The sequence below is a fragment of the Pseudorhizobium halotolerans genome, from assembly GCF_902153235.2.
GTDB lineage: Bacteria > Pseudomonadota > Alphaproteobacteria > Rhizobiales > Rhizobiaceae > Neorhizobium > Neorhizobium flavum.
The window spans coordinates 117109-232451 of record NZ_CABFWE030000005.1 but is presented as its reverse complement, the minus strand read 5'-3'; the positions used below and the strand labels follow the sequence as shown (position 1 = coordinate 232451).

Sequence of the window (115343 nt, the reverse complement as noted above, 5' to 3'; positions counted from 1 at the left end):
CTCCGCTTGCCGGCTCGCCGGCCTTCGGAAGGAGCCGGCTGCCCCGCCAGGCATGGCGGCTCCTTCCGATGCGGTCACCAACGCAAAACGCGGCCCGGAGGCCGCGTTCGAGGTAATCGGGATCTTCTGGATCAGGCCGAAAGCTTGGCTGCCAGCTTCGCCACGTAGTCGCCCTGATAGCGGGCGCCATCCAGTTCGACCTGGGACGGCTGGCGCGAGCCGTCGCCGTCGGTGATCGTGCTTGCACCGTATGGCGAGCCACCCTTGACGGCTTCGACGCCCGACTGGCCCTGGAAGGAATAGGGAAGGCCAGCAACGACCATCCCCTGATGGAGGAAGGTCGGAAGGAAGCCGAGGATGGTCGATTCCTGGCCGCCGTGCTGCGTCGCGGTCGAGGTGAAGGCCGAACCGATCTTGCCGACAAGCTTGCCCTGGGCCCACAGTCCACCGGTCTGGTCCCAGAAATTGCGCATCTGCGAGGCAACCGTTCCGAAACGCGTGCCGGCGCCGACGATGATCGCATCATAGTCGGCGAGCTCTTCCACCGTCGCAATCGGTGCTTCCTGGTCGAGCTTGTAGTGCGACGCCTTGGCAACCTCTTCGGGCACCAATTCCGGTACGCGCTTGATGGTCACATCGGCGCCGGCGCCGCGTGCGCCTTCGGCAACAGCCTTGGCCATGGTCTCGATGTGCCCGTAAGCCGAATAATACAGAACCAGTACCTTTGCCATCTCTGATCTCCTTGGTGACGCCCATGCGGGTCAACTCTCCTCCACCTAAGCTGTTCCGGCGGCCAGATCAGCCCCGCCGGCAGTCGACGCAGTGTTCGCAAAACAGAGACGACGCTTGTCCATATGAGGACTAAAGCTGAACAGCAGCCGAAACCGCTTTCTGGCGAGCGGGGTCTGTCGTAGAAACGCTGCATATTCTCGGAGGCCCGCAATCACATGTCTTCTCCATCTGTCGTAACCGCTGCCATGCTCGCCATCGGCGACGAGCTCCTGTCGGGGCGCACCAAGGACAAGAACATCGGCCATCTGGCGGATGTCCTGACCGTCGCAGGGATCGACCTGAAGGAAGTGCGAATTGTCGCCGACGAGGAGGACGCGATCGTTGAAGCGCTCAATGCGCTCCGGCAGCGCTACGACTACGTGTTCACCTCCGGGGGCATCGGCCCCACCCACGATGACATCACCGCTGATGCGGTCTCCAGCGCTTTCGGACTGCCATGCGTGCACGATGCTGAAGCGATGCGACTTCTCGGGGAGATGTATGCACGACGGGAAATGGAGTTCACCGAGGCGCGCCAGCGAATGGCGCGCATGCCGCAGGGCGCGCGGCATATCCCTAACCCGGTTTCCACGGCCCCCGGGTTCATTGTCGAGAACGTCTATGTCATGGCGGGCGTGCCGCAGGTGTTTCAGGCCATGGTGGACAACATACTGCCCGAACTCAGAACCGGATCGCGGATGCTTTCGCGGGCACTGCCCTGCCCCTTCGGCGAGGGGGATATCGGCACGCCGCTCACCCGGATCCAGAAGGAACACCCGGCGACCAGCATCGGCTCCTATCCGAAATACGACGGGATACGTTTCTCTACGGAGATCGTCGTGCGCGCCCGCAACGAAAGCGAGCTTGAGGCTGCAGCACAGGCGATCGAGGAGATGATCCGGTCGCTGCAGGCAAGCCGGCTGCCACCCGGCATTGGCACGGATGCCTGACCGCAATCGCGATGACGATTGACCGATATCAAGGAAAGCCACAGGTTAGGAACCGAGACTGGGTCGACATCCATCGCGCACACAAGGGGGAAACCATGACCTACAAGACGATCCTCGCCGTACTCGACACGCCCGACCACGCGCAGCAGATCACCGACTACGCACTGGCACTCGCCAGCCGCTTCGATGCCCATGTGCTTGGGGTGCATGCCGAAACGCTCGCGGCAGTGCCGCTGATCGCGCCGATGGAAATTCCGGATCCGGCAGCGATCGAAGCCCTGCAGGAGGCAGCACGGCGGGAGACGAAAGAGGTGGAAGCCATCTTCCGCGAACGCGTGGCACGAGATGGCCGCTCGGCGGACTGGCGCAGCTTCGTTTCATCCTCCGGCTACGCTGCCGCCGCCGTGATGGAGACGGTTCGCGCCGCTGACCTTATCGTCGCGAGCCAGGGTGATCCGAATCATGAGAACCGCTCGGAGTTGGAGAATCTTCTGTTCGACAGCGGACGTCCGGTCCTGCTTGTGCCCTATGTCATGAAGGCGCCGCGCGATATCCGACGCGTCATGATCGCCTGGAACGGCTCGCGCGAAGCCGCACGGGCGGCCTTCGATGCCCTTCCTTTCCTGAAGACGGCCGAGAGCGTCGAAATCTTCTGCCTCGATGCGCCCGAGCGCCCGAACCAGTCGAAGGAATTCGCCGGCGTCGAGCTTGCAGCTGCCCTGGCTCGCCATGGCGTCAACGTCACGCTCACGACGCAGGAAAGCGGCGGCATTTCCGCCGCCGCGGCGATTGAGAACCGGCTCGCCGACAAAAGCGTCGACCTCTTGGTGATGGGCGCCTATGGCACGTCCCGCTGGTGGGAGATGCTGTTCGGTGGCGTGACCCGCAGCCTGCTGGAATCGATGACAGCTCTCTCCTTGATGTCTCGATAGGGGAACGCCCTGGAGCGCTTCCTGAGCCGCCGCAATCGACGGCTCAGTTCCGCAGGATCCCGGCCTCCTCTGCGGCCTTGATGAAGGCGGCCTCTGCCTCGGCGGGGTCACCTTCGCCCTCCAGTGCCTGCATGCAGCGCTTGCGCGCCACCGCAAACCATTTGCCGTTTTTGGTCGGCCAGCAGGTCGAGAGACATTCGAACGCTTCCCGGCTGTTGCTCACGCACCGGAAGTGATCCTGGCTGTCGATCATCAATTCCACGCTGCGGTCCCAAAGGTCGACAGGCATTCTCGGCTTTCCTTGTTCTACAACCATCAAAATCGCCCGGGAGCGGTGCCCCCGGGTTAATTTCGATCTTCTCCTATCGTTCCAGTTCGGAGCGAATTTCGTCGATCTTGCCGTCGGCACTTCCGACACCGAGAACGGCCTTGGCTTCCTCCAGCATTTCATCGGTCACTGGATCGTCCGTGAACGCGCTCAGGGCATCTCGCAATGCCTCGTCACCGAGGATCGCATCCGTTTCCGAAGGGGAGACGCCATTGTCGATCTCAAACTGGGCATAATCCATGGCGTAGGCCGATACGGCCTCCATGCGCGGATCATTGCTGTTGAGATAGGCGTGATAATTCCGGTTCAGGGAGTTCAGCCCCTTGAGTTCGGAGCGGCTGACGGACACCTCCTCACCACCTTTGTCTGCACGCCGGGCAGTACTCTTTTCGCTCTGGCCAGGCGCGAGGTCGCGCGCGCTCGCCTTGCCGGCGTCGCTACGGTCGGAACTCCGGTCCGAACCTTGGCCATGACCGCCGCCATTGCCGTTGCCATTGCCACCGCCGTTACCGCCACCATTGCCACCGCCGTTCCCGCCGCCGCCGCCATTGCCGCCGCCATCACCGCCTTTCGCCCAGACGGTATCCGTAAAGCCCGGCAAGTGGCTGCCGACCGCAACCGAGGACAGGAGGACGACAGCCAGTGCTGCAGATTTCGTGAGAGATCGGATGATCATGTTTATTCTCCTTTCGACCTTTCACCCCCGCGCTGAGCTTGTGTAGCAAGGGCCGAAAATCGAGAGCCGTCGGACCGATGCCCGAGCGCATCGGCCAAAGGTCCAACGACGCTTGCCCGCTGGCACTCCCTAAAGGCCAGGTGCCTTCCAGCGCTCCATCGCTCAGCGAGAGACAGGCAGGCTGCTTCACCTGCCTGTTTGCGTCGCACCGTCTTGCCAGTGTGCCGGACTCGCGGCTATTAGCGACAGCCAACGCAGCTCTTGCTAATGGCAGCCACCATGTCTCTTCCTGAAAAAGCCTTCCCCGTCTCCTGGGACCAGTTCCATCGCGATGCCCGGGCGCTTGCCTGGCGCCTCGCCGGCCTCGGTCAGGAGTTTCACGCCATCGTCTGCATCACCCGCGGGGGCCTGGTGCCGGCGGCGATCATCTCGCGCGAACTGAACATCCGCCTGATCGAGACGGTCTGCATCGCCTCCTACCACGACTATACGAGCCAGGGAGAGATGAACCTGCTCAAGGGGATCACTGCCGAGCTCGCCACGAATGGCGGCGAAGGCGTGCTGGTCGTGGACGACCTGACCGACACGGGCAAGACCGCATCGGAAGTGCGCGAGATGCTGCCCAAGGCACATTTCGCCTGCGTCTACGCCAAGCCGAAGGGCGTCCCGACCGTCGACACCTTCATCACCGAGGTGAGCCAGGATACCTGGATCTACTTCCCCTGGGACTTGGGGTTCACCTATCAGGAACCGATCGCCAAGGGCCACAAGGGCTGAAGGAGAAGGCGCCTCTGCGCCGGCCTCCTCGCTCCGCAGCACCGAATTGACGTTGCTGTCAAGACGCGGCCCGTCGCTATTTTTCGCGGCGGGCTTTTCCACAAGCCGCGTCGCAACGCCCAATATATCTCAACTGCCTGATCTACCGGGTGTTGCGCCCGATAGTCCGCCAACGCGGCATCCCCTGCTCTTCCGGTGCGCCCGCCACTGGCTCCACAACCGTCTGAAATTCCAGCAGAAAATTTCTTCCCCGTTTTCCACAGCACCAGACACAATATCTTGTGGTTAAGAAACCGTGTCGAACTATGCCTTGACGAATCTCCCGGCTCGCGGGAAATTGGCCAGGTGTTGCGGCGGCAACCGGCCACGGACTTCCGAGCGCCGGTTCCTTCATCGAGTTTTTAGGCGGAACGACAACGGCAGACCCTGCTATGAGGGGCGGTCTGGCGGAGGGTTTTTTTCGCGCGCCTCGAGGCTTGCCGAAACATCCGATGGGGACTGGTGAAAACCACCTGTTAGTACTATATTTAGTATTGCAGCCCACCCTCATCACAATATACAGGTCGGTATCCCAGTGATTCACCTGGATGATGAAGTTTCCCCGGCTGCCCATGATGGCGAGCAGCTGGACCGAATATCCGTGCCCTGACGGGCCAGCAGACGAGGGACAAAGGCAATGCGCATCGAACGTCGTTTCACCACGCCCGAGACAGGCGCCTATGGCGGGATCGAATTCCGCAAGGCGGTCAGCGAGATCCGCAATCCGGACGGCTCGATCGTCTTCCGGCTCGCGGATATCGACGTGCCGGCGCAGTTCTCCCAGGTTGCGACCGACGTGCTTGCCCAGAAGTACTTCCGCAAGGCGGGCGTGCCGAAGATCCTCAAGAAGGTGGAAGAGAACGACGTCCCTTCGTTCCTCTGGCGGTCCGTCCCCGATCTCGACGCGCTGAAGGCCTTGCCGAAGGAAGAGCAATACGGTTCCGAAACCGATGCGCGCCAGGTCTTCTCCCGCCTTGCCGGTACCTGGACCTACTGGGGCTGGAAGGGCAAGTATTTCACGTCGGAAGAAGATGCGCTCGCCTTCCGCGACGAGCTTGCCTACATGCTCGCCACCCAGCGCGTCGCGCCGAATTCGCCGCAGTGGTTCAACACCGGCCTGCACTGGGCCTACGGCATCGACGGCCCCGGCCAGGGCCACTTCTATGTCGATCCCTTCACCGGCAAGCTGACGAAGTCGAAGTCGGCCTACGAGCATCCGCAACCGCATGCCTGCTTCATCCAGTCGGTCGAGGATGACCTCGTCAACGAGGGCGGCATCATGGATCTGTGGGTCCGCGAAGCCCGTCTCTTCAAGTATGGCTCCGGCACCGGCTCCAACTTCTCCTATCTGCGCGGCGAAGGCGAGAAGCTGTCGGGCGGCGGCAAATCGTCGGGCCTGATGAGCTTCCTCAAGATCGGTGACCGGGCTGCCGGCGCCATCAAGTCGGGCGGCACGACTCGTCGCGCGGCCAAGATGGTGGTGGTCGACATCGATCACCCGGATATCGAGGAATACATCAACTGGAAGGTCAAGGAAGAGCAGAAGGTCGCCGCCCTCGTCACCGGTTCCAAGATCGTCGCCAAGCACCTGAAGGCGATCATGAAGGCCTGCGTCAACTGCGAAGGCCCGGACGACGACTGCTTCGACCCCAACAAGAACCCGGCGCTGAAGCGCGAGATCCGCGCCGCCAAGCGCGACCAGGTTCCGGAGAACTACGTCAAGCGCGTCATCCAGTTTGCGCGCCAGGGCTACAAGGACCTCGAGTTCAAGACCTATGACACCGACTGGGATTCCGACGCCTACCTGACCGTTTCCGGCCAGAACTCCAACAATTCCGTCTCGCTGAAGGACGACTTCCTGCGCGCCGTGGAGAATGACGGCGAGTGGAACCTCACCGCCCGCAAGGACGGCCGCGTCATGAAGACGCTGAAGGCGCGCGACCTCTGGGAGCAGATCTCCTATGCCGCCTGGGCTTCCGCCGATCCGGGCCTGCACTTCAACACGACGATGAACGACTGGCACACCTGCCCGGCCGCCGGCCCGATCCGCGCGTCGAACCCGTGCTCGGAATACATGTTCCTCGACGACACGGCCTGCAACCTCGCCTCGCTGAACCTGTTGCAGTTCAAGGACGCGACGACGAAGCGCATCGACATCGCCGATTACGAGCATGCGGTGCGCCTGTGGACCGTTGTGCTGGAAGTCTCGGTCATGATGGCGCAGTTCCCGTCGCGCCAGATCGCCGAACTCTCCTACGAGTACCGCACGCTCGGCCTCGGCTATGCCAATATCGGTGGCCTGCTGATGTCCTCTGGCATCCCCTATGACTCCACCGAGGGCCGCGCCATTGCCGGCTCGCTGACCGCCATCATGACCGGCGTCGCCTATGCGACCTCGGCAGAGATCGCCTCGGAACTCGGCCCCTTCCCGGGCTTTGCGCCGAACCGCGAGAACATGCTGCGCGTCATCCGTAACCACCGCCGCGCCGCCCATGGCGAAACCACCGGCTATGAAGGCCTGTCGGTCAACCCGGTCGCGCTCATCCACTCCGACAATCCCGACCAGGACCTTGTCGCCCATGCCCGCGCCGCCTGGGACAAGGCGCTCGAACTCGGCGAGAAGCACGGCTACCGCAACGCCCAGACGACCGTGATCGCGCCGACCGGCACGATCGGCCTCGTCATGGATTGCGACACGACCGGCATCGAGCCCGACTTCGCGCTGGTGAAGTTCAAGAAGCTCGCCGGCGGCGGCTACTTCAAGATCATCAACGGCGCCGTTCCGGAAGCGCTGCGCACGCTCGGCTACTCGGAATCGCAGATCGCCGAGATCGAGGCCTATGCGGTTGGCCACGGCAACCTCAACCAGGCGCCCGGCATCAATCCCGGCTCGCTGAAGGCCAAGGGCTTCACCGACGAGAAGATCGAGGCCGTCAATGGCGCGCTGAAGTCGGCCTTCGACATCAAGTTCGTCTTCAACCAGTGGACGCTCGGCGCCGACTTCCTGAAGGAGACGCTGAAGGTCTCCGACGAGCAGCTCGCCGACATGAGCTTCAACCTCCTGGAGCACATCGGCTTCTCGAAGAAGGAGATCGAGGCCGCCAACATCCATGTCTGCGGTGCGATGACGCTGGAAGGCGCGCCCTTCCTGAAGGCCGAGCACCTGCCGGTCTTTGATTGCGCCAATCCCTGCGGCAAGATCGGCAAGCGCTATCTGTCGGTTGAAAGCCACATCCGCATGATGGCGGCCGCCCAGCCCTTCATCTCGGGCGCCATCTCCAAGACGATCAACATGCCGAACGAGGCGACCGTCGAGGATTGCGGAGCGGCCTACATGCTCTCCTGGAAGCTGGCGCTGAAGGCCAACGCGCTCTACCGGGATGGCTCCAAGCTCTCCCAGCCGCTCAACGCCTCGCTGATCGACGAGGATGACGCCGAGGAAGCGATCGAGGACCTGATCCAGCAGCCGGTCGCCGCCCAGGCGGTCACCATCACCGAGAAGATCGTCGAGCGCGTGATTGAGCGCGTCACCCGCGAGCGGGAAAAGCTGCCGAACCGCCGCCAGGGCTATACCCAGAAGGCCAATGTCGGCGGCCACAAGGTCTATCTGCGCACCGGCGAATTCGGCGACGGCCGCCTCGGCGAGATCTTCATCGACATGCACAAGGAAGGTGCGGCCTTCCGTGCAATGATGAACAACTTCGCCATCGCCATCTCGCTCGGCCTGCAATACGGCGTGCCGCTGGAGGAATATGTGGAGGCCTTCACCTTCACCAAGTTCGAGCCGGCCGGCATCGTCACCGGAAACGACGCGATCAAGAACGCCACGTCGATCCTCGACTACGTGTTCCGCGAACTCGCCGTCTCCTACCTCAACCGCCACGACCTGGCGCATGTGGATACGTCGGACTTCTCCAACACCGCGCTCGGCAAGGGCATCCAGGAAGGCAAGACCAACCTGATCTCCACCGGCTGGACGCGCGGCCACAAGCCGACGCTCATCCAGGGCGGCCAGTCGGGCTCGTCAGAAGCAAAGGGCTCGGCCACCGCCGCCCCTGCCAAGGCGTCCGGCGGCGGCAATGTGACGGCATTCGCCGGCTCCGCCGCCCGCAAGCTGGAACCGGCCATCGCCGCCTCCACCTCCGAAATCGTTGCCTTCAAGCGCGACTACGAGGAACGCGCCAAGGAACTGGCCGAGGAGATCGCCGAGGAGGTTCTGGAAGAGCTTGCGACCGAGGAACAGCAGGCCTCCACCGCCCTCTTCTCCGACAAGGCCGCCGCCGACGCCGCTGCTGCCAAGACGGAAGCCAAGAAGGTGGAGAACGAACGCCGCATGCGCTCGATCGCCCAGGGCTACACCGGAAACATGTGCTCCGAGTGCCAGAACTTTACCATGGTGCGAAACGGCACGTGTGAGAAGTGCGATACGTGTGGTGCCACGAGCGGGTGCTCGTAACTGCACCCCTAATTCGTAGTAGTTGCGGCCCGGGCACCCCCCGGGCCGCAACTGCAGGAGGGAACAAAGTAGAAACGGAGCGATCAACACTGGAGCGTTTGAAATGGATTTTCGTGCATACCTTCGTGCTGAACGACTGTTCACTGAGACGCCCTATGAGCAGATTGGGCTCCTCCCAAAAGAACGTGTGACGGCGGTCCCTAGTGAAGTTGTCTTTGACAACTTCTACCGAAGCCAAAAGGAGCGGATATACTGCCATATTTGCGGTGGCCATCGCCATCTCAACGGCATTACAGGGCTTGTCGACGGTGACAAACGGATGCTTTTTGGTAGCTCCTGCGCCAAAGAGTTTTTCGGCGCCGAAACAGCCAAGCTATGCGCAGGCGAGTCCAAGCAGCGCACCCGACGCGCACATAACCGCTATGTCATCCAAGTGATTGCCAATTCGATAGAGCCTATTGAAGGATGGCTTAAAAGCTACCGACCGTTACTTACTCATATAGAGTCGGCTTGGGTTGAAATGCTTCTAAAACACGAGAAACCTGTAGCGCACCTTCTGACCCACCTTGCCCGAAACAACGGCCGTGTCGTAGAGACCTCTCACGTTGCTGTGGGCGGAAATGCAAAGCAGTTGGAACGCGTTGAGCAACATTCGATTGTTACGCACGTCTCCCCAAGCAGCGCTATTCCCTATCTGAAACAGATAATTCAGCGAGTTACTCTCGTAGAAGCGTTTGTTTATGCCGTACAGTCGGTGAGGACAGAGCCAACCGATCAAATGTTCGCGAATCTCGCTGCTAAGCACCAGAAGACTTTGGAGGCTGCGGAGGTTGTGGATGCTTGCATCGCGTTTACTCGCGATTTCTTTCAGCCAAGCAAACTAATCCTATTGGCTTCCTGGATGGAGAAAGAGCGCAAGAAACGTCTCAGCCATTTGGCCGAGGTGAAGCCCCAGAACCTATGAGCTTGCCCCCAAGTTTTATCCAGTTTTGAGTTCGCTCCGGCGGTTTTGGGTTGCTGTGTTTGCGGCGGTAGCGGCGGGATGGGGTGCGGAGCCATTCCGGCTGCGTAGCACCGCGTCACGTCGCGGGTTGATGGTTTGAGCGAACTCGGCAGGTGTCAGCCAGCCGAGTCCAGAGTGTGGGCGGTGGTGGTTGTAATCGCTGCGCCAGTTTGAGAGCGCTGACCGGGCATGGATCAGTGATGAGAAGAGGATTTCATTCAAGAGCTCATCCCGCAGTCGTCCATTGAAGCTTTCGATGAATGCGTTCTGGATCGGCTTTCCCGGCGCGATGTAATGCCATTCTACCCTGGTCCGATCCGTCCATTGCAGGATCGCATTGCTGGTGAACTCGCTGCCATTGTCGCTGACCATCATCTTCGGCTTGCCTCGTCCCTCGATGATCCGGTCCAGCTCACGGGCAACCCGAAGGCCCGAGAGTGATGTATCGGCGACGAGACCCAGGCATTCTCTGGTGCAATCATCGACGACTGTCAAAATCCGGAATCTACGACCATCCGTGAGCTGATCCGACACGAAGTCCAGCGACCAGCGATCATTGGCCGCCATCGGGACCAGCATCGGTGCTCGCGTGCCAATTGCTCGCTTACGACCGCCGCGTTTGCGCACAGTCAGCTTCTCCTCCCGGTAGAGCCGGAAGAGCTTCTTGTGGTTCACACGGTGCCCTTCACGTTTGAGCAGCACGTGGATGCGTCGATAGCCAAAACGACGGCGTTCATGCGCCAACGCTTTCACCCGCTCGCGAAGACGATCATCGTCGCTGCGCCTGGTTTCGTAACGGATCGTCATTCGGCAAAAGCCGCTGGCTTTACACGCCCGCCGTTCGCTCATCTGGTGATGATCCATCAGATGCGCGACAGCTTTCCGCCTTGCTGCGGGCGTCACCACTTCTTTCCCAAGAGGTCCTTCAAAGCAGCATTGTCGAGCATCGCATCCGCCAGAAGCCGCTTCAGCTTCGCGTTCTCGTCCTCCAGCGTCTTCAGCCGCTTGGCCTCCGATACGTCCATGCCGCCGTATTTGGCCTTCCATTTATAGATGCTCGCATCGCTGACGCCATGCTTGCGGCAAAGCTCCGAGACCGGCATGCCCGCCTCATGCTCCTTCAGGATGCCAATGATCTGCTCGTCTGTGAAACGGCTGCGCTTCATTCTCTGGTCCTCTTAATGGGCCAGAGCTTACTTCAAATTGGATTAGATCAGCGGGGCAAGGTCAAGGCTGCCGCGCCAAGGGACGAGCCGGTGTGAGGCCGCAAAGCCAAACGTCGTGGAACGAGAGATCGCTTGCCACGCGACCAGGCCGATAAAGGTCAGCTACTGCTCGTATTTCTCCCCGAGCGCCTTTTGAAGCTGCTGAGCGAGTTCCAGAAGACGATCGGGAACAGGCTCCTTCTCGATCTCGTGCAGGAGAACCGATACTTCGCGGCTGACGCGCCGCCCCAATCGAATTTCCGCCTCTGTACTGGGATCGATCTTTTTCGCCATTCCGACCTCGGACGATGCTGTGACGGTCATCGCCCACCTTCTGCACTAGAGCTTATCTCAGTCCTCCTTACAGCAATATTCCAATCTTCGGAAATCCCGAAAATGTCACAGGTGACAAAATGCAAAAAGGCGATCCACGGGAGTGAATCGCCTCGAGAAGCAGATCGCAGTGCCTCACCTGCGTGGGGGAGGAGGTGTTCCCGCTGGAATGGACGTAACCGTCGTGGCTACGGGGTCGCTCGCGGGGAAGGTATCTTCCAGTCCTTCCTCAAGTTGTTCTTCCAGATTTGCCGCGTCGTCCTTTTCGCGCGCCGAGGGGGTCGTGCGCTGTCCTTTGTCCGGCATCTTCTGCATATCTTGTTCTGTAGTCATAGCATGTCCTCCGTGCCTACTTGCTCCAGGGGAAACGTTGGCGTGCGATCTTGGTTCCGGAGGGAACCTCCGGTACCCACACGACGTTTGCGCAGCGCGTAGGAGACTGTCATGGCGCCCCGTTCGTTCTGGAAAGGCTATCTCAAGCTGTCACTGGTGACGTGCCGGGTAAGCATGACGCCGGCGGTTTCCGAATCCGGCAAGGTCCGTTTCCACAATCTCAATCGTAAGACGCACAACCGGGTGATGAGCCAGTATGTGGACGCAGTCACCGGAGAAGCGGTGGAGGACGAGGATCAGGTCAAGGGATACGCCAAGGGAGAAGATGACTATGTCCTGATCGAGGACGAGGAGTTCGACGATGTCGGCCTCGAAAGCACTCGCACGATCGACATTTCCACCTTCGTGCCGGTCGAGTCGATCGGCTGGATCTGGTACGACCGCCCGCACTACCTCGCGCCTGATGACGAGGTGAGTGCGGAAGCTTTCGCGGTGATCCGTGAAGCCATGGCGAAGACCGGTACGGCCGGTATCGCGCGCCTCGTCATGTATCGGCGCGAGCGCGCTGTTCTTCTCATCCCGAAGGACAAGGGGATCGTCGTGTGGACGCTTCGCTACGGTGACGAGGTGCGCGATGCAGACTCCTATTTCCATGACGTCGGGAAGGAGAAGCCGTCTTCGCAGCATCTCACCATGATGAAGAAGTTGATCGGAGAGCGTACTGCGCGCTGGGACCCGAGCATGGCGGACGACCCTGTTCAGGATCGCCTGCTCGATATCATCGCTGCCCGCAAGAAGGGCAAGAAGGTGAAGAAGCCAGCGGAACCGAAGCAGGAAGCGCCCAGCAACGTCATCGACATCATGAGCGCGCTGAAGAAGAGCCTCGCTGCGGAACGCAAGGCCCCTAGGTAAGAGACTATCGCTTCTGGCGTTTTGTCCGAGACGTCTTGATCTCCGCCTCTGCTTCCCTGAAGTCGGCCCATGGATCCCTGTCCAACTGCTCCAGGCGGCTCGTTGCGTTGTTAACGGTGAAGTAGGCCGGGCCGATTGCCTGCTCCAACTCCTCCCAGGCGATCGGCATGGATACGGGAGCGCCGGGGCGGGCCCGCGTCGAATAGGGGGCCACAGCCGTGGCGCCTCGCCCATTGCGCAGGTAGTCGATAAGGATCTTTCCCTTCCGCTTTGACTTGGTGATCGTGGAGACATAGCGGTCGGGGCTATCGCCGGCCATGCTGTCGGCAAGAGCCTTCATCGCGGCCTTCACGTCCGGCCATTCCGCGTTGGGCTTTACAGGGGCGACGACGTGCAGCCCCTTGCCACCAGAAGTCTTGACGAAGCCGGAAAGGCCCATCGCCTCGAAGCGTTCGCGAACCTCATAGGCGGCTGCGATGACGTCCTCCCAGGTCGTTCCGTCGCCGGGGTCGAGGTCGATATTGACCATGTCCGGCTTTTCCCACTGGTCGATGGTCGAGCCCCAGGGATGGATCTCGAGCGTGCCGCCCTGGACGAGACCGAGCAAGCCGTCGAGGTCCCGGATGATGATATCCTCTTCGGAAGGATCGGCGGGATCCTTCGCCGTGCCGATATGCTTGTTCATGCCCTTCCAGGCATGCTTCTGGAAGAAAAGAGGTTTGCCGATGCCATCGGGACCTCGCACCAATGCAAGGGGGCGGTTGACCACGAACGGAGCCATGTGCCGCCAAACCTCGACGTAGTAATCGGCAAGGCCAGCCTTGGTCACGCCGGCATCCGGCCAGTAGATGCGGTCCGGGTGGGTGAGCGTTACCGTCCGGCTCCCCGGTTCCTTTTGGTCATCGCTGCTTGCCATGGCTGGACCGGCCTCTCGCACCACATCCCTTGCCTGCTTGTCCTCCCTCATACCACGAAAGGCGGCGTGTCTGATGTGAGCATCAGCAGTCCAGCCACGGAACTCGACTTCCGCCACCAGTTCGGGTCTGAGGAAGACGACATCCTTACGCTCGACCGCCGTCAGTTTCTCCTCGAACGGGCTCTTCGTGACCTTCAGCTCCTGCATCTGGCGGAACAGCGTCTGGGCGACCTTGTTGCTGTAACCGGTGCCCACCCGGCCAGCATGCATCAACTTGCCGTCCTGGTAATAGCCCATCACCAGCGAGCCAATGGCGCTGCTGGAGACAGAGGAGGGGACATAGCCGGCGACAACGAACTCCTGCCGCGCCGAGCATTTCGACTTCACCCAGTCTTTTCCCCGCCCGCCGCGGTAGGGCGCATCTCCGATCTTGGAGATGATCCCCTCGAGGCTGAGGCGGCAGGCGTGCTTCAGCACAAGCCCTCCTTCGTCATCGAAATGCTCGCTGTAACGCACGACGTCGCTGCTGCCTGACAGGATGCCTTCCAGCGCCTGCTTGCGATCCACAAGCTTGGAGGGAGTCAGGTCGAACCCATCGAGATGGAGGAGATCGAAGGCGAAGAAGACCAGCCGATCCGTTCGCCCCTCGCTCAGATCCTGCTGGAGAAGAGAAAACTCGCTTGCGCCCGATCCGCCGTTGACCACCACTTCGCCGTCCAGCACGGCCTGCTGCACTGGCAGGCGCTTGAGTGCATCCACGATCGCATCGCCGAATTTGTTGGTCCAGTCGAGGCCGGTCCGGGTCAGGAGCTTGATGTCGCCGCCGTCGATGCGCGCCTGGACGCGGTATCCGTCCAACTTGATCTCGTGGATCCATCGCTTCCCGGACGGCGCACTCTTCACGAGCGTCGCAAGCTGAGGTGTCACGAAGTCAGGCAGCTCTGCCTTCTTCACTCCCTTCAGCTTCGGTGAGCTGTTTTTCTTGACGGGTCCATTCAGCGCCTCGTCCGAAGGAGAAGGGTCGGATGTCTTCGGCGGCGTTTTTCGCTTGGCCTTCGCCTTCGTGCCGCCCTGCAGTTCCTCGAGAAGCCGTCCGGTCTTCACGGACATGGGAAGCTCCTCCAGGATGTCGGCATCGCCTTCGGCTCGCGCGAATCCGTCTTCCCCCTTGATGAGGAGCCAGTTCTCGCGCTTTTCACCACGGCGGTTCGCCATGCGGACGAGATGCCATCGACCCTCGAGCTTCTCCCCCTTGAGTTCGAACTCCATGTGTCCCTTGCGGTAACCGCGTTCCTGATTCCCGATCGGATGCCAGGTGCCGCGATCCCATAGGAGGACCGAGCCTGCACCGTAGTTTCCCTGCGGGATCGTTCCTTCGAAATCGCCGTAGTCGAGCGGATGATCTTCGACATGGACGGCAAGCCTCTTCTCGCCCGGCACAAGGCTCGGGCCACGCGTGACCGCCCAGCTCTTCAGCACACCGTCCATCTCCAGCCGGAAATCGTAGTGAAGCCGGCGGGCTGCATGCTTCTGGATGACGAAGCTGTTTCCCCCGGACTTGACCTTTCTGCCCTTCGGCTCGGGCGACGCCTCGAAATCGCGCTTCTCGTTATAGGTCTCGAGTGCCATGGTCAGCTGGCTTTCCTCTGCGGGGCGCGGGTCTTCGGCTTGCGGGCAGACTTGCTCTCCGCTGCCGTTTTCTTCTTTGTGCCTGAGCCGGAGCCGGCGCTCTGACGCAGCGCGTCAAGCAGGCTGGAGACCTTCTTGGGTTCGGGCTTCGGCTTCTTCGGCAGCTTGCGGCCTTCTATCTTCGCCTGGATGAGCTCGGTGAGCGCCGTCTCGTAGCGGTCGTCGAACTCAGTCGGATCAAATTCGCCTTTCTTGGTGGAGATGATGTGGCGGGCGAGGTCGAGCATCTCGCCTTCGATCTTGAACTCCGGGATGTCGGAGAAGATCTCCTCGGCGGCGCGAACTTCATAGTCGTAGTTGAGCGTGCTGGCGAGGAGGCCCTCATCGCTCGGACGGATCAACAGCGTCCGCAGCCGGCGGAACAGCACGGTGCGGGCGAGGGCGGCGACGTTCTTCTCCTCCAGCCCCTTCCTGATCAGCGCATAGACATCCGCTGCGGCCTTGTCGGCAGGGGCGAGGTAGTAGGGGCGATCCAGGAAGATCGTGTCCACCTCTCCGCAGGGGATGAACGTTTCCAGTTCCAGCGTCTTGTCGCTGTTCGGCACGGCATCCTTTATCTCGTCGGGTTCGAGTATGACGTATTCTCCGCTCGCCACCTCATAGCCCTTGACGATGTCCTCATTGGCGACTTCCTTGCCGGTATCGGCATCAACCAACTGACGGTGGACGCGGTGGCCGGTCTCGCGGTTTATGATGTTGAAGCTGACGCGGTCTGCAGTCGACGCCGCCGTATAAAGCGCAACCTGGCAGCTCAACTCCCCGACCTTCAAGTAACCCTTCCAATTCGCACGCGGCGCCACGACTCAAACTCCCCGAAAACCCTATCAACAGGGGCGGTGGAACTTTGTTCCGTTGGTCCGGTTTGCCGCGAGAAAGCGACGACCAAGCCCGATCCCATTGCGGAACCAAAGCCATAACGGTGCGTTTGCCACCATCATCCCGCCCAGTGATACGACGGAGAGGTAGGCCACGGTGTCTGAATCACAGTTGAAACGTGATCCTGCACGCGCAGATATTGTAAAACTCATCCCCGCTCTCCGCGCGTTCGCCCGCACCTTCTGCCGCAATCCAACGGATGCGGATGATCTCGTTCAGGAGACGTTGATGAAGGCGCTGGCGAACCTGGACAAGTTCGAGCCCGGCACGAAGCTTAAATCGTGGCTGTTCACCATCATGCGCAACACCTTCTATACGCGGTCGAAGGTGTTGGGACGTGAGGCGCCTGGGCTGGACGAGCCCGTCTCCGGTGATACACCGATGCCCGCCACACAAGAGGTGAGTGCTCGTGCAAAGGAAGTGCAGCGCGCGCTGCAGAAGCTGCCGCCGCACTACCGGGAGGTACTGACCCTCGTCGCGATTCTCGGCGAGAGCTATGAGGCCACCGCAGAGATCTGTGACTGCGCAGTGGGAACAGTAAAGAGCCGGCTCAACCGCGCAAGGCATCAGATACTGCTTGAACTCGGCGAAGAGCCGGCCTGAGAAACAAACGGAGGAACCCATGATAGCGCGACTTTGCACAGCAGCCTTCGTATTCGCGGCACTTTCGGCGAATGCCGGAGCGCAGGAAGCCACGGCAAATGCGTCGTTCGTCGGTGCCGACGGCGCCGAAGCGGGTGCGGCGACTTTGACCTCGATGCCCGGCGGCGTCCTCATCGACGTGGAGGTGTCCGGCCTGCCGGCCGGGCAATGGGTAGGCTTCCACTTCCATGAGACTGGGCAATGCGACCACACCGGCGGTCATGAAAGCGCCGACGGCCACTTCAGCCCGGGCGGGAAGGAGCATGGATTCAACGCTGCCAACGGGCCACATGCCGGGGATATGCCGAACCAATACGTTGGCTCCGATGGAACCCTGCGGGCGCAGGTGCTCAACACCTTTGTCTCCCTCGCCGAGGGAGAGAACTCCGTAAAGGGCAGGGCCCTGATGGTACATGGTGGCGCCGACGACTACGAGAGCCAGCCCTCGGGCAAGGCCGGCGAGCGACTGGCCTGCGCTGTCGTGGAGTAAGAGGCCGGCCTTAGCCCTCGGCCTCGAGGTCGAGTTCGGGATAGTGGCGGAAGATGCCGGATTCGTTGAACGGCAGCCGCCGCTTTGAGGACAGGTAGTCGCGAAGGCTGGGGCGCTTCCTTACTCTCGCCTGAAGTGCGGTGATCCCGGGCCAGCGATTGCCGCTGTCCCGCATGGCGCGGGGAAAGGCATAATGCAGCCCAACATCACCTGAAAAAGCGAAAGATCGATATAGCCGACCCGCTCGCCGACCAGATTTCCCTCGCTGCCGCGATTGGCCGTCAACACGGTCTCGAAATAGTCGAGGAACTTGGGGAGCCTTGAGGAAAGAAAGCGGGCCGAGCGGCCCTGCGCCTCCTCCTTCTGATCCTCGTAGTAGTCATCCACGCCCAGCGGATGATGAGTGTCGTGGATCTCGGTCACAAGATCCGTCAACGTCAGTTGCAGCCCGTGGACAAAGGTCCGGGATGCCTCATCGGCCGGTACGAGCCCGAGCTTCGGGCCGAGGTATCGAAGAATGTTGGCGACATGGGAGATGACGAGATCGTCATCCTTCAGGAATGGCGGCGCAAACGGGACATGCGGGCCGCGCTCGCCGTTCAGGAACGCCATCATCTTTTGCATGCCGCCAGGCTCACGGGCCACGTCACGATAGTCGGCCCCGGCATCTTCCAGCGCCAGTCGGACGAATTCGCCGCGGCCCGGAATGCCGTCCCAGTAGTAGAGTTCATAGGTCATCAGAATCTCCAAGGGTCAAAGATAATCCTCGATCTGGCGCAGTTCGTTGACAAAACGCTGGCGATCCTGTGCTGCGTCGGGTCGGCCCCGCGTCCTCAACAATGCCGAAGGGTGGATGGTGACGAGAACCGGTGGCAGGTCCTGCGCCGAGAGGATGCGCCCCCTGTCTCGGGTAACTTTCGCATCCTTTCCGAGAAGCGCATGAAGGGCGGTGGCCCCGAGTGCTACCACGAGTGACGGCTGGATGATGCGAAGCTCGGCCGACAGCCACCACGCGCATGCTCTGATCTCAGCCAGGTTTGGTTTGGAGTGGATGCGCCGCTTGCCCCGCACCGTGAACTTGAAATGCTTGACTGCATTGGTGACATAGCAGCGCGAGCGGTCAATGTTTGCCTCCTCAAGGCAATCGTCAAGGAAGCGGCCGGCGGGTCCAATGAAGGGTCTACCGGCGAAATCCTCCTTGTCGCCCGGCTGCTCTCCGACAAGAACGACACTGGCGTCAGCGGCGCCTTCCCCAAAAACAAGATGTGTTGCTGTCCTGTATAGGTCGCAACGGGTACAGTTTTCCGCGGCACTCCTGACCGAGCCCAGGTCCTTCCCCGGCTCCCCACCTGACTCGAATTCCGGACCTGCCCCAGCTGTTGCCGCCATCGCTGCCTCCAGCCCCGCAACTGTATCTGGCTGGATTGGTTCCCGCATCTGTTCCCGAAGGGAACTTTCGCAAGTGCGATGTGTTGAGGCCCGGGGGGTTGCGGTGCCGGGCCGCAGCCCGATGATGTAATCGGGACAGGACCAACAGCATGGCTATTTTGATCACGACAATCTTGTTCGGCCTGGTCGGGCTTGCGCTCGCCGTAGGTGGAGGGCAGTTGCTCGCGCTCGGTGGCAGTATCTACTATCTGATCACCGGCATCGCATTCATCGTGACGGCTGTGCTGCTTTACCTACGCCGCTCACTGGCGTTGACGCTTTATGCAATTATCGTGCTCGGGTCGCTCGGCTGGGCGATCTGGGAAGTCGGCTTTGATTGGTGGCAGCTTGGTCCGAGAGGCGGGGTCATCATCCTGCTCGGAATCTGGTTGCTGACGCCTTGGATACGCAAGCCGCTTGGTTTCCAGAGCCCAACGGGCGCGCGTTATCCAGTCGGCGCGGCACCGCTTGCCGCGTCTGTTGCGCTGGCGATCCTGATCGCCGTCATCTCCATGTTCACGGACCCATATGACGTCGATGGGGAACTGCCACAGGAGGCTTTGGCGGCGGCCCCGGCCATGGGCAATCCTGTTCCTCCGGGCGAATGGCACCAGTATGGGCGCACGAACTACGGCCAGCGCTATTCGCCGCTCGACCAGATCAATGTCGACAATGTAGACGAACTGGAGGAGGTCTGGCGGTATCAGACCGGCGACGTAAAGCTCCCGGAAGATGTTACCGAGACGACCTATCAGGTCACGCCGTTGAAGGTGGGCAACAGCCTTTTCATCTGCACGCCTCACAACTGGGCCATCGCGATCGACGCGACGACGGGTGAGGAAAAGTGGAAGTACGACCCCAATGCAGGACTCAATCCCGATCGACAGCACCAGACTTGCCGCGGCGTCACCTATTACGCGGATCCGCAAGCGCAGGCGGACGCGCCATGCGCTGAGCGGGTCTATCTTCCGACGTCGGATGCACGGCTGATCGCGCTCGATGCTGCGAGTGGTGAAGTCTGCACGTCATTTGCAGATCAGGGGGTTCTACGTCTGGAAACCGGGATGCCCTATAATCCGGCGGGTTACTACTATTCCACCTCTCCGCCTGTAATTGCGGCCGGCAAGATCATCATCGGCGGCGCCGTCAATGACAACTACTCCACGCAATCCCAGTCCGGTGTCATCCGCGCCTTCGACGTCAACAGTGGCGAACTAGTCTGGAACTGGGATTCCGGAAATCCCGAACAGACCGAACCGCTGCCGCCGGGGCAGACCTATACCGCCAACTCCCCCAACAGCTGGTCCATATTCAGCGTCGATGAGGAGTTAGGGCTCGTCTACATCCCGCTTGGAAACCAGGTTCCAGACCAGCTCGGAATGGGGCGCAGCGAGTCAGTGGAGAAGTATTCCTCCTCGATCGTGGCGCTCGATATCAATACCGGTGCGGATCGATGGGTCTTCCAGACCGTCCATCACGACCTGTGGGACATGGATGTGCCGGCACAGCCGGTTCTCCTCGATCTTACCCAGGATGACGGCACGGTAGTGCCGGCGCTGGTTGGGCCCACCAAGCAGGGCGATATCTATGTGCTCAATCGCCAGACGGGCGAGCCCATTATCGATGTGACGGAGGAGCCGGCACCTGGGGGTGCCATACCGGAAGACTTCACCGCCCCGACCCAGCCCACCTCGGCTCTGACCTTCAAGCCCGAGCCACTGGAGGAAAAGGACATGTGGGGCATTTCGATGTTCGACCAGATGGTCTGCCGCATCCGGCTCCACGAGTTGAACTACGAGGGTCGCTACACACCGCCGTCGATCAACGGTACGCTGGTCTATCCCGGCAATTTCGGCACGTTCAACTGGGGTAGCGTGGCCATCGATCCCGAGCGGCAGGTGATGTTCGGCATGCCGACCTACCTGGCCTTCACGGTACGTCTCGTGCCGCGCGAAGAGATCCCCCCGAAGGGTGCCGACGAGAAGGCGAGCGAGCAGGGGCTGAACCGCAATGAAGGCGCGCCTTATGGCGTCTACATGGGGCCCTTCCTCGGGCCGCTGCAGATCCCGTGCCAGGCGCCGCCGTGGGGTTATGTGGCCGGCGCCGACCTCAGGACCGGCGAGATCGCCTACAAGCACCGTAATGGCACGGTCTACGACATGACGCTGTTGCCGCTGCCGTTCAAGGTCGGGGTGCCGGGCATAGGTGGTCCGATGATCACGAAGGGCGGCGTGGCTTTCCTCGGTGCTGCCGTCGACAATTATCTCCGCGCCTATAACCTCACGACCGGTGAGGAAATCTGGCGTGCGCGCCTGCCGGCCGGAGGTCAGGCAACGCCGATGACCTATGCTGTTGAGGATGGGCGGCAGTTCGTGGTCATGGTCGCGGGTGGTCACGGTTCGGTCGGAACGAAGCCTGGCGACTATGTTATCGCATACGCTCTGCCGAGGGATTAACTCGGAAGGCAGAGGCGGTGGTTGGCAACCTCCGCCTCGACTCTGCTCGATCAGGCAATCCTGCCGGACTTGATGTCATTGCGCACATTGCTGACGCCAGCGACGCTTCGGGCGACCTCCTCTGCGCGAGCGACTTCGGGTTCCGACATAACTGATCCTGTCAACATGATCGTGGAACCTTCAGCGATGACGTGAACGCCGGTCGCGTCGATGCCGCCGGCCGCCGCCAAGGCATCGGAGACCGCCCCTTCCAAAGCGGCCGCCGGTGGAAATTCGTTTTCAACCGTTGGGGGATGTTCGTGGAAGCTTTGATGCTTGAAGACCATGATCGTTTTTCTCCGGATTGAAACCCCGGATCAACGCATCGCCATACCGTTTTGTTCAGCGCCCCGGCAGCGTCAAGGCGAGTATCTCGGCCAACTGGCTCTGGGAAAACGGCTTTGAGAGCTTCGGGAGCTTTCCGCCTTCTCCCGAGGGGAGTTCAGCATAGCCGGTCGCGAGAACGACCGGAAGGCTCGGCCAGCGTTCCTGGATGCGGGTCGCCAACTCTGCACCCGTCATCTTGGGCATGGAGTGATCGGTAAGCACAAGATCGAACCTCTCGCCCTTTTCCAGAACCTCCAGGGCTTTAGCGCCGTTGAACGCCTCAACGACCTGATGCCCGAGATCCTCCAGCATCAGCGTCGTGTTCATGAGGACCAGAGCATCGTCATCGACAGCAAGTATTTTCAGCGAGGCCGGCAACTCAGGCAATGCCTGCCTGGGTGTTGCTTCCGGAGAAGGCTGGGAGGATGCCGTCGGGTGCGCCAGCGGGAGCAGGAGCGAGATAGTTGTTCCTTTACCCTTGCGGCTCTCGATAAGCAGCTTGCCCCCCGACTGCTCGACAAGCCCCTGAACCATGGAGAGGCCAAGGCCGGTCCCCTTGCCGACGCCCTTGGTCGTGAAGAAGGGCGTAGCCGCCCGCTCCAGCGTCTCTTCGTCCATGCCCTCGCCGGTATCGCTGACGGAGAGGCGAAGAAGTCCGGGGGCCCGGGGCTCGGAGGGATCCGCTGGAGCCTGCATTCGAGAGGCACCTATCGTGATCGTGCCACCATTGGGCATGGCGTCGCGGGCGTTGACGATAAGGTTCAGGAGAGCGGTTTCCAGCTGGACCGCGTCGGTCAGAACGGCGGGAAGCCCTTCCTCGAAAACCGTCTGGATCTGGATTGCCGCGCCGACGGATCGCTGCACGAACTCCATCATGCCCGCCACGACCGAAGGGATGTCGACGGCCGCCAGATGCAGATCCTGCCGTCGCGAATAGGCGAGCATACGCTGGATCAGCGCGACGCCCCGGTCGGCGCCCTGGATTGCATTGTCGAGGAGAGGCATCATCGACGGATCGTCCGGAAGCCGTTTCTTGAGGATCTCGAGACTGCCGAGGATTGCCATGAGCAGGTTGTTGAAGTCATGGGCGATGCCGCCGGTCAGTTGTCCGATCGCCTCCATCTTCTGGGCCTGGAAAAGCTCCTCCCGCGCTCTGTTCAGCGCATTCTGGGCCTCGACCTTCTCGGTAATGTCGTGAGTGACCTTCGCAAAGCCGAGGAGTTCCCCCGTTTCGTCGCGGATGGCGTCAATGGTCACTTGGGCGAGAAACCGCGAGCCGTCCTTGCGAACCCGGGTGCCTTCCTTCTCGAACCGGCCCTCCCGCCGCGCCGTTTCCAGGCCGAATTCAGGCAAGCCGGAAGCCCGGTCTTCCTCGGTATAGAAGCGCGAGAAGTGGGAGCCGATGATTTCCTCGGCGCTGTAGCCCTTGATGCGTTGCGCGCCGGAGTTCCAGTTGGTGATGTGGCCCGTCGGATCGAGCATGTAGATCGCATAGTCGCTGACGGCCTGCACCAGCAGCTGAAACTTCTGCTCGCTTGACTTCAGCTCCAGCTCCGCCTGTCGCCGCTCCGTCAGGTCCCGCGTGATCTTCGCAAAGCCCAGGAGGCTGCCGGAAGAGCTCCAGATGGGGTCGATGATGACGTGTGCCCAGAAACGGCTTCCGTCCTTCCTTACGCGCCATCCTTCGTTCTCGAACCGGCCTTCCGTCCGGGCACGGTGCAGTGCTGTCGCCGGAAGACCCCGCGCCCTGTCTTCCGGCGTGTAGAACCGCGAGAAGTGATGCCCGAGGACCTCCGGTTCACGGTAGCCCTTGAAGCGTTCCGCCCCGGGGTTCCAGCTGCTTATCCGTCCCTCGGGGTCCAGCATGTAGATCGCGTAGTCAGTGATCGCGTCGACGAGGAGGCGATAACGCTCGTCCTGAATCGCGGTCACGGGTAACTCATGTGGCATTGAAATCTGTTTCCCCCTCAGATTCGGCCTTAAATCGATCAGGAGTGACAAACGTCAAGTGGTGGCCGCGGTTCCAGTTCGAAAACGTAGGGGTTCTGGCAGCGCATGTTCAGGTCCCCCGGCGCCTGGTACGGATACGGATACCGGGAGTCATTTCCGCATGATGATCCTGCTGAAAGGTCGGGCTGTCCGCGCCTGATGGGGGACGCAGGAAAGCGTCTTGGCTTGCCCGCACCGCAGCGTAGATGAAGTCCGACACGGACCGCACTCTCGGCACGTTGCTGAGGTCGCGGTGGCAGGCGAGCCAGTAGTTGCGAGTGAGCGTGATCTCCTGCGGCAGGACGATCTGGAGATCCGGCTGCCGGCGGGCGATAAAATGGGGCAGCACGCAAAGGCCGAGCCCGTTCTTCGTTGCAGTGAGCTGTGCGAAGATGCTGGAGCTCTGAAACTGTGGCTTGATCCCCGGATGGACATCGCCGAGGTAATCCAGGCCCGGCGCAAAGATCATGTCCTGGATATAGCCGATGAACGGATGCGCCAGGAGATCGTCACGTTCGCCAATCGGTGCCGCCCGGGCGAGATAGTCGCGTGAGGCATAGACGTTCAGCGTGTAGTCGGTGATCTTCTCGGTGCGGTAGGGGCCGGCCTTTGGCGGGTCGAGCGTAACGGCAATGTCGGCCTCCTTGCGGGAAAGCGACATGATCTGCTGAATTGTCACCAGTTCGAGCGAGATATTAGGATGGCGTTCGAAGAAGGCTCCCATCTGCTGCGAAAAGAAGAAGTTGGCAAAGCCTTCCGGCGCGCTCAACCGGATGACGCCGCGCTGGATCATCGCGCCTGCGGCGACATCCGCCTGCAGCCGATCGGTCTCGGCCTCGATCTTCTCTGCGGTTTCGACGAACCGCTGGCCGACGGTCGTCAGCACATAGCCGCGCGGATTGCGCTCGAAGAGCTTCACCTTCAGCACGAATTCCAGCCTGTCGATCCGGCGCGAAACAGTCGCGTGGCTCGTTCGCAGGTGACGGGCGGCGGTGGATAACTGCCCGGTCCTGGCAACCGCCAGGAAGTACTGCAAGTCGTCCCAGGTAAAGCTCGGATTAGTAGACATTGTCTTCTGTTCAAAAATGCACAGACCTTGTTTGCAATTAGATGCTCATATCGCCTTGCGTCAATCACGGAATTCCGGAACGATGCGCCGCGGTAAGGGTCGCCTTGAGGAGGGCGATCTTCCAAAATTGAACAGACTCACAATCTGGCTTTCTCTGGGAGGAGAACATCATGCGGAAGAACATCGTCACGTCGCTGGCAATCCTGCTGGCTGGTAGCACCGCCGCACTGGCGCAAAGCGCCTCGGACGGTAAGGTCAAGATCGGCATCCTGAACGACCAGTCCGGCGTTTATGCTGACTTCGGCGGCAAGTCGTCTGTCGAAGCCGCGAAGATGGCAATCGAGGATTTCGGTGGGAAGGTGCTGGACGTTCCGGTCGAGCTGGTGGATGCCGACCACCAGAACAAGCCCGACATCGCGTCCAACATTGCTCGCCAGTGGTATGACACCGAGCAGGTCGATGCGATCATGGAACTGACGACATCGTCGGTTGCGCTCGCAGTGCAGGCGCTCAGCAAAGAAAAGAAGAAGATCAACATGGTCACGGGTGCCGCGACGACGGACCTGACCGGAAAGCAGTGCAGCCCCTACGGCTTCCATTGGGCCTATGACACCCACGCACTCGCCGTCGGCACCGGTGGCGCGCTCGTGAAGCAGGGCGGCGACAGCTGGTTCTTCCTGACGGCGGACTATGCCTTCGGCTACTCGCTTGAAGAGCAGACGGGTACTTTCGTGAAATCGGCTGGCGGTAACGTGGTCGGTGCCGTTCGTCATCCGCTCGCCACGAATGACTTCTCGTCATTCCTGCTGCAGGCGCAGTCCTCCGGCGCCAAGGTCATCGGCCTCGCCAATGCCGGTCTCGATACCGCGAACGCGATCAAGCAGGCTGCCGAGTTCGGCATCACTGCGGGTGGCCAGAACCTCGCGGCCCTGTTGTTCACGTTGGCGGAAGTCCATGGTCTCGGTGTAGAGGCAGCGCAGGGGCTGACGCTGACGGAAGGCTATTACTGGAACCTCGATGACCAGAGCCGTGAGTTCGGCAAGCGCTTCTTCGAACGGACAGGCAAGATGCCGAACATGGTCCATGCAGGCACCTATTCCTCCGTGATGCAGTACCTGAAGGCCATCGAGAAGGCTGGAACGGATGAGACTGAAGCGGTTGCCAAGGCTCTTCACGAGATGCCGGTCGATGACTTCTTTGCTCGTAACGGCAAGGTCGGAGCCAATGGCCGTATGATCCACGACATGTATCTGCTCCAGGTCAAGAAGCCGGGCGAAAGCGACGAGCCCTGGGACTACTTCAACGTTCTGTCGACGATCCCGGGTGACGAAGCCTATATCGACCCCGCCAAGAGCGGCTGCGAACTGGTGAAGTAAGCCGTCATGGCGATTACTGCGGTTCAGACGCATGAGGAGCCGCGGGTGGTGCTTTCCGCCCGCGGCCTCACCAAGGTGTTCGGGGCGTTCGCGGCGGTGAAGGATGTCGACCTCGACGTCCATCACGCGCGCGTGCACGCCTTGATCGGTCCGAACGGTGCCGGCAAGACCACGGTCTTCAACCTTCTCACCAAATTCCTCCAGCCTTCGGCCGGCACGATCAGCCTGCTGGGAACTGATATTACCAACACCGCGCCTGACAAGGTAGCGCGCATGGGGCTGGTGCGCTCGTTCCAGATTTCGGCGGTCTTTCCGCACCTGACGGTGCTGGATAACGTGCGGGTGGCGCTGCAGCGGCCCAACAATCTGGCAACGCAATTCTGGCTGCCGATGTCGTCGCTCGATCGCCTGAACCGGCGCGCCGAGGAGCTCCTTGCGGCGGTTGGGCTGGCTGACGCCCGTAACACGGTCGCGGCAGATCTATCCTATGGCCGCAAGCGCGTGCTCGAAATCGCCACCACCTTGGCGCTCGATCCCAAGGTCCTGCTGCTTGACGAGCCCATGGCCGGCATGGGGCAGGAGGACATCGGCACCGTTTCCAGCATCATCCGCAACGTCGCCAAGGAGCGCGCCGTGCTGATGGTCGAACACAATCTCTCGGTCGTTGCCGATATCTGCCATCACGTTACCGTCCTGCAGCGAGGCGAGATCCTTGCCGAAGGCGATTATGCGACCGTCAGCCAGGACCCGCGGGTTCGCACCGCCTACATGGGCACCGAGGAGGCCTGAGATGAAACCGCTGCTTCAGGTTTCCGGCCTCAATGCCTGGTACGGAGAGAGCCACGTTCTGCACGGCGTCGACATGACGGTCGGCGAAGGCGAGATGGTCACCATTCTCGGCCGCAACGGCGTCGGCAAGACGACGACACTGAGGACGATCATGGGCATCGTTCGCGAGCGCAAGGGCCAGATCCTCTTCGACGGCCGCGACATGATGGACGTGCCGCTCCATCGCACGGCCCATGCGGGGATTGGCTTCGTGCCGGAGGAGCGGGGAATATTTGCGACGCTGACGGTCGAGGAGAACCTCATGCTGCCGCCGGTCGTCGCCGGTACCGGCATGGGACTCGACGAGATCTACGAACTCTTCCCCAACCTCCTCGAGCGGCGGACGAGCCCTGGCACGAAGCTTTCCGGCGGTGAACAGCAGATGCTGGCGATCGCCCGCATTCTTCGCACCGGTGTCCGGCTGCTGGTCCTCGATGAACCGACGGAGGGCCTCGCGCCCGTGATCGTCCAGAGGATCGGCGAGGTTCTGACAAAACTCAAGGAACGGGGCATGACCGTGCTTCTGGTGGAGCAGAACTTCCGCTTTGCCAGCCGCGTCGCTGATCGTTTCTATCTCATGGAGCATGGCCAGATGATGGCCGACTTCCCCGTCGGCGAACTGCCCGAGCGGATGGACATGCTTCACAAGGTTCTGGGGGTTTGACCATGACGATGATCTTCGGGATCCCGATCCAGGCATTTCTTGGCCAGTTGCTCATCGGACTGATCAACGGCTCCTTCTATGCCCTTCTCAGCCTCGGGCTGGCGGTGATCTTCGGCCTTTTGCGCGTGATCAATTTCGCTCACGGGGCGCAGTACATGCTGGGTGCCTTCGTGGCGCTGCTCCTCCTGCAGTATTTCGGCATCAACTACTGGGTCGCTCTATTCGTTGCACCGATCATCGTTGGAGTTGTGGGTGCCGCCATCGAGCGGACAATGCTGAGCCGGCTCTACAAGCTAGACCATCTCTACGGTCTACTCTTCACCTTCGGACTGGCGCTCACGATCGAGGGAACCTTCCGCTACCTTTACGGCGCGGCCGGACAACCCTATTCGGTTCCCGCAGCCTTGGCCGGCGGCACCAATCTCGGCTTCATGTTCCTGCCGATCTATCGCGGCTGGGTGGTCGTCATCTCGCTTGTCGCCTGCATCGCCACATGGCTGCTGATCGAGAAGACCAAGCTCGGTTCCTATCTCCGGGCTGCAACCGAAAATCCGGTGCTCGTGCAGGCCTTCGGCGTCAACGTGCCCTTGCTCCTGACTTTCACCTATGGGCTTGGAGCGGCACTGGCGGCCTTTGCCGGCGTGCTTGCGGCTCCGATCTACCAGGTCTCGCCGCTGATGGGCACGAACATCATCATCGTCGTCTTCGCCGTCGTCGTTGTCGGTGGCATGGGCTCGATCATGGGCGCCATCATCACCGGCTATATGCTCGGTATCGCCGAGGGACTGACCAAGGTCTTTTATCCGGAAGCCTCCAACATCGTCATCTTCGTCATCATGGCGATCGTGCTGCTCATCAGGCCGGCAGGCCTCTTCGGACGGGATGCGTGACATGAGCCATACCACCCACACGACAACCGGCATACGGAACGAAAGGGCGCCGGTGGCGTCGTTCACCTATGCGGCGTTCCTTCTGGCGGGGCTTGCCTTCCTGCTTGTCGCGCCGATCTTCTTCTACCCGATCTTCCTGATGAAGCTCCTCTGCTTCGCGCTCTTTGCCTGCGCCTTCAATCTGCTGCTCGGCTATACGGGTCTTCTGTCCTTCGGCCATGCCACCTTCTTCGGTGGTGCGGCCTATTTCACCGCGCATGCGGTGAAGGAATGGGGTTGGACGCCGGAGCTTGGCGTGCTGCTCGGCGTGGCGGGAGCGGCCGTGCTCGGCCTCGTCATGGGCTTCGTCGCCATCCGCCGCCAGGGCATCTACTTCGCGATGATCACGCTCGCCTTGTCGCAGATGTTCTTCTTCTTCTGCCTTCAGGCGGAATTCACGCGCGGCGAGGATGGCATACAGCAGGTGCCGCGCGGACATCTCTTCGGCTTCATCGATCTCAATGTAGCGACGAACATGTACTACTTCGTGCTGGCCGTCTTCATCATCGGCCTCGCCGTCATATGGCGCTTCGTCAACTCGCCCTTCGGCATGATCCTGAAGTCGATCCGCGAGAACGAGGCACGGGCGACGTCGCTCGGTTACTCGGTGGCCCACTACAAGCTCGGTGCCTTCGTCATGTCGGCAGCGCTCGCCGGGCTCGCCGGCGGCGTGAAGTCGCTCGTCTTCCAGTTCGCGACGCTGACGGACGTGACCTGGCAGATGTCGGGCGAGGTGATCCTGATGACTCTGCTTGGCGGCATCGGCACCCTGATCGGACCGATCTTTGGTGCTGGTCTGGTGGTGACGCTACAGAACTATCTGGCTACCTCCGATTTCCCGGTCACGATCATCACCGGCGTCGTCTTCATGGTCTGCGTGCTCGTCTTCCGCCGCGGCATCATCGGCGAGTTCTACGCCTCGCGGCTCGGTCGCAGGCTCGGGTTCGAACACAGGCAGTAGGGCGGACCGGACGCGCCTCAGCGCGCGTCCATCGCATGAAATCGAGGCAACTGGACTGCAGGCTTCGTCTGTGGTGACGGCGAGCCTTTGGAGACGCGGAATGGAACAGTACGACTACATCGTCGTGGGGGCGGGAAGCGCGGGATGCGTGCTCGCCAATCGGCTGTCGGCCGACAGCCGCAACCGTGTGCTGCTCTTGGAAGCCGGCGGCACCGACAACTATCACTGGGTTCATATTCCGGTCGGCTATCTCTACTGCATTAACAACCCGCGCACCGACTGGTGCTTCACCACCGAGAAGGAAGAGGGGCTGAACGGCCGCTCGCTCTCCTATCCGCGCGGCAAACTGCTGGGCGGCTGCTCATCCATCAACGGCATGATCTACATGCGCGGCCAGGCGCGAGATTATGACCTCTGGCGTCAGCTGGGCTGCGAAGGCTGGGGGTGGGACGATGTGCTGCCCTTTTTCAAGAAATCGGAGGACCATTACCGTGGCGCCGACGACCTCCACGGCGCCGGCGGGGAATGGCTGGTGGAGAAGTCGCGGGTGCGCTGGGCGGTGCTCGATGCCTTCCAGAAGGCGGCCGAAGAGGCCGGCATCCCGATCACCGAAGACTTCAACCGCGGCTCCAACGAGGGTTCTGGATATTTCGACGTCAATCAGCGGTCGGGGATACGCTGGAACACCTCCAAGGCCTTCCTTCGGCCGGCCAAGGGAAGGCGTAACCTGACTGTCCTGACCAAGGCCCATGCACGGCGGCTGATTGTCGAGGGTGGCGAGGTGAAGGGGATCGAGTTCCAGCATGGCGGGGTTGCAAAGCAAGCCTTCGCCTCCCGCGAAACCATCCTGAGTGCAGGTTCCATCGGCTCGCCACAGATCCTCGAGCTTTCCGGGATCGGCCGCGGCGACGTGCTGCAGCAGGCCGGGATCGAGGTTGTCAAGGAGGTGAAGGGCGTCGGGGAGAACCTACAGGATCACCTGCAGCTACGCATGGTCTACAAGGTCACAGGCGTTCCGACACTCAACGAGAAGGCATCACGCCTCATCGGCAAGGCGGCGATCGGTCTCGAATACGCCTTCCGCCGTTCAGGGCCGATGTCCATGGCGCCGAGCCAGCTCGGGATATTCACGCGATCGGGCCCGGACAAGGAGATGCCCGACCTGCAATACCACATCCAGCCTGTCTCTCTCGACAAGTTCGGCGATCCTGTCCATGGTTTCCCGGCCATGACCGCCAGCGTGTGCAACCTCCGGCCGGAAAGCCGCGGCTCGGTTCATGTGAAGAGCAGCGACTTTGCCGCAGCGCCGGCGATCAAGCCGAACTACCTGTCGTCACCGGCCGACCGCGAAGTCGCGGTCAAGGCGATCCGGCTCACGCGGGAGATCGTCCGCAAGCCGTCCTTCGCGCGCTACCATCCGGAGGAGTACAAGCCGGGGCCGAGCTACGAGAGCGACGCCGATTTGGAAAAGGCGGCGGGCGATATCGGAACGACAATCTTCCATCCGGTCGGCACCGTGCGCATGGGAGCCGATCCCGACAGCGTTGTCGATCCGCGCCTGCGGTTGCGAGCACTAGGACGTCTGCGTGTAGCGGATGCGTCGATCATGCCGAATATCGTTTCCGGCAACACCAACTCCCCGACTATCATGATTGCCGAGAAGGCGGCGGAGATGATTCTGGCCGACAATCGATGAAGAGGGAGGTAGGGCGATGAGCGACGAAGTCATTCTCGACAGGGTGGGATCGGCTGCGGTGATCCGGCTCAATCGGCCGAAGGCGCTGAACAGCCTCAATCTGCCAATGGTTCGGGCGATCCGGGAGGCGATGGAGCAGTATCTGGACGATGCGTCCATCCGGGCCGTCATCTTGAAGGGAGAAGGCGAGAGGGGCCTCTGTGCCGGCGGCGACATCCGCGTGCTCTATGACATGGGAAAGCGTAGCGATCCCGAAGCGACCCGCTTCTGGCGTGAGGAATTTCCGCTCAACTATGCCATTTCACGCTATCCCAAACCGTATGTGGCTCTGATGGACGGCATCACGATGGGGGGCGGTGTCGGGCTTTCTGCCCATGGCCGTCATCGCATCGTGACGGAGCGGACGCGGCTTGCCATGCCCGAGACCGGTATCGGCTATTTTCCGGATGTGGGTGCCACCTGGCTCCTGCCGCAGGCCCCCGGTGAAGTAGGAACCTGGATGGGGCTGACCGGCATCGAGGTCGACGCAGCCGGTGCGATCTACGCGGGACTTGCCGACGTGCTTGTACCGTCGGATCGACTGGATGCGCTGGTGGAAGCGATTGGGGCGCTCTCTGGAGAAGCAGACGACGGAAGCGTCGAAGCGACGATTGCTCGTTTTTCAGTTCCGACTACAGAGAGCGCACTCGAGAAGAACCGGTCCGTGATCGATCGCTGCTTTGGCTTCGACCGTGTCGAAGACATCCTTGAAGCACTCGCCGATGAGGGTGGGGAGTTCGCCGCCACCACCCGCGACACAATGCTCAAGCGTTCGCCGACCAGCCTAAGGCTGACATTGCGCCTGCTGCGCGCCGGACGCCAGAGCTCGGGACTCGTGGAATGCCTCGAACGGGAGTTCGGTGCGGGCGTGGAGATTCTGCGCAATCACGACTTCTACGAAGGGGTGCGTGCGGCAATCATCGACAAGGACCGCAACCCGCAATGGTCGCCCGCAAGCCTCGATGAGGTACGCGCGGAGAGCATCGGGGCCTATCTCGGCGGCAAGCATGGCAGCCTGTTTCCCGACCATCGCCTCTGAGTATCGTATTCTCCAAGATGGGCTTCTCTCCTAGTGGTGGGAGATATCTGTCGTGCGTCTACCGATAAAAGGAACAGAATTCCCATGCGGGCTGCGGCGTGGGGCGCCGGTTCCTCGCAGTCGCAGGGATCAATCGGTACCTTCCGGGACATCAACGAATTCCGGAGACCTTCATGAACCGCCTCCTCGTCCTTGGCACTGCTCTCGCCGCCCTGTTTGCCGCGCCGGCCTTTGCTCAGTCGCCGACTACCCTCCTCAACGCGTCCTACGACATCGCCCGCGAAATCTTTGCGGCGGAGAACGAAGCCTTTGTGAAGCAGAACCCCGGCGTCACCATCGACCAGTCGCATGCCGGTACGTCGAAGCAGGCACGCGCGATCGTCGAGGGACTGGAAGCGGATGTCGTCACCTTCAACCAGGTTACTGACATCGACTTCCTGGTGAAGCAGGGCTTCGTCTCGGATGACTGGCAGCAGGATTTCCCTAACAGCGCCTCTCCCTTCTACTCCTTCCCGTCCTTCCTGGTGCGCGAGGGCAACCCGAAGAACATCAAGGACTGGAACGATCTGGCGCGCGACGACGTGCAGGTGATCTTCCCGAACCCGAAGACCTCTGGCAATGCCCGCTACACCTATCTCGCGGCAACCGCTTACGCGAAGGAAGCCTTCGGTGGAGACGAGGAGAAGGTCGAAGCGTTCATCAGCAAGATCTTCGACAACGTCCCGGTCTTCGACACCGGCGGCCGCGCCGCAACGACCACATTCGTCGAGCGCGAGATCGGCGACGTGATCATTACTTTCGAGGCCGAGACCCGCGCCATTGCCAAGCAGTATGGCGAAGACAAGTTCGACGCGGTCGTGCCGTCCGTCAGCCTGCTTGCGGAGTTCCCGGTGGCGATTGTCGACAAGGTGGTGGACAAGCGTGGCTCCCGCGATCTCGCAAAGAGCTATCTCGACTTCCTCTATACGGAAGAAGGGCAGCGGATTGCCGCCGAATTTGGTCACCGTGTCCATAACGAGACGGTTTCCGCCGAATTCAAGGACCAGTTCCCGGATATCCGTCTCGTCAACGTCGATGATGTCTTCGGTGGCTGGAGCAAGATTCAGGAGGAGCACTTCGCCTCCGGCGCCATTCTCGACACGCTGTACGGCAGCCGCTGATCCGTCTCCCAGGACGACCCTCCCGGCGGTTGAAAGACCGTCGGGTTTCGCATTCCAAGAACAGGGGAATACGCTTGAGACGCAATGTCCTGCCGGGACTGTCACTTTCGCTCGGCGTCACGCTCTTCTATGTCGGCCTGATCGTGGTGCTGCCCCTCACGGCACTGATCTTCAAGGCGGCCAGCCTTGGTCCTGCCGATTACTGGTCGATCATCTCGTCCCCGCGGGCGGTGGCAAGCTACCGCGTGACGGTGCTCACTGCACTGGGCGCGACGGCGTTCAACCTGGTCTTCGGTCTGGCGCTGGCCTGGGTCCTGACCCGCTACCGCTTCCCTGGTTGGCGGCTCGTCGATGCCATGGTCGACCTCCCTTTCGCCTTGCCCACTGCCGTTGCGGGGATTTCGCTGACCGCGCTGTTCGCCAGTAACGGCTGGTTCGGCTCGGTCCTTTCCGACCTGGGTATCAAAGTCGCCTACACGCCGCTCGGCATCATGATCGCCATGTGCTTCACGTCGCTGCCGTTCATCGTGCGGACGGTGCAGCCGGTGCTGGAGGATCTCGATCCGGCGCTGGAAGAGGCTGGTCAATCACTGGGCGGCTCGGACTGGACGATCTTCCGGAAGGTGATCTTTCCCCTGCTGAAGCCGGCGCTCTTGGCCGGGCTGTCGCTCTCTTTCGCGCGCTCGCTGGGCGAGTTCGGAGCCATCATCTTCATCGCCGGCAACCAGCCCATGTCGACAGAGATCACGGCTCTTCTCGTCTTCATCCGCCTGGAGGAATACGACTACCAAGCCGCCGCCGCCATCGCCTCCGTCCTGCTCTTCACGGCCTTCGCAATGCTGGCGATTACCAACCTGCTGCAGGCGCGGGCCTTGCGCTACACCGTGAGGAACTGACGATGTCTGGCGCCCATCCCGGCCGCAAGCCGCCGCGCGTCGGCGACCAGCCACTATTTCGCCGGTCCCTGATCGCACTCGTACTGATCATCGGCGCGCTCCTGATCCTGGCCCCGCTCATCGTCATCGGGTTCGAAGCCTTCTCGGAAGGCTGGCGCGTCTATGCCTCGACGCTCGTCCATCCCGACACGCGCCACGCCATTTTCCTGACGGTGGTGACTGCGCTGATCGCTGTCCCGATCAATACGATATTCGGGGTGGCCGCAGCCTGGGCGATCACCAAGTTCGAGTTCACCGGTCGCCGTTTCCTGCTGGTTGTGATCGAGATCCCCTTCTCGATCTCACCGATCGTCGCCGGTGTCGCCTACCTCTTCGTTTACGGTTTGCAGGGTTATCTCGGGCCACTGTTCGACGCCTACGATGTGAAGGTGCTGTTCGCGCTGCCCGGCATCGTGCTTGCCTCCATGTTCGTCACCGCACCCTTCGTAGCGCGTGAACTTATCCCGCTGATGCAGGCGCAGGGGCGGGATCTTGAGGAAGCTGCGACCTCGCTCGGCGCATCGGGCTGGCGAACCTTCTTTTCCGTCACGCTTCCGAACATCAAGTGGGCCCTGCTCTACGGGGTGGTGCTCTGCAATGCCCGCGTGATGGGCGAGTTCGGTGCCGTGTCCGTCGTGTCCGGCAATATCCGCGGCCAGACCAACACGCTGCCGCTGCATATCGAGCTGCTCTACCATGACTACCAGGCGGCCGGCGCCTTTGCCTCGGCCTCCATACTGGCGGTCATCGCCGTATTCACCATCATCGCCAAGGTCGCGCTGGAGCGGCAGGGTGCGGGACGTGTTCGTCGTCCCGCCTTGTCGGCGCCGGTTATGCCTGCCGTGGAGCCAAAGCCATGAAAATCCGCCTCGAGCACGTCTTCAAAACCTTCGATACCTTCCGAGCCGTCCGGGACGTCTCGCTGGACATCGAGAGCGGTGAACTGGTTGCCCTGCTCGGGCCCTCGGGTTCCGGCAAGACGACGATCCTGCGCATGGTCGCCGGCCTCGAATACGCCGACGGCGGGCACATCTATTTCGGGGAGCAGGACGCGACGGACATTCCGGTACGCGAGCGGGGCGTCGGCTTCGTCTTCCAGCACTACGCGCTCTTCCCGCACATGACCGTGGCGGAGAACATCGCCTTCGGGATGAAGGTCTCGAAGGTCACACGCGAGAAGGCGGTGATCGCCCAGCGCGTCGAGGATCTGTTGCGGCTCGTGCGGCTGGAGGGTCTGGGCGAACGCTTCCCGGCACAGATTTCCGGCGGGCAGCGTCAGCGTGTCGCCCTGGCTCGGGCCCTTGCCGTTGATCCGAAAGTGCTGCTGCTCGATGAACCCTTCGGCGCACTCGATGCCGCCGTTCGCCGCGATCTGCGGCGCTGGCTGCGAGAGATCCACGACGAACTCGGGATTACCACGCTCTTCGTGACCCACGATCAGGAAGAGGCGCTCGACCTTGCGGACCGGGTGGTGATCCTGAACGAGGGGACGATCGTGCAGGAGGGAACACCGGAGACCGTTTGCCGCGATCCGAAGACTGCCTTCGTGACACGCTTCCTCGGTGACGCGAACCGGTTTTCGGCGGAGGTGCGCGGCGGCATCGCCTATTCGGGAGGCGCCTCGGTGCCTGCTCGTGGCGTGGATGATGGCGCGGCAGAGGTCTATGCGCGTCCCGGTGATCTTGATTGGTCACCTACGGGGCCGGGTATCGCTGCGACCATCACGCGTGTCCTCGATCGGCCCGGCGGGCGCCGCGTCATGGCGATCACAGTCGATAGCGAACATCTGGAATTCGACGTGGAGCCGGAGCTGGCGATCCGAGCGGGTGAGCAGGGTTTCGTGACCCTGCGGCGGGCGCAGGTGTTTGCTGCCGAATAGGCGAGATACGTAAGAAGGCCGGCGGATCGATCCGCCGGCCTTTTTGCATAGCGCGAGGACGTCTCAGTTCATCTGGGTGACGAAACGGGTCTCCAGATAGGCCTCGACTGCTTCCGAGCCGCCTTCCGTGCCGTATCCTGAATCCTTGATGCCGCCGAAGGGCACTTCCGGGATCGACAGTCCGTTGTGGTTGATGGTCAGCATACCCGCCTCCATGTGGCGGCTCAGTGCATGGGCCGTCTTCACCGAACCGGTGAAGGCATAGGACGCGAGCCCGAAGGGCAGGCGGTTCGCTTCCTCGAGTGCGTCCTCAATCGACGAGAAGCGGTTGATGATGGCGAGCGGACCGAACGGCTCGTCGTTCATCATCTTGGCTGAAGTCGGCACGTTCGCGAGCACCGTCGGCTCGAAGAAATGGCCCTTGTTGCCGATCCGCTTGCCGCCGGTCTTCAGCTCCGCACCGTTGGAAACTGCGTCGTGAATCATTTCCTCCATGGCAGGGATGCGGCGCTCGTTCGCAAGCGGACCCATGGTCACGCCTTCTTCCAGCCCGTTGCCCACTTTGATCGCCTGGGACGCCTTGACGAACCCTTCAACGAACCGGTCCGCGATACCGTCCTGAACCAGGAAGCGGGTGGGTGCGACGCAGACCTGGCCTGCATTGCGGTACTTCGCGGCCGCGGTCACCTCGATTGCCTTTTCCAGATCGGCATCGTCGAAGATGATCGCCGGGGCATGGCCGCCGAGCTCCATCGTGGCGCGCTTCATGTGCTGGCCCGCCAGGGCAGCCAGGTGCTTACCCACCGGAGTGGAGCCGGTGAAGGAAATCTTGCGGATGACCGGATGCGGGATCAGGTACTCCGAGATCTCCGACGGGATGCCGTAGACGAGGTTCACGACACCCGCGGGCACACCGGCGTCAACGAAGACGCGGATCAGTTCCGCCGGAGAGGCGGGCGTTTCCTCGGGTGCCTTGACGATGATCGAGCAGCCGGTGCAAAGCGCTGCGGAGAGCTTGCGAACGATCTGGTTGATCGGGAAGTTCCACGGCGTGAAGGCGGCAACGGGGCCGACGGGGAGCTTCACCGTCATCTGCGATACGCCGCTGAAGCGCGACGGGATGACCTGCCCGTAGGTGCGACGGCCCTCCTCGGCGAACCAGTCGATCGTATCGGCCGCGCCGAGGATCTCGGCCTTGGACTGCGCCAGCGGCTTGCCCTGTTCGCGGGTCATCAGCCAGGAGACGTAGCCGACGCGTTCGCGCAGCAGCTGGGCGGCCTTGCGCATGATCTTCGAACGCTCGAGGGGAGAGGTTTCCCGCCAGACCTTGAAGCCGCGTTCAGCCGCTTCAAGCGCCAGGTCGAGATCCGCGTGACGGGCGTGTGCAATCTTGCCGATCACCTCTTCCGTAGCCGGATCCGAAACAGGAATGGTCTCGCCGCCGGCGGCGTCGCGCCAGGTGCCATCGATGAAGAGCTGAACGTCGGGATAGGAGTGCATCGCGTAAACCTTCGTGATCTGGAAGACCGGAGCCGGTGGTGCCGGAACGGACATGTCGGCGGCAGATCCTGCGGGCTGGACGCCGGAGGAGCCCCGGGAAATGGCGTGAATAGCGGCAAGATCGCTCTTTCCGCTTCCTTCACATAGGCCTTCCTGCAGATCGATCCAAGGCCCCCGACGACACCGGCGGCCTATGCCGGCGGCAAGCGGCCGCCGGCATAGGTTTAGTGTATCAGAAGAATGCCTGGATGCCGGTCTGGGCGCGGCCAAGGATCAGAGCATGGACGTCATGGGTGCCCTCATAGGTGTTGACCGTCTCGAGGTTCTGCGCGTGGCGCATGACGTGATACTCGATCTGGATGCCATTGCCGCCATGCATGTCGCGGGCCTGGCGGGCGATGTCGAGCGCCTTGCCGCAATTGTTGCGCTTGACGATCGAGATCATTTCCGGCGCCATCTTCTTCTCGTCCATCAGGCGGCCGACGCGGAGCGATGCCTGCAGGCCGAGGGCGATTTCGGTCTGCATGTCGGCAAGCTTCTTCTGGTAGAGCTGGGTGCCGGCGAGCGGCTTGCCGAACTGCTTGCGGTCGAGGCCATACTGGCGGGCGCGGAACCAGCAGTCTTCCGCCGCACCCATGACGCCCCAGGAGATGCCGTAGCGGGCGCGGTTGAGGCAGCCGAACGGCCCTTTAAGTCCGGAGACGTTGGGAAGCAGTGCATCTTCACCGACTTCGACGCCCTCCATGACGATCTCGCCGGTGATTGAGGCACGCAGCGACAGCTTGCCGCCGATCTTCGGCGCCGACAGGCCCTTCATGCCCTTTTCGAGCACGAAGCCGCGGATCTCGTTGTTATGGGCCTCCGATTTTGCCCAGACGACGAAGACATCCGCGATCGGCGCGTTTGAGATCCACATCTTGGAGCCGCGCAGGCGATAGCCGCCGTCGATCTTCTCGGCGCGAGTCTTCATGCCGCCGGGATCGGAGCCGGCATCCGGCTCCGTCAGTCCGAAGCAGCCGATCAGTTCGCCGGAGATCAGCCCGGGCAGGTACTTGTCCTTCTGCTCCTCGGAGCCATAGGCGTAGATCGGATAGATCACCAGCGAGGACTGGACGCTCATCATCGAACGGTAGCCGCTGTCGATACGCTCGACTTCGCGCGCAACCAGCCCGTAGGCCACGTAGCTTGCATCGGCCGCGCCATATTTCTCCGGGAGCGTCACGCCGAGAAGTCCGGCCTGGCCCATCAGGCGGAAGAGTTCCGGCTCGGTCGTTTCGTTGAGATAGGCTTCCTGAATGCGAGGCAGGAGTTCCGACTTGCCGAAAGCGGCTGCCGCGTCGCGGATCATGCGCTCTTCATCGGTCAACTGGTCGTCGAGAAGGAAGGGGTCTTCCCAGGAAAATGCTGCGCGTCCGCTCACGGTGAACCTCCAATTGTTGTTGCCGGATTATCGGTCAGCGCCTTCGACACGGCAAGGCGCGTTTACTCATTCTCCCATGACTGATAGTAATATGAGGCATGACCAGCCTCAGTCGACGATTGCTTCCCTCCACCGCGGCTCTTGCGGCGTTCGAATCCGTTGCGCGCCTGCGCAGCTTTTCGGCGGCTGCGGAAGAGCTGGCGCTGACGCAAGGGGCAATCAGTCGGCAGGTTTCCGGGCTCGAAGACCTGCTGGGCATCCTTCTCTTCGAGCGAACAAGTCGCGGCGTCGTGCTGACGTCGGCGGGGGCGGAATACGCGAAATCGGTCGGCGCCGCCTTGTCGCAGATCCGGTCTGCGTCGCTGCAGGCCATGACGAAACGGCATAGCGACACCCTGAACCTCGCGATCCTTCCGACCTTTGGCACCCGCTGGCTGATGCCCCGCATTCCAGGCTTCGTTGCCCGGCATCCGGAGATCACGCTGAACTTCGCCACCCGCATCGGCGTCTTCGACTTCGATCGCGACGGCATCGACATGGCGATCCATATCGGCCAGCCCGACTGGCCGGGCGCCGACTGTACCTTCCTGATGGAGGAAATGGTTGCGCCGATCTGCAGCCCCGCCTTCCTTGCGGAGCATCCGATCACGCGTCCGGAAGATATCCTGAGCCTGCCGCTATTGCACATGGCTTCTCGGCCCGGTGCCTGGGCTCATTGGTTCCAGAGCATGGGCATTGCCGGTGGACCTGCGCAGGGCATGCGGTTCGAACAGTTTGGCAGTGTCGCGCAGGCCTGTGCAGCCGGACTGGGCGTCGCGCTGATGCCGCTCTTCCTGATCGATTCCGAACTCGCAACAGGGCAACTGGTACAGGCCTATCCGCATCAGGTGCGCAGCCCGAGCGCCTATTATGCGGTTGCACCCCTCACCAAGACGGACTTCCGTCCCGTGGTCGCCTTCCGCTCCTGGCTTCTGGAGGAGGTGGAACGCTATCGCGGTGGCGAGGTGATCGCCTGGTAGCATTGCTCAACGGTTCAGGATCGCGAAATTGGGCTTGCGGCCATAGGCGTGCTGGATAGGATTGGCGAGACATCCGCACCCGACTCCCCTTTCAAGCTTCTCAGGACATTCCATGGAACTCGTGTTCGACGGCCACAACGACGTGCTCTTGCGGCTCTGGCGAACGATGAAGGCGGGCGGTGATCCGATTGCCGAGTATATCGGCGGGGTGACGAACGGACATATCGATTCCCCGCGCGCCAGAGCGGGTGGGCTCGCAGGTGGCTTCTGCGCCATCTACATCCCGTCCGGCGACCTGATCCTCAAGGAGCCGGACGCATCCGGCCACTACGACACGCCGCTGGCCGCGCCGCTTGTGCTCGAACCCTCGCTCGAGATCGCTCTCGAAAAGACCGCAATTGCGCTACGGCTGGAAAGGGCAGGGGCGTGGCGCATCTGTCGCTCCACGGCGGACATCCGCCAGGCGATGGCAGACGGGGTGTTTGCATCCGTTCTTCACATGGAGGGATGCGAGCCTATCGATGCCGATCTCGACAACCTGGAGGTCTTCTATTCGGCGGGGCTGCGGTCGCTTGGCCCGGTCTGGAGCCGCAACAATATCTTCGGCCACGGTGTTCCGTTCTCCTACCCGAGGTCGCCGGACGCGGGGCCGGGGCTCACCGAGGCGGGCTTCGAGCTGGTGCGAGCCTGCAACCGGATGGGCATTCTCGTTGACCTTGCGCACATAACTGAACAGGGGTTCTGGGACGTCGCGAAGACCACCGACCAGCCGCTCGTCGCCAGCCATTCGAATGCGCATGCCCTGACACCCGTCGCCCGCAACCTGACCGACCGGCAACTGGATGCCATCCGGGAGACGAAGGGTATCGTGGGGCTGAACTACGCCGTGACCATGTTGCGGCCCGATGCACGCGACAGTGCCGATACCCCGATTTCTGACATGGTCCGTCATGTGGACTACCTGGTGGAGCGCATGGGAATCGAGCATGTCGCCCTCGGATCAGACTTCGACGGGGCCACGATTCCAGCGGCCATAGGGGATGCCGGAGGCACTCAAAATCTGGTTGCGGCCCTCCGGGGCGCGGGATACGGTGACGACGATTTGAAGAAGATCTGCCGGGAGAACTGGCTCAGAATCCTGGCATCGGCCTGGCGCGAATAGCGGGCCGACTGCCGGAAAAGCAACTGATCAACAGGGGAACAAGAACAATGATCGACTTGCTGAACAAACGCGTGCGCCTGATGGCATCGAGTGCCGCAATGGCGCTGCTTCTGGCCGGGACGCCGCAGGCATTTGCCGCAACTCCGGCCGACACGCTGGTGCAGGGCTGGGCCTTCGACGACATCATCACGCTTGATCCCGCGGAAGCCTTCGAGATCTCGACCGCCGAAGTGACGGCCAACACCTACAACAAGCTCGTCGGGCTTGACCTCAACGACACGTCGAAGGTCGTGGGAGAGCTTGCGGACAGCTGGACGGTCTCCGATGACGGCCTGACCTACACGTTCAAGCTGAAGCCTGGCCTCACCTTCGCTTCGGGCAACCCGATCACCGCGGACGATGTTGCCTTCTCGTTCGAGCGTGCCGTCAAGCTCGACAAGTCCCCCGCCTTCCTGCTGACCCAGTTCGGGCTCACCGGGGACAACGTCACAGAGAAGGCGAAGGCTGCCGACGAAAGCACGTTCGTACTCACCGTCGACAAGCCCTACGCACCGAGCTTCGTCCTTAACGTGCTGACCTCGACTGTGGCGTCGGTCGTCGACAAGAAGCTGGTCATGGAGAACGCCCAGCCGGTCACTCCGAGCGAGGACTACAAGTACGACAGCGATTTCGGCAATGCCTTCCTGAAGACCGGCTATGCGGGTTCGGGCGCGTTCAAGCTGCGCGAATGGCGTGCGAACGAGGTCGTCGTGCTGGAGCGGAACGACAGCTATTTCGGCGAAAAGGCCCCCCTGGCGCGGGTCATCTACCGCCACATGAAGGAAAGTGCCGGCCAGCGCCTTGCGCTCGAGAACGGTGATATTGATGTGGCCCGGAACCTCGAGCCCGGCGACATCCAGGCGATCTCCGACAAGGAAGGTCTCGACACCACATCTGCGCCGAAGGGCACGATCTACTAATTCAGCCTGAACCAGAAGAACGAGAACCTGGCGAAGCCCGAGGTGGTGGAGGCTTTCAAGTATCTCGTCGACTATGACGCAATCGGCGAGACGCTGATCAAGGGCATCGGCACGATCCATCAGACATTCCTTCCCGCCGGCCAGCTCGGAGCATCGAACGACACGCCGTACAGCCTGAACGTCGAGAAGGCCAAGGAACTGCTTGCCAAGGCAGGACTTGCCGACGGCTTTTCGGTGACGATGGACGTGCGCAACACGCAGCCGGTGACGGGCATTGCCGAAAACGTGCAGCAGACGCTGGCCCAGGCTGGCATCAAGCTGGAGATCATCCCCGGCGACGGCAAGCAGACGCTGACCAAATACCGCGCGCGCCAGCACGACATCTATATCGGTCAGTGGGGTTCGGACTATTTCGACCCGAACTCCAATGCCGAGACCTTCACCTACAATGCGGACAATTCGGATGAGGGCACCAATAAGACGCTGGCCTGGCGCAATGCCTGGGATCCGCAGGATCTGACTGAGAAGACCCAGGCCGCCCTTCTCGAGAAGGACAGCGACAAGCGCGCGGCCATCTACGAGGAGCTTCAGGAGGAGGTCCTGGAGCGGGGTCCCTTCGTGATTATCTTCCAGCAGACGGAAGTGGCCGGCTATTCGGACAAGCTGAAGAACTACAAGCTCGGTCCGAGCTTCGATACCAACTTCCTCCATAGCGTCACCAAGGAATAGTCGGGTCGAACCTTGGCTATTTCTGACACCAATGCGACGCTCCGGCGCGGCGAGAGCCGCGCCAGGCGTCGCGGGCTGGCGATCCTCGGCTTCCTGCTGACGGTCGCCACGACATTCCTCGGCCTGCTTGCCGTCACCTTCTTCATCGGCCGCGTCGTGCCGATCGATCCGGCGCTCGCGATCGTCGGTGATCGTGCGCCGGCGCATGTGGTCGAACGGGTAAGGCTGGAGCTCGGTCTTCACCTTCCGCTCTACCAGCAGTTCTGGATCTACCTGAAGCAAGCGCTGTCGGGCGATTTCGGGACCTCGGTCCTGACCACCAACCCCGTGCTGACCGACATAAAGCGGGTCTTCCCCGCGACGATCGAGCTCGCGACGGTCGGCACGATCATCGGCGCGGTCTTCGGCGTGCCGCTCGGCGTGCTCGCGGCCGTCAAGCGCGGCTCGATCATCGACCAGGTCGTGCGGGTGATCGGCCTCGTCGGGTATTCGGTACCGATTTTCTGGCTGGGCCTGCTCGCGCTGCTCCTCTTCTACGCGAAACTCAACTGGGTCGCCTATCCGGGCCGCGTCGATATCGTCTACGAATACAGCTTCACCCCCGTCACCGGCTTCTTCCTCCTCGACGCGGCCATGCAGCGACAGTGGGATGTGCTCTGGGACCTCTTCCGGCACATCATCCTTCCCGGCTCGCTGCTCGGCTATTTCTCGCTCGCCTATATCAGCCGCATGACCCGGTCGTTCATGCTGAACGAACTCTCGCAGGAGTATATCGTGGCGGCGCGGGCGAAAGGTCTGTCGGAGGCCAGGATCATCTGGTTCCACGCCCTCCGCAATGCTGCGGTTCCGCTCGTCACCGTGATTGCGCTCTCCTACGCAGGCCTTCTGGAAGGCTCGGTACTGACGGAAACGATCTTCGCCTGGCCAGGGCTTGGGCTCTACATCACCAATTCACTGCAGAATGCGGACATGAATGCCGTGCTTGGCGGGACCGTGGTCATCGGCTCCGTCTTCGTCGGCATCAACCTCCTGTCCGACCTTCTCTACCGGACGCTCGATCCGAGGACGCGCAGCCGATGAGCATTGCCGAGACACCTCCCAGACCCTACAGCCGCGAGTGGCTGCTGTCGGACAGGCCGTCGTCGCGCCGGCAGGCGCGGCTCGGTCGCGCCTATGTCATCTGGCGGCGCTTTTCGGAGAACCGCCTGGCCCTTCTCGGTCTGCTGATCCTGCTCGCGCTGCTGTTCGTGGCGGCGTTCGCGGATGTCCTTGCTCCGCACAATCCGTTGCAGGGCGATCTGCGAAACGCACGGCTGCTGCCGCCGGGCGCCGATGGCTATATCCTCGGCACGGACGACCAGGGCCGTGACATCCTCTCGCGCCTGATCCACGGTTCGCGCCTGACGCTGCTGGTCGTGGTGCTGGTCGCGGTCATCGCGGCACCTGTCGGACTGATCGTCGGCACGGTCTCCGGCTATGCCGGCGGATGGGTGGACGCCGTACTGATGCGGATCACCGACATCTTCCTCGCATTTCCGAAGTTGGTGCTGGCGCTTGCCTTGGTTGCGGCGCTCGGACCCGGCATCGAGAATGCGATCCTGGCGATTGCCGTCACTTCCTGGCCACCCTATGCACGCATCGCCCGGGCGGAGACGATGACCTTCCGCAACTCCGAGTTCATCTCCGCCGTGCGGCTGATGGGTGCCTCTCCGTCGCGGATCGTGCTGCGTCATGTCATGCCCCTCTGCCTCTCATCGCTGATCGTCCGGGTGACGCTCGACATGGCCGGGATCATCCTGACGGCCGCCGGTCTCGGTTTTCTGGGTCTCGGTGCCCAGCCGCCGCTGCCGGAATGGGGGGCTATGATCGCCTCCGGCCGCCGGTTCATTCTCGACCAGTGGTGGGTGGCCGCCATGCCCGGATTTGCCATCCTTATCGTCAGCCTTGGTTTCAACCTGCTCGGCGACGGACTGCGTGATGCGCTTGATCCGAAGGAGGCGGGGCAATGACGCCGCTACTGAACGTGAAGAACCTGAACGTCAGCTTTCCAACGCGCACCGGACTGGTCAAGGCCGTTCGCGGGGTCTCCTTCGAACTCGGCCGTGAGCGCCTGGGGATCGTCGGGGAATCGGGCTCCGGAAAGTCGCAGACCGGCCGGGCCATCATGGGGCTGACGGCGCCGCAGGCGGTGATCAGCGCGGACCGATTGACCTTCGCGGACGAGGACCTGCTGCGATTGTCGCTCAAGGAGCGACGCCGACTGCGCGGCAGGCGCATGGCCATGGTCCTGCAGGATCCGAAATACTCGCTGAACCCGGTGATGACGATCGGTAGGCAAATCGTCGAGACCTTGCAGACGCACGAGGATGTCGGCCGATCAGAAGCGAAGGCGAGGGTGCTCGCCATGCTGGAAGCGGTGCAGATTAGTGACCCGCAACGGGTCTTCACCCTCTATCCGCACGAGGTCTCGGGCGGGATGGGCCAGCGGGCGATGATCGCCATGATGCTGATCTGCGGGCCGGAACTGCTGATTGCCGATGAACCCACGTCTGCGCTCGACGTCACCGTGCAGATCGAGGTGCTGGGGATACTGGACAAGCTCGTGGCTGAACGGGGGATGGGGCTGATCTTCATCAGCCACGACCTGCGGCTGGTCTCGACCTTCTGCGACCGGGTTCTCGTGATGTATGCAGGGCGGGTCGTGGAGGAGCTTTCGTCGGCCAACCTGCATGCCGCGAAGCATCCCTATACGCAGGGCCTGCTGAACTGCCTGCCACAGATCGGCGAACATCGCCATCCGCTTCCCGTACTGGAGCGAAAGCCGGAGTGGGCACTATGACGGCGGCCCTTTCCGTACGCGACATGACCGTCGTCTATGACGGGTTCGCGGCCCTCGACCGGGTGAGCGTCGATGTGAATGATGGCGACTCGTTCGGCATCGTCGGTGAGTCCGGGTCCGGGAAATCCACCCTGCTGCGGGCGGTCACCGGGCTGACCCGCTTCCAGGAGGGAAGCCTGACGGTGGATGGCCGCAGCTATGACGGCCGGAAGCGCGATACGAGTTTCTACCGCACCGTCCAGATGGTGTTCCAGGATCCCTATGGCTCACTGCATCCGCGTCAGACGGTGGACAGGCTGTTGCTGGAGCCGCTGGTAATCCACGGTTTCGACGAGGTCGACCGGCGTATCGCACGGGCCCTGGATGAGGTGGGGCTCGGATCCGGTTTCCGCTTCCGCTATTCGCACCAGCTTTCCGGGGGGCAGCGGCAGCGCGTCGCCGTCGCGCGGGCGTTGATCGTCGAGCCGAAGATACTGCTTCTGGACGAGCCCACCTCGGCGCTCGACGCGTCCATCCAAGCGGAGATCCTGAACCTGCTCGAACAGGCGCGCCGCGACCGGCACCTCACTTTCATCATGGTCAGTCACGATCTCGGCGTCATCAGCCACATGTGCGAACGGGTGGCGGTGATGAAGGCGGGAGAGGTCGTGGAAACAGTGCCCGTGGAGGCGCTGGAAAGGCGCGAATTCTCGCAGGACTATACACGCCGGCTGTTGACGGCGAGCGAGGGCTTTCGTCGTGACTAACGGGAGGCCAAGGGAATGAACCTTCGCGCTCTCATGTATTTCGATGAAGTCGTCCGTACCAACTCGATGCGGGCAGCCGCGGAGAACCTCAATGTTGCCGCGACCGCGGTGAGCCGCCAGATCGAGAACCTGGAGGAGCATTTCGGCGCCCAACTCGTCGAAAGGACCAATCGCGGTATCCGGCTGACGGCGGCCGGCCGGCTGCTGGCGGATCGGGCGGGAAGGACATTGCGTGAACTCGAGCATGTCCATCAGCTCATCAACGACCTGCAGGGCCTGGAGGGTGGTAAGGTCGTGATCTACGCCAACGGCGCCACGGTCGCCAACGTCATCGCGCCGGCGCTGGCGCAATTCAGCCTTCGTCATCCGAAGCTGAGGTTCGAAGTGGCAATCACCAGCGCCCGGCAGGCGATCGAGGCGCTCGGCTCCGGCGATGCCGATCTTGCAGTCTCCTTGTTTGCCCCATCGACCGCCGGGGTGAAGCTCCGGCTGCGTTCCGAGATCGTCTATGACGTCATTGTCAGTGCCAATCACCCTTCAGCGAAGGCGAGCGACATCCCTCTGGAGCAACTGGCGCGCATGCCGCTCGCCCTTCCCGAGCGCAGCTTTGCCGCTCGCCAGGCGATCGAAGATATCTTCGCCCGCGAGAGGATCGATCTCGATCCGGTCTTTGTCAGCAGTTCCGTCGAGATGCTGAAGGAACTGGTCCTGCGTGGCGCTGCGGTGACCTTGCTCCCGGCGCTCTCTGTCCAAAGAGAGATAGAAGGTGGCCTGCTGGCTGCGGTGCCGGTCGCGAATGGGAAGGCCGTCCACACATCCATCGACCTTTGTGTCTCCTCCGACCGGCAGCTGTCTCACGCGGCCAACGCGCTGCTTGAGTTCATTGAGGAACACATGGCTAAAGCCCGCCAAGCCCAAATGTAGCATCTCGCATACGTCCCCGTGTAGCCGTTTTGGCAACGCATGTGCTTCTTTCTTACTATTGTGTGTTCGCTAGTGACATGCCATATGCCTCCTGGTTCTTTCCAGTTGGAGGCTTGACCCATGCTTACTCGTTCCAAGATCGCCGCAGCGACGATCAGCGCCTGCATCGCAACGACGGCATTGGGCGCGGGTGCGCCCCGTGATGCGCTTGCCGCTCCGAAGACATCGGTCACCATCGGCATGTCGGTCGAGCCGACGGGTCTTGATCCGACCATTGCCGCACCTGTCGCGATCGGACAGGTCACCTGGCAGAACATTTTCGAGGGGCTGACGACCATCGACCGGGACGGGCAGGTCCAGCCCCAACTGGCCGAAAGCTGGGAGACCTCCGAGGACGGGCTGACATATACATTCAAGCTGCGGACGGGCGTTACCTTCCATGACGGCGAAGCCTTCGATTCATCCGTCGCCAAGTTCACGATCGAGCGGGCGCGCGGGCAGGATTCCGTCAATCCGCAGAAACGCTATTTTGCGACGGTCGAATCCGTCGAAACGCCTGATGCGCAGACGCTGGTGCTGAAGCTTTCGAAGCCCACCGGCAGTCTTCTCTACTGGCTGGCATGGCCGTCCTCCAGCATGGTCGGCACCCGCTCCGCCGAGACTAACAAGACGATGCCGATCGGCACGGGTCCGTTCAAGTTCGTCAGCTGGGCTAAGGGGGACAAGGTAGAGCTGGCGCGCAATCCGAACTATTGGAACCCCGAAGCCGCAGCCCGGCTGGAAACGGCTGCCTTCCGCTTCATGTCGGACCCCCAGGCGCAGGCAGCAGCGCTGAAGGCAGGGGATGTGGATGCATTCCCGGAATTCGCGGCACCTGAACTGATGCAGAGTTTCGATGGCGACGAGCGGCTGACTACGGTCATCGGCAATACGGAACTGAAGGTCGTCGCCGGCATGAACAATGCCCGCAAACCCTTCGAAGACAAGCGCGTGCGCCAGGCCCTGATGATGGCGATCGATCGCAATATGGTGGTGGACGGTGCCTGGTCCGGCTTCGGCACGCCGATCGGAAGCCACTATACGCCCAATGATCCGGGCTATGTCGACCTGACCGGCACTCATCCCTATGATCCCGAGAAGGCAAAAGCCTTGCTGGCGGAGGCGGGGTTCGCAAACGGCCTGAGCTTTACGATCAAGGCGCCGCAGATGGCTTATGCGCAGCGGACTTCGCAGATCATGCAGGCCATGTTTGCCGAGATCGGCGTGACGATGAACATCGAGACCACCGAGTTTCCCGCCAAGTGGGTCTCAGACGTGCTGAAGGCGGCGGACTACGAGATGACGATCGTCGCCCATGCCGAGCCGATGGACATCGACATCTATGCCCGCGACCCATACTACTTCAACTACAAGAACCCTGCCTTCAACGAGGTGCTGGACAAGGTGCAGCAGACCAGTGACGCTAGCGAACAGGCAGCCCTCTACGGAGAGGCGCAGAAAATCCTGGCGGAGGACGTTCCGGCGCTCTACCTCTTCGTGATGCCGAAGCTGGGCGTCTGGGACCGTAAGCTGAAGGGCCTGTGGGAGAACGAGCCGATTCCTTCTAACGTGTTGGCGGAGGTCTATTGGGAGGAGTGAGTGCCGAGGTTCCGGAATGACTGACAGCCGCTCCGTGGTGTTTCAGGTTGGGCAGGTGGCTGGACTTCAATCCCTCGACCGCGTCTGGGTGATGCTCGGCGGTAGCACCTTCAGCGTCCGGAGCAATCGCGGTACCAGACGGCTGGCCGTCCAGCGATCATGACCGGCCTTGTGGCTCGCCGCTTTGCCGGCCTGATCCTGACGCTTGTTGTCGTGTCGGTGTTCATCTTCATGGTGATGGACCTGCTCCCGGGGGACCCGGCCTCGATCATGCTCGGCACCTCGGCGAGCCCCGACACGCTGGCGGCACTACAGAGGGAGTTGGGACTGGATAGACCGCTTCCGCTTCGCTATGTCGAGTGGCTTGGTGGTGTGCTTCAAGGCGATCTCGGCATCTCGTACACCTATGGCGTGCCGGTCGCCGGCCTGATTGGCGAACGCCTTGCCGTGACGCTGCCGTTGGCATCCATGGCCATCCTCATGTCACTGGTCATCGCCATCCCGCTCGGGGTGCAGGCAGCACGGAACCACCACCGATCCGTGGACCTCGCGGTTTCCCTCTTCTCCTATGCCGGCATTGCGGTTCCTTCATTCTGGTTCGGGCTGCTGCTGATCATGCTCTTTGCGACTGGCCTGGGATGGTTTCCGGCGGGCGGATTTCCGGGTTGGAGTGACGGCTACGCGACCGCCTTCCGGGCGCTCCTGCTGCCGGCACTTGCGCTCGCCCTGCCGCAGGCCGCAGTGCTGACACGCGTAACCCGTTCGGCGATCCTCGATGTGCTTGCCGAGGATTACATCAGGACGGCCCGCGCCAAGGGGTTGAGCGAGCGGGCGGCCGTCTGGCGGCACGCACTTCCGGCTTCGCTCGTGCCGATCGTCACCGTCCTCGGCCTGCAGTTCACCTTTCTGGTGGCGGGTGCTGTCCTGGTGGAGAATGTCTTCAATCTCCCGGGCCTCGGCCGTCTCGCCTTCCAGTCACTGTCCCAGCGCGACGTCATCGTCATGCAGGATGTGGTGCTGTTCTTCGCGGCACTCGTCATCATCGTTAACTTCCTCGTGGACATCCTTTATCTCGTCATCGACCCCAGAATGCGGGTGGCAAGCCGATGAGCCGTGCCATGCTTCGTCGACCGCTGCTCCTTGCTGGGCTGGTGTTGACCACGGCTTTGTCGCTGGTTGCCATCCTTTCTCTGTTCTGGACGCCGTTTTCTCCGGCCAAGATGCAAATCGCGTCCAGGCTGAAATCTCCCTTGGAGTACGGCTTGCTTGGCACCGACCAGTTCGGGCGCGATGTTGCCTCCATGCTAATGGCAGGAGCGTGGAATTCCCTTTCGACGGCGGCTGTGGCGGTCGCAATCGGCGCCAGCATTGGAACCTTGGTTGGACTTACCGTCGCGGCACGCGGCGGGTGGCGGAGCGCCGTCGTGATGCGGGGATGCGACATCATCTTCGCGATTCCACCAATCCTGTCGGCGATGATGTTGGCGGCGTTCATTGGGGCAGGGCAATTTACCGCCATCATCGCCATTGCTGTCTTCATGGTCCCAGTCTTTGCCCGCCTGACGCTTGGTGCGGCGACGCAGATCTGGACATTGTCCTATGTCAGCGCAGCCATCGGCATGGGTCGGGCGGGGTGGAAGATTACGCTCGTGCATGTGCTTCCCAATATCGCGGGGCAGATCATCGTACAGGTGACGATCCAGTTGGGGCTCGCGATCCTTACGGAAGCCGGCCTCAGCTTCCTGGGGCTCGGCATGGCGCCACCCGCTCCCAGCTGGGGAAGGATGCTGGCAGATGCCCAGACCTACGTCGGCCAAGCGCCGTGGCTGGCGCTTCTCCCGGGATTGACGATCTTCCTCTCCGTCCTCGGTTTCAGTCTAGTTGGGGACGGCCTGCGGGATCATCTCGATCGCCGCTCTTGATGGTCGGGAACTTTTTCTGGAACAAAATCGCCCTGAGCCCATTCACCGCTTGCAGCGCGGAGGGGGCGAGCCGCGCGTGCCACGGTTGCGTTCGCCTCAGGAGGTTCCTATGAAAGGATATTCTTCTGTGGCTGGTTGGGTTTCCCCATCCCCGCGATAATCTTGCTCTAGTTCTTCGGCCTTCGTCGAGACAGCCGAAGAACTGCGCCGAATGATTTTCTTGCCGAGACGATAACAGGAGTAAGTGATGGCACCCGTCAATACACCGAACGAGCCGATGGGCTCTTCCGCATCGCGGAGCGATATCGAGGCCCAGCTCCAGCAGCTTCGCGATGATATCGCAAATCTCGCACGTACCGTTGCTGCGGTAGGCTCCGACAAGGCGGGCGATTACCGCAATCGCGTGCGGAAGGCGACCAATGATGCCACCGATGTCTCCATGCAGATGGTTGAAGCCGCGCGCGACCAAGCTCTTTCCCTTGAGAAGGACCTCGAAGGCAAGATCCGCACGAACCCGCTGCAGGCGGTGGCGATGGCCGCGGGCGTAGGCTTCCTGATCGCTCTGCTGGTCCGCCGCTGATGCTCTCGGGACTGGCACCGCTTCTGGCATCGGTGGCAGCGATCGATGCGGCGGCCTTCGTGAACCGTCTGCGCCGCAATGTCGTCTTGTACGCGCTGATGCTGCTCTTCGTGCTGACGGCCTATGGTGCCCTGGTAGCAGCAGCGGCCCTTGCGATCGCGCAGCACCTCGGGGCGGTGGGAGCGTTGCTCACCATCGCCGGAGGCGGTCTCTTCCTCGCACTGGTCATCTTCCTCATCGCAGGATCCATGGCCCGCGCAGAAGAGAGACGAAAGCGGGAGGCTGCGGCAAACACTGGTGGTCGCGCCCTGATGATCACGGCGGGGCTTTCTGCCGTGCCGATTCTCATTCGCTCGCGTCCATTGGCCGCGCTTGCAATTGCCGGCGGGCTGGGTTTTCTCGCAATGCGCAGCATGGATATGATTGCGCCGATGATGGGCAAGCGCGAGGGAAACCCTCCGCGCCAAGACATGCCGCCTAGATGAAAGGCCGGGCTCCCTCCTTAGGGGGGCGCCATTCCGCTGCTCGATAAAGGCCTGCGGCATCGATGATCTCGCAGCCGCGGTCGAGCCAGCGCACAAGCCCCTGATCCATCAGCTTTCTCAAGGTCTTGTTGGTGTGGACGAGTGACAGGCCAAGCGTGTCCGCCACATGCTGCTGGGTCAGCGGCAGTTGCCGAAGCTCGGTGTGGGAGGCGACAGCCGCCTGCGCGCGTGCATCCAGGAAGGCAAGAAGATAGGCGGCGCGCTCGTATGCGCTGCGTCGGCCGACGCTCAGCAGGTGCTCGTCCAGCATGGATTCTTCCCGCGCCGCAATCCAGGTGATGTCGAAAGCCAGTGTCGGCTGGCTGCGAAAAAGTTGCGGGAACCGTTCCCTTTCGAAGGTGCAAAGCGTCATTCGGGTCAGTGCTTCCACCGAATGCTGCATCTCCTTCATGACGTTGCCCTGCAAGCCGATCATGTCGCCCGGCAGAACATAGTTGAGGATCTGGCGCCTGCCATCTTCGAGGATCTTGTAGCGAAAGCCCCAGCCACTCAGCACGGTGTAGAGCGAGGGATTGCGTTCCCCTTCCACCATGATCGCCATGCCCGGCTCGGCTGGCGTCTCTGCGACCTTGAAGCTCGCGACGAAATCAAGCTCGTCTTCGGTAAAGTCCCGGAAAGAAGGGCGTGGCCGCAGCGGACACTGCTGGCACGGGATGCGCGGCGGTACGGCAGGCTTCGATATGGCCATGATGAATCACGTGTGGCGAGGTAACCGCTCCTAGCTTATCGCGGACCGACGCACTGTGTCTTTTTTAAATGACCGCGATTTTTCCTGCTCCCATAGAGGTTCTTTCGGAAGGAGAGGGCGATTCCGTCGATCCCGACTATCCTGATTGCAGAACGGGAATATCTTGTCGCGATGGAGGCGGAGCGCCTCCTTGTCGAGGCGATGCCGTGCGAGATCCGGATCGCAACGCCGCCCGAACTCGGCAGTCTGCTCGACCAGGACCTGTTCGAACTGCTGGTGCTCGATGTCGACCTGCTGGGAGAGGTTGCGCCATTGGTCAGACGGCGGCAGGAATCCGGCGCCCGAGTCATCCTGACCACGCTCATGGCAGAGGATCTTGCCCGGGTGGACGAGTTTCCGGGTTCCGCGGCGGTCGCGAAACCCTTCTTCGGGGACGAGCTTGCGGCAGCGGCACGCGCCGTCTTCCCGCTGGTGCCGGAGCTGGATCACTAACTCCCGAAGGCACGCGCCGTGATTGCGGCGTGCCCAGCGTCAGGGCCGAAGTCACCCTCGCCCGAAACGCCTAGCAGTTCCTGCAGACGGGTACGCGCCCGGCTGACGCGGCTCTTGATGGTCCCGACGGCGCAGCCGCAGATGGTTGCTGCTTCTTCGTAGGCAAATCCCGCGGCGCCTACTAGGATGATTGCCTCGCGCTGGTCGTCTGGAAGAGTGTCGAGAGCCTTACGGAAATCCTGCAGATCCAGCCGCCCGTACTGTTCAGGGTGGACGGAAAAGCGTTCGCTGAACAGCCCGTCCGTATCCTGCACCTCGCGGCCGCGCTTGCGCATCTGGCTGTAGAACTCGTTGCGGAGGATTGTGAAGAGCCATGCCCGCATATTCGTACCGGCAGTGAAGCTTGTCTGGTTGGCCCAGGCCTTCATGATCGTGTCCTGAACCAAGTCGTCCGCCTTGTCGTGGCGCCCCGTCAGGGAAACGGCAAAGGCACGGAGATTCGGCAGGGATGCGAGAAGGTCGCGCTTGAATCCGCGATCATCGTTCTCGGTCATCGTCATTTCACCTTAACCGACTGCGCATTGCGTTCAGCAGTCTCGAGCTTCTCGAGAAGATCGAGAAACCGATCAGGAATGCCCTCTTCCTGCACTGCGTCGTAGAACTCACGCAGCTTCCGGGAGATCGAAGCGTTCGGCGGCATCGATCCGGGTTTCATGTCATGCGGGGAAAGGGTCATGTCTTGCTTTTTTCTGTTGTCGTCACTCATCACGCAGGCAGCCTGTTGCGATATCGTGAGGAAACAATGCGGCAACGGAAAAAAAGTTCCACCCCTTGCGGAACTTTTTTTCCGGCACCACGTTCTTCCCACGTAATTGCCCGCCGGGCGACAGGGGAGAATTCTGTATGTCACTTACTACACGCGTTGCGTCACACCTTCCGTACTTGCGCCGTTATGCACGTGCCGTCACCGGATCCCAGACTTCCGGAGACGCCTATGTGGCCGCCGTACTGGAAGCGTTGATCGCGGATGTCTCGATCTTTCCCGAAACGTCCAAGGACCGTGTTTCGCTTTACAAACTGTTTGTCGCGATCTTTGGTTCCACATCGATCGAAATCCGGCCCATCGAATCCCCCTTCGCCTGGGAACAGCGTGCGGCTGCGAACCTTTCTTCGCTGCCGTCGATGGCTCGCCACGCCTTCCTTCTCGTTTCCGTAGAAGGCTTCACAATTGAGGAAACCGCGGAAGTTCTGGATGTCAGCGTACAGAAGGCGACCGAACTACTTGATGAAGCGTCGAGGGAGATCTCCCGCCAGGTTGCGACCGACATCATGATCATCGAGGACGAGCCCCTTATTGCGCTCGACATCGAGCAGATGGTCCAGGAACTCGGCCATCGCGTCACGGGTATCGCCCGGACCCACAAGGAAGCGGTCGACCTCTTCCAGAGCTCGAAGCCCAAGATGGTACTTGCCGATATCCAGCTTGCCGACGGAAGCTCCGGGATCGACGCGGTCAACGAGATCCTGAAGACCTCGACGGTGCCTGTCATCTTCATCACCGCTTTCCCGGAGAGGCTGCTGACTGGCGAGCGTCCGGAGCCGGCCTTCCTGGTGACCAAGCCGTTCAACCCGGACATGGTGAAGGCGCTGATCAGCCAGGCTCTGTTCTTCAACGAAACTGTCAAGGCGGCTGCTTGAGCAGGTACCGAAATCTGTCGTTCCCTGACGGGTGACGCGCCTGCCGGTGGTATTCCTCCGGCAGCAGATTTCCAGCCTTATTTTTTTGAGCGTAAATCATCTGGGTGGGGAACCCATCGAGCGTCTCCCCATTCACCCCTGGCTCCTCGGAGACAGATTGGCGGGTTGTTGCCCCGGTTGCCAGTCTCTATAAGGACAAAGGCAGGTCGGGAAAGTGCACGGGTGTTGCCGGTTCTTTCCTTTAAGTTGGACGAGGTGAGAAATTGGTGCATCCGCTGACATGGCAGCGAGCTGGTCAGAGTGATGACAAGTTGCGAGAGTTTCTGCTGCCTGCACTGGTCGATCTCGGCGCCAGCGTCATCATCCAGGATGCTCGTCACGATTATCTTCTCGTCGCTAACCTTCCAGAGGTGTGGCTTCCGGATGGCTGGGAGAGCGGCACGCTCGCCTCACCCACCGACAACAGCCTTTTCGGAGCAGAAGTTGCCGCCCGCCTGACGTCGCTGAAGGCGGAAATGCTCGAGGCCGGCCAGAAAGGCCAGCTTGAGGTGATGGTCGGGGCGGAGCAATTTTTCGAGTTCCGGGTTCAGGCCGTGGAATTCGCTCATGGCGGGCTTCACCTGGTGACGACCATCGTGGACCGCTCGGAAGAGCGGCATCGCGAGCGTCTCCTGCGGGCGCTGTTGCGCGAGGTGAGCCACCGGTCGAAAAACCTGCTCGCGATCATCCAGAGCATAGCGCTGCAGACTGCGCGCTATTCGGGATCTTTAGACCTCTTCCTTCACAAGTTCCGCGGACGGCTCTATTCGCTGTCGCAGTCACAGGACCTGATCACGGATTCGAGTTGGCGCGGGGCGTATTTCTTCGACCTCGTGCAGCAGCAGACCGAAAAATATCTTCCTGAGAATCGGGATCTGGTGAGCGTCAGGGGCGTCAATCTCCTGCTGAGCCCCAATGCGTCGCTTCATCTGGGGCTGGCGCTGCACGAATTGATCGTCAACGCAGTCAGCCACGGCTCGCTGTTGCGCAGCAGCCTGCCAATCGAAGTGTCCTGCACGCGAAAGCGCATCGATGGCCATGACATGGTGCAAATGGTCTGGAATGAGCCGCTTTCGCTCGCCGCAGACGAGAAACATGACCCGCAGGACATGAAGGCGCATTTCGGCAGCACCGTCCTGGAGCGCGTGGTTCCCGCATCGGTCAACGGGAAAGCCGAATATATCATCGCTAAAGACCGCATTTCCTACCACCTGACCTTCCCGCTGGAACTAGGCGTGACCGACGAAGGCTGAAGGCGCTCATACAGGAGAGAGTGACGCGTCGTGGGCCAGATGCAGAATTGGCCCGGTTCCAGGGGAACCGAGCCAACTCATCTCTTCGAGGGGGACTGAAGAGTATGTCTGGAAGCTTTGTAGGGCGGGGGACGGGGGGTGCTTCCAGACATCCACATAACGACCATCTCTCCGGAACGTTCCTCTCGTCTGAAGATATTTTCGTTTTTTTTCGCCGGGCCCGGAATCTCGTCAGCGCTTGAGCGTTCGAGGGTCAAGCGCGTCACGAATTGCGTCACCCATGAAGTTGACGCTCAGGACCGTCAGCGAGATAGCCAGCCCCGGCCAGAGTACGCGTGAGGGTGTGAGCTGCATGAAGTTGGCACCGTCATAGAGCAACCGCCCCCAGGTCGGAAAATCGGACGGAAAGCCGAGACCGAGGAAACTCAGCGCCGATTCGGTGATGATCGCCGATGCGATGCCGAGGGTGGCAGAGACCATGATGGAGCTCAGGACGTTCGGCAGGATGTGACGTAGGATGATGCGATGTTCGCGCATCCCGCTGCTCTTGGCGGCAGTGACGAATTCCTGGCTCTTCACCGCCAGCACGTCGCCGCGGACGATGCGGGCGGTGTGCATCCAGCTGGTGATGCCGATGACGAAGACGATCAGGATGAATATGCCGGTCTCCGGTCCGAACGAAGCCCGTAGCTTATCGCGAAAAAGCATGATGATGACGAGAAGCAGCGGCAGCAGCGGCAGGGCAAGGAAGAGATCGGTCACCCGCATCAATGGTCCGTCCAGCCGCCGGAAGTAGCCGGAGAGCAAGCCGACCAGCGTTCCGAGAAAGAGGGCCAGCAGCATTGCGGTGATGCCGACGGCGAGGGATATGCGCCCGCCGGCGAGCACCTGTGCCAGCATGTCCTTGCCGAGATTGTCGGTTCCAAAGGGATGCGCCAGAGAGGGCCACTGGTTCTTGTCGCGGATGTTGATCGCGTTCGGTGCGACGGTGTGGATATAGGGTCCGACATAGACCGCCAGGACGATGAAGACGAAGACGCCAAGGCCGATGACACCGCCCCTGTGGGCGCGGAACTGTCTCCATATGTCGCGGGCGGCGGAGCGGGCCGGGCTTTCGGCCTTTGCCGGAACTGCAGGGAGTACCGTGTCAGTCATACCGGATCCTCGGATCGAGAATGCCGTAAAGTACATCGGCAATCAGGTTGAAGAGGACGATCAGCACCGCGAAGATGAAGGTCAGTGTCTGGACCAGCGGAATGTCTGCGCCCTGAATGGCGATGATCAGCAGCTGGCCGAGGCCGTTCACGCGGAAGATCTGTTCGGTGATGATGGCGCCGGAGAAGATGGTCGGCACGCCGAGCGCAATGACCGTCACTACGGGTATCAGGCTGTTGCGGAGCACGTGTACAAGCAGCACCGCCTTTTCCTTCACGCCCTTGGCGCGGGCGGTTCGCACGTAGTCCTGATGCAGGTTGTCCAGCATCGAGGCGCGGACGAAGCGGGCGATCTGGGAGGCGTTGTAGAGCGCCAGTACGGCGACCGGCAGCGCCATCTGCCGCATCTGCGCGACGAAGCTCGAGAAGTCCGTGACCCGGAGATTGGTGTCGTAGACGGAGGGAAACCACTGCAGGTAGGAGGAGAAGATGACGATCAGCAGGACGCCGGTGAAGAAGGTCGGCACGGAATAGCCGACCATGGAGACGAAGGTGCCGATCTGGTCGAAGATGGAATACTGCTTGTAGGCGGAGATCACGCCGATCGGAATGGCGATCAATATGCCGAAGAGATAGGCGAGGCCGACCACCCACAGCGTCTGCGGCAGGCGCTGGACGATGAGATCGACGACCGGGCTTCGCGTCGCCCATGAAAGGACCCGCATGCGCTCGCCATCGCCGAATTGCCAGCCGGTCATGCTTTCCAGGATGTTCAGCGGTTCGTTGATGAAGAACTGCTGCAGCCAGCGGAGGTAGCGAACAAGGAAGGGCTGGTCGAGGCCGAGCGAGGCGCGGATCTGCTCGCGAACTTCCGGCGGGATGGTGAGTGGCAGGTCGCCTGTAGGGTCGTTCGGTGCAAGGTCGAGCAGCGCGAAAATGACAAAGCTGATGACCAGCAGGGTCGGGATCGCAAACAACAATCGCCGCAGCGTGTATGTGAACATCGATGCTCCCCGGACTGCAACCCGGTGCCCGCTTCGGGGTCTTCAAGGCTGCAGGTTTTCTGAAACTGCGACCATCGCCGGGGCGCTCCGGCGATGTGCCAGCGCAGAAGGGATGCCGGGGCTCGTGTCGCGAACCCCGGCTGCTCCTTACTTCTTGCGATGCCAGTCGGCGATGTTCCAGATCTGGGAGTCCCAGGAGTTCATGAGGATGCCGTCAAGGGTAACCGCGAATGACGACTGGTCGCCGCGATGGACGAGCGGGATATGGGCGCCTTCCTCGGTCAGCATGTCATTGAGCTGCTTGGCAAGTTCCGCCCGCTTGTCGAGATCGGACGTCCGGGACAGTTCGCCAACGAGCTTGTCATATTCTGCATTGCAGTAGCGGGGAATGTTCTGACCCTGCCAGCCATTCTCGGGCGACGGCATCTTGTCGCACAGCCACTCTGCCAGATACTTCTCCGGGTCGGTTCCGTCGAAGTTGTTGGTGTACATTTCGACGTCGGCATAGAACTTCTGGAAGGTATCGGGGCTTGCCGGGTCGCCGCCGAAGAAGACCGAGGCGCTGGCATTGCGGAGTTCCGCATCGACGCCGATCTCCGCCCACATCGCCTTGACCAGTTCCTGCGTCGCCTGACGGACCGAGTTCGTGGAGGTCTGGTAGAGGAAGGAGAGGCGTACGCCATCCTTGGCGCGGATGCCATCGGGACCGCGGGCCCAGCCGGCATCGTCGAGCAGCTTGTTGGCCGCTTCGATATCCTGCTTCAGGCACCAGCTGTCATTCTTGGTGGAGGCGACTGCTTCGGGCGCCGGCACGATGTTGCAGGTGGGCTTGCCCGACTGACCGTAGCCCGCTTCGACGATGATGTCGCGGTCTATCGCCAGCGACAGCGCGCGGCGGACGGCGGGGTCGCTCAACGACGGATGCGGACCGGCTTCCTTCGTCGAGCGCTTGTCGCCAAGGGCTGGATCGGGATTGGTGAAGTTGATGTTGATGCGTTCGACCTGGGTCCCGAAGGAGATCTCCAGTCGGCCCTTGCCGGCGGCCATCATCGCCTCCAGCACTTCCGGCTCGACCTGGGCGTTCCACGCATAGTCAAACTCGCCGGTTTCGAGCACGGCGCGCGCGGCCGAAGCTGCGTCGCCTCCGCCCTTCAAGGTAACGGAGGCAAAGGCCGGCTTGTCCGGATCGCGATAGTTCGGATTGGCTTCGAACGTGATCACGTCGTTTGGCTTGAAGTCCGTGACGACGAAGGGGCCGGTGCCGACTGGCTTGAAGTTGGCATCCGTGCAGCCGGGGGCTTTGGCTCCAAGGCAATCCTTGAACTGCGCGGCCTGGATGATGGGTGACTGGGCGCCGACAAAGGCGCTGTAGGGATAAGGCTTCGGTTCTTCAAAGGTCACCTTCACGGTCTGAGGGTCGACCGCTTCGACGTTCTTCACCCCTTCATACTGGGCGCGCTGGGCGCAACCGCCGTCCGGTGCCGTGCAGTATTTCCAGGTAAAGACGACATCATCGGCCGTGAAGGCAGACCCGTCCGACCATTTCAGGTCGGGCATCAGCTTCCATGTCATGCTGAGCAGGTCTTCCGAAATGCCGCCGTTCTCCAGCGTCGGGATCTCCGTCACCAGCCAAGGAACGAGCTCGCCCTTTTCGTCGTAGCGGGCCAGCGGCTCGATCACCATGGACGAGGCATAGACTTCCTTGGTGCCTGCCGACAGGAAGGGGTTCATGGTAGACACTGCCTGCCAGAACAGGATCTTGAGCTCACCGTCGGCGCCTCGCTCGGCATGGGCAAGCGATGTCGAAAGTGCCAAGCATGCTACAGTCCCCGCAAGCAGGGTATTGAAGGTCTTCATGCTGCTGTCCCCTTATGTTTATCGTTAGGGTTGTGATCGGTCCGGCCGCCAGTTCCCGGCTGGTATCACTGCCGCTGCAAATTCGATCTTATAAGTCGTTGGTTTCGCAGACGGCGGTCTCGTATCCTCCTTGAGGTAGAGCTGATGGTCGCGTGGCTGGTCATGCACTCCCAGTTGTGCCTGACCAAATTTTGGGCCATCTAAGCATAGGCCTATTTTGCGTTCAAGCGCGAAAATTGACGCTTGCCAAGACCCGGTCTGGCTGCACAGTATCCACCACGAACAGTCGGAAATGATCAAACAAGAACGGGGTTTGCATGCCTGTCCTCAATCGCGCCGCTGAAATGCAGGAAGTCGTTGCGGGTTGGCGGCGTCATCTGCACGAGCACCCGGAGATACTCTACGACGTGCACCAGACGGCAGCGTTCGTCGCTGACAAGCTCCGGTCGTTCGGGTGTGATGTCGTCGAGACCGGCATCGGCCGCACGGGCGTCGTCGGCATCATCAAGGGACGTCATGGTGAGGGGAACGTGATCGGTTTCCGAGCCGACATGGACGCGCTACCGATCCTGGAGACGAGCGGGAAGCCATGGACATCGAAGACGCCGGGAAAGGCACATTCCTGCGGCCATGATGGCCATACCGCCATGCTCCTTGGGGCGGCGCAATATCTGGCAGAAACCCGCAACTTCAGGGGCTCCGTGGCAGTGATCTTCCAGCCTGCGGAAGAGGGCGGCGCGGGAGCGCTCGCCATGGTCCAGGACGGCTTCTTCGAGAAGCACAACATCAGCCAGGTCTACGGGATGCACAACTCGCCCGGCCTGCCTCTCGGGCAGTTTGCGATCCGCAAGGGCTCGGTCATGGCTGCGGCCGATACATTCGAAATCACCGTCACCGGGCGCGGCAGCCATGCGGCGCAACCCCATCTTTCCGTCGATCCGGTGCTGACGGCTGGTCATATCGTGGTGGCATTGCAGTCGATCGTGTCCCGGCAGACCGATCCGCTGAAGTCGCTCGTAGTCACCGTCGCCTCCATCCATGGCGGGGATGCCAACAATGTCATCCCCGATACCGTCAGCCTGGGCGGGACAGTACGCACGCTTCTGCCCGAGACGCGAGATTTCGCAGAAAAGCGGCTGAAGGAACTGGTCCAGGCGACGGCGCTTGCGCATGGTGCAACGGCCGATATCGCCTACCGCCGCGGCTATCCGGTGACCTTCAACCACGAGGCGGAAACGGAGTTCGCAACCGGGATCGCCGCAAAAGTCGGCGGGCCGGGCTCGGTGGACACGGATATGGCGCCGCACATGGGTGCCGAAGACTTTTCCTACATGCTTGAGCGGAGGCCAGGCGCGTTTATCTTCATCGGCAACGGCGATACTGCCAGCCTCCACAATCCGGCCTACGACTTCAACGACGAGGCGCTCCCCTACGGCATCAGCTACTGGGTCAACCTTGCCGAGACGGCGCTGGCCGCCTGACGTCGCAGCCCCCTGACAGGGAGAGTGGAATGTCTCTCGCGGAAACCTCCACGGAAGGACCCGGCGAAGCAGCGGGGACGGTGCTTTCGGTGCGTGACCTCAGCACCTCGTTCAAGGTCGAGAACCGGTGGCAGACCGTTGTCCGCAACGTCTCCTTCGACGTTGGTCCGCGGGAGACGGTCGCCATTGTCGGCGAATCCGGATCTGGCAAGAGCGTCACCTCGCTGTCGATCATGCGCCTTCTGCCGAAGGCTTCCAGCCGGATCGAGGGCAGCGTCCGACTTGCGGGCCGTGAGCTGTTGACGCTGCCTGACGAGCAGATGCGGCAGGTTCGCGGCAATGAGATCTCGATGATCTTCCAGGAGCCGATGACCTCGCTCAACCCGATCTTCCCGATTGGCAAGCAGATCGCTGAGGCACTGACGGTTCACAGAGACATCAGCAGGGCAGATGCGAAGTCCGAGGTCGTCCGGCTACTCGAAAAGGTGCGAATCCCGAATGCAAAGAGTCGTTACGACGAGTTTCCGCACCAGTTCTCGGGAGGCATGCGCCAGCGCGTGATGATCGCGATGGCGCTGGCGTCGAAGCCGAAGCTGCTCATCGCCGACGAGCCGACGACGGCGCTGGACGTGACCATCCAGGGACAGATCCTCGATCTCATCAAGACACTGCAGGACGAGGAGGGGATGTCCGTCCTCTTCATTACCCATGACATGGGTGTCGTTGCCGAAGTCGCGGACCGGACCATGGTCATGTTCTGTGGCGAAGTGGTGGAGTCCGGCGCGACCGGCGACATATTCCACCGAGGCCAGCACCCGTATACGCGAGCGCTGCTTTCGGCTGTACCGCGTCTCGGTTCCATGGTGCAGCGGACGCTCCCGCAGCGGTTTCCGCTCATCGACGTGAAGACGGGAGAGCAGCAGATCCAGGTGGATGTGACCGACACCGTCTCGCGTCGCAAGACTCCGATCCTCCAGGTGCGCGACCTCACCACCCGTTTCGATATCCATTCCGGGCTTTTCGGCCGCAAGACAGGTGCTGTCCATGCCGTCGAGAAGGTGTCCTTCGACCTCCTCGAGGGCGAGACGCTGTCGCTGGTGGGCGAGTCGGGTTGCGGCAAGTCCACCACCGGAAGATCGATTACGCGGCTGATTACACCCACGAGCGGCCAGGTCATGATTGACGGGTTCGATGTGATGGGTCTCGACAAGCACGCGCTACGGACCATGCGGCGGTCGATCCAGATGGTTTTCCAGGATCCCTTCGCGAGCCTCAATCCGCGCATGAGCATCGGCTCCGCGGTCATGGAGCCTTATCTCGAGCATAGCCTCGGTCCCAAGCAGCAGGCACGCGACAAGGCGGCGGATCTTCTGGAGAAGGTGGGGCTGTCGGCCGACATGATGCGGCGCTTCCCGCACGAATTCTCCGGCGGGCAGAGGCAGCGTATCGCGATTGCGCGGGCGCTGATGCTCGATCCGAAGGTGATCGTCGCGGACGAGGCGGTTTCGGCGCTCGATGTCTCCATCAAGGCGCAGGTCTGCAACCTGTTGCTCGACCTGCAGCAGAGCCTGAAGCTCGCCTATCTGTTCATCAGCCACGACATGGCCGTCGTCGAGCGGGTCAGTCACAGGGTCGCCGTGATGTATCTCGGCGAGATCGTCGAGATAGGCCCCCGGGCCGCCGTCTTTGAGAACCCGCAACATCCCTATACGCGCAAGCTGATGGCGGCAGTGCCGATCCCCGATCCTTCTCGGCGGGGTCTCAAGCGAAACATATCCACCGATGAGATCAAGAGCCCCATACGCCCGGTAGACTACGTGCCGCCTGCCCGACATTACAGGGAAGTTTCGCACGGACACCTGGTGCAGGTTTCCTGATTGCTGGTCTCTCCTTGCCGTTTGGCGGGGGATCGGCAAACATGGGAGCATTGATTGCGCCGGGGAGGGGTTCGAAAGTGGCGAGACGATCCGATGTGCATGGGCGGCTGGATGATGCGGCAAGGGCCGGCTGGCTCTATTACGTCGCGGGCCGCACCCAGGACGAGATTGCCGCGGCCATGGGAATTTCCCGGCAGTCGGCGCAGCGACTGGTTTCTCTCGCCGTAGCCGAACGGCTCATCAAGGTTCGTCTAGACCATCCGATTGCGGCCTGTCTGGAACGAGGTGAGGCGCTCAAGCGCAGGTTCGGCCTTCGTCAGGTCGAGATCGTTCCCAGCGACCCGATCGGCAGTTCCACCACGGTTGGCATCGCCGAGGCCGGTGCCGCCGAGATCGAGCGCTGGCTGAAGCGCCAGGAACCCATCATCCTGGCGATCGGCACGGGCCGCACGTTGAAGGCTGCCGTCGACCAGTTGCCGCCGATGGACTGCCCCCAGCATCGGATCGTTTCGTTGACGGGAAATATCGGACCCGACGGTTCGGCGGCATACTACAATGTCATCTTCTCCATGGCCGACGCGATCAAGTCACGGCATTTCCCCATGCCCTTGCCGGTTCTTTGCTCATCACCGGAAGAACGCGAAACGCTTCATGAGCAGGCGCTGGTGCGGTCCACTCTTGCGCTGGGTGCGCAGGCCGATGTCACCTTCGTCGGCATTGGCGAACTTGGCCCGGAGGGGCCGCTCTGCGTCGACGGGTTCCTCGGGCGGGAGGAAATGGAGAACCTCGTAGCGGAAGGAGCCGCCGGGGAAATATGCGGCTGGATGTACGATCACGAAGGCCGCCTCCTGTCTGATTCGATCAATGATCGCGTGGCCAGCGTCCCTATCCCCTCCATCGAAACCTGCTGCGTCATCGGATTGGCACAGGGAGTTCGAAAGCTCACCGCGCTCAAGGCAGCCTTGAGGGGCCGGTTGATCAACGGCCTGATCACGGACGAAAAGACTGCTGAGCAATTGCTCGTCTGACAAGCAGAAATCCTTTCAGATTTTCATCTACTTGCATGTCCTCGTTGCGGTGCAGCACGGAATCCGAATTGACTTCGCCGCCCGATGGATGAGTAATTGCCCATGGGCAAAGCGAATGCTCAACTCAATCTCCGGGAGGAAGATATGACTTTGAAGACGATCTTGCTGAGCGCGTGCTCGGCGCTGGCTCTCGCCGGCATGGCTTCGGCCGAGACGCTCACCATCGCAACCGTCAACAACGGCGACATGATCCGCATGCAAGGGCTGACGGAGGACTTCACGTCGAAGAACCCCGACATCCAGCTCGAATGGGTGACGCTGGAGGAAAACGTCCTTCGGGAGCGCGTGACGACCGATATTGCGACTTCGGGCGGCCAGTACGACATCATGACGATCGGCAACTACGAAGTTCCGATCTGGGCAAAGCAGGGCTGGCTGACCGAGCTCAGCGGCCTTGGCGACAACTACGATGTCGACGACCTGCTTCCCGCCATCCGTGGCGGCCTCACCGTCGATGGTAAGCTCTATGCGGCACCCTTCTACGGCGAGTCGGCAATGATCATGTATCGCACCGACCTGTTCGAGAAGGCTGGCCTGGAAATGCCGGAAAGCCCGACCTGGGAGTTCATCGCAGACGCCGCGCGCAAGATCACCGATCGTGACGCCGACATCAACGGCATCTGCCTGCGCGGCAAGGCCGGCTGGGGCGAGAACATGGCCTTCATCACGGCGCTGACGAATTCCTTTGGCGGACGCTGGTTCGACGAGAACTGGCAGCCGCAGTTCGACCAGCCGGAATGGAAGGAAGCACTGCAGTTCTATGTCGACCTGATGAAGGATACTGGCCCGGCCGGTGCGTCATCGAACGGCTTCAACGAGAACCTGACACTCTTCCAGCAGGGCAAGTGCGGCATGTGGATTGATGCCACGGTGGCGGCCTCTTTTGTCTCTAACCCGAAGGATTCCACTGTCGCCGACAAGGTGGGTTATGCGATCTTCCCGTCCAAGGAAGGCGTCGACAATCATGGCCATTGGCTGTGGTCCTGGAACCTTGCCATCCCGGCGAGCTCGCAGAAGGCGGAAGCGGCGCAGAAATTCATCGCCTGGGCAACCAGCAAAGAATACACCGAGCTCGTGGCTTCTAAGGAAGGCTGGGCTAACGTTCCCCCGGGCACCCGCACCTCGCTTTATGAGAACGAGGAATACAAGAAGGCTGCCGCCTTCGCAGAACCCACTCTTGCCGCCATGAACGCTGCCGACATCACCAAGCCTTCTGTGAAGCCGGTGCCCTACACAGGTGGCCAGTTCGTTGCGATCCCCGAGTTCCAGGCGATCGGCACGAATGTCGGCCAGCTGTTCTCGGCAGTGGTTGCGGGCCAGTCTTCCGTCGATGATGCGCTGGCCCAGGCCCAATCCGCAACCGTCCGCGAGATGACCCGCGCCGGCTACATCAAGTAAGCTCCTCCCGAGCAGTTGCCGCCCGGCTTGACGTCGGGCGGCCTTTTTCCAGTCTGCCTCGTTAAACGAAGAACATGCCGCCTCGGGTCCTCGACGATCGGAACCCGCGGCATTTGGAGGAGGGCGCCAGGATGGCAACACAGAACACGCGAGGGCTGGCCCGCCTGATGATGGCGCCGTCTGTCATCCTTCTTCTGGTATGGATGATCGTGCCGCTATCGATGACGCTGTGGTTCTCGTTCCAGAACTACAACCTTCTCAGTCCGGCAAATGTCAGCTTCGCCGGCCTTTTCAACTACCGCTTCTTCTACACGGATCCTGCCTTTTTCCAGTCGATCTGGAATACCCTGATGATTGTCGGTGGCGTGCTGCTGATCACGGTTGTCGGGGGGACGTTGATCGCACTTCTGATCGACCAGCCGATCTTCGGGCAGGGGATCGTGCGCATCCTGGTGATCTCACCCTTCTTCGTCATGCCGCCGGTTGCGGCGCTGGTGTGGAAGAACATGATCATGCATCCGGGCTATGGAGTGCTGGCGGATATCAGCCGTCTGCTCGGCCTGCAGCCTGTCGACTGGTTCGCCCAGTACCCACTGCTGGCAATCATCATCATCGTTGCCTGGCAGTGGCTGCCCTTTGCGACGCTCATTTTGCTGACCGCCCTTCAGTCGCTCGACAGCGAGCAGAAGGAGGCGGCCGAGATGGACGGCGCAAATGTGCTCAACCGCTTCCTCTATCTCACTCTGCCGCATCTCGCCCGGGCGATCACCGTCGTCATCCTGATCCAGACGATCTTCCTGCTGGGCGTCTACGCGGAAATCCTCGTCACGACCAATGGCGGACCCGGCTACGCCTCCACCAACCTGGTCTTCCTGATCTACCGCACCGCGCTGCTTGGCTACGACGTCGGCGGTGCATCTGCAGGCGGCATCATCGCCATCATCCTCGCCAACATCGTTGCGATCTTCCTGATGCGCGCGGTGGGCCGAAATCTGGACCGATAGGGGAAGACCATGGCACGCGCAGTCACCACCCGGCACAAGATTATCGCCACCGCCGCCGCCTGGGCCGTTGCCCTGGTGATCTTCTTTCCTATCCTCTACACCCTGATCACCAGCATCAAGACCGAGCCCGAGGCGATCGCCGGCTTCAACCTGATCCCCTCCTTCACGTTCGAAAACTACGTGACGGTGCAGACCCAGCGGGACTACATCAAGCCGTTCATGAACTCGGTCATCCTCTCCGTTGGCTCCACCATCCTGGCGCTGGTCATCGGCATCCCGTCTGCCTGGGCCATGGCGTTCTCGCCCACAAAACGCACGAAGGACGTGCTGATGTGGATGCTGTCGACGAAGATGATGCCGGCCGTTGCCGTGCTGGTGCCGATCTACCTGATGTTTCGCGACTTCGGCCTTCTTGATACACGCATCGGCCTGACAATCATGCTGACGCTGATCAACCTGCCGATCGTCATCTGGATGCTCTACACCTACTTCCGCGAGATACCGGGCGAGATCCTCGAAGCCGCGCGGATGGACGGAGCGGGGCTGTGGCAGGAGATCGTCTACGTGCTGACGCCCATGGCCGTGCCGGGAATTGCCTCGACGCTTCTCCTCAACATCATCCTGGCCTGGAACGAGAGCTTCTGGACGATCCGCCTCACCACAACCAGCGCGGCACCGTTGACGGCCTTCATCGCCTCCTTCTCCAGCCCACAGGGTCTGTTCTGGGCGAAGCTGTCGGCCGCCTCCACCATGGCCATCGCGCCAATCCTGATCATGGGCTGGTTCAGCCAGAAGCAACTCGTTCGCGGCCTGACCTTCGGCGCGGTTAAGTAAGGAAGACGGACATGGGCAGCATCACGCTCAGCAAGGTGTCAAAGTCATTCGGCGAAGCAAAGGTCATCCCGTCCATTGACCTCGAGATCCAGGACGGCGAATTCGTCGTCTTCGTCGGACCCTCCGGTTGCGGCAAGTCGACTCTGTTGCGCCTGATCGCGGGTCTGGAAGACGTCAGCGGCGGCCAGATCCTGATCGATGGGAAGGACGTGACGCAGAAGGCGCCGGCGCAGCGGGGACTTGCCATGGTGTTCCAGTCCTACGCCCTCTATCCGCACATGAGCGTGCGCAATAATATCGCCTTTCCGCTCAAGATGGCGAAGGTGGACAAGGCCGTGCTCGACCAGAAGGTTCAAGATGCCGCGAGCATCCTGAACCTCACCGACTACCTCGAACGCCGCCCGTCGCAGCTTTCGGGCGGGCAGCGGCAACGCGTCGCGATCGGTCGCGCGATCGTTCGCGAACCTTCGGCTTTTCTTTTCGACGAGCCGCTCTCCAACCTCGACGCCGCTCTTCGCGGCACGATGCGGCTCGAAATCAGCGAGCTGCACAACCAGCTGAAGACGACGATGATCTACGTCACGCACGACCAGATCGAAGCCATGACCATGGCGGACAAGATCGTCGTTCTGAACCGCGGCAACATCGAGCAGGTGGGTTCGCCTCTGGAACTCTATTCCAGGCCACGCAACCTCTTCGTCGCAGGCTTCATCGGTTCCCCGCGCATGAATCTGATCGAAGGTGATTTTGCACGGTCCAAGGGCGCCAAGACGGTCGGCATCCGCCCGGAGCACTTTACGCTGTCACACGAAAGCGGCCTATGGAGCGGCACCGTGACTGTTGCCGAGCACCTGGGGTCGGACACCTTCCTTCACGTCAACGTCGACGGGATTGGGCAGATCAACGCCCGTTGCGACGGTGAGTTTGGGGCGCGCCATGGCGACCGCATCTATCTGACGCCGAACGAAACGAAGCTTCATCGGTTCGACGAGCAAGGCCTGGCGATCTAGCGTCGGAATGGAGCAAGCTATGACAGTGAAACTATCGTCAGCGGCACTGGGTGAGATTGCCCATACGGCCGCCGTTCCGGCCTATGATCCCATCATGCTGACGCCCGGCATCCTCCATTTCGGGGTCGGCAACTTCCACCGTGCCCATCAGGCTGTCTATCTCGATGACCTGTTCAACAAGGGTCATGGGTTGGACTGGGCGATCGTTGGCGCCGGCGTGATGCCATCCGACGCTCTGATGCGAGAGAGGCTTGCTGCGCAGGATTTCCTGACCACGGTCGTCGAGCAGGACAAAAACAAGACTGCAGCTCGTGTCACGGCGCCGATGATCGACATCATCGCCCCCGACGATGTCGACAAGATCATCGCAGCACTTGCCGACCCGCGGATCCGGATCGTCTCGATGACGATTACGGAAGGCGGCTACTTCATTGATGCGTCTGGTGCATTCAACCCCGGCCACCCAGCGATTTTCCAGGATGGCCAGAATCCGGATCGCCCTAAGACCGTCTTCGGGCTCATCGTGGCCGGACTGAAACGTCGAAGGGCTGCGGGCCTTCCCCCCTTTACCATCATGTCCTGCGACAACATTCCTGGAAACGGGGAGGTGACCGAGAATGCCGTCGTCGGGTTGGCGGCGCTGTCGGATCCGGCCTTTGCGCAATGGATCGCCGATAACGTTGCCTTCCCGAACTCGATGGTCGATCGCATCACGCCCGCGACGGGCCAGCGGGAGATTGACTTCCTGCGCGATACCTTCGGCATCGAGGACAATTGGCCGGTCTTCTGCGAAGAATTCAAGCAGTGGGTGATGGAGGACGATTTCCCTGCCGGCCGCCCGCCGCTCGAGGAGGTCGGCGTCCAGTTCGTGCCGGATGTGGCGCCGTACGAACACATGAAGATCCGCATTCTCAACGGCGGACATGCAGCCATCGCCTATCCGGCAGCACTGCTCGACATCCATTTCGTCCATGAGGCGATGGAGCATCCGCTGATCCGTGCCTTCCTGGAAAAGCTCGAGAAGGAAGAGATCATCCCGATCGTGCCGCCGGTGCCGGATACGGATCTCAACCAATACTACGACCTGATCGAGCGCCGCTTCTCCAACCCGAAGATCGGCGACACCATCCCGCGCCTGGCGCAGGACGGTTCGAACCGGCAGCCGAAGTTCATCCTGCCGTCCACGGCGGACCGGTTGCGCGAGGGCAAGGACATTGTCGGACTTTCACTCGTCTCGGCGCTCTGGTGCCGCTATTTCGAAGGCACCAGCGACAGCGGCAGGCAGATCGTCTTCAACGATACGAGCGCTGACACGCTGCACGCAGCGGCGAAGGAAGCACGGGACAACCCGAACGCCTTCCTTGTGTTCGAGGAGATCTTCGGCGAGGTTGCCGGATCGGAGCTCTTCCGCCAGCGGTTCTCGCATGCGCTGAAGACGCTCTGGGCCGAGGGGACGGCGAGGACGCTGGAGCTCTATCTTCAGGATGCTCTGGTCAAATGACGGGGTGAGGGTGGTGCAAGGGACGCGGCCGCTGGTGATTTTCGATTGCGACGGCGTGCTCGTCGACAGCGAGCCCCTGTCCGTCCAGGTCCTGGTGGATGCGCTCAATCGACGGGGCGTCGAGATCGATGAAGACGAGGCCTATGCCCGTTTTCTCGGTCGGAGCCTATCCACCCTGGCCCAGATCCTGCACGACGACTTCGACCACAGCATCGACGCCGCCTTTCTCGAAGATCTCCGCCATGAACTCTATGATCGGTTTCGCGACGAACTGAAGCCGGTGCCGGGAATCGCAGGGGTACTGGAGACGCTCGATTCCACCATATGCGTCGCATCTTCTAGTCAGCCCGAGCGCATCCGCCTGTCTCTCTCGCTGACCGGTCTGCTGGAGCGCTTCGAACCTCACATTTTCAGCGCCAGCATGGTCGAGAACGGTAAGCCTGCTCCCGATCTTTTCCTGCACGCAGCCCGCGCCATGAAGACGGATCCGGCGGACTGTATCGTGATCGAGGACAGCCCGGCGGGGATTGAGGCCGCGCAGCGCGCAGGGATGGCGGTGTTTGCCTTCACCGGCGGGTCGCATGCCGGCGCGCCTGGGTATCGCGAGCGCATTACCGCTCTTGCCCCCGACGTCGTATTTGACGCCATGCCGGATTTGATCCACCTTGTCCGCCAACACATGGAAGGCCCGGACAGGCATCGGTCTCCTCGCGCCAGCTAGCGGCGGGGAAGCGATGGAAGGGCCCGCGGGGCAGGGAACACGTCCAGATGCGAGATCACGTCGTTGCTGTCGATATCGGCACGACCAGCGCCCGCGCCGGTGTGTTCGATCGTAGCGGGCGGCTGCTCGCGCGTGCCAAGCACCCGATCGCCATGCAACGACCGCTCGAAAATCATGCGGAACATGACTCCGAGGACATATGGCGCGCCGCCTGCCGGGCCGTTCGCGCGGCGATGATGGAGGCAGGGATCGCCGCGGACCGTGTCGCGGGACTGGGTTTCGACGCCACCTGCTCGCTGGTGGCGCGGGATCGCGATGGTCGCCAGATCACTGTTTCCACCACCGGAGAGGATCGCTTCGATACGATCGTCTGGCTCGATCACCGGGCCATTGCGGAGGCCGATGAGCTTTCGGCGACCGGTCATCCGGTGCTGGACTATTCCGGGGGCTCGCTTTCCCCCGAAATGGAAATGCCGAAGCTCATGTGGTTGAAGCGCCACCTGCCGGTGACCTGGGAGCGGACAGGACATCTCTTCGATCTCGCGGATTTCATGACCTGGAGGGCAACAGGCTCGGCTGCGCGATCCCGCTGCACGCTGACAGCCAAATGGAACTACCTGGCCCATCGTGACGAGGGCTGGCAGGAGGATTTTCTCGCGTTGGCGGGCCTGGAGGACCTCCTGGAGCGGGGCGGCCTGTCCGCCGAGACCGTTCCGGCCGGTCAGGCGATAGGCGAGTTGGCGACGGAGGCTGCACGGGAGCTGGGGCTCGATACCGGTTGCAGGGTGACAGCGGGACTGATCGACGCCTATGCGGGTGCCTTCGGCGTCCTCGGTGGCGTCGACGAGGGCGCGGCGCTCGAGCGATCCGTCGCTCTGATCGGCGGCACGTCTAGCTGTATCGTCTCCTTCGCAACGGACGCCAAGCCCGGTCGCAGCATCTGGGGTCCCTACTACGAGGCTGTCCTGCCGGGCCGCTGGCTGGTGGAAGGCGGCCAATCGGCGACCGGTGCTCTGCTCGATCACGTGGTGCGAATGCACGCGGCCGGCGGAGAGCCCGAGGCGGATCTCCACGCCAGGATCGTGGCTCGCGTGCAGCAGTTACGTTCGGAGCAAGACGCTGATCTCGCCGGCGATCTCAACATCCTGCCCGACTTCCACGGTAACCGGTCGCCGCTGGCGGACCCCCATGCCAGGGGCGTCATCAGCGGACTTACCCTCGACACATCCTTCGACGGCCTCTGCCGCCTCTATTGGCGAACCTGCGTGGCTATCGTGCTCGGCATACGACACATCCTGGAAGCCATGGAGCAGTATGGCTACCGGTTCGAGACGCTGCACCTCACCGGAGGACATGCCCACAACCCGCTTCTCCTCGAACTATATGCCGATGTCACGGGCCGAAAGGTGGTTGTCCCGCAGACTGAGGACGCCGTCCTCCTCGGGACCGCAATGACGGCGGCAGCAGGAGGTGGCCTCTTTCCGGATCTAAACTCGGCCGGACGGAGCATGGCCGCCGCCGATCGGGAGTACCATCCTGATGCCGGGCGGATCGGAACCTATGACCGTGACTATCGGCGTTTTCTGGCGATGCTCCGCCACCGGAACGAGTTGAACGAGATCCACTAGCTCCGCCCGACGACATCGCGGGCTCACACTGGAGGTCTGACCATGTATTTCGCAATCCTCGCCTATCATGCAGAAGGCATCGTCCAGTCCTGGAGCGAGGAGGAAGATGCCGCCCTCATGACTGAGTTGCTCAGGATCAACGACCGGCTGGTGGAAGAGAAATGCCTTGGCCCTGCCGCTCGCCTCGGCCCCACGTCAGAGGCCGTGACGCTCCGCGGCAAGGGCGACGGAATGGTGATTGACGGTCCATTCGCGGAGACGAAGGAGCAGTTGCTCGGCTTCTACGTCGTCGAATTTCGAGACATCGACGGCGCAATCGCGGCGGCGCGAGAACTTCAACGCGCTAACCCGACCGCGGTCTACGAGATCCGGCCCATCCTGCTCTACCTGCCGGGCGCGCCGCTGGGCAACGGCGGGCAAAGCTGACGCGGTCGGGCGGCGCTTGTTCCAGTGGCCTGAGGAACCTACATCCTTCCGGCAACCGGAGACCCTTCATGATCCTCGACGCCGCCCGCTTGTCGCTCATAAACCTGTTTGCGCCGGAGACGCGCTCCGTCTTCTGGAAGGTCCTCGGGCTCACCATCCTCGTCCTCGTCGGGCTTTGGCTGGCCCTGCGGCAGACCTTCATTTCCGTGGTCTGGCCGTGGTTTGCCGTCTACATGCCGGATGTGCCGGACTGGGCGGGCTGGCTTACCCTTGTCGCCGCCATCTTCGCCGGCGTGGGGCTGGCGCTTGCGCTTGCGCTTCTGATCGCGCCGATCACGGCGCTGATTGCGGGGCTCTTCCTCGACGACGTCGCCGAGGTGGTGGAGAAACGCGACTATCCAGGCGATCAGGCCGGGCAGGCCATGCCTCTTGGCCAGGCCATCGTCAGTTCGCTGCAGTTCCTCGGCGTGGTGATCGCAGGTAATATCCTTGCCCTACTGCTGCTCTTCGTGCCGGGGATCAACCTGATCGCCTTCTTCCTGGTGAACGGCTACCTGCTCGGCCGCGAGTTCTTCGAGTTCGCTGCGATGCGCTTCCGCACGCCGCCGGAAGCGCGCGCGTTCCGGTCGAAGCATCGCGGCACCGTCTTCCTGGCGGGCCTGCTGATCGCATGCTTCCTGGCGGTCCCGATCGTCAACCTGCTGACGCCGCTCTTTGCCGCCGGGCTGATGGTGCATCTCCACAAGAAGATTTCGCGTCGCGACCCGACTTTCCGCCTGGAGCCCCACGGCGCCGGCCGATGATCTGTTGACGGGCCGTGCCGCCCTTGCGAAGGCGGTCTAGGGTATGGGAGAAGAAGGCCTCTCCCGCGAAAGCCATGTCATGCCGCAACCCACCACCATCAGTTCTGCCCTGTTCGACACGCCCCAGACACGTGATCCATTGGCGGTGCTGCGGCACGTCTACGGATATGACAGCTTCCGGGGCAAGCAGGCGCCGGTGATAGATCGGGTGGTGTCGGGCGGCGACGCCGTGGTGTTGTTCCCGACCGGTGCCGGCAAGTCGCTCTGCTTCCAGGTTCCGGCCCTGTGCCGGGACGGTGTCGGGATCGTCGTTTCGCCATTGATCGCGCTGATGCGCGACCAGGTGGAGGCGCTGAGGCAGCTCGGCGTGCGCGCTGCCGCCCTCAATTCGTCGCTGTCGCCGGATGAGTTTTCCGAAATTCGCCGTCTGCTCAATCAGGACGCTCTCGATCTTCTTTATGTGACGCCGGAGCGGATCGTGACGCCGGGATTCCGCGACATGGTAGCTTCGGCAAAGATTGCCTTGTTCGCAATAGACGAGGCCCATTGCGTCAGCCAGTGGGGGCACGACTTCCGCCCGGAATACCGGGAACTGTGGCAAGTGGCGGACCTCTTTCCCGGCGTGCCACGCATGGCGCTGACGGCGACTGCCGACCCGCATACCCGCGACGACATCATCGAGCGGCTGGGGCTGCATTCGGCGGAGGTCTTCACCACCTCCTTCGACCGACCCAACATCGCCTACGAGATTGTCGAGCGTGACCAGCCGCGCCAGCAACTCCTGCGCTTCCTGTCTCGCCACAAGGGCTCGAGCGGGATCGTCTATTGCCTTTCCCGGGCCAAGGTCGAGGAGACGGCAGACTGGCTGAACGAGCAGGGCGTGAGGGCGCTCGGCTATCACGCAGGAATGGATCGCGCCGTCCGCGATGCCAATCAGGATGCCTTCCTGAAGGAGGAGGACCTCTGCCTCGTCGCGACCGTTGCCTTCGGCATGGGCATCGACAAGCCGAATGTCCGTTACGTCGCCCATCTCGACCTGCCCGGCTCCGTGGAGGCCTACTATCAGGAGACTGGACGAGCCGGACGGGACGGTCTGCCGTCGGAAGTCTGGATGGCTTATGGGATGACGGACGTCATCCAGCGCGGCCGGATGATCGATGGCGGCCAGTCGAGCGACGAGGTGAAGCGGGTCGAACGGGCGAAGCTGAACGCCCTCCTCGGCATCTGCGAAACCGCCGGCTGCCGACGGCAGGCGATCCTGGCGCATTTCGGCGAGGCCCATCCTGGCGGCTGCGGCAATTGCGACACCTGCTTGAAGCCGGTTGAGACCTGGTACGGGACAGAGGCGGCAATCAAGGCATTGGCCGCGGTCTACCGCACCGGCGAGCGCTTCGGCACGGGGCACCTGATCGACGTATTGACCGGCAACGAGAACGACAAGACCATCCGCTTCGGCCATGTTGATATGCCGGTCTTCGGCGCCGGAAAGGACTTACCCGCAAAGACCTGGCAGTCGGTCTACCGTCAGCTTCTCGCAGCCGGCCTCGTCAGCATCGACCAGGACGCCTTTGGCGCCCTCAAGCTTGGGCCAGATGCGCGATCCGTTTTTCGACGTGAACGGGAGGTCCGCTTCCGCAAGGACCGGCCCAAGGCCGGCCGATCCTCGAGAAGCTCCAGCACCGGCGCAAGCCGCTCGGCACTGGAGGGTGCGGATGCGGAACTGTTCGAGGCGCTTCGCCAGACGCGGCTGGAGATCGCGAAGTCCCTCGAAGTTCCACCCTACGTGGTCTTTCCGGACACCACTCTCGTGGCTTTTGCAACCAACCGGCCCACCACGCGAGAGGCCCTGCTCGGCATCTCCGGCGTCGGCCAGTCCAAGCTCGAGCGCTACGGGGATGATTTCCTGGAAGTCATCCGGACACACACGCAGTAGTCGCTACTTCTCCATCTCTCCGATGCGCTGCGGCGGCAGTTCCACCAGTGCTGCCGGGATATCGCAGGTTTTCTCTGGAGACTTGCAGAGATCGGCGATCACACAGTGCTCGCACTCGGGCTTGCGTGCCTTGCAGGTGTAGCGGCCATGCAGGATCAGCCAGTGATGGGCGTGGAAGAGATACTGCTTCGGGATCACCTTGAGGAAGCGCTCCTCCACCTCGTCCGGCGTCTTTCCCGGCGCCATCAGCAGCCGGTTGCCGATACGAAAGACATGGGTGTCGACGGCGAGCGTGGGTATACCGAAGGCCATGGACATGACGACATTCGCGGTCTTTCGTCCGACGCCCGGCAGCGTCACCAGCTCCTCCCGCGTCCTCGGGACTTCACCACCGAACTCTGCAATCAGCTTCTGCGACAGGGCAATGACGTTCTTCGCCTTGTTGCGGTAAAGGCCGATCGTCTTGATGTGCTGGATCACGCCATCCTCGCCGAGCGCCAGCATCTTTTCCGGTGTGTCAGCAACCTTGAAGAGGGCACGTGTCGCCTTGTTCACGCCGGCATCCGTTGCCTGTGCCGACAGCGCCACGGCTACCAGCAGGGTGAAAGGGTTCGTATGCTCCAGTTCCCCCTTCGGCTCCGGCCGCTGAACGGAGAACCTGCGGAAGATCTCCTCCATCTCCGCCTTCGAATACCGGCTGCGGATATGCCTGCGAGGGGATCCTGCTGCCAGACTTGATTTTTGTGAAGAAGCCGTGCTGGACTTGGTTTTCGGAATGGCCATATCCTCTCTATATCCAGCGCACGCGAGGAAAGGCAACGTGCAGATGATCGATGAGCAGCCCGTTTTCGCCGCGGAACTCACGCCTTACCGTTCGCTCGGCAGGAAGGGCTTTCATATCCTTCTGATCCTGACCGGCGGCATCTGCTTCATCTACGGCGTGTTCTTCCTTGTCACGGGTGCCTGGCCGATCGGACTGTTCCTCGGCCTCGACTTTCTTGCCCTCTATATCGCATTCAAGCTGAGCTATCGCTCCGGTCGGGCCCGGGAGGAGGTGACGGTTACACGAACAAATCTGTCCATTCGCAAATTCTCTCCGGCGGGCCGCATGGTGGAGCACCGCTTCAATCCCTTCTGGGCCCGATTCCGCGTCAACCGCCATGACGAATTCGGCATCACCTCCATGTATGTGACCGGAGAGGGACGTCGCACGGATGTGGGTTCGTTCCTCAATCCTGACGACCGGGAGAGCTTTGCGAAGGCGTTCCGCGGCGCGCTTGCGACCGTGACGCAGAGGCTCTGACAACCGCAAGAATCGGGTGGTCTCGCGCTCGCGACTGCTTCATTCTGCAGGCAAAGGAGACGACCGATGAACGCACTTGCCCAGCTCGCCGAGCCCGCATTCGATGCCACACCACAGGGCGATGACTACGAGATCGTTCGCAAGGTCATCGAACGGATTAGCCTCGATTACCGCCAGCAGCCGTCATTGGAGGCGATTGCTTCCGAGCTTCGCCAGTCTCCAACGCAACTGCAGAAAGTCTTCACCCGCTGGGCCGGGCTATCGCCCAAGGCTTTCCTGCAGGCGGTAACGCTAGACCATGCCAAGCGACTGCTTGGACGGGAGGGGCTGCCGCTACTCGACGCCTCCTACGAGGTCGGTCTTTCCGGGCCTGGACGCCTGCACGACCTCTTCGTGACGCACGAGGCGATGTCGCCGGGCGAATGGAAGGCTCGCGGCGGCGGGCTCACCATCCGCTACGGCTTCCATCCGTCACCGTTCGGCGTCGCCCTGGTGATGGCCACGGATCGCGGGCTCGCGGGGCTGGCCTTCTCCGATCTCGGCGGCGAGCGGGCGGCGCTCGACGACATGACATGTCGTTGGCCGATGGCGCAGTATGTGGAAGATCTGGAGGCGACGGCGCCCTATATCCGCCGCATCTTCGACCGCTCTCAATGGTCGTCGGAGCAGCCGCTGAAGGTCGTGCTCATCGGCTCGGACTTTCAGGTGCGGGTCTGGCAGAGCCTCCTGAAGATCCCCTTCGGCAAGGCTGTCACCTATTCCGATGTCGCTCGCGACATCGGCCAGCCGTCAGCCAGCCGCGCCGTCGGCGCCGCGATTGGCCGAAACCCCATCTCCTTCGTCGTCCCCTGCCACCGGGCGCTCGGCAAGAGCGGTGCACTCACCGGCTACCACTGGGGGCTGACGCGCAAGCGGGCCATCCTCGGCTGGGAAGCGGGCAACCTCTAGTTCTTCGCCGGCCGCAATAGCTCCCTGGCCGCGCTCTCATCCGTGATGAGGGTGTTACAGCCGATGCGACGGATGGTGGCGCGGATGGCGAGGGCACGGTGGGAGCCGCCGGAGGAGAGCACGATGTGCTTTGCCTTCTTCAACGTGTCGAGATCGACCGACATCACCCGCTCGTTGATAGGATGGTCGACCGAGCGGCCGTCCGCGTCGAGGAAGTTGAACATGGTGTCGCAGACGCAGCCGGCGTCGATCAGCTCGGCCAGTTCGGCCTTGGAGATGAAGCCTTCCGAGAGCGACGTAGAATGCTGGCCGATATCGCCGCAACTGACGACGGCGAGATCCATTTCTTCCGCGAGGTCATAGATCGCCTTCAGCCCGCATCTCTCGATGAGGGCGCGCTTGGTCGCGCTGGAATCGACGAGCAGCGGCGCCAGAAAGAGGTAGCATTCGGCCCCGAGCTGGCTCGCCAGCCGCCATGTGTAATCGATCGGGTTGGTCCGGTGGACGGCGACGATGCCGCCAAGCAGCGAGACCACCCTGCAATTCTGGCGGCGCGGCGGTCGGAAGCTTGCAAGCGAAGCTGTCATCGTGCGGCCCCAGCCGACACCGATCGTCATGTCTTCCTGGATCGCCTCCGACAGGAACTGGCCGAGTGCCAGGCCGACGGCCTTCGCCTGGGCTTCGGCACTCGCGTCACGCGGTTGTGGCACGACGATCGCTTCATCGAGGCCGTAGGCCTGCTCCAGTTGGGTGGCCAGCGCCAGGCAGTCGTCGACACCGGCATCGATCCAGATCTGGACCTCCGACCGCTTCATGGCTTCATCCAGCATGCGGATGACGGTGGAGCGGCTGACGCCGAGGCGTTCCGCGACCTGCTTCTGGGTCAGTCCCTGATTGTAGTAGAGCCATGCTGCCCGCAGCCGCGTCGAAGAGGCTTCGGTAATGCCGGGATGGGTTTCGCGCCTAAGCTTTGCCAAGAAAACACCGTCTGAGGTTTCTGTCGAAGGGTATGATACTTATGTCGATGCGAATGAGCAAATGTCTTGACTTGGCCATGTTCGGCTGTTGATAGTCGATGCAAGGTCGGCCATATGGTCGTCCAGTCGCCCACTCACCATCCGAAGGATTGCCGGCATGACGTCGAAACTAGAACAGCTCCGTTCGATGACCACGGTCGTCGCCGATACCGGCGATATCGAAGCGGTCACACGCCTGAAACCGGTGGATTGCACGACCAACCCGACGATTGTCCTGAAGGCGCTCGGCACACCCATGTTCGCGGATGCGGTCAAGGAGGCCATAACCTGGGGCAAGACGCAGAACGGCGGCTCGGATGCAGTGATCGCCGCTGTCGCGGATCGTCTCGCCATTTCGGTCGGCGCAGCGCTTGCCAACATCGTGCCGGGCCGCGTCTCGACGGAAGTCGATGCCGATCTCTCCTTCGATACGGAAGCCTCCATCGCCAAGGCGCGCGGCATCATCGCAGCCTACAAGGAACGCGGTATCGAGCGGGACCGCATCCTGATCAAGCTGGCGTCCACATGGGAAGGCATCAAGGCGGCGGAAGTGCTGCAGACGGAGGGTATCGACTGCAACCTGACGCTGCTCTTCTCCAAGGCCCAGGCCATTGCCTGCGCCGATGCCAAGGTCTTCCTGATCTCGCCTTTCGTCGGCCGCATCCTCGACTGGTACAAGAAATCCACGGGAGAGGACTATACCGCCGAGACGGATCCGGGTGTCATCTCGGTCCGCCAGATCTACAACTACTACAAGGCGAACGGCATCGAGACGATCGTCATGGGCGCCTCCTTCCGCAATGCTGGGGAGATCGAGGCACTGGCCGGCTGCGACCGCCTGACGATCAGCCCGGCGCTGCTCGACGAACTGGACAAGGACCAGGGAAAGCTGGAGCGCAAGCTTTCGCCCGATAACATCACTGAAGATCCCTTCCAGCCGATCGACGAAAAGAGCTTCCGCTGGATGCTGAACGAGGATGCCATGGCGACGGAAAAGCTCGCCGAGGGCATTCGTTCCTTCGCCAAGGACCTCGTCGCACTCCGCACCATGGTGAAGAAGGAACTGGCTGCGGCCTGATCATCGCAGTCCGGAATAAAGAGCGGCTTCTCGTCGAGAGGCAGCTCTTTGCGTTCAGGTGGCCGAGTTGCGGCCTTTTTCGGCAAGCGTCGTTTTCGCGAAGGCGACGATGAACATCGCCGTCATCACCAGCACGATCGTGGGTGCCGGGGCGCTGTCGATGAAGAAGCTCAGATAGATGCCGGCGAGCGTGGCGGTGACGGCAACAGCGGTGGCGGTCAGCAGCATTGCCGCAAAGCGTCGCGTGAGCAGGAAGGCGATGGCTCCCGGGGCAACCAGCAGCGCGATTGCCAGGATGATGCCGACCGCCTTCAAGGCACCCACGACGACCAGCGACAGCACCGCGAGCAGGCCGTAATGCAGCAGACGGGTCGGGAGGCCGATCGCTCGGGCGTGCTGCTCATCGAAGGACTGCAGGAGAAGGTCCTTGCGCAGGATCACCAGGAAAAGGGTTGACGCCAGCGCGATCAAGCCGGTCTCAACCATGTCGTAGGGTGTGATGCCCAGCATGTCTCCGAAAAGGATGTGGTCGAGGTGCACGTCGCTCTGCACCTTGACGTAGAGGACGAGGCCGAGGCCGAACATGCCGGAGAAAACGATGCCCAGCACCGTGTCCTCCTTGATGCGGCTGTTCTCCTTCAGGAAGCCGGTTGCCAGCGCGCATGTCATTCCCGCCGCGAAGGCGCCGATGGCAAGGGGAATGGAGAAGATGTAGGCGAGTACCACGCCGGGAAAAACGGCGTGCGATACCGCATCCCCCATCAGCGACCAGCCCTTCAGCACTAGGAAGCAGGAAAGTATCGCCATCGGCACTGCAATCATCAGCGTCACCAGGAAAGCGCGCTGCATGAAGTCGATCTGGAACGGGAAGGTGGCGAGGTCGATGAAGTCGAGAAGGCCGCTCATGCCGTCTCCTCCAGCGTCGTGCGAAGCCGTCGACGCGCCGCCAGCATGCCGTGCTTCGGAGCGAACAGGAAAGCGAGGAGGAAGAGCCCCGTCTGGAGCACGACGATAATGCCGCCAGTCGCGCCGTCGAGGAAGTAGCTGAGATAGGCGCCGACAAAGCTGGTCACTGCGCCGATGGCGAGGGCAAGCGCTATGACCCGCTGGAAGCGATCTGTCAGCAGATAGGCAGTCGCACCAGGCGTCACCACCATGGCGACAACGAGGAATGCGCCTACCGTTTGCAGGGCGGCGACGGTGGATGCGGAAAGCAAGGTGAAGAACAGCAGACGAAGGAGGTCCGGCCGGAGGCCGATGGTGCGCGCGTGGTTTTCGTCGAAGAAGGCGACCATAAGATCCTTCCACTTGAGCGCCAGGATCACGAGGCTGACGCCGCCGATGATGACGAGCTGGAGCGTGTCCGCGGGCGTGATCGCGAGGATGTTGCCGAGGACGATCGTCTGGATGTTCACCGAGGTCGGCGAGAGCGAGACCATGAACAGGCCTAGCCCGAAGAAGGAGGTGAAGATCAGCCCGATGATGGCGTCCTCCTTCAGCCGGGTGCGCTGGTTGAGGAACAGCATGGCGCCAGCGGCAAGCCCGCCGGACAGGAAGGCGCCGAGCGCAAAGGGCAGGCCCAGCATATAGGCTCCGGCGACGCCCGGCACGATGGAGTGGGAGAGGGCATCGCCGATCAGCGACCAGCCCTTCAGCATCAGATAGGCGGACAGGAAGCCGCAGACAGCCCCCACCAGCGCGCTGACCCAGATGGCGTTTCGCATGTAGTCGTAAGTGAACGGCTCAAGAAGCGTCTGGAGCATCGTCTCTCGTTTTCTGCTTCTGCTGCCGGTCGCCATAGACAACGAAGGGTCGCTCATCGTCGCTGATGACCTTGAGGTGGCGCGGATCGGCGTCGTCGTGCAGGTCCGTTCCGCTGAGGATGAAATGGCGCAGGACGCCGCCGAAAGCCTTTTCCAGGTTCGCCTCCGTAAAGGTGTCCTCCGTCCTGCCATAGGCGAGCACGGTACCCTTGACGAAGACGGTTCGGTCGCAGAAGTCCGGGACGCTGCCAAGGTTATGGGTGGAGACCAGCATGATCCGCCCTTCGTCACGCAGGCTCTTCAGCAGTTCGATGATCTGCTCCTCGGTCGTGACGTCGACTCCGGTGAAGGGCTCGTCGAGCAGGATGATCTGGCCCTCCTGGGCGAGCGCGCGGGCAAGGAAGACGCGCTTGCGCTGGCCGCCGGACAGTTCGCCGATCTGGCGCTTGCGGTACTCCAGCATGTTGACCCGCCGCAGGGCTTCCGTCACCAGGTCGTGGTCGCGGCGTGAAGGGATGCGCAGGAAGTTCATGTGGCCATAGCGCCCCATCATCACCACGTCCTCCACGAGGACTGGAAAATTCCAGTCGACCTCCTCGGCCTGTGGGACATAGGCCACAAGGTTTCGGCGCAGGGCGTCACGCGCAGGCATGCCGAGGATTTCCACCGATCCATTGGTGAGCGGAACGAACCCCATGATCGCCTTGAAGAGGGTGGACTTGCCGGCGCCATTGACGCCCACGAGCGCCGTGATCGTTCCTTTGGGAACGGTGAAGCTTGCGTGGCGCAGGGCTGTCAGGCCGTTGCGATAGGCCACCGTGATGTCATTGACCCGGAGCCCGGCGGGTGCAGGCTTCGCCCTGCCCATCATCATGAGGCGAGACCCTTCGCAATCGTGTCGACCGTCACTGTCAGCAGATCGAGATAGGTGGGCACCGGCCCGTCTTCTTCACTCAGCGAGTCGACATAGAGGACGCCGCCATAGTCAGCGCCGGTTTCACGCGCCACCTGTTCCGCGGGATCGGAGGACACGGTGCTCTCGCTGAAGATGACCTTGATCCTGTGTTCGCGCACGGCGTCGATCACGGCGCGAACCTGCTGCGGCGTACCTTGGCTATCCGCATTGACCGGCCAGAGATAGAGCTCCTTCAGCCCAAAATCGCGGGCGAGATAGGAAAAGGCGCCCTCACTGGTGACGAGCCAGCGTTGCTCTTCCGGAAGTGCGGCGAGCTGGTCGCGGATCGGCTGCACTGCTGCCTCCAGCTTTTCGGTATAGGCTGCCGCATTGGCTGCATAGGTCTCGGCATTGTCCGGATCGACCTCGCTCAGGCCCTTGCGTATGTTCTCCACATAGATCACGGCGTTCTCCAGAGACATCCAGGCGTGCGGGTTCGGCTTGCCCTCATAGCTTCCCCCGGCGATTGCCATGGGCTCTACTCCGTCGGAGACCGTCACGCTGGGAACGTCGCCGAGATTGGCAAGAAACTTCTCGAACCAGCGTTCAAGATTGAGGCCGTTGCGCAGGATGAGATCGGCGTCACGGGCGCGCAGCAAGTCGTGCGGCGTCGGCTGATAGTTGTGGATCTCGGCACCCGGCTTGGTGATGCTTTCGACGTCCGCCACGTCGCCGGCAACGTTACGGGCCATGTCGGCGATGACGGTGAAGGTCGTGACGACCTTCGGCTTGTCCTCGGCAACGGCAGATGCCGTGGGCGCGATGACCATTGCCGCGAGGAAGAGACCGCGAAAAAGAAACTGGAATGCCGTCATGTCGAAAGTCAACCTCTTTTGCAATTAAGTTGCAATAACAATATTTACCGGACGCCCTGCTGTCAACGCTAATGAAAAGCATTCGCATAATGTCCGGAGCTGCAGGGGGAACGACGGCTCGCATCTGAAGGTTCCGTTTAAAACTTCCTCAACGACCTTGAGGCACTGTCACTCCTGCCGTCCCTTGAGTGTTGCGTAGTGAGGTTGGAATGCCGGAGCGTTGCGGATGAAATCTATCGTGTCCCGCATCCCGCGAAAGCTCCTCCTGATCCTCGCAGGGGTGACCGTCCTTGGCGGCGGAAGCGGCGCGGCTGCCGTATATATCGGCGCCGACAGGCTGCTTGGGCCCTCCTATGGTGATCTCAACGGGCTCTCCTGCACGACGATCGAGACGGTGAGGATCAAGAAGGCGGACCGCTACTGGATCCGCAAGTATGTCACCACCGACAAGCCGGGCGATGGAATTGCTAGGCTGAAGACCGCCCTGCGGGTGGCGCGCTCTGTCCAGCAGGCCGAACATTCCGATCTCGTTCAGGTCACGGTGCTGGATCCTGCAGGCCCTGACGATCGCTCACGAATGCGCGGGCGGGCGATTGGGGCACAAGTCGTCTATGTCCCGGATACGAGCAGGCTGCCTGCCGGCAGCCGCGACCAGGCCATCAGCGCCTATTACGTCGACGGTAGCGCCAGCGCCACCGGCGAGTTCTGGGGGCTCAGGATCGACCTGCCGCTGGAGGACGCGCAAGCCATGTCCGCCTCTCTTACGGACGATGCCGACTGCGTCGATCCGGTGATCGAAGGCGGCGACGGCCACGGGACAGCTGCCGATCACGGGAAGACGAAGGAACAGGAAGAGGCCGCCGGTCACGGCGAGACCCCTGACGCCGGTCATGGGGGCGCCGACGAAGCCCACGGCCCGGAAACGCCGGCCGTGGAGCATGGCAAGGATGACGGCCAGGGTCTCGTCGCGTCCCTGATGGGAGTGGTCGGTCTCGGTGGTGAGGAATTACCTGTAGGGACACTGGGCGATGAGCACGCCGGCGAGGCTGCGCCTGCCTCCAAAGGCTGGCTCGACTCAATCAAGGGGATGGTCGGTTTAGGCACGGATGCCGAGCATTCGGAGCAGGTAGCGCCGGCACATGAGGCCGAGCATCCAGCCAAGGATCGCAAGGATGAGATGGCCACGCCTGCCGGGCCGGATGAACATGACGCAGAGCGGGCCGCCGCGCCAGCGCCGTCCCATGATGGCGCCGACGACGAGGCGCCGGCCAAGGCGGCTGGGGATGATCACGGCGCAGCCTGGCTCGCCAAGCTGCGTGCCCAGCCGATCACTTCAGAAGCAGCAAACCACCAAGAGCCAGAAGGACAGGAGGCAGCGGCGGCGCCTGCCGCCGAGGCGTCGCATGCGCCTGTGGTGGCTGAAGACGACGATCCCGAAAAGCACCGCAGGAAGCCGGAGCCCGAGAAAACGCATTGAGCCGTTGGCGATGCGGATTTGAAAAAGGCGGCCCAGGGCCGCCTTTTTCATGAGATCAGTTCGTCCTGCTCCGCTGCGCGGGGAACAGGATCACGTCTCGGATCGACGGAGCATCCGTCAGCAGCATGATGAGACGGTCGACTCCGATACCGAGGCCGCCTGCCGGAGGCATGCCCTGATCGATGGCGTCGAGGAACTCGTCGTCCAGCTGCTTGTCCTTCTCGCCGCGCGCATGGGCCTGCTCGAGCTGCTCGACCATGCGGGCACGCTGCTCTTCCGGATCGTTCAGTTCCGAGAAGGCGTTGCCGATCTCCCAGGTGTTGCAATAGGTCTCGAAGCGCTCGACGAGGCGCGGCTCGCCCGGCACTTCCTTGGCGAAGGGCGAGATGTCCTTCGGGAAGTGGGTCACGTGGGCCGGCTGGATCAGCGTTGCTTCCACCTTCTCCTCGAAGATGAAGGCGAGGCATTCGCCCCAGGTCCAGTCCTTCTCCACCTCGAAGCCGGCAGCCTTGGCGGCCGCGCGTGCCTCCTCGTCGGTCTTGATCGCCAGGAAGTCGATGCCGGTTGCCTCCTTGACGGCGTCCGGCATGGGAACGCGGCGGAACGGTCCCTTGAAGGATAGCTCCTTGTCTCCGTACTTGAATTCCGTGGAGCCATGGATGGTCATCGCCAGCCGCGCGAACAGGCGCTCGACGAGATCCATCATGTCCTCGTAATCGGCATAGGCCCAGTAGCACTCCATCATGGTGAACTCGGGATTGTGCCGCGTGGACACGCCTTCATTGCGGAAGTTCCGGTTCACCTCGAAGACCTTGTCGGACAGGCCGGAGACCAGCGTGCGCTTGAGGAAGAGTTCCGGCGCGATGCGCAGGTACATGTCGAGCTTCAGCGTGTTGTGGTGAGTCTTGAAGGGTTCGGCCGTTGCGCCGCCGTAGATCGACTGGAGCATTGGCGTCTCGACTTCCATGAAGCCGTCGTCTTCCATGAAGCGACGGATCCCGGACAGGATCCGGCTGCGCTGCTGGAAGCGAAGCTTGGACTCCTCGTTCGACAGGATGTCTAGGTGGCGCTTGCGGTAGCGCATCTCGATGTCGGCGAGACCATGATACTTCTCCGGCATGGGCAGGAGAGACTTGGTCAGCATGGTGATCTCTTGCGCGTTGATCGTCAGTTCACCGCGCTTGGTGCGGCGGACGACACCTGTGACACCGATGATGTCGCCGAGGTCGATCATCGGCAGCATGTCGCGCGCCTTCTCGGGCGTCGTATCCTTGTGGCTGAAGATCTGGATCTTGCCGGAGGCGTCGCGCAGGTCGATGAACATGCCGGAATTGCGCATGGAGTAGACGCGGCCCGCCACAGTCACGACGTCCTGCGTCTCCACGTCCGCCTCGAGGTTCTCGTATCTCTCCGCCAGATCCGCATTGGTCATCGTCCGGTGAAAATGCGCCGGATAGACGTCGCCGATCTTCTCGCGCAACAGCTTCAGCTTCTGGGCGCGAACTTGCGTGGCGTCGGAGGAGAGGGTGGTTTCGTTGTTGGTATCGGCCATTCTGCGGGACCTTCCTTGTTTATTGTGCGCCGACCATGGAAGCCACCACCGTGGCGGCGATCTTCAGGCGCTGGCGCACGACCGAACGGCCGAGGAGCGCCATGGAATCGAAGAGCGGCAGAGAGCGCGACGAGCCCGACATGGCAACGAAGAGCGGCGGGGTGACGACGCGCAGCTTCTTGCCCAGCTTGTCGGCGACATTGCGCAGTTCCTGGTCGATCGTCTCGATGTTCCATTCGAGGATCTTCTCGAGGTCCGCCTGGACCGTATTGATGATCTCCAGCGTCTCCGCCGGGCTGGTCTTCAGCCCCGAGAAGGATGCGGGCGTCAGGCCGACGTCGTTGGCGAGCAGGAAGCCAGCCAGGTTCGGCAGTTCGCCAAGCTTGGAAATGCGGCTCTGCGACAGCTTCAGACCTTCGGTCAGCCGCTCGTTCTCCGATGCCCAGTCAAGGGTGCGGGAGATGAACTCCTCCGGCGTCAGCTTCTCGCGGAGCCAGCGACCGTTCAGCCAATCGAGCTTCTGGATGTCGAAGATGGCGCCGGCCTTGGAGAGGTTGTCCGGATCGAACTTCTCGATCAGTTCCTCCATGGAAAGCAGTTCCTCGCCCTCGGCAATCTGGATGAAGAACAGGCCGAGGAAGTTCATCAAGGCTTCCGGAAGGTAACCGAGTGCCGAATAGTAGGAGATCGAGGTCGGGTTCTTGCGCTTCGACAGCTTCGACTTGTCGGCGTTGCGCATCAGCGACAGGTGCATCCATACGGGCTCCTGCCAACCGAAGTAGCGGTAGAGCAGGATGTGCTTTGGAACCGACGCCAGCCATTCCTCGCCGCGCGCCACATGGGTGATCTTCATCAGATGGTCGTCGATGACGTTCGCCATATGGTAGGTCGGCATGCCGTCGGCCTTGATCAGCACCTGCATGTCGACCGAGTCCCACGGGATCGAAACATCGCCGTAGACGCCGTCGGTGAAGTCGCAGGAACCCTCAGTCGGGATCTTCATGCGGATGACGGAGGCTTCGCCGGCTTCCATGCGGGCGGTCACTTCCTCGGCCTTCAGGTTGAGGCAGAGCCCGTCATACTTCGGCGGCTTGCCGGCAGCGCGCTGCGCCTCGCGCATCTGCTCAAGCCGTTCGGGCGTGCAGAAGCAGCGGAAGGCGTGGCCCTTGTCGAGCAGCTCCTGGCCATAAGGCTGGTACATCGCCTTGCGTTCGGACTGGCGGTAAGGGCCGTAAGCGCCCCCTACATCCGGACCTTCCGACCAGGTGAGGCCCGTCCACTTCAACGCGTCCAGAACCTTCTGCTCGAATTCCAGCGTGGAGCGCGTCGCATCCGTGTCCTCAATGCGCAGGATGAACTCGCCGCCGTGCTTCTTGGCAAAGAGATAGTTGAAGAGGGCAATATAGGCGGTGCCGACATGCGGCTCGCCGGTCGGCGAGGGGGCGATGCGGACGCGGGGACCGGAAGTGCTCATGGATAATGCTCGATTTGGCGCCGGATGCGGCGCGGACCTGCGTGTCTCGGGATTGCTGGGCCTTAGCGCATATTCGGACCCGAGCGTCAAGACTTGGGCCGAAGCTAGCTTACCGGCCAGATCCAGAGCAGCACCGGAACGCTGACGATCACGATGATGATGGATAGCGGGAGGCCAAGCCGCGGATAGTCGCTGAACTTGTAGCCCCCCGGACCCATGACCAGCGTGTTGCACTGGTGTCCGACCGGCGTGAGGAAGTCGCAGCCCGCACCGATCGCGACAGCCATCAGGAATGCTTCCGGCTTGTATTGCAGGGCGGTTGCGAAACTGGCCGCGATCGGCCCCATGACCAGCACCGTGGCCGCATTGTTCAGGAAGGGCGTCACGCCCATCGCCGTCAGCAGGATCATCATCAATGCCGCATAGGCGGGCATGCCGCCGGCAATCTGCCCCAGCCAGGCGGCGATCAGCTCACTCGCGCCGGATGTCCGCAAGGTGTCCGAAACCGGGATCAGCGCCGCCAGCATGACGAGGATCGGGCCGTCGACAGCCTTGTAGACATCGGTCAAGGGAATGGCGCGGAACACAGCCATGCCGAGGGCGGCTGCGAAGAAGGCGACCGCGACGGGCGCCCAGCCCACTGCCGTGGCAATCATTGCGGCAGCGAGAATGGCGAGCGGGATGAAGGCTCGCCGCTGCGTGCCCAGCATCACCTCCCGCTGGGCCAGCGGCAAAAGGGCGAAGTCCTGCATCACGCCGGGCAGTGCGTTGCGATTTCCCTGCAGCACGATCACGTCGCCTGCAATCAGCGTCAGATCTCGCAGGCGTTCGCTCAAGCGCTGCCCGCGACGGCTGACCGCCAGAAGGTTGACGCCGCGGGTATAGGAAAGGGCAAGTTCTCTCGCCGAAAGACCAGACAGCGGCGATTCCCGCGAGATGATGGCCTCGATAGAGACCAGGTCGTCGCGCTGCTGGCCCTTGCCCTTCAGTGGCTTGCCGGACAGCTGAAGCTTGGCGCTGGACACGACGCGGTCGATCGCTGCTGAGCGACCTTCCAGGATCAGAGTGTCGAACTCGCGGAGCGCAAGGTCGGGGAACGGCGACATGCGCGTCGTGCCGCGGAGGACAGCGGTCGCCAGTACCTCGCCATCGCCCAGCTTCAGCAGTTCGCTCAAGGGCCTGCCCGCAATCGGGGACTGGGCCGGGACCGTTGCTTCGGACGTGTAGTTGGCGATCTCCACCGCATCTTCGATCGAACTGTTCTGCTTGGTACGGGACGGTACCAGCCAGTGGAAGAACATGAGGAAGGTCACGCCCACCAGCGTCAGGATTACGCCGACCGGGGTGAAGTCGAACATCGTGAACGGGGTGCCGGTGAGGTCGGCGCGGAGCTGCGAGACGACGATGTTGGGCGAGGTGCCGATTTGCGTCATCAGGCCGCCGAGCAGCGCCGAAAAAGCCATCGGCATTAGGTACTTGGAGGGGGAAACGCCCGAACGCCTGGAAAACTGGAATGCGACCGGCATCATGATGGCTAGGGCGCCGATGTTCTTGATAAAGGCGGACATCACGGCGACGACGATCATCAGCAGCGCCAGCTGAGCCCGTACCGAGTTGAGGTTCGGGAAGAACTTCTTGATGGCGATATCGACTATGCCGGAGCGAGCGACCGCCGCACTCACCACCAGCGCGCTGCCGACGATGATGACGATGTCGTCGGAAAATCCGGAGAAGGCCTCCTCTATGGGGACGATTCCCACCGCCACTGCGGCAACGAGGGCGCAGCAGGCGACGATGTCATAGCGGAATCTGTCCCAGATGAAGACGGCCATCATCACGCCGATGACGGTGAAGGCGAGTATCTGATCAGTCGACATATGACCCCGGAAATAAGGTGAAGTGCGTCGTCTGGAAGAGACGCCGCACCGCGAGGTATCCATAACACCGGGAGCGCGAGAAGGTATCCCCGGACATGAAAATAAAAATGGCCCGGACTAAGCCGGGCCAAGAGATACAGTCAGTGGAGCGTCGTTTCCGCCTTCTTCCGCCGCCGCGCATTGCGGGCAAACATGTTGAGAACCTCCACGAGCGCCGAAAAGGCCATTGCCGCGTAGATGTATCCCTTCGGCACATGGAAGCCCATGCCCTCGGCGATTAGCGTGGTACCTATCATCAGCAGGAAGCCCAGTGCCAGCATGACGATCGTGGGATTCTTCTCGATGAAATTCGCCAGGGGCGTTGCGGCGATCAGCATGACCGTGACCGCCGCAATGACGGCGATGATCATGATCGGCAGGTGAGGTGTCATGCCTACCGCGGTAATGATGCTGTCCACCGAGAAGACCAGGTCGAGAAGAAGGATCTGGGTGATGGCGGAGCCGAAGGTGATCGATGCAGCGCCACCGACCATGTCCTCCTTGTGATCCACCGGGTCCACCGAATGGTGGATTTCCCGTGTCGCTTTCCAGACGAGGAAGAGGCCGCCGGCGATGAGGATCAGGTCTTTCCAGGAGAAGGGGTGGCCGAAGGCTTCGAAAAGGGGGTTGGTCAGCTGGACGATCCAGGCGACGGTGCCCAAAAGCGCAAGCCGCATCACCAGCGCAAGACCGATACCAATCTTGCGCGCCCTTTCGCGGTTCTCCTGGGGCAACTTGTTGGTGAGAATCGAAATGAAGATGAGGTTGTCGATGCCGAGCACGACTTCCATGACGACGAGCGTCACTAGCGCGACCCAAGCTGTCGGGTCCTGAATAAGCCCCATTATATCCTGCACGTTAAGCCCCTCAAATCGGCGTGAATTTCATCTGCGATTTAAGCTGTCGGGACGCAAAGGCAAGAGGAGCAGCGGCAGGTGATGCCGCTGTTCTCTCAAACCTTGCCGGCGGTGGAGCCGGATCGGCCATAGGCCGCCATGAACATGCGGATCGCACTCCTGACTGTTCGGTCGAGATCAGACTCCGGCGGAACGTCGTCCAGATCGCCGAAGAGGCGCAACTTGAAGAAGGTGCCGCTGGCAAGCTCGATGAACTGCCGGGCCGCCAGATCGGTATCCTCCACCTCCAGATTACCCAGCGCGACGTGGCGCTTGATGAAGTCTTCCAGGACCGTGCGGACGTTCGCCGGGGAGTGGAAAAAGCGGCTGCACAGCTTCGGCATCCGCGTCGTCACACCGATCAGGGTCCGCATGGCGTTGATGGTCTGCGGCGCGGTGATGTGCGTCGCGAATCCCATGCCGAAGCGGTAGAGGCCGTCCTCCACTTCCTCGCTGCCAGCCAGGATATCCTTCAGCATGAGCGTGATGCGCTGGCGTTCCTGCTCGATGATTGCGCCGAAGAGGTCTTCCTTGTTCTCGAAATAAACATAGATCGTGCCCTTAGAGACGCCTGCTTCGCGGGTGATATCGTTCATGCTCGCGGCGTCAAAGCCCAGCCTCATGAACACACGCTTTGCGCCTTCGATAATCTGCCCACGCTTGGCAGGATCCGCGCCCGCAGCGAAGCGGCCCTGCTGGTGGGGGATCGAACAACGTTCTTCCGTTTTTTCCTCGGTCATCTCAGTTCTTCTTAACTTTCCGAACCAATCGGTTCGATTTGACCTTGATATGCGCAGCGACACGATCTATGTCAAGTTCACTGAACCGATCGGTTCGATCAACCAGTGCAACAGTGGTAACTTTCATGACCGCATCCTCCTCTGCAAGTGCACTTCGTGCCGTAGCGACAGACGGCGAAGCCGAACAAGGCAAGGCGGGCGACGCGGCATCGGCGCCGCCGGCAGCCGAGCAGGTACGCGCTCCGGAAAAGAAGAAGCGCCGTAGCCCGGTCCTTCCCCTGATCCTTGCGGCATTGTTGGCCGGGACTGGCTGGTATGGTTATGGCTGGTGGACGGACGGTCGCTTCCTGATCTCGACGGACGACGCCTATATCGAAGCGGACATCGCAATCGTCTCGCCCAAGGTCGCCGGCTACGTCGAGAAGGTGAATGTGGTCGAGAACCAGCAGGTGAAGGCAGGCGATCCGCTCGTGACGCTCGATGGGCGGGATTACCAGATCGCACTGGAGCGGGCGACCAACGCGATCGAAAGCGCCAGGCTCGCCGTGAAGCGGATCGACGCACAGATCGTCGGTGCAGAGGCCGCGTTGAAGCAGGCGGAGGCGCAGCGTGGCGCCCTTGAAGCAGCATTGCGTGGCGCGGAGATCACCGAGCGACGCGCGGGCGAACTGGCGTCGAAGTCGATCGGTACGGCAGCGGACCTCGACAATGCGCGGGTGGCCCTCGACCAGGCACGCGCCAATCTTGTCGCCGGTGAAGCCAGCGTCGCCTCTGCAGAGGCCAATATCGGGCTCCTGCGGGCGCAACGCGACGAAGCCCTGAACAGCATCCGTGCGCAGGAACTGGCGCGCGACCAGGCCCAACGCGATCTCGACTTTACGGTTCTGAAGGCGCCCTATGACGGCGTGATCGGCAACCTCGCGGTCCAGACCGGCGATCTCGTCTCGACCGGCAAGCGGCTGGCGGCCCTTGTCCCGCTCACCGAACTTTATGTCGAGGCGAATTTCAAGGAAACGCAGATCGGCAATCTCGAACCCGGCTCCAAGGTGCGCGTCCATGTCGATGCCTTCGAGGAGCACGATCTGGTCGGGACGGTCACCTCGCTTGCCCCGGCATCCGGCTCGGTCTTCTCCATGCTCCCGGCGGAAAACGCCACGGGCAACTTCACGAAGGTGGTTCAGCGGGTGCCGGTTCGCATCGCACTTCCGGAGGAGGCGCTGGCGCAAGGGCGCCTGCGGGCAGGCCTGAGCGTCGTGGTCGATGTCGACACCCGCACCGCCCCATCAGGCGATGCCTTGGCTGCCGCCGACTGACGGCAGACCACTCGAGCCTCTTCAAGGAGAACGGCCATGGCAACAGCGGCCGCAACGGCGGGTGCCATTCCTGCCGATCAGCCCATGGACAAGCGCAAGCTCATCGCCTTCTTTGCGATGGTCTTCGGCATGTTCATGTCGATCCTCGACATCCAGATCGTCTCCGCGTCACTCGCCGAGATCCAGGCCGGGCTCGGGGCGGGCTCCGATGAAGTCGCATGGGTGCAGACCTCGTATCTGATCGCCGAGGTCATCATGATCCCGCTGTCGGGAACGCTCGCCCGCATCCTGTCGACGCGGGTCCTGTTCAGCATCTGCGCCGCCGGCTTCACGATCGCCAGCGGCCTGTGCGCGACTGCAACCAGCATCGACCAGATGATCGTCTACCGCGCGATCCAGGGGTTCATCGGCGGTGGCATGATCCCGTCGGTCTTTGCGGCGGCGTTCACCATCTTCCCGCCATCGAAGCGCGCGATCGTCTCGCCGATCATCGGTCTGGTCGCGACGCTGGCACCAACCATCGGCCCGACGGTCGGCGGCTATCTCAGCCATGCCTTCTCCTGGCACTGGCTCTTCCTTGTCAACATCATCCCGGGCATTCTGGTGACGGCCGTTGCCTGGAGCATGATCGATTTCGACCAGCCGCAGAAAAGCCTGTGGAAGAAGTTCGACTGGTGGGGTCTGCTTTCGATGGCCTTGTTCCTGGGTTCGCTCGAGTACGTGCTCGAAGAGGGCAACAACAAGGACTGGTTCAACGACGAGCATATCCTCGCCGGTACACTGGTGATGGTTGCCGGGGCGGTCGTCTTCTTCTGGCGCGCCTTCAGGGTGGATTTTCCCGTGGTCGACCTGAAGGCCTTCGCCAATCGCAACTTCGCCTTCGGCTCGCTGTTCTCCTTCGTCATGGGGATCGGGCTCTACGGGCTGACCTATCTCTATCCTCTCTATCTCGGCCGCATCCGGGGCTATGACTCGCTGATGATCGGCGAGACGATGTTCGTTTCCGGGCTCGCCATGTTCCTCACCGCGCCGGTTGCCGGCATGCTCTCCAACCGCCTCGACCCGCGGGTGATGATGGCGATCGGCTTCTTCGGCTTTGCGCTCGGCACCTACATGATGACCGGGCTGACGGGCGACTGGGACTTCTACGAACTGCTGATCCCGCAGATCCTGCGTGGCTGCTCGATGATGCTGTGCATGGTGCCGATCAACAACATTGCCCTGGGAACACTTCCGCCCGCACGCATCGGCAACGCCTCGGGCCTCTTCAACCTGACCCGCAATCTCGGTGGCGCAGTCGGCCTCGCCATCATCAATACCATGCTCACCCAGCGTTCAGACGAGCACTACGCGCGGCTTTCGGAACATCTGAGCTATTCCAATCCTGCGGCGATCGACTGGCTCGGCAGCGTCGGGGCAAACTATGACAGCTTCGGGCTCGATGGTGCCGCCGTCGCGCTGCAGAAGCTGTCCGGCATGGTGACGCAGCAATCCTGGCTGTTGTCGTTCATCGACGTGTTCACCGCGTTGACAGCGCTCTTCGCAAGCCTGATCCTGCTGGTCATGCTGATCGCCAAGCCTTCCGGCCAGGCGGGTGGTGGCGCCGGCCACTAGCGGCATCCTGCAGGTCGACGGTCCGCCCAGATTGTCGCACGCCGCAACTCTGGAACATTTCTGATTTACGTACCTCAAGAATTACGCTACCACGATGGCGGGAGGACGTATGAAGCCGACGGTCCATGACATTGCGCGCATCGCGGGCGTCAGCCTTGCCACGGTCGATCGTGTCCTGAACGGCCGGCCGGGGGTACGCGGCGTCACGCGCGAGAAGGTGGAGAAGGCGATCGCGTCGCTCGGCTATGTTCGTGATCTCGCCGCGGCCAACCTCGCCAAGGGCAGGACATATCGCTTCACCTTCATCCTGCCGTCGAACGACAATTCTTTCATGATCGGCCTGGGGCGGGAGGTTGAGGCGGCCATGCAGCGTTCGCCGGTGGAGCGCACGCGCATCGACATCGTCCGGGTTCCCGCGTTCGATGCCCCGGCGCTTGTTGCGGCGCTTGAGGCGGTCGGTTCCGCACCGCCCGACGGCGTGGCTCTGGTCGCCATCGACGAGCCGGGCGTGCGGGCGGCGGTGGAGAAGCTTGCGGAGGCCGGTATCGCAGTCGTAACGGTGGTTTCCGACCTCAGCGGCTCCGCCCGCCATCATTATGCGGGCATCGACAACATCGCGGCAGGACGCACCGCGGCCAATCTCATGGGGCGCTTCCTCAGCAAGGTGGATGGCCATGTCGGCGTGCTCGCCGGGTCGATGATGGTCCGCGACCACCGCGAGCGGCTCGAAGGCTTCCTTTCTGTCCTGTCGGAGGATTTTCCGCAGGTCGCGATCCTCCCCGTCATGGAGGCGCGCGACGATGCAGCCGCTGCAGAGGCGCTGGTGCGGGGGGCGCTTCGCCGTCACGTGGGGCTGAACGGAATATACAGCCTGGGTGCCGGCAATCGTGGCCTCATCCGCGCGCTTCGCGAGGTGGCGCCGGAGAAGCGGCCGGCGGTGATCGCCCATGAGCTCACCCACTCGACCCGCGAGGCGCTTCTCGACGGCACCATCGACGCGGTTCTCAACCAGGATGCAGGCCATGAGGTGCGCAGCGCCATTCGCGTGCTGAAGGCGAAGGCCGACGGCTTGCCGGTGCTCGCCGCCCAGGAGCGGATCCGCATAGATATTTTCCTCAAGGACAACCTGCCCTGAGGCGGAAGGAAGGAAACGGCATGTATCTCGGTCTCGATCTCGGAACGTCAGGCGTCAAGGCGATGCTGATCGACGGCGATCAGCGCATCATCGGTTCGGCCAGCGGAGCGCTCGACGTTTCGCGTCCGCACCCGGGCTGGTCGGAGCAGGATCCGGCACACTGGATACGCGCGACGGAAGAGGCGGTTGCCGGCTTGAAGGCGAAGTTCCCGAAGGAGCTTGCGGCGGTGAAGGGCATCGGGCTTTCCGGCCAGATGCATGGGGCAACCCTGCTTGACGTAGACAACAAGGTTCTGCGGCCCTGCATCCTCTGGAACGATACGCGCTCCTACGAGGAGGCCGCGAAACTCGATGCCGATCCGCGCTTCCGCAGCGTTACGGGCAACATCGTCTTCCCGGGTTTCACGGCGCCCAAGCTCGTCTGGGTGAAGAACAACGAGCGTGAGATATTCGCGAAGGTTGCGAAGGTGCTGCTGCCGAAGGACTATCTCCGCCTGTGGCTGACGGGCGAGCATATCTCCGAGATGTCGGATTCTGCCGGCACTTCCTGGCTCGACACCGGTGCGCGGAAATGGTCGGCTGAACTGCTTGCTGCGACGGATCTCTCCGAAGATCACATGCCTTCGCTGGTCGAGGGAACGGAGCAGGGGGGGACCCTGCGCGGCGAACTCGCCTCGCAGTGGGGCATGAGTGATGGCGTCGTCGTAGCCGGCGGGGCAGGGGACAATGCAGCATCCGCCTGCGGCATGGGCACCGTTGCGGAAGGTCAAGCCTTCGTGTCGCTCGGCACCTCCGGCGTGCTCTTCGCCGCCAACGGCTCCTACCTGCCGAAGCCGGAAAGTGCGGTGCATGCCTTCTGCCACGCGCTGCCGAACACCTGGCACCAGATGGGCGTCATCCTTTCTGCTACCGATGCACTGAACTGGCATTCGCATGTCACGGGCAAGAGTGCTGCCGAACTCACTTCGGAGCTTGGCGAGACGCTGAAGGCGCCAACGGGCGTCACCTTCCTGCCCTACCTCTCCGGCGAACGCACGCCGCACAACGACGCGCAGATCCGCGGCGCCTTCATCGGCCTCGGTCACGAATCGGAGCGTGCCGTGTTGACGCAGGCGGTGATCGAAGGCGTGACCTTCGCCATTCGCGACAACCTTGAGGCGCTGAAATCCGCCGGTACCTCGATCTCCCGCGTGACCGCCATCGGCGGCGGCTCGCGCTCGCGCTACTGGCTCGCCTCGATCGCAACCTCGCTTGGCGTTGCCGTGGATATTCCGGCGGACGGGGACTTCGGCGCCGCCTTCGGCGCGGCCCGGCTTGGCCTTATCGCTGCAACGGGCGCCGACCCCATCGCGGTCTTCCAGCCGCCCAGGACGGCTGAGACGGTCGATCCCGTCTCGTCGCTCACGCAGGCCTACGAGGCTGCCTACGCACGTTACCGCGCCGCCTATCCGGCGATCCGCTCCCTCACGCACTAAGACAGATCAGGCTCCCAGGAGGAACACATGAGCACAGGCTTTTTTGGAGACATCCAGAAGATCAAGTATGAAGGCCCCGACAGCACCAACCCGCTGGCCTTCCGCCACTACAATCCGGACGAGATCGTCGCCGGCAAGCGGATGGAGGACCATCTGCGGTTTGCCGTCGCCTACTGGCACACCTTCACATGGCCGGGCGGGGATCCCTTCGGCGGCCAGACCTTCCAGCGCCCCTGGTTCGAGGACACCATGCAGGCGGCGAAGATGAAGGCGGATGTCGCCTTCGAATTCTACCAGCTGCTCGGCGCCCCCTTCTACTGCTTCCACGATGCGGATGTGCGTCCGGAAGGCAATTCCTTTGCCGAGAACACGAATAACCTCAACGAGATCGTCGACTATTTCGAGAAGAAGCAGGCCGAGACGGGCGTGAAGCTCCTCTGGGGGACGGCGAACCTCTTCTCGCATCGTCGTTTCATGGGCGGCGCCTCGACCAATCCGGATCCGGATGTCTTCGCCTTCTCTGCGGCGACAGTGAAGACATGCCTGGACGCAACCAAGCGCCTCGGCGGCGTGAACTATGTCCTTTGGGGTGGCCGCGAAGGTTACGAAACCTTGCTCAACACCGACCTTTCGCGCGAGCTCGACCAGATGGGCCGCTTCCTCAACCTCGTGGTCGAGTACAAATACAAGATCGGCTTCGGGGGCACGATCCTGATCGAGCCAAAGCCGCAGGAGCCGACCAAGCACCAATACGACTACGACGTCGCGACCGTTTACGCCTTCCTGCAGAAGCATGGGCTGGAGAAGGAAGTGAAGGTCAACATCGAGCAGGGCCACGCCATCCTCGCCGGCCATTCCTTCGAGCACGAGATTGCCATGGCGAACGCCTTCGGCATTTTCGGCTCGATCGACATGAACCGCAACGACTACCAGTCGGGCTGGGACACCGACCAGTTCCCCAACAACGTGCCGGAAATGGCGCTCGCCTATTATCACATCCTGCAGGGGGGTGGCTTCCGCAACGGCGGCACCAACTTCGACGCCAAGCTGCGCCGCCAGTCGCTCGATCCGCAGGATCTGCTCATCGGCCATATCGGCGGCATGGATTGCTGCGCCCGTGGCCTGAAGGCGGCAGCCAGAATGATCGAAGACGGCGCGCTGTCGAAGCCGCTTGAGGAGCGCTACGCCGGCTGGGACAGCCCCGAGGCGCAGAAGATGCTGCGCGGCGAATACAAGCTCGACGACATCGCAGCGATGGTGGAGCGGGAAAACATCAATCCGGAGCCACGTTCCGGCCGCCAGGAATATCTGGAGAACGTCGTCAACCGCTACGTTTAAGCCTAGAAGGGGGCCGCAAAAGCGGCCCCACCCTAATTGTTCAGACGGCTGCGGCGATGCGGTCTAGTTCCGCCACGACCTCCTGTGACAGCTGGAGTTCGGCGGCCGCAAGGTTCTCCTGCAGGTGCGCGACCGACGACGTGCCCGGGATCAGCAGGATGTTTGGCGCGCGCTGCAGAAGCCAGGCGAGCGCCACCTGCATGGGAGTTGCCCCAAGTCGGGCCGCGACCTCATTGAGGGTCGCAGACTGCAGTGGGGAAAAGCCACCGAGCGGGAAGAACGGCACGTAGGCGATGCCTTCGTCAGCCAACATATCGATCATGGCATCATCCGTCCGGTTGGCGATGTTGTACATGTTCTGCACGCAGACGATGTCGCAGATCTTGCGGCTGTCGGTTACCTGCTTGGCAGTCACGTTGGAAAGCCCGATGTGGCGGATGAGGCCCTGCTGCTGGAGCTCGGCCAGCACAGTGACCTGTTCCTCTATCGAGCCTTCTGCGGGTCCATAGATATCGAGCATAGAACGGAAGTTCACGACGTCGATGACCTCCAGGCCCAGGTTGCGCAGGTTGTCATGAACGGCCGATCTGAGTTCCTCTCGTGACATTGCCGGAAGCCATTCCGCATTCGGCCCACGCCTGGCGGACACTTTCGTGACAATGGTCAGCCCGTCCGGATAGGGATGAAGGGCCTCGCGGATGATCTGGTTGGTAATGTGCGGGCCGTAGAAATCGCTGGTGTCGATGTGGTCGACGCCTGCTTCGATGGCGGTGCGAAGCACGTCAATCGCTTGAGCGCGATTCTTGGGAGGTCCGAAGACGCCCGGACCTGCAAGTTGCATGGCGCCGTAGCCTAGTCGCTTCACCGTGCGGTCGCCCAGTTGGAAGGTGCCCGCGCTTGAAATGTTGGCCATGATCTTTCTCCTTGAAGTGAGGCTGTGAATGACTGCGCCATGAGATACGCGCTGTTGCGCCTGACGATAATCCGATACAGTCAGAACGGGCTGTGCGGAGGAGCGAACAATGGCCGTGGATTTTGGAGATCTTTCTGCCTTCGTGACGGTGGCAAGGGCGAGAGGGTTTCGTGAAGGTGCCCGATTGAGCGGGACCAGTCCGTCAGGCTTGAGCGAGGCGGTGAGGCGGCTCGAGACTGAACTCGGCGTTCGGCTTCTCAACCGGACGACCCGCAGTGTCGTTCCGACCGAAGCCGGGCAGAGCCTGCTCGAGCGCCTCGCGCCAGCGCTGAGCGAAATGGAAGCTGCACTCGATGCCGTGAACGGCTTCCGCGACCGGCCGGTCGGTACGTTGCGGCTGAACGTCCCCGTCAGTGCGGCGAGGCTTGTGTTGCCCAGAATCGTGCCGGCCTTTCTTGCAGCCTACCCGGACATCCGGCTCGAGGTGATGACGGATGAGAGTTTCGTCGATGTGCTGGCGGCCGGTTGCGATGCCGGCATCCGCTACGGCGAGCGCCTGGAGCAGGACATGATCGCGGTGCCCATCGGCCCGCGGACGCAGACCTATGCCTTTGCTGCCGCTCCGGCCTATCTTGAACGGCGTGGCCGGCCACAGCATCCTCGCGACCTGCTCAACCATTCCTGTCTTCGCCACCGCTTCCCGAGTGGCAACATGCCAAACTGGGAGTTCGAGCGGGACGGGGAATTGGTGGTCGTCGAACCCAAGGGTCCGCTCATCGTCCAGGCAGGAGGTGCCGTCGATCTTGCCGTTGACGCCGCAGTAGCCGGTATTGGTATCGTCGGGCTTTTCGAGGAGTGGTTGCGCCCGCAACTGGAGAGCGGAGCGCTGGAGCCGGTGCTTCAGCCTTGGTGGCAGGAATTTCCGGGGCCGTTCCTCTATTATCCGGGCCGGCGCCTGGTGCCAGCGCCGCTTCGCGCCTTCGTTGACTTCGTAAAGTCCCGCCCCTCCACGCTCTGACGTATCCGTCATCTGCTGTTGACGAGAGCATTCTGCACGCAAAGCTGCTTTACGTACCTCAAAATCTTGGCTAGCCTGAAATCGGGAGGAAGTTCAGGTGCATCTAGTCATATCAGTATCTGCTGGCGCTGGTCGCGCGGGCGCAATCGCCATGACCTCCGGGCTGCGAGCTGCGGGTGATGGCCAATGACACCTCAACCCTCTTCCGACCGCCTGCCGATCCTGGAAGCGCGAAGCCTTTCCAAGAGCTTCGGGCCTGTCGAGGTTCTGCGCGACGTCAGCCTCACGGTACTGCCGGGTGAGGTACATGCCATTATCGGAGAGAATGGCGCCGGCAAGTCGACATTGATGAAGATCCTCGCCGGCAACCACCAGCCGACGCGAGGCGATATCCTCATCGACGGGCAGCTGATACACCTGACCGGTCCGGTCGATGCGGAAAAACGTGGCATCGTGCTGGTGCACCAGGAAATCCTGCTGGCGCCAGATCTTACGGTTGCCCAGAACATCTATCTCGGCCGTGAGCTGCCGAAGGGCCTGACACTCGATGACCGCGCAATGAACGAGGGTGCTGCCAAAGGCCTTCGGGAGCTTGGCGCCGACATCGACCCGAAGGCCATCGTCGGCACCCTGTCGATCGCCCAGCGCCAGCTGGTCCAGATCGCCCGTGTGCTGCTCGTCCCGCACCGGATCGTCATCTTCGATGAGCCCACCGCGTCGCTGACGCCGTTCGAGACGGAAGCGCTGCTGAAGGTCATCAAGGACATTCGCGCCAAGGGGGTTGGCGTACTCTACATCTCGCACCGCCTGCCGGAGGTGAAGGAGATCGCCGATCGCGTGACAGTGCTTCGCGATGGCCGGCTCGTCGGCACCCACCTGGCATCCGAGCTCGAGCCTGCCGATATGGCGCGGCTGATGGTGGGGCGCGACGTCGCCAAGCTCTATCCCGACCGCCAGTCGGGGGCCGCGCGTGAAACGGTGCTCGAGGTCGAGAACTTCGACGTGCCAGGCTATGCGAAGAACGCCAGCTTCCAGCTGCGCAAGGGAGAGATCCTGGGCTTTGCAGGTCTTGTCGGCGCCGGGCGCACGGAACTGATGGAAGGCCTCGTCGGCGTCAGGCGCGCGAGCGGAACCGTTCGCCACAACGGCCAGGCGGTTCATTTCCGGGATGCCAGCCAGAGCATGAAGGCAGGCATCGTCTACCTGTCGGAGGATCGCAAGGGCAAGGGCCTCTTGCTGCTGAAGGACCTCGCCACCAACCTGACGCTTGCCTCCATCCGTCGCTTCGTGCGCGCTCTCCAGATCGACCGGAAGAGGGAGGCCGAGGCGCTTGATGGGGCAATCCGCGAATTCGATATCCGCACCGGCCGCAAGGATCTGCTCGCAGGCCAGCTCTCGGGCGGCAACCAGCAGAAGCTGCTGATCGCGAAGATGATGATGCTCGATCCGTCAATCGTCATTATCGACGAGCCGACGCGCGGTATCGACATCGGCACGAAACAGCAAATCTACAAGTTCATCGCCCGGCTGGCGGAAGAGGGAAGATCGATCATCGTCGTCTCCTCCGAAATGCCGGAGCTGATCGGCATCTGCGACCGCATCCTCGTCATGCGGTCAGGGCAGATCGTCGGCGAAGTCACGGGGGAACACATGAACGAGAATGAAATCGTGGTGCTCGCCACGGGCGTGAAGACCGGGGAGGCTGCCTGAAGCCATGACGACTGCCGCAACTGAAACGGCCAAGCCGAAGACCTCGCGCGACTGGGATCTGCGCGCCGTGGCGCCCTTCGTCGCGCTGGCCCTGCTGCTCGTGCTCGGGGCGCTGGCAAACGATAACTTCATCTCGGTCGCCAACCTGTCCAACGTTATCACCCGCAGCGCCTTCATCGCGATCATCGCCCTTGGCGCAACCTATGTGATCTCGTCGGGCGGTCTCGATCTTTCCGTCGGCGCCATGGTGGCTTTCGTCGCCAGCCTGATGATCATGTTCCTGAATTCGGGCGCAATCGCCGATCCCTTGCTGCTGCTCATCGCGGGAATGGCACTCGCCGTGGCGATCGGTGCCGCCTGCGGCCTGTTCAACGGCCTCATTACCACGGTCGGCCAGATCGAGCCCTTCATTGCGACGCTCGGCACGATGGGCATTTATCGCGGCCTGACCACCTGGCTCAGCCAGGGCGGGGCGATCACGCTGCGTGACCGCGAGCTTCAATCGCTCTACCGGCCGGTCTATTTCGGCGAGGTGCTGGGCGTCCCCGTGCCGATCATCGTCATCTTCCTGACCGCTGCGATTGCCGCGTTCGTGCTCTACCGCACGCGCTACGGTCGCCACCTGATCGCCGTCGGTTCGAACGAAGACGTGGCTCGCTATTCCGGCATCTCCGTCAAGCGCGTGCGCACCATTGCCTATGTCGTTCAAGGACTTTGCGTCGCGATCGCGGTGCTGCTCTACGTGCCGCGCCTTGGTTCGACATCGGCCACCACCGGCATCCTCTGGGAGTTGCAGGCGATCACGGCCGTCGTCGTCGGCGGCACCGCCTTGCGGGGCGGTGTCGGGCGTATCTGGGGCACGCTCTGCGGCGCTTTCATTCTTGAGATCGTCGGCAACATCATGCTGCTTTCGAACTTCGTCAGCGAATACCTCATCGGCGCCATCCAGGGCGCGATCATCATCATCGCCATGCTCGTGCAGCGCTCGCTGTCACGGCGGTCGTGAGAACCGGTCGGGCTCATGGGTCGCGCCCGGCCGAAATCAAAGACCCAAACTTGGGAGAGAGAACATGCGTAGAAGAACTTTCGGCATCGCCGTCGCGGCCCTTGCAGCGTCGGTTGCCATTGGTCCAAGCCTCGGCTGGGCGCAGGAGGAGAAGAAGGCAACCATCGGCGTGTCTATTCCGGCAGCCGATCACGGCTGGACCGCGGGCGTCGTATACCATGCCGAGCGCGTGGCAAAGCTCTTGATGGAAGAGCATCCGGGCCTCAACGTCATCGTCAAGACGTCGCCTGATCCGGCAAGCCAGGCAAATGCCGTGCAGGACCTCGCGGTCCAGGGCATTGACGCGCTGGTCATCCTGCCGACGGATCCGGATCCGCTCGTCAACGCTATCCAGCAGGTCAAGGATTCCGGCACCTTCGTCGCGCTCGTAGACCGCGCGCCTTCGAATAACGACAACTCGGTGCGCGACCTCTATGTCGCGGGCAACAACCCGGCGCTCGGGGAAGTGGCCGGCAAGTACATCGCCGAGACGACGCCGGACGCAGAAGTCGTCGTCATCCGGGGCCTGCCGATCCCGATCGACCAGCAGCGCCAGGACGGCTTCGACAAGGGCATCGAAGGGTCCAACGTCAAGGTGCTGGAGCGCCAGTACGGCAACTGGAATCGCGACGACGCCTTTCGCGTGATGCAGGACTACCTGACCAAGTACCCGAAGATCGACGTGGTCTGGGCGCAGGACGACGACATGGTCGTCGGTATCCTTGAAGCGATCGAGCAGTCCGGCCGCACCGACATCCAGTATGTCGTCGGTGGTGCCGGCTCCAAGGACATGGTCAAGCGCGTCATGGATGGCGACAAGATGGTGCCGGTCGACGTGCTCTATCCGCCGGCGATGATCGCAACCGCGATGCAGCTTACCGCCGACGGCCTGTTCGACCAGGTTCCGGTGAACGGCGAATACATCCTCGATGCGACGCTCGTCACCAAGGACAATGCGGAGCAGTTCTACTTCCCGGATTCGCCGTTCTGATCAACCAGCGGCGCGCGCCTTCCATGGCGCGCGCCTTTTTCATGTCCGCCACACCGAGAGATCATCGAAGGAGCAAGCTCATGAAGACCATCAAGGGACCGGCCATTTTCCTCGGCCAGTTCGCTGGCGACGAGGCGCCGTTCAACTCCTGGGACGCGATCACCAAGTGGGCGGCCGAAAAGGGTTATGTCGGCGTGCAGGTGCCGACCTGGGCCGCCCAGCTCATTGATCTGAAGAAGGCGGCTGAATCCAAGGATTACTGCGACGAATTCGCGGGCGTTGCCCGCCAGAACGGCATCGAGGTGACGGAACTTTCCACCCACCTGCAGGGCCAACTGGTTGCTGTCCACCCGGCCTATGATGAGGCCTTCGATGGCTTTGCCGCTCCGGAAGTCCGCGGCAATCCGAAGGCGCGGCAGGAATGGGCGGTTGAGCAGGTGAAGATGGCGCTGTCGGCGTCGAAGAACCTCGGCATCAAGGCGCACGCAACCTTTTCCGGCGCGCTCGCCTGGCCCTTCATCTACCCTTGGCCGCAGCGCCCTGCCGGCCTCATCGAAACCGCCTTCGAAGAGCTTGCCCGCCGCTGGACGCCGATCCTCGACCATGCCGACTCCTGCGGCGTCGATGTCTGCTACGAGATCCATCCGGGCGAGGACCTGCATGATGGCGTCACTTTCGAGATGTTCCTCGAGCGGGTGAAGAACCACCCACGCGCCAACATGCTCTATGACCCGTCGCACTACGTGCTGCAGTGCCTGGACTACCTGGACAACATCGACATCTACAAGGACCGGATCAAGATGTTCCACGTCAAGGATGCCGAGTTCAATCCGACCGGCCGGCAGGGTGTCTATGGCGGTTACCAGGGCTGGGTACAGCGTGCTGGCCGCTTCCGTTCGCTCGGTGACGGCCAGGTGGATTTCGGCGCTGTCTTCTCCAAGCTCACGGCCAACGACTTCGACGGCTGGGCGGTCGTGGAATGGGAATGCGCGTTGAAGAATTCCGAAGACGGTGCGCGCGAGGGTGCGGAGTTCGTCAAGGCGCACATCATCCGGGTAACGGAGAAGGCATTCGACGACTTTGCCGCCGGCGGCACGGACGAAGCCGCAAACCGCCGGATGCTGGGGCTGTAAGGGAGAGAAGACGATGGCGATTGAAGGCAAGGACGAACAGGCACGTGAGCCGCGCATCCGGCTCGGCATGGTGGGCGGGGGGACAGGTGCCTTCATCGGCGCCGTCCATCGCATGGCGGCACGGCTGGACGACCAGTTCGACCTGGTTGCGGGTGCGCTCTCCTCCACACCGGAAAAGGCGATGCAGTCCGGGCGCGACCTCGGGCTCGATCCGGCGCGCACCTATGGCTCCTACAAGGAAATGGCGATCCGCGAGGCGCGGCTGAAGAACGGTATCGAGGCCGTGTCCATCGTGACGCCGAACCATGTGCACTACGAAGCCGCCAAGGAATTCCTGCGCCGCGGCATTCATGTCATCTGCGACAAGCCGCTGACATCGAACCTCGCAGACGCAAAGAAGCTGAAGAAGGTGGCGGATGAGAGCGACGCGCTGTTCATCCTGACGCACAACTACACCGGCTATCCGATGGTGCGCCAGGCGCGCGAAATGGTACAGAACGGCGACCTCGGCGCGCTCCGCGTCGTGCAGGTGGAGTATCCGCAGGACTGGCTGACGGAAGCGGTCGAACAGACGGGTGCCAAGCAGGCGGTCTGGCGCACCGACCCCGCCCAGTCGGGCGCCGGCGGCTCCACCGGCGACATCGGCACGCATGCCTATAACCTTGCCTGCTTCGTCACCGGCCTCACGCTCGAGAGCCTCGCAGCCGATCTCGACAGCTTCGTCGAGGGCCGGCGGCTGGATGACAACGCCCATGTCATGCTGCGTTTTCAGGGCGGCGCCAAGGGCATGCTCTGGTGCAGCCAGGTCGCGCCGGGCAACGAGAACGTGCTTAGGCTGCGTGTCTACGGTGAAAAGGGCGGGCTCGAATGGAGCCAGGAGAACCCGAACTACCTCTGGTTCACCCCGTTCGGCGAACAGAAGCGGCTGATCACCCGCAACGGCGCCGGGGCAGGGTCTGCGGCCGGTCGTGTATCCCGAATTCCATCCGGGCATCCGGAGGGCTATCTCGAAGCCTTCGCAACCATCTACACGGAAGCTGCCCGGGCCATCAATGCAGCCAAGAAGGGCGCAAAGCTCGACAAGGACGTCGTCTATCCGACCGTCGACGACGGCGTGAAGGGTGTCGCCTTCGTCGAGGCCTGCGTCGCTTCGTCGAAGAAGAACGGCGCCTGGGTAAAGGTGTAGGAATGACGGCGGGGGCGCCGTGACGTCCCCCGCTGCCGCCAGGGTGGGTGGATTGCCCTTTTCTGCAACGTTGCAGTTTTGTCTGTACAATGGCGCCCTCGTTCATTAAGCCGCCGCCGACAGTCTCCTTTCCGTTGAATTGGCGAGCCTTCCATGACCGATCCCAAGACCCTTGCAGCCCGTTTCCCCGGCGATTTCACATTCGGTGTTGCCACCGCCTCCTTTCAGATCGAAGGAGCAACGAAGGAGGACGGCCGCAAGCCTTCGATCTGGGACGCCTTCTCCAACATGCCCGGTCGCGTCTATGGCCGTCACAACGGCGATGTCGCTTGCGACCATTATCATCGGCTGGACGAGGATCTCGACCTGATCAAGGCGATGGGCGTCTCGGCCTATCGCTTCTCCATCGCCTGGCCGCGGATCATTCCCGAAGGGGTCGGCCGGGTGAACGAGGAGGGGCTCGATTTCTACGACCGGCTGGTCGATGGCTGCAAGGCACGCGGCATCAAGACCTTCGCGACGCTCTACCACTGGGACCTGCCGCTTGCCTTGATGGGCGATGGAGGCTGGACGGCCCGCTCCACTGCCTATGCATTCCAGCGCTATGCCAAGGTCGTGATGTCTAGGCTCGGCGACCGGCTGGATGCCGTCGCGACGTTGAATGAGCCCTGGTGCTCCGTCTGGCTCAGCCATCTGTACGGCGAACACGCGCCGGGCGAGCGCAACATGGAAGCAGCCCTTTACGCCATGCACTACACCAACCTCGCCCACGGCCTTGGCGTCGAAGCCATTCGCGAGGTCACCCCGAACGTGCCCGTCGGGCTGGTGCTCAACGCGCATTCCGTCATTGCCGGTTCCGAAAGCACCGAGGACAAGGCCGCCTCCGAGCGCGCCTTCGATTTCCATAACGGCGCCTTCTTCGGACCGGTGTTCAAGGGCGAGTATCCGCCGGCACTTCTCGAGGCGCTGGGCGATCGGATGCCAAAGATCGAGGAGGGTGATCTCGCCACGATCAGCGGCAAGCTCGATTGGTGGGGCCTCAACTACTACACCCCAATGCGGGTGGCCGATGATGCGGCGCGAAGCGGCGACTTCCCCTGGACGAAGGACGCGCCGCCGAAGAGCGATCAGAAGACGGACATCGGTTGGGAAATCTATGCGCCCGCCCTGAAGCTGCTCGTCGAAGACCTCTGCCGCCGCTACGACCTTCCCGAAATGTACATCACGGAAAACGGCGCGGCCTACAACATGGGCGTTGGCGCAGATGGAGAGGTGGATGACCAGCCACGGCTCGACTACTACGCCGACCACCTCTCGGTCTGCGCGGATCTCATCGGTGACGGCTTTCCCCTCCGCGGTTACTTCGCCTGGAGCCTGATGGACAACTTCGAATGGGCAAAGGGCTATCAGATGCGCTTCGGCCTCGTCCATGTCGATTACGATACGCAGATCCGGACCATCAAGAAGAGCGGCAAGTGGTATAGCGCGCTTGCATCCGAGTTTCCCAAGGGCAACCACAGGATGGAATCTTAACCTCTCTCATCTCTACTGGCGGCCTTCTCGAACGGAGGCTTTGGTGATGAGTTGTGCGGGCTGCAGGGACGGAGAAGGGTTCGAGCTTCCTTTCTCGATGGCGTTCCAGCCGATCGTGGATGTATCGAGGGGCAACGTCTTCGCCTACGAAGCCCTCGTTCGAGGGGTCAATGGAGAAGGTGCCGGTAGCATTCTTTCTGCCGTCAACGAGGCCAACCGCTATGCCTTCGACCAGAGCTGCCGCCAGAAGGCTATCGAGCTTGCCTCCCGTCTCAGGAGCGACCGGGATGCCAGCCTCTCCATCAACTTCATGCCCAACGCCGTCTACGAGCCGCGCGCCTGCATACGCGTCACGCTTGCCACCGCCTCGCGCGTGTCCTTTCCGCTGAACCGGATCATCTTCGAGTTCACGGAAAGCGAGCAGGTCGATACCAATCATCTTCTCAACATCCTGCGGACCTACAAGGGCATGGGCTTCAGGACCGCGATCGACGACTTTGGCGCCGGTCATTCGGGACTCAATTTGCTGGCCAAACTCCAGCCCGATATCGTCAAGCTCGACATGGACCTGATCCGCGGCATCGATCTCGACCGCGCAAAGCGCGTCGTCGTGCAGCACACGTTGGCGATGCTTGCAGATCTTGGCGTTACGGCGGTGTGCGAGGGTATCGAGACCCCGGCAGAGATGGCGGTGCTCCGTGACCTGGGGGTAACGCTGATGCAGGGTTATCTCTTCGGTCGCCCCGCCTTCGAATCCTTCTCGCCACCGATGCTCGACCTCGCAGCCTGAGGCTGCGGCAAGGTTATTTCCCTTTTCATTCGATAACTGGAAAGCCATGCCTCGGCCCGGCTGGTGGTGCAGTGCGATAAGCATCGGGCGAGCAGTCATGCCGCAGCAGGCAAGGGTTTGATCAGGTGAATGCAAAGATGCTAGAGCGGTGCCAATCCGTCCGAATGTGTATGCGGAGCTGACGTTCCGGCACTCGTTCGTCTATCCGCATGTGCGGCATTCACCACAGAGAAGTTCATGACCTACCTGCCCATATCCCGTGAAGCCTCCTTGCGAGGCCTCCGATGAACCGCGTCGATATCAACCAGTCTCCAGCTGTCGTCCCCATGGTCACGTTCGAGGACGTCACCAAGCGCTTCGGCGGAACCGGGAACCAGCCCGCATTCACCGCGCTCGACGGCGTGAGCATGATGGTACCGCGGGGCGCGATCACCGGCATCATCGGCCGGTCGGGCGCAGGCAAGTCGACGCTCATCCGGCTGGTCAACGGTCTGGAGAAGGCGACGTCGGGGCGGGTCGTCGTCGACGGCGTCGAAGTGGGTGATCTTCCGGAAACGGGTCTGCGCGACCTGCGCCGGCAGGTCGGCATGATCTTCCAGCACTTCAATCTCCTCTCGTCGCGAACGGCCTTCGACAACGTGGCGCTGCCGCTCGAGATCGCCGGCATGGACCGCAAGGCGATCCGCGATCGCGTCGCGCCACTCCTCGACCTCGTCGGTCTCGGCGACAAGTCCGGCCGCTATCCGGCAGAACTCTCCGGCGGGCAGAAGCAGCGTATCGGCATTGCCCGGGCGCTGGCGACGGAGCCGAAGCTTCTGCTGTCGGACGAGGCAACCTCCGCACTCGACCCGGAGACGACGCAGTCGATCCTCGAACTCCTCAAGACGATCAACCGCGACCTCGGCCTTACCGTCCTGCTCATCACCCACGAGATGGAGGTGGTGAAGACGATCGCCTCGCGGGTCGCGGTCATCGACAAGGGCAAGATCGTGGAAAATGGCCGGACATTCGACGTGTTTACCGCACCGCAGCACGAGACCACCCGTTCGCTCCTGTCGGCGGCGGTCGGTGCGAAGCTGCCGGAGTGGATCAGTTCCGACCTCAAGCAGATACCGGCATCGGGAGATCGCGCACTCGTACGGCTGATCTTCTTTGGGGAGACCGCCTTCCAGCCGCTGACCGCGCGTCTGGTTGCCGAGATCGGGCCTGACGTCAACATCCTGGCCGGCGCGATCGACGAGATCGCCGGCGAGCCGTACGGATCGCTGGTCGTCTCCTATCCGGCCGATCCGGATACGCTCACAAGGGCCGGCGACTTCTATCGGCAGACCGGACTATCCACGGAGGTGCTCGGCTATGGCGCCTGACATGCTTTTTTCCCTTCTCTGGAAGGCTCTCCTGCAGACCATGTACATGGTGGCCGTTGCAGGCTTCATCGGCTCGCTGATCGGGATGCCCATCGGCATCTTCCTTGCCACCAGCGGGAAGGGCGAGTTGTTCCCGGCGCCGACCGTCAACAAGATCGTGGGCGCGATCGTCAATGCGACGCGCTCCACGCCGTTCATCATCCTCGTCGTGGCGATCATTCCCTTCACACGGCTGATCGCCGGAACCTCGATCGGAACCGCTGCAGCCATCGTGCCGCTGACGATCGCGACCATTCCCTTCGTCGCGCGGCTGATCGAATCCTCGATCCGCGAAGTCGACAAGGGCCTGATCGAAGCGGCAAGGGCCATGGGCGCGACACCCCTGCAGATCGTCACCAAGGTCCTGCTGGCGGAAGCTCGCCCGGGTATTGTCCTTGGCCTGACGCTGACGCTCGTCAGTCTGGTTGGCTATTCCGCCATGGTTGGCGCAGTCGGCGGCGGTGGCCTGGGAGACCTCGGCATCCGCTACGGTTACCAGCGCTTCATGCCGGAAGTCATGCTCGCCGTCGTCGTCGTGCTGATCGTCGTCGTCCAGGCAATCCAGAGCGCCGGCGACATGCTTGCGCGCCACTTCGACAAGCGGACCCGCAAGAACTGAACCCCATAAAACCAACAAGGAGAGAACCATGAAGAAGATCATCCTGGCAGCCGCCATCGCAGCCTTTGCCGCCGGCTCGGCGCTTGCCGAAGACATCAAGATCGGCGTCACCCCTGGCCCGCATGCGCAGATCATGGAGAAGGTGAAGGAAATCGCCGCCACGAAGGGGCTCAACATCGAGATCCTCGAGTTCTCCGACTATGTCGTGCCGAACCAGGCGCTGGCCGATGGCGATCTCAACGCCAATTCCTTCCAGCACCAGCCCTATCTCGACAATCAGGTCGCAGACCGCGGCTTCGACATTGTCAGCGTCGCCACGAACGTCAACTTCCCGATGGGCATCTATTCCAAGAAGGTGAAGAGCCTCGACGAACTCCAGGACGGCGCTTCCGTCGCCATTCCGAACGACCCGACGAATGGCGGTCGCGCGCTGCTGCTGCTCGCGGACAAGGGGCTCATCAAGGTTGACGAGGCCAAGGGCGTCAAGGTCACCATCGCTGACGTCACCGAAAACCCGAAGAACATCCAACTCGTCGAACTGGACGCAGCGCAACTGCCGCGCTCGCTCGATGACGTCGACGCTTCCGCCATCAACACCAACTACGCCATCGAAGCGGGCATGAACCCGAAGACGGACTCGATCGCGCTGGAAGGCGAGAAGGCTCCCTACGTGAACGTTATCGCCGTCCGCTCGGAAGACAAGGATGCAGAGTGGCTGAAGACGCTGATCGCTTCCTACCACAATGACGAAGTGAAGGCGTTCGTCGCCGAAGAGTTCAAGGGCGCCGTGATCGCCAGCTGGTAATAGCTGCCCAGGAAATAGAGAAAAGGCCGCGTCCCCTGGGGCGCGGCCTTTTGCTTAAGGACCTATAGAACGAACGTCACCCGCCGATGTGTTTCTGTCCGCGCTGCTTCGCCAGCGCGATCTGGTGCTGGCGCTGGCGGTAGCGTTCCCGATCGGCTTCCGTGCGCGTCTCGTAGCAATGGCTGCAGGAAACGCCTTCCTCAAAGTAGGGGGAGTTCACCTCTTCGGCCATGATCGGATTGCGGCAGGCGTGGCAGAGCCGGTGCGGCCCTTCCTTCAGTCCGTGCTCGACGGAGACACGCTCGTCGAAGACGAAGCAGGCGCCTTCCCAAAGGCTCTCTTCGGCAGGCACTTCTTCCAGATATTTCAGGATGCCGCCCTTGAGGTGATAGACTTCATCGAAGCCCTGCTCCTTCATGAAGGCCGTCGCCTTTTCGCAGCGGATGCCGCCGGTGCAGTACATGGCGATCTTCGGCTTGTTGTGCAGGCCGGTGTTGTTCTTCACCCAGTCGGGGAATTCCCGGAAGGTCTTCGTCTTCGGATCGACCGCGCCCTTGAATATCCCGATCGCCGTCTCGTAGTCGTTGCGGGTATCGATCACGATCGTCTCCGGGTCGGAGATCAGTGCATTCCAATCCTTCGGATCCACATAGGTACCGACGATCTTCTTGGGGTCGATGTCCTCGACGCCCATGGTGACGATTTCCTTCTTCAGGCGCACCTTCATGCGCAGGAAGGGCATCTTGGAGGCGCGGCTTTCCTTGTGCTCCAGCTTTGCGAATTCCGGCTGGGCGCGCAGGAAGGCGAGAAGGCGCGCAATTCCCTGATCCGTCCCGGCAACGGTGCCGTTGATCCCCTCCCGGGCGATCAGCAGCGTGCCCTTGATGCCGTTCTCGTCGCAGACGGCCTGAAGCGGCGCGCGGAGGGTCTCGTAGCGCGGAAAGGTCGCAAAGTGGTAGAGCGCGGCCACGCAAGTGGTGCCTGCTGCCGGCCGGTCGATTGTCATGTTGTCGGTCATGGCGGGGAAATACTACCAGACGGTCGGCCACGCAACGCGCTTTCTGTCGCTGTCGGGCCCTCCGCTACTTGCGTGACGCCGCCTCCTGCCAGAGGAGCGCGATGCGGGTGGCTTCCGTATCGGCATCGTCGGCGAACACAAGCCTTGCCTGTTCGATCGCCCGCTGACGCAGGTCCTGCTGGCGAGCGATGATCGCGCCGATCAGTCTTGCCAGGGTATCGCTGTCGCCGAAGAGGTCGGGGTTCTCGTTCACCACCTGGGTCAGGACCGAAAGGTCGTGCTCATGGCCGAGCACATCCACCAGTGCCTTCGCCTCCCTCTGCTTGGCCTGCATGGCCGAAGGCCAAAGGTCGGAAAGGAGTGCCAGGTGCATCCAGTAAGTCTGGCCGACCTTGCGGAAATCGTGGAAGACTTCGGCATCCGCGCCCTCCTCACAGGCGACAAGATCAGCCGCCGCTCGCGACAACTGCTTGCGCCAGGCTTTGGCAAGCCGGCGCGAGGTCTTGCGGGGACCGTCATCGAGTTCCAGTTCGTCCAGTGCATCGATTGCCTCGCCGCATGTCCGGATGGCGGCGGCGATCTTGTCCGCTAGGTCCAGCTCCTCCGATGCGATCTGGTCGCGTCGCTCGATCAGGGCCTTGGAGGCGAAGGCAAGCGCCGAGATCTCGTCCGGTGATGTCGCTTCCGAAGCAAGGTAGTCGACCGTCTCGACCAGCGCAGTGGCGTCGCGTACCGCCGAAAGCGTCTTCGCCATGTCGCGGATGCGGGCGTTCTCGCGCTGTCGGAATTCCTTGGCATCCGGCTGGATCAGGCGGTAGAGGGCGCGGACGCGCTTGAACTTCTTGCGCGCCCCATGGATTGCCTCGTGGGGCCCCTCGGGCTGGTTCTCCAGGAAATCGATCGCCTTTTCCAGCTGCGTCCGGGCAACCTTCCTGAACTCGGCGGTAAACGGGCGCTCAGGCCGAATGCGAAACGCCACCGCAAAGCTCCTCGCTCAGGTCCTCGGTCGCCATTACCAGATTGGAGAACCTGCGGTCCCCCGTTACCTCCCGCCCGACCCAGGAGGGCAAGGGGGGCTGCTGGTCTTCATGTTCCATCTCCACCTCGGCAACGACGAGGCCTTGGTAGGCCCCGGCATAGACGTCGACCTCCCAGGTGAAACCTTCGTGCTCCACCTCATGGCGCGTCTTCTCCAGCACGATGCCGAGGGCACTGCCGATCAGTTCGCGGGCATCCTCGCCCGGGATGTCGTATTCGAACTCATCGCGACTGATGAGCTGTCGACCGATCTTGATAGTAAGGGTGGCGCGCCTGTCGTCGATCAGCCGCACGCGCAGCGAGCGATCCTCCTGCGTGGCCACGTAGGCCTGGATGAAGGTGGACGCCGAGACCGCTTCTGCGCGCCAGGCGTCGTCCTTCACCAGAAACTTCCGCTCAATTTCCTTGGCCATGCGCATCCCCGTTCCCGGTCGTGGTGGAACCTATGGCAAAACCGGCCTTTGGCAAAGGTTCACAGCAGTATAGGGTTTATTTTCCTCGACAAGTCGGGGGGAGGGGGATAATCGGAGCAGGTCAGTTCAATCGTTTGAAACGGAAGCGCCGATGACCGCCAAGACCGAAAAACTCCTCGCGATCCTGAAGGCCCAGCCGGTGGTTCCGGTGCTGATCGTCGATGACGCAAAGTCGGCGGTACCGCTTGCGCGGGCGCTCGTTGCGGGGGGATTGAAGGCGATCGAGATCACCATGAGGACGCCGGCCGCACTCGATGCAATCCGTGCCGTCGCCGCTGAGGTGGAAGGTGCCAATGTCGGCGCCGGCACCATTCTCAGCGCCAAGGACTGGGACGCAGCCGTTGCCGCCGGTTCCACCTTCATCGTCAGCCCGGGCGTAACCCGTGGCATCCTCGATGCTGCCAATGCTTCCGACGTGCCGATCCTGCCGGGTGCGGCTACGGCGAGCGAAGTCATGGCCCTGCGTGAAGAAGGCGTCGAGGTCATGAAATTCTTTCCCGCCGAGCAAGCCGGCGGCGCTGCCTACCTCAAGGCGCTCTCGTCGCCGCTCGCCGGCACGCTGTTCTGCCCGACCGGCGGCGTCTCGCTGAAGAATGCGAAGGATTACCTGTCACTGCCGAACGTCGTCTGTGTCGGCGGCTCCTGGGTTGCGCCCAAGGAACTGGTTGCCGCCGGCGACTGGGCGGGCATCACGAGGCTCGCCAGGGAAGCCGCGGCGCTCAAGGCATAACTTCTCCGTTGCCGCTTTTGTAATTTGGCCCTTCCCACCCTATCTCCCTGTCATCATTAACAGGGAGATCACGATGTTCGACGCCAAGAAGCTTCTTGACCAGTTCCTCGGGC

At 62.1% G+C, this 115343-nt stretch carries 105 protein-coding genes and 2 pseudogenes (1 of these 107 running past the window's edge); 71 read left to right on the top strand and 36 right to left on the bottom strand.

Annotated features, from left to right (window positions below):
- Window positions 1-131: 131 nt before the first annotated feature.
- Window positions 132-731, bottom strand: coding sequence for an NAD(P)H:quinone oxidoreductase type IV (gene wrbA, locus FN060_RS06030; protein WP_142587306.1), 600 nt, complete (start codon window positions 729-731; stop codon window positions 132-134).
- A 216-nt stretch (window positions 732-947) separates the two neighbouring features.
- On the opposite strand from wrbA, the gene FN060_RS06025 reads away from it, so the two are divergent.
- Both FN060_RS06025 and FN060_RS06020 read left to right on the top strand, forming a co-directional pair.
- The gene (locus tag FN060_RS06025) at window positions 948-1721 is read left to right on the top strand and encodes a competence/damage-inducible protein A (protein ID WP_142587305.1); all 774 of its coding nucleotides are present in this window, start codon (window positions 948-950) and stop codon (window positions 1719-1721) included.
- A 95-nt stretch (window positions 1722-1816) separates the two neighbouring features.
- Window positions 1817-2653 (top strand): universal stress protein, encoded by an 837-nt coding sequence (locus tag FN060_RS06020; RefSeq protein WP_077547262.1) that lies wholly within the window; start codon window positions 1817-1819, stop codon window positions 2651-2653.
- A 43-nt stretch (window positions 2654-2696) separates the two neighbouring features.
- On the opposite strand, the gene FN060_RS06015 is transcribed toward FN060_RS06020, so the two are convergent.
- Both FN060_RS06015 and FN060_RS06010 read right to left on the bottom strand, forming a co-directional pair.
- Complete coding sequence (locus FN060_RS06015) at window positions 2697-2942, bottom strand: DUF982 domain-containing protein (protein ID WP_077547261.1); 246 nt, start codon at window positions 2940-2942, stop codon at window positions 2697-2699.
- A 73-nt stretch (window positions 2943-3015) separates the two neighbouring features.
- On the bottom strand, window positions 3016-3657 hold the full coding sequence (locus FN060_RS06010) for a hypothetical protein (RefSeq protein WP_183950072.1): 642 nt from the start codon (window positions 3655-3657) through the stop codon (window positions 3016-3018).
- 279 nt (window positions 3658-3936) lie between these two features.
- Between FN060_RS06010 and gpt the strand changes: the two genes are divergently transcribed.
- From gpt to FN060_RS05995, 3 genes are all read left to right on the top strand, one after another.
- Complete coding sequence (gene gpt / locus FN060_RS06005) at window positions 3937-4434, top strand: xanthine phosphoribosyltransferase (RefSeq protein ID WP_077547911.1); 498 nt, start codon at window positions 3937-3939, stop codon at window positions 4432-4434.
- 676 nt (window positions 4435-5110) lie between these two features.
- The gene (locus FN060_RS06000) at window positions 5111-8929 is read left to right on the top strand and encodes a vitamin B12-dependent ribonucleotide reductase (RefSeq protein ID WP_142587303.1); all 3819 of its coding nucleotides are present in this window, start codon (window positions 5111-5113) and stop codon (window positions 8927-8929) included.
- Window positions 8930-9032: 103 nt separating this feature from the next.
- Window positions 9033-9893: a hypothetical protein gene (locus FN060_RS05995; protein ID WP_142587302.1), complete on the top strand. Its 861-nt coding sequence runs from the start codon at window positions 9033-9035 to the stop codon at window positions 9891-9893.
- Window positions 9894-9908: 15 nt separating this feature from the next.
- Here FN060_RS05995 and FN060_RS05990 read toward each other — a convergent pair.
- The 3 genes from FN060_RS05990 to FN060_RS05980 form a co-directional block, all read right to left on the bottom strand.
- Window positions 9909-11098 (bottom strand): IS3 family transposase gene (locus FN060_RS05990; protein WP_139346087.1). Its coding sequence is split into 2 segments (ribosomal slippage): window positions 9909-10852 and window positions 10852-11098, totalling 1191 coding nucleotides; the frame shifts between segments, so codons are not numbered across the junction.
- 162 nt (window positions 11099-11260) lie between these two features.
- Window positions 11261-11461 carry a hypothetical protein gene (locus FN060_RS05985; RefSeq protein ID WP_052639540.1) on the bottom strand — a complete coding sequence of 67 codons (201 nt, stop codon included), beginning with the start codon at window positions 11459-11461 and terminating at the stop codon, window positions 11261-11263.
- Window positions 11462-11605: 144 nt separating this feature from the next.
- Window positions 11606-11803: a hypothetical protein gene (locus FN060_RS05980; protein ID WP_142587301.1), complete on the bottom strand. Its 198-nt coding sequence runs from the start codon at window positions 11801-11803 to the stop codon at window positions 11606-11608.
- A gap of 111 nt (window positions 11804-11914) precedes the next feature.
- Between FN060_RS05980 and ku (FN060_RS05975) the strand changes: the two genes are divergently transcribed.
- Window positions 11915-12715 (top strand): non-homologous end joining protein Ku, encoded by an 801-nt coding sequence (gene ku, locus FN060_RS05975; protein WP_142587300.1) that lies wholly within the window; start codon window positions 11915-11917, stop codon window positions 12713-12715.
- Between the two features lie 4 nt (window positions 12716-12719).
- Here the strand turns inward: ku (FN060_RS05975) and ligD are convergent, their stop codons facing one another.
- Together ligD and ku (FN060_RS05965) are read right to left on the bottom strand one after the other, a co-directional pair.
- Window positions 12720-15260, bottom strand: a complete 2541-nt coding sequence (gene ligD / locus FN060_RS05970) for a DNA ligase D (protein ID WP_142587299.1) — start codon at window positions 15258-15260, stop codon at window positions 12720-12722.
- A gap of 2 nt (window positions 15261-15262) precedes the next feature.
- The gene (ku, locus tag FN060_RS05965) at window positions 15263-16120 is read right to left on the bottom strand and encodes a non-homologous end joining protein Ku (protein WP_142587298.1); all 858 of its coding nucleotides are present in this window, start codon (window positions 16118-16120) and stop codon (window positions 15263-15265) included.
- Window positions 16121-16292: 172 nt separating this feature from the next.
- Between ku (FN060_RS05965) and FN060_RS05960 the strand changes: the two genes are divergently transcribed.
- Both FN060_RS05960 and FN060_RS05955 read left to right on the top strand, forming a co-directional pair.
- Window positions 16293-16799: a sigma-70 family RNA polymerase sigma factor gene (locus tag FN060_RS05960; protein ID WP_082077705.1), complete on the top strand. Its 507-nt coding sequence runs from the start codon at window positions 16293-16295 to the stop codon at window positions 16797-16799.
- Between the two features lie 19 nt (window positions 16800-16818).
- Window positions 16819-17328, top strand: coding sequence for a superoxide dismutase family protein (locus tag FN060_RS05955; RefSeq protein WP_142587297.1), 510 nt, complete (start codon window positions 16819-16821; stop codon window positions 17326-17328).
- Between the two features lie 10 nt (window positions 17329-17338).
- Here FN060_RS05955 and FN060_RS05950 read toward each other — a convergent pair.
- Together FN060_RS05950 and FN060_RS05945 are read right to left on the bottom strand one after the other, a co-directional pair.
- A pseudogene (locus tag FN060_RS05950) lies at window positions 17339-18066 on the bottom strand (glutathione S-transferase).
- Between the two features lie 15 nt (window positions 18067-18081).
- The gene (locus tag FN060_RS05945; RefSeq protein ID WP_142587296.1) at window positions 18082-18717 is read right to left on the bottom strand and encodes a UdgX family uracil-DNA binding protein; all 636 of its coding nucleotides are present in this window, start codon (window positions 18715-18717) and stop codon (window positions 18082-18084) included.
- A 149-nt stretch (window positions 18718-18866) separates the two neighbouring features.
- Between FN060_RS05945 and FN060_RS05940 the strand changes: the two genes are divergently transcribed.
- Window positions 18867-21212 carry a glucose/quinate/shikimate family membrane-bound PQQ-dependent dehydrogenase gene (locus FN060_RS05940; protein WP_142587295.1) on the top strand — a complete coding sequence of 782 codons (2346 nt, stop codon included), beginning with the start codon at window positions 18867-18869 and terminating at the stop codon, window positions 21210-21212.
- Window positions 21213-21262: 50 nt separating this feature from the next.
- Here the strand turns inward: FN060_RS05940 and FN060_RS05935 are convergent, their stop codons facing one another.
- The 3 genes from FN060_RS05935 to FN060_RS05925 form a co-directional block, all read right to left on the bottom strand.
- On the bottom strand, window positions 21263-21538 hold the full coding sequence (locus FN060_RS05935) for a BON domain-containing protein (protein ID WP_142587294.1): 276 nt from the start codon (window positions 21536-21538) through the stop codon (window positions 21263-21265).
- Window positions 21539-21593: 55 nt separating this feature from the next.
- Window positions 21594-23528, bottom strand: a complete 1935-nt coding sequence (locus FN060_RS05930) for a hybrid sensor histidine kinase/response regulator (RefSeq protein WP_142587293.1) — start codon at window positions 23526-23528, stop codon at window positions 21594-21596.
- 109 nt (window positions 23529-23637) lie between these two features.
- The gene (locus FN060_RS05925) at window positions 23638-24636 is read right to left on the bottom strand and encodes a LysR family transcriptional regulator (protein WP_142587292.1); all 999 of its coding nucleotides are present in this window, start codon (window positions 24634-24636) and stop codon (window positions 23638-23640) included.
- 170 nt (window positions 24637-24806) lie between these two features.
- Here FN060_RS05925 and FN060_RS05920 point away from each other — a divergent pair, with 170 nt between their 5' ends.
- The 11 genes from FN060_RS05920 (at window position 24807) to FN060_RS05870 (ending at window position 36142) form a co-directional block, all read left to right on the top strand.
- Window positions 24807-26012 (top strand): ABC transporter substrate-binding protein, encoded by a 1206-nt coding sequence (locus FN060_RS05920; RefSeq protein WP_142587291.1) that lies wholly within the window; start codon window positions 24807-24809, stop codon window positions 26010-26012.
- A gap of 6 nt (window positions 26013-26018) precedes the next feature.
- Window positions 26019-26801: an ABC transporter ATP-binding protein gene (locus FN060_RS05915; protein WP_142587290.1), complete on the top strand. Its 783-nt coding sequence runs from the start codon at window positions 26019-26021 to the stop codon at window positions 26799-26801.
- 1 nt (window position 26802) lies between these two features.
- Window positions 26803-27504 carry an ABC transporter ATP-binding protein gene (locus FN060_RS05910; protein ID WP_142587289.1) on the top strand — a complete coding sequence of 234 codons (702 nt, stop codon included), beginning with the start codon at window positions 26803-26805 and terminating at the stop codon, window positions 27502-27504.
- Between the two features lie 2 nt (window positions 27505-27506).
- A complete protein-coding gene (locus FN060_RS05905) occupies window positions 27507-28394 on the top strand; it encodes a branched-chain amino acid ABC transporter permease (protein WP_142587288.1) in 888 nt (295 codons plus the stop codon).
- A complete protein-coding gene (locus FN060_RS05900; RefSeq protein ID WP_425312142.1) occupies window positions 28387-29394 on the top strand; it encodes a branched-chain amino acid ABC transporter permease in 1008 nt (335 codons plus the stop codon). Before FN060_RS05905 ends, FN060_RS05900 begins: the two co-directional genes overlap by 8 nt.
- A 100-nt stretch (window positions 29395-29494) precedes the next feature.
- Complete coding sequence (locus tag FN060_RS05895) at window positions 29495-31090, top strand: GMC family oxidoreductase (protein WP_142587286.1); 1596 nt, start codon at window positions 29495-29497, stop codon at window positions 31088-31090.
- Window positions 31091-31106: 16 nt separating this feature from the next.
- Complete coding sequence (locus FN060_RS05890; RefSeq protein ID WP_142587285.1) at window positions 31107-32168, top strand: enoyl-CoA hydratase/isomerase family protein; 1062 nt, start codon at window positions 31107-31109, stop codon at window positions 32166-32168.
- A gap of 173 nt (window positions 32169-32341) precedes the next feature.
- Complete coding sequence (gene cysP / locus FN060_RS05885; RefSeq protein ID WP_142587284.1) at window positions 32342-33328, top strand: thiosulfate ABC transporter substrate-binding protein CysP; 987 nt, start codon at window positions 32342-32344, stop codon at window positions 33326-33328.
- 74 nt (window positions 33329-33402) lie between these two features.
- On the top strand, window positions 33403-34224 hold the full coding sequence (gene cysT, locus FN060_RS05880; protein ID WP_077549805.1) for a sulfate ABC transporter permease subunit CysT: 822 nt from the start codon (window positions 33403-33405) through the stop codon (window positions 34222-34224).
- A gap of 2 nt (window positions 34225-34226) precedes the next feature.
- Window positions 34227-35123, top strand: a complete 897-nt coding sequence (cysW, locus tag FN060_RS05875) for a sulfate ABC transporter permease subunit CysW (RefSeq protein ID WP_142587283.1) — start codon at window positions 34227-34229, stop codon at window positions 35121-35123.
- Entirely contained in the window at window positions 35120-36142 is a 1023-nt protein-coding gene (locus tag FN060_RS05870) for a sulfate/molybdate ABC transporter ATP-binding protein (RefSeq protein ID WP_142587282.1), read from the top strand. The genes cysW and FN060_RS05870 overlap by 4 nt, the downstream gene beginning before the upstream one ends.
- 63 nt (window positions 36143-36205) lie before the next feature.
- Here FN060_RS05870 and FN060_RS05865 read toward each other — a convergent pair whose 3' ends face one another.
- Complete coding sequence (locus FN060_RS05865; RefSeq protein ID WP_142588383.1) at window positions 36206-37642, bottom strand: NAD-dependent succinate-semialdehyde dehydrogenase; 1437 nt, start codon at window positions 37640-37642, stop codon at window positions 36206-36208.
- A 232-nt stretch (window positions 37643-37874) separates the two neighbouring features.
- Window positions 37875-39062, bottom strand: a complete 1188-nt coding sequence (locus tag FN060_RS05860; protein WP_142587281.1) for an acyl-CoA dehydrogenase — start codon at window positions 39060-39062, stop codon at window positions 37875-37877.
- A 98-nt stretch (window positions 39063-39160) separates the two neighbouring features.
- On the opposite strand from FN060_RS05860, the gene FN060_RS05855 reads away from it, so the two are divergent.
- The 13 genes and pseudogenes from FN060_RS05855 to FN060_RS05795 all read left to right on the top strand — a co-directional run bounded on the left by FN060_RS05855 (window position 39161) and on the right by FN060_RS05795 (window position 52065).
- Window positions 39161-40081, top strand: a complete 921-nt coding sequence (locus FN060_RS05855) for a LysR family transcriptional regulator (RefSeq protein WP_052639517.1) — start codon at window positions 39161-39163, stop codon at window positions 40079-40081.
- Window positions 40082-40193: 112 nt separating this feature from the next.
- Entirely contained in the window at window positions 40194-41243 is a 1050-nt protein-coding gene (locus tag FN060_RS05850; RefSeq protein WP_142587280.1) for a dipeptidase, read from the top strand.
- A gap of 47 nt (window positions 41244-41290) precedes the next feature.
- Window positions 41291-42931, top strand: a pseudogene (locus FN060_RS05845) (ABC transporter substrate-binding protein).
- Between the two features lie 18 nt (window positions 42932-42949).
- Window positions 42950-44011, top strand: coding sequence for an ABC transporter permease (locus tag FN060_RS05840; protein ID WP_425312161.1), 1062 nt, complete (start codon window positions 42950-42952; stop codon window positions 44009-44011).
- Window positions 44008-44940, top strand: coding sequence for an ABC transporter permease (locus FN060_RS05835; protein WP_052639513.1), 933 nt, complete (start codon window positions 44008-44010; stop codon window positions 44938-44940). Before FN060_RS05840 ends, FN060_RS05835 begins: the two co-directional genes overlap by 4 nt.
- Window positions 44937-45770: an ABC transporter ATP-binding protein gene (locus FN060_RS05830; protein ID WP_142587278.1), complete on the top strand. Its 834-nt coding sequence runs from the start codon at window positions 44937-44939 to the stop codon at window positions 45768-45770. Before FN060_RS05835 ends, FN060_RS05830 begins: the two co-directional genes overlap by 4 nt.
- Window positions 45767-46516, top strand: coding sequence for an ABC transporter ATP-binding protein (locus tag FN060_RS05825; RefSeq protein WP_142587277.1), 750 nt, complete (start codon window positions 45767-45769; stop codon window positions 46514-46516). Before FN060_RS05830 ends, FN060_RS05825 begins: the two co-directional genes overlap by 4 nt.
- A 15-nt stretch (window positions 46517-46531) precedes the next feature.
- Window positions 46532-47440: a LysR family transcriptional regulator gene (locus FN060_RS05820; RefSeq protein WP_142587276.1), complete on the top strand. Its 909-nt coding sequence runs from the start codon at window positions 46532-46534 to the stop codon at window positions 47438-47440.
- A gap of 120 nt (window positions 47441-47560) precedes the next feature.
- Window positions 47561-49078 carry an ABC transporter substrate-binding protein gene (locus tag FN060_RS05815; protein WP_142587275.1) on the top strand — a complete coding sequence of 506 codons (1518 nt, stop codon included), beginning with the start codon at window positions 47561-47563 and terminating at the stop codon, window positions 49076-49078.
- A 159-nt stretch (window positions 49079-49237) separates the two neighbouring features.
- On the top strand, window positions 49238-50188 hold the full coding sequence (locus FN060_RS05810) for an ABC transporter permease (RefSeq protein WP_142587274.1): 951 nt from the start codon (window positions 49238-49240) through the stop codon (window positions 50186-50188).
- On the top strand, window positions 50185-51000 hold the full coding sequence (locus tag FN060_RS05805; protein ID WP_142587273.1) for an ABC transporter permease: 816 nt from the start codon (window positions 50185-50187) through the stop codon (window positions 50998-51000). Before FN060_RS05810 ends, FN060_RS05805 begins: the two co-directional genes overlap by 4 nt.
- 247 nt (window positions 51001-51247) lie before the next feature.
- Entirely contained in the window at window positions 51248-51580 is a 333-nt protein-coding gene (locus tag FN060_RS05800) for an ElaB/YgaM/YqjD family protein (protein ID WP_052639506.1), read from the top strand.
- Window positions 51580-52065 (top strand): hypothetical protein, encoded by a 486-nt coding sequence (locus FN060_RS05795; RefSeq protein ID WP_142587272.1) that lies wholly within the window; start codon window positions 51580-51582, stop codon window positions 52063-52065. The genes FN060_RS05800 and FN060_RS05795 overlap by 1 nt, the downstream gene beginning before the upstream one ends.
- Here FN060_RS05795 and FN060_RS05790 read toward each other — a convergent pair.
- Window positions 52058-52813: a Crp/Fnr family transcriptional regulator gene (locus FN060_RS05790; protein ID WP_077549790.1), complete on the bottom strand. Its 756-nt coding sequence runs from the start codon at window positions 52811-52813 to the stop codon at window positions 52058-52060. The two genes, FN060_RS05795 and FN060_RS05790, sit on opposite strands and share 8 nt — an antisense overlap.
- Before the next feature lie 171 nt (window positions 52814-52984).
- Here FN060_RS05790 and FN060_RS05785 point away from each other — a divergent pair, with 171 nt between their 5' ends.
- The gene (locus FN060_RS05785) at window positions 52985-53305 is read left to right on the top strand and encodes a hypothetical protein (RefSeq protein ID WP_142587271.1); all 321 of its coding nucleotides are present in this window, start codon (window positions 52985-52987) and stop codon (window positions 53303-53305) included.
- Here the strand turns inward: FN060_RS05785 and FN060_RS05780 are convergent.
- Together FN060_RS05780 and FN060_RS05775 are read right to left on the bottom strand one after the other, a co-directional pair.
- Complete coding sequence (locus FN060_RS05780; RefSeq protein ID WP_052642188.1) at window positions 53302-53859, bottom strand: RNA polymerase sigma factor; 558 nt, start codon at window positions 53857-53859, stop codon at window positions 53302-53304. The two genes, FN060_RS05785 and FN060_RS05780, sit on opposite strands and share 4 nt — an antisense overlap.
- A 2-nt stretch (window positions 53860-53861) precedes the next feature.
- Window positions 53862-54041, bottom strand: coding sequence for a NepR family anti-sigma factor (locus FN060_RS05775; protein ID WP_077549788.1), 180 nt, complete (start codon window positions 54039-54041; stop codon window positions 53862-53864).
- Between the two features lie 167 nt (window positions 54042-54208).
- On the opposite strand from FN060_RS05775, the gene FN060_RS05770 reads away from it, so the two are divergent.
- A complete protein-coding gene (locus FN060_RS05770) occupies window positions 54209-55003 on the top strand; it encodes a response regulator (protein WP_052639501.1) in 795 nt (264 codons plus the stop codon).
- Between the two features lie 311 nt (window positions 55004-55314).
- A complete protein-coding gene (locus FN060_RS05765) occupies window positions 55315-56295 on the top strand; it encodes a sensor histidine kinase (RefSeq protein WP_244665698.1) in 981 nt (326 codons plus the stop codon).
- Window positions 56296-56526: 231 nt separating this feature from the next.
- Here FN060_RS05765 and FN060_RS05760 read toward each other — a convergent pair whose 3' ends face one another.
- The 3 genes from FN060_RS05760 to FN060_RS05750 form a co-directional block, all read right to left on the bottom strand.
- Complete coding sequence (locus FN060_RS05760; RefSeq protein ID WP_142587269.1) at window positions 56527-57450, bottom strand: ABC transporter permease; 924 nt, start codon at window positions 57448-57450, stop codon at window positions 56527-56529.
- On the bottom strand, window positions 57443-58453 hold the full coding sequence (locus FN060_RS05755; protein WP_077549786.1) for an ABC transporter permease: 1011 nt from the start codon (window positions 58451-58453) through the stop codon (window positions 57443-57445). The genes FN060_RS05760 and FN060_RS05755 overlap by 8 nt, the downstream gene beginning before the upstream one ends.
- A gap of 147 nt (window positions 58454-58600) precedes the next feature.
- On the bottom strand, window positions 58601-60310 hold the full coding sequence (locus FN060_RS05750) for a peptide ABC transporter substrate-binding protein (protein ID WP_142587268.1): 1710 nt from the start codon (window positions 60308-60310) through the stop codon (window positions 58601-58603).
- Window positions 60311-60627: 317 nt separating this feature from the next.
- Between FN060_RS05750 and FN060_RS05745 the strand changes: the two genes are divergently transcribed.
- From FN060_RS05745 to recQ, 13 genes are all read left to right on the top strand, one after another.
- A complete protein-coding gene (locus FN060_RS05745; RefSeq protein WP_142587267.1) occupies window positions 60628-61791 on the top strand; it encodes a M20 aminoacylase family protein in 1164 nt (387 codons plus the stop codon).
- A gap of 29 nt (window positions 61792-61820) precedes the next feature.
- The gene (locus FN060_RS05740) at window positions 61821-63668 is read left to right on the top strand and encodes an ABC transporter ATP-binding protein (RefSeq protein ID WP_142587266.1); all 1848 of its coding nucleotides are present in this window, start codon (window positions 61821-61823) and stop codon (window positions 63666-63668) included.
- Window positions 63669-63745: 77 nt separating this feature from the next.
- Window positions 63746-64696, top strand: a complete 951-nt coding sequence (locus tag FN060_RS05735; RefSeq protein ID WP_142587265.1) for a sugar-binding transcriptional regulator — start codon at window positions 63746-63748, stop codon at window positions 64694-64696.
- 144 nt (window positions 64697-64840) lie between these two features.
- Window positions 64841-66154: an ABC transporter substrate-binding protein gene (locus tag FN060_RS05730; protein WP_142587264.1), complete on the top strand. Its 1314-nt coding sequence runs from the start codon at window positions 64841-64843 to the stop codon at window positions 66152-66154.
- Between the two features lie 131 nt (window positions 66155-66285).
- Window positions 66286-67158: a carbohydrate ABC transporter permease gene (locus FN060_RS05725; protein ID WP_142587263.1), complete on the top strand. Its 873-nt coding sequence runs from the start codon at window positions 66286-66288 to the stop codon at window positions 67156-67158.
- 9 nt (window positions 67159-67167) lie between these two features.
- Window positions 67168-67992: a carbohydrate ABC transporter permease gene (locus FN060_RS05720; RefSeq protein WP_142587262.1), complete on the top strand. Its 825-nt coding sequence runs from the start codon at window positions 67168-67170 to the stop codon at window positions 67990-67992.
- Window positions 67993-68003: 11 nt separating this feature from the next.
- Window positions 68004-69002, top strand: a complete 999-nt coding sequence (locus tag FN060_RS05715) for an ABC transporter ATP-binding protein (RefSeq protein WP_142587261.1) — start codon at window positions 68004-68006, stop codon at window positions 69000-69002.
- A 19-nt stretch (window positions 69003-69021) separates the two neighbouring features.
- Entirely contained in the window at window positions 69022-70503 is a 1482-nt protein-coding gene (locus FN060_RS05710) for a mannitol dehydrogenase family protein (protein WP_142587260.1), read from the top strand.
- A gap of 10 nt (window positions 70504-70513) precedes the next feature.
- Entirely contained in the window at window positions 70514-71224 is a 711-nt protein-coding gene (locus FN060_RS05705) for an HAD family hydrolase (RefSeq protein WP_425312160.1), read from the top strand.
- Window positions 71225-71271: 47 nt separating this feature from the next.
- The gene (locus tag FN060_RS05700) at window positions 71272-72852 is read left to right on the top strand and encodes an FGGY-family carbohydrate kinase (protein ID WP_142587258.1); all 1581 of its coding nucleotides are present in this window, start codon (window positions 71272-71274) and stop codon (window positions 72850-72852) included.
- 42 nt (window positions 72853-72894) lie between these two features.
- Entirely contained in the window at window positions 72895-73278 is a 384-nt protein-coding gene (locus tag FN060_RS05695) for a YciI family protein (protein WP_142587257.1), read from the top strand.
- Window positions 73279-73346: 68 nt separating this feature from the next.
- The gene (locus tag FN060_RS05690) at window positions 73347-74081 is read left to right on the top strand and encodes a sulfate transporter family protein (protein ID WP_142587256.1); all 735 of its coding nucleotides are present in this window, start codon (window positions 73347-73349) and stop codon (window positions 74079-74081) included.
- Window positions 74082-74160: 79 nt separating this feature from the next.
- Window positions 74161-76014 carry a DNA helicase RecQ gene (gene recQ, locus FN060_RS05685; protein ID WP_183949909.1) on the top strand — a complete coding sequence of 618 codons (1854 nt, stop codon included), beginning with the start codon at window positions 74161-74163 and terminating at the stop codon, window positions 76012-76014.
- Between the two features lie 3 nt (window positions 76015-76017).
- On the opposite strand, the gene nth is transcribed toward recQ, so the two are convergent.
- Window positions 76018-76797: an endonuclease III gene (gene nth, locus FN060_RS05680; RefSeq protein WP_142587254.1), complete on the bottom strand. Its 780-nt coding sequence runs from the start codon at window positions 76795-76797 to the stop codon at window positions 76018-76020.
- A 43-nt stretch (window positions 76798-76840) separates the two neighbouring features.
- On the opposite strand from nth, the gene FN060_RS05675 reads away from it, so the two are divergent.
- Together FN060_RS05675 and FN060_RS05670 are read left to right on the top strand one after the other, a co-directional pair.
- The gene (locus FN060_RS05675) at window positions 76841-77317 is read left to right on the top strand and encodes a DUF2244 domain-containing protein (RefSeq protein WP_183949911.1); all 477 of its coding nucleotides are present in this window, start codon (window positions 76841-76843) and stop codon (window positions 77315-77317) included.
- Between the two features lie 66 nt (window positions 77318-77383).
- Window positions 77384-78265, top strand: coding sequence for a methylated-DNA--[protein]-cysteine S-methyltransferase (locus FN060_RS05670; RefSeq protein WP_142587252.1), 882 nt, complete (start codon window positions 77384-77386; stop codon window positions 78263-78265).
- On the opposite strand, the gene FN060_RS05665 is transcribed toward FN060_RS05670, so the two are convergent.
- Complete coding sequence (locus FN060_RS05665) at window positions 78262-79242, bottom strand: sugar-binding transcriptional regulator (RefSeq protein ID WP_142587251.1); 981 nt, start codon at window positions 79240-79242, stop codon at window positions 78262-78264. The genes FN060_RS05670 and FN060_RS05665 overlap by 4 nt on opposite strands.
- A 157-nt stretch (window positions 79243-79399) precedes the next feature.
- Between FN060_RS05665 and tal the strand changes: the two genes are divergently transcribed.
- Complete coding sequence (gene tal / locus FN060_RS05660; RefSeq protein ID WP_052639482.1) at window positions 79400-80359, top strand: transaldolase; 960 nt, start codon at window positions 79400-79402, stop codon at window positions 80357-80359.
- A 54-nt stretch (window positions 80360-80413) separates the two neighbouring features.
- Here the strand turns inward: tal and FN060_RS05655 are convergent, their stop codons facing one another.
- Genes FN060_RS05655 through FN060_RS05640 form a run of 4 tightly spaced genes read right to left on the bottom strand, consistent with a single transcriptional unit; the run spans window position 80414 to window position 83847 of the window.
- A complete protein-coding gene (locus tag FN060_RS05655; protein WP_142587250.1) occupies window positions 80414-81265 on the bottom strand; it encodes a metal ABC transporter permease in 852 nt (283 codons plus the stop codon).
- Window positions 81262-82122: a metal ABC transporter permease gene (locus tag FN060_RS05650; protein WP_142587249.1), complete on the bottom strand. Its 861-nt coding sequence runs from the start codon at window positions 82120-82122 to the stop codon at window positions 81262-81264. Before FN060_RS05650 ends, FN060_RS05655 begins: the two co-directional genes overlap by 4 nt.
- Window positions 82103-82996, bottom strand: coding sequence for a manganese/iron ABC transporter ATP-binding protein (locus tag FN060_RS05645; protein WP_183949898.1), 894 nt, complete (start codon window positions 82994-82996; stop codon window positions 82103-82105). Before FN060_RS05645 ends, FN060_RS05650 begins: the two co-directional genes overlap by 20 nt.
- On the bottom strand, window positions 82993-83847 hold the full coding sequence (locus FN060_RS05640) for a metal ABC transporter substrate-binding protein (protein WP_244665772.1): 855 nt from the start codon (window positions 83845-83847) through the stop codon (window positions 82993-82995). The genes FN060_RS05645 and FN060_RS05640 overlap by 4 nt, the downstream gene beginning before the upstream one ends.
- A 271-nt stretch (window positions 83848-84118) precedes the next feature.
- Between FN060_RS05640 and FN060_RS05635 the strand changes: the two genes are divergently transcribed.
- The gene (locus tag FN060_RS05635; protein WP_142587247.1) at window positions 84119-85369 is read left to right on the top strand and encodes a hypothetical protein; all 1251 of its coding nucleotides are present in this window, start codon (window positions 84119-84121) and stop codon (window positions 85367-85369) included.
- A gap of 55 nt (window positions 85370-85424) precedes the next feature.
- Here the strand turns inward: FN060_RS05635 and lysS are convergent, their stop codons facing one another.
- The 5 genes from lysS to FN060_RS05610 form a co-directional block, all read right to left on the bottom strand.
- A complete protein-coding gene (lysS, locus tag FN060_RS05630) occupies window positions 85425-86921 on the bottom strand; it encodes a lysine--tRNA ligase (protein WP_142587246.1) in 1497 nt (498 codons plus the stop codon).
- 19 nt (window positions 86922-86940) lie between these two features.
- Window positions 86941-88395 (bottom strand): glutamate--tRNA ligase, encoded by a 1455-nt coding sequence (gene gltX, locus FN060_RS05625; RefSeq protein ID WP_142587245.1) that lies wholly within the window; start codon window positions 88393-88395, stop codon window positions 86941-86943.
- A 104-nt stretch (window positions 88396-88499) separates the two neighbouring features.
- Window positions 88500-90272 carry an SLC13 family permease gene (locus FN060_RS05620; protein ID WP_142587244.1) on the bottom strand — a complete coding sequence of 591 codons (1773 nt, stop codon included), beginning with the start codon at window positions 90270-90272 and terminating at the stop codon, window positions 88500-88502.
- 140 nt (window positions 90273-90412) lie between these two features.
- Window positions 90413-91168 (bottom strand): TerC family protein, encoded by a 756-nt coding sequence (locus tag FN060_RS05615; protein WP_142587243.1) that lies wholly within the window; start codon window positions 91166-91168, stop codon window positions 90413-90415.
- A 95-nt stretch (window positions 91169-91263) separates the two neighbouring features.
- The gene (locus tag FN060_RS05610) at window positions 91264-91947 is read right to left on the bottom strand and encodes a TetR/AcrR family transcriptional regulator (protein ID WP_142587242.1); all 684 of its coding nucleotides are present in this window, start codon (window positions 91945-91947) and stop codon (window positions 91264-91266) included.
- A 125-nt stretch (window positions 91948-92072) separates the two neighbouring features.
- Between FN060_RS05610 and FN060_RS05605 the strand changes: the two genes are divergently transcribed.
- The 5 genes from FN060_RS05605 (at window position 92073) to xylA (ending at window position 98822) form a co-directional block, all read left to right on the top strand.
- Window positions 92073-93260, top strand: coding sequence for an HlyD family secretion protein (locus tag FN060_RS05605; RefSeq protein WP_142587241.1), 1188 nt, complete (start codon window positions 92073-92075; stop codon window positions 93258-93260).
- A 36-nt stretch (window positions 93261-93296) separates the two neighbouring features.
- Window positions 93297-94874: a DHA2 family efflux MFS transporter permease subunit gene (locus FN060_RS05600; protein WP_142587240.1), complete on the top strand. Its 1578-nt coding sequence runs from the start codon at window positions 93297-93299 to the stop codon at window positions 94872-94874.
- A 109-nt stretch (window positions 94875-94983) separates the two neighbouring features.
- The gene (locus tag FN060_RS05595) at window positions 94984-96009 is read left to right on the top strand and encodes a LacI family DNA-binding transcriptional regulator (protein ID WP_142587239.1); all 1026 of its coding nucleotides are present in this window, start codon (window positions 94984-94986) and stop codon (window positions 96007-96009) included.
- Window positions 96010-96029: 20 nt separating this feature from the next.
- Window positions 96030-97484, top strand: a complete 1455-nt coding sequence (xylB, locus tag FN060_RS05590; protein WP_142587238.1) for a xylulokinase — start codon at window positions 96030-96032, stop codon at window positions 97482-97484.
- A 27-nt stretch (window positions 97485-97511) separates the two neighbouring features.
- Window positions 97512-98822 carry a xylose isomerase gene (xylA, locus tag FN060_RS05585; protein ID WP_142587237.1) on the top strand — a complete coding sequence of 437 codons (1311 nt, stop codon included), beginning with the start codon at window positions 97512-97514 and terminating at the stop codon, window positions 98820-98822.
- Between the two features lie 40 nt (window positions 98823-98862).
- On the opposite strand, the gene FN060_RS05580 is transcribed toward xylA, so the two are convergent.
- Window positions 98863-99735, bottom strand: a complete 873-nt coding sequence (locus tag FN060_RS05580; RefSeq protein WP_142587236.1) for an aldo/keto reductase family oxidoreductase — start codon at window positions 99733-99735, stop codon at window positions 98863-98865.
- A gap of 109 nt (window positions 99736-99844) precedes the next feature.
- Here FN060_RS05580 and FN060_RS05575 point away from each other — a divergent pair, with 109 nt between their 5' ends.
- From FN060_RS05575 to FN060_RS05525, 11 genes are all read left to right on the top strand, one after another.
- The gene (locus FN060_RS05575; protein ID WP_142587235.1) at window positions 99845-100753 is read left to right on the top strand and encodes a LysR family transcriptional regulator; all 909 of its coding nucleotides are present in this window, start codon (window positions 99845-99847) and stop codon (window positions 100751-100753) included.
- Window positions 100754-100939: 186 nt separating this feature from the next.
- Window positions 100940-102463, top strand: coding sequence for a sugar ABC transporter ATP-binding protein (locus FN060_RS05570; RefSeq protein WP_142587234.1), 1524 nt, complete (start codon window positions 100940-100942; stop codon window positions 102461-102463).
- Window positions 102464-102467: 4 nt separating this feature from the next.
- The gene (locus FN060_RS05565) at window positions 102468-103469 is read left to right on the top strand and encodes an ABC transporter permease (RefSeq protein ID WP_142587233.1); all 1002 of its coding nucleotides are present in this window, start codon (window positions 102468-102470) and stop codon (window positions 103467-103469) included.
- A gap of 64 nt (window positions 103470-103533) precedes the next feature.
- Window positions 103534-104499: a substrate-binding domain-containing protein gene (locus FN060_RS05560; RefSeq protein WP_142587232.1), complete on the top strand. Its 966-nt coding sequence runs from the start codon at window positions 103534-103536 to the stop codon at window positions 104497-104499.
- A gap of 80 nt (window positions 104500-104579) precedes the next feature.
- Window positions 104580-105632 (top strand): sugar phosphate isomerase/epimerase family protein, encoded by a 1053-nt coding sequence (locus tag FN060_RS05555; RefSeq protein ID WP_142587231.1) that lies wholly within the window; start codon window positions 104580-104582, stop codon window positions 105630-105632.
- 13 nt (window positions 105633-105645) lie between these two features.
- Window positions 105646-106818 carry a Gfo/Idh/MocA family protein gene (locus FN060_RS05550; RefSeq protein ID WP_142587230.1) on the top strand — a complete coding sequence of 391 codons (1173 nt, stop codon included), beginning with the start codon at window positions 105646-105648 and terminating at the stop codon, window positions 106816-106818.
- 153 nt (window positions 106819-106971) lie between these two features.
- On the top strand, window positions 106972-108351 hold the full coding sequence (locus FN060_RS05545) for a GH1 family beta-glucosidase (RefSeq protein ID WP_142587229.1): 1380 nt from the start codon (window positions 106972-106974) through the stop codon (window positions 108349-108351).
- A 46-nt stretch (window positions 108352-108397) separates the two neighbouring features.
- Window positions 108398-109141: an EAL domain-containing protein gene (locus FN060_RS05540; protein WP_142588379.1), complete on the top strand. Its 744-nt coding sequence runs from the start codon at window positions 108398-108400 to the stop codon at window positions 109139-109141.
- 326 nt (window positions 109142-109467) lie between these two features.
- Window positions 109468-110508, top strand: a complete 1041-nt coding sequence (locus tag FN060_RS05535) for a methionine ABC transporter ATP-binding protein (protein ID WP_142588378.1) — start codon at window positions 109468-109470, stop codon at window positions 110506-110508.
- Complete coding sequence (locus FN060_RS05530) at window positions 110498-111166, top strand: methionine ABC transporter permease (RefSeq protein WP_077549744.1); 669 nt, start codon at window positions 110498-110500, stop codon at window positions 111164-111166. Before FN060_RS05535 ends, FN060_RS05530 begins: the two co-directional genes overlap by 11 nt.
- Window positions 111167-111194: 28 nt before the next feature.
- Window positions 111195-111971: a MetQ/NlpA family ABC transporter substrate-binding protein gene (locus tag FN060_RS05525; RefSeq protein WP_052639452.1), complete on the top strand. Its 777-nt coding sequence runs from the start codon at window positions 111195-111197 to the stop codon at window positions 111969-111971.
- A gap of 76 nt (window positions 111972-112047) precedes the next feature.
- Here FN060_RS05525 and trhO read toward each other — a convergent pair whose 3' ends face one another.
- From trhO to FN060_RS05510, 3 genes are all read right to left on the bottom strand, one after another.
- The gene (gene trhO / locus FN060_RS05520) at window positions 112048-112989 is read right to left on the bottom strand and encodes an oxygen-dependent tRNA uridine(34) hydroxylase TrhO (RefSeq protein ID WP_142587228.1); all 942 of its coding nucleotides are present in this window, start codon (window positions 112987-112989) and stop codon (window positions 112048-112050) included.
- A gap of 64 nt (window positions 112990-113053) precedes the next feature.
- A complete protein-coding gene (locus FN060_RS05515; RefSeq protein WP_142587227.1) occupies window positions 113054-113968 on the bottom strand; it encodes a CHAD domain-containing protein in 915 nt (304 codons plus the stop codon).
- Window positions 113946-114440 (bottom strand): CYTH domain-containing protein, encoded by a 495-nt coding sequence (locus FN060_RS05510; protein ID WP_142587226.1) that lies wholly within the window; start codon window positions 114438-114440, stop codon window positions 113946-113948. Before FN060_RS05510 ends, FN060_RS05515 begins: the two co-directional genes overlap by 23 nt.
- Before the next feature lie 151 nt (window positions 114441-114591).
- Between FN060_RS05510 and FN060_RS05505 the strand changes: the two genes are divergently transcribed.
- Both FN060_RS05505 and FN060_RS05500 read left to right on the top strand, forming a co-directional pair.
- Window positions 114592-115230: a 2-dehydro-3-deoxy-phosphogluconate aldolase gene (locus FN060_RS05505; RefSeq protein WP_142587225.1), complete on the top strand. Its 639-nt coding sequence runs from the start codon at window positions 114592-114594 to the stop codon at window positions 115228-115230.
- Window positions 115231-115303: 73 nt separating this feature from the next.
- Window positions 115304-115343: the 5' end (the start) of a tellurite resistance TerB family protein gene (locus FN060_RS05500; protein ID WP_077549738.1), read on the top strand. The gene runs 662 nt beyond the window's last position; the window shows 40 of its 702 coding nt (coding positions 1-40); it begins with the start codon at window positions 115304-115306; the stop codon falls past the right edge of the window.

Coding starts and splice junctions, on each gene's coding strand:
- FN060_RS05570 (WP_142587234.1), top strand. CDS start 100,940: ATGACACCTCAACCCTCTTCCGACCGCCTGCCGATCCTGGAAGCGCGA.
- FN060_RS05940 (WP_142587295.1), top strand. CDS start 18,867: ATGGCTATTTTGATCACGACAATCTTGTTCGGCCTGGTCGGGCTTGCG.
- recQ (WP_183949909.1), top strand. CDS start 74,161: ATGCCGCAACCCACCACCATCAGTTCTGCCCTGTTCGACACGCCCCAG.
- FN060_RS05510 (WP_142587226.1), bottom strand. CDS start 114,440: ATGGCCAAGGAAATTGAGCGGAAGTTTCTGGTGAAGGACGACGCCTGG.
- FN060_RS05770 (WP_052639501.1), top strand. CDS start 54,209: ATGTCACTTACTACACGCGTTGCGTCACACCTTCCGTACTTGCGCCGT.
- FN060_RS05730 (WP_142587264.1), top strand. CDS start 64,841: ATGACTTTGAAGACGATCTTGCTGAGCGCGTGCTCGGCGCTGGCTCTC.
- FN060_RS05725 (WP_142587263.1), top strand. CDS start 66,286: ATGGCAACACAGAACACGCGAGGGCTGGCCCGCCTGATGATGGCGCCG.
- FN060_RS05655 (WP_142587250.1), bottom strand. CDS start 81,265: ATGAGCGGCCTTCTCGACTTCATCGACCTCGCCACCTTCCCGTTCCAG.
- FN060_RS06000 (WP_142587303.1), top strand. CDS start 5,111: ATGCGCATCGAACGTCGTTTCACCACGCCCGAGACAGGCGCCTATGGC.
- FN060_RS05605 (WP_142587241.1), top strand. CDS start 92,073: ATGACCGCATCCTCCTCTGCAAGTGCACTTCGTGCCGTAGCGACAGAC.
- gpt (WP_077547911.1), top strand. CDS start 3,937: ATGTCTCTTCCTGAAAAAGCCTTCCCCGTCTCCTGGGACCAGTTCCAT.
- FN060_RS05800 (WP_052639506.1), top strand. CDS start 51,248: ATGGCACCCGTCAATACACCGAACGAGCCGATGGGCTCTTCCGCATCG.
- FN060_RS05530 (WP_077549744.1), top strand. CDS start 110,498: ATGGCGCCTGACATGCTTTTTTCCCTTCTCTGGAAGGCTCTCCTGCAG.
- FN060_RS05540 (WP_142588379.1), top strand. CDS start 108,398: ATGAGTTGTGCGGGCTGCAGGGACGGAGAAGGGTTCGAGCTTCCTTTC.
- FN060_RS05820 (WP_142587276.1), top strand. CDS start 46,532: ATGAACCTTCGCGCTCTCATGTATTTCGATGAAGTCGTCCGTACCAAC.
- FN060_RS05710 (WP_142587260.1), top strand. CDS start 69,022: ATGACAGTGAAACTATCGTCAGCGGCACTGGGTGAGATTGCCCATACG.
- FN060_RS05925 (WP_142587292.1), bottom strand. CDS start 24,636: ATGTCTACTAATCCGAGCTTTACCTGGGACGACTTGCAGTACTTCCTG.
- FN060_RS05740 (WP_142587266.1), top strand. CDS start 61,821: ATGTCTCTCGCGGAAACCTCCACGGAAGGACCCGGCGAAGCAGCGGGG.
- FN060_RS05695 (WP_142587257.1), top strand. CDS start 72,895: ATGTATTTCGCAATCCTCGCCTATCATGCAGAAGGCATCGTCCAGTCC.
- FN060_RS05760 (WP_142587269.1), bottom strand. CDS start 57,450: ATGACTGACACGGTACTCCCTGCAGTTCCGGCAAAGGCCGAAAGCCCG.
- FN060_RS05715 (WP_142587261.1), top strand. CDS start 68,004: ATGGGCAGCATCACGCTCAGCAAGGTGTCAAAGTCATTCGGCGAAGCA.
- FN060_RS05595 (WP_142587239.1), top strand. CDS start 94,984: ATGAAGCCGACGGTCCATGACATTGCGCGCATCGCGGGCGTCAGCCTT.
- FN060_RS06010 (WP_183950072.1), bottom strand. CDS start 3,657: ATGATCATCCGATCTCTCACGAAATCTGCAGCACTGGCTGTCGTCCTC.
- FN060_RS05810 (WP_142587274.1), top strand. CDS start 49,238: ATGACCGGCCTTGTGGCTCGCCGCTTTGCCGGCCTGATCCTGACGCTT.
- FN060_RS05650 (WP_142587249.1), bottom strand. CDS start 82,122: ATGCTCCAGACGCTTCTTGAGCCGTTCACTTACGACTACATGCGAAAC.
- FN060_RS05750 (WP_142587268.1), bottom strand. CDS start 60,310: ATGAAGACCTTCAATACCCTGCTTGCGGGGACTGTAGCATGCTTGGCA.
- FN060_RS05945 (WP_142587296.1), bottom strand. CDS start 18,717: ATGGCGGCAACAGCTGGGGCAGGTCCGGAATTCGAGTCAGGTGGGGAG.
- FN060_RS06020 (WP_077547262.1), top strand. CDS start 1,817: ATGACCTACAAGACGATCCTCGCCGTACTCGACACGCCCGACCACGCG.
- FN060_RS05780 (WP_052642188.1), bottom strand. CDS start 53,859: ATGACCGAGAACGATGATCGCGGATTCAAGCGCGACCTTCTCGCATCC.
- FN060_RS05905 (WP_142587288.1), top strand. CDS start 27,507: ATGACGATGATCTTCGGGATCCCGATCCAGGCATTTCTTGGCCAGTTG.
- FN060_RS05995 (WP_142587302.1), top strand. CDS start 9,033: ATGGATTTTCGTGCATACCTTCGTGCTGAACGACTGTTCACTGAGACG.
- FN060_RS05580 (WP_142587236.1), bottom strand. CDS start 99,735: ATGGCCAACATTTCAAGCGCGGGCACCTTCCAACTGGGCGACCGCACG.
- FN060_RS05640 (WP_244665772.1), bottom strand. CDS start 83,847: ATGGTCATCGCGCCCACGGCATCTGCCGTTGCCGAGGACAAGCCGAAG.
- FN060_RS05795 (WP_142587272.1), top strand. CDS start 51,580: ATGCTCTCGGGACTGGCACCGCTTCTGGCATCGGTGGCAGCGATCGAT.
- FN060_RS05645 (WP_183949898.1), bottom strand. CDS start 82,996: ATGATGATGGGCAGGGCGAAGCCTGCACCCGCCGGGCTCCGGGTCAAT.
- FN060_RS05930 (WP_142587293.1), bottom strand. CDS start 23,528: ATGCCACATGAGTTACCCGTGACCGCGATTCAGGACGAGCGTTATCGC.
- ku (WP_142587300.1), top strand. CDS start 11,915: ATGGCGCCCCGTTCGTTCTGGAAAGGCTATCTCAAGCTGTCACTGGTG.
- FN060_RS05560 (WP_142587232.1), top strand. CDS start 103,534: ATGCGTAGAAGAACTTTCGGCATCGCCGTCGCGGCCCTTGCAGCGTCG.
- FN060_RS05870 (WP_142587282.1), top strand. CDS start 35,120: ATGAAAATCCGCCTCGAGCACGTCTTCAAAACCTTCGATACCTTCCGA.
- FN060_RS05830 (WP_142587278.1), top strand. CDS start 44,937: ATGACGCCGCTACTGAACGTGAAGAACCTGAACGTCAGCTTTCCAACG.
- FN060_RS05610 (WP_142587242.1), bottom strand. CDS start 91,947: ATGACCGAGGAAAAAACGGAAGAACGTTGTTCGATCCCCCACCAGCAG.
- wrbA (WP_142587306.1), bottom strand. CDS start 731: ATGGCAAAGGTACTGGTTCTGTATTATTCGGCTTACGGGCACATCGAG.
- FN060_RS05775 (WP_077549788.1), bottom strand. CDS start 54,041: ATGACCCTTTCCCCGCATGACATGAAACCCGGATCGATGCCGCCGAAC.
- FN060_RS05700 (WP_142587258.1), top strand. CDS start 71,272: ATGCGAGATCACGTCGTTGCTGTCGATATCGGCACGACCAGCGCCCGC.
- FN060_RS05690 (WP_142587256.1), top strand. CDS start 73,347: ATGATCCTCGACGCCGCCCGCTTGTCGCTCATAAACCTGTTTGCGCCG.
- nth (WP_142587254.1), bottom strand. CDS start 76,797: ATGGCCATTCCGAAAACCAAGTCCAGCACGGCTTCTTCACAAAAATCA.
- FN060_RS05555 (WP_142587231.1), top strand. CDS start 104,580: ATGAAGACCATCAAGGGACCGGCCATTTTCCTCGGCCAGTTCGCTGGC.
- FN060_RS05900 (WP_425312142.1), top strand. CDS start 28,387: ATGCGTGACATGAGCCATACCACCCACACGACAACCGGCATACGGAAC.
- FN060_RS05545 (WP_142587229.1), top strand. CDS start 106,972: ATGACCGATCCCAAGACCCTTGCAGCCCGTTTCCCCGGCGATTTCACA.
- FN060_RS05635 (WP_142587247.1), top strand. CDS start 84,119: ATGAAATCTATCGTGTCCCGCATCCCGCGAAAGCTCCTCCTGATCCTC.
- tal (WP_052639482.1), top strand. CDS start 79,400: ATGACGTCGAAACTAGAACAGCTCCGTTCGATGACCACGGTCGTCGCC.
- FN060_RS05550 (WP_142587230.1), top strand. CDS start 105,646: ATGGCGATTGAAGGCAAGGACGAACAGGCACGTGAGCCGCGCATCCGG.
- FN060_RS05575 (WP_142587235.1), top strand. CDS start 99,845: ATGGCCGTGGATTTTGGAGATCTTTCTGCCTTCGTGACGGTGGCAAGG.
- FN060_RS05920 (WP_142587291.1), top strand. CDS start 24,807: ATGCGGAAGAACATCGTCACGTCGCTGGCAATCCTGCTGGCTGGTAGC.
- FN060_RS05565 (WP_142587233.1), top strand. CDS start 102,468: ATGACGACTGCCGCAACTGAAACGGCCAAGCCGAAGACCTCGCGCGAC.
- FN060_RS05720 (WP_142587262.1), top strand. CDS start 67,168: ATGGCACGCGCAGTCACCACCCGGCACAAGATTATCGCCACCGCCGCC.
- FN060_RS05600 (WP_142587240.1), top strand. CDS start 93,297: ATGGCAACAGCGGCCGCAACGGCGGGTGCCATTCCTGCCGATCAGCCC.
- FN060_RS05670 (WP_142587252.1), top strand. CDS start 77,384: ATGAACGCACTTGCCCAGCTCGCCGAGCCCGCATTCGATGCCACACCA.
- FN060_RS05955 (WP_142587297.1), top strand. CDS start 16,819: ATGATAGCGCGACTTTGCACAGCAGCCTTCGTATTCGCGGCACTTTCG.
- FN060_RS05675 (WP_183949911.1), top strand. CDS start 76,841: ATGATCGATGAGCAGCCCGTTTTCGCCGCGGAACTCACGCCTTACCGT.
- FN060_RS05850 (WP_142587280.1), top strand. CDS start 40,194: ATGGAACTCGTGTTCGACGGCCACAACGACGTGCTCTTGCGGCTCTGG.
- FN060_RS06015 (WP_077547261.1), bottom strand. CDS start 2,942: ATGCCTGTCGACCTTTGGGACCGCAGCGTGGAATTGATGATCGACAGC.
- FN060_RS05985 (WP_052639540.1), bottom strand. CDS start 11,461: ATGACCGTCACAGCATCGTCCGAGGTCGGAATGGCGAAAAAGATCGAT.
- FN060_RS05980 (WP_142587301.1), bottom strand. CDS start 11,803: ATGACTACAGAACAAGATATGCAGAAGATGCCGGACAAAGGACAGCGC.
- FN060_RS05915 (WP_142587290.1), top strand. CDS start 26,019: ATGGCGATTACTGCGGTTCAGACGCATGAGGAGCCGCGGGTGGTGCTT.
- FN060_RS05825 (WP_142587277.1), top strand. CDS start 45,767: ATGACGGCGGCCCTTTCCGTACGCGACATGACCGTCGTCTATGACGGG.
- FN060_RS05890 (WP_142587285.1), top strand. CDS start 31,107: ATGAGCGACGAAGTCATTCTCGACAGGGTGGGATCGGCTGCGGTGATC.
- FN060_RS05935 (WP_142587294.1), bottom strand. CDS start 21,538: ATGGTCTTCAAGCATCAAAGCTTCCACGAACATCCCCCAACGGTTGAA.
- cysP (WP_142587284.1), top strand. CDS start 32,342: ATGAACCGCCTCCTCGTCCTTGGCACTGCTCTCGCCGCCCTGTTTGCC.
- FN060_RS05805 (WP_142587273.1), top strand. CDS start 50,185: ATGAGCCGTGCCATGCTTCGTCGACCGCTGCTCCTTGCTGGGCTGGTG.
- FN060_RS05525 (WP_052639452.1), top strand. CDS start 111,195: ATGAAGAAGATCATCCTGGCAGCCGCCATCGCAGCCTTTGCCGCCGGC.
- trhO (WP_142587228.1), bottom strand. CDS start 112,989: ATGACCGACAACATGACAATCGACCGGCCGGCAGCAGGCACCACTTGC.
- FN060_RS05535 (WP_142588378.1), top strand. CDS start 109,468: ATGGTCACGTTCGAGGACGTCACCAAGCGCTTCGGCGGAACCGGGAAC.
- FN060_RS05865 (WP_142588383.1), bottom strand. CDS start 37,642: ATGCACTCCTATCCCGACGTTCAGCTCTTCATCGATGGCACCTGGCGC.
- xylA (WP_142587237.1), top strand. CDS start 97,512: ATGAGCACAGGCTTTTTTGGAGACATCCAGAAGATCAAGTATGAAGGC.
- FN060_RS05835 (WP_052639513.1), top strand. CDS start 44,008: ATGAGCATTGCCGAGACACCTCCCAGACCCTACAGCCGCGAGTGGCTG.
- xylB (WP_142587238.1), top strand. CDS start 96,030: ATGTATCTCGGTCTCGATCTCGGAACGTCAGGCGTCAAGGCGATGCTG.
- FN060_RS05505 (WP_142587225.1), top strand. CDS start 114,592: ATGACCGCCAAGACCGAAAAACTCCTCGCGATCCTGAAGGCCCAGCCG.
- FN060_RS05895 (WP_142587286.1), top strand. CDS start 29,495: ATGGAACAGTACGACTACATCGTCGTGGGGGCGGGAAGCGCGGGATGC.
- FN060_RS05790 (WP_077549790.1), bottom strand. CDS start 52,813: ATGGCCATATCGAAGCCTGCCGTACCGCCGCGCATCCCGTGCCAGCAG.
- FN060_RS05785 (WP_142587271.1), top strand. CDS start 52,985: ATGGAGGCGGAGCGCCTCCTTGTCGAGGCGATGCCGTGCGAGATCCGG.
- FN060_RS05910 (WP_142587289.1), top strand. CDS start 26,803: ATGAAACCGCTGCTTCAGGTTTCCGGCCTCAATGCCTGGTACGGAGAG.
- ligD (WP_142587299.1), bottom strand. CDS start 15,260: ATGGCACTCGAGACCTATAACGAGAAGCGCGATTTCGAGGCGTCGCCC.
- FN060_RS05745 (WP_142587267.1), top strand. CDS start 60,628: ATGCCTGTCCTCAATCGCGCCGCTGAAATGCAGGAAGTCGTTGCGGGT.
- cysW (WP_142587283.1), top strand. CDS start 34,227: ATGTCTGGCGCCCATCCCGGCCGCAAGCCGCCGCGCGTCGGCGACCAG.
- FN060_RS05855 (WP_052639517.1), top strand. CDS start 39,161: ATGACCAGCCTCAGTCGACGATTGCTTCCCTCCACCGCGGCTCTTGCG.
- lysS (WP_142587246.1), bottom strand. CDS start 86,921: ATGGCCGATACCAACAACGAAACCACCCTCTCCTCCGACGCCACGCAA.
- FN060_RS05815 (WP_142587275.1), top strand. CDS start 47,561: ATGCTTACTCGTTCCAAGATCGCCGCAGCGACGATCAGCGCCTGCATC.
- FN060_RS06025 (WP_142587305.1), top strand. CDS start 948: ATGTCTTCTCCATCTGTCGTAACCGCTGCCATGCTCGCCATCGGCGAC.
- FN060_RS05755 (WP_077549786.1), bottom strand. CDS start 58,453: ATGTTCACATACACGCTGCGGCGATTGTTGTTTGCGATCCCGACCCTG.
- gltX (WP_142587245.1), bottom strand. CDS start 88,395: ATGAGCACTTCCGGTCCCCGCGTCCGCATCGCCCCCTCGCCGACCGGC.
- FN060_RS05620 (WP_142587244.1), bottom strand. CDS start 90,272: ATGTCGACTGATCAGATACTCGCCTTCACCGTCATCGGCGTGATGATG.